General features: G+C 68.8%; 100 protein-coding genes and 3 tRNA genes (1 of these 103 only partly in view). 58 read left to right on the forward strand and 45 right to left on the reverse strand.

The features are described 5' to 3' along the window. Positions 1-109, reverse strand: partial view of an ATP-binding protein gene (locus JEQ17_RS23050; RefSeq protein ID WP_143643376.1) — the 5' portion only. It extends 347 nt beyond the left edge of the window; the window shows 109 of its 456 coding nt (coding positions 1-109); the start codon lies at positions 107-109; its stop codon lies off the left edge, out of view. Between the two features lie 224 nt (positions 110-333). On the opposite strand from JEQ17_RS23050, the gene JEQ17_RS23055 reads away from it, so the two are divergent. The 9 genes from JEQ17_RS23055 to JEQ17_RS23095 all read left to right on the forward strand — a co-directional run bounded on the left by JEQ17_RS23055 (position 334) and on the right by JEQ17_RS23095 (position 10,847). Continuing rightward, positions 334-1,164: a hypothetical protein gene (locus tag JEQ17_RS23055; protein ID WP_200396996.1), complete on the forward strand. Its 831-nt coding sequence runs from the start codon at positions 334-336 to the stop codon at positions 1,162-1,164. Positions 1,165-1,292: 128 nt separating this feature from the next. Next, positions 1,293-2,039, forward strand: coding sequence for a YcnI family copper-binding membrane protein (locus JEQ17_RS23060; protein ID WP_200396997.1), 747 nt, complete (start codon positions 1,293-1,295; stop codon positions 2,037-2,039). 128 nt (positions 2,040-2,167) lie between these two features. Continuing rightward, the gene (locus tag JEQ17_RS23065; RefSeq protein ID WP_200396998.1) at positions 2,168-2,839 is read left to right on the forward strand and encodes an SCO family protein; all 672 of its coding nucleotides are present in this window, start codon (positions 2,168-2,170) and stop codon (positions 2,837-2,839) included. 56 nt (positions 2,840-2,895) lie between these two features. Continuing rightward, on the forward strand, positions 2,896-3,372 hold the full coding sequence (locus JEQ17_RS23070; protein ID WP_200401661.1) for a copper chaperone PCu(A)C: 477 nt from the start codon (positions 2,896-2,898) through the stop codon (positions 3,370-3,372). 14 nt (positions 3,373-3,386) lie between these two features. Beyond that, positions 3,387-5,384, forward strand: a complete 1,998-nt coding sequence (locus JEQ17_RS23075) for a copper resistance CopC/CopD family protein (RefSeq protein ID WP_200396999.1) — start codon at positions 3,387-3,389, stop codon at positions 5,382-5,384. A gap of 8 nt (positions 5,385-5,392) precedes the next feature. After that, the gene (gene efeB, locus JEQ17_RS23080; protein WP_200397000.1) at positions 5,393-6,781 is read left to right on the forward strand and encodes an iron uptake transporter deferrochelatase/peroxidase subunit; all 1,389 of its coding nucleotides are present in this window, start codon (positions 5,393-5,395) and stop codon (positions 6,779-6,781) included. An 88-nt stretch (positions 6,782-6,869) separates the two neighbouring features. Then, entirely contained in the window at positions 6,870-7,802 is a 933-nt protein-coding gene (pheA, locus tag JEQ17_RS23085; RefSeq protein ID WP_200397001.1) for a prephenate dehydratase, read from the forward strand. Positions 7,803-8,697: 895 nt separating this feature from the next. Then, positions 8,698-9,975, forward strand: a complete 1,278-nt coding sequence (gene serS, locus JEQ17_RS23090) for a serine--tRNA ligase (protein WP_200397002.1) — start codon at positions 8,698-8,700, stop codon at positions 9,973-9,975. Beyond that, positions 9,972-10,847, forward strand: coding sequence for an HAD family hydrolase (locus JEQ17_RS23095; protein WP_200397003.1), 876 nt, complete (start codon positions 9,972-9,974; stop codon positions 10,845-10,847). Before serS ends, JEQ17_RS23095 begins: the two co-directional genes overlap by 4 nt. Positions 10,848-11,052: 205 nt before the next feature. On the opposite strand, the gene JEQ17_RS23100 is transcribed toward JEQ17_RS23095, so the two are convergent. The 6 genes from JEQ17_RS23100 to JEQ17_RS23125 form a co-directional block, all read right to left on the reverse strand. Beyond that, positions 11,053-11,139: transfer RNA gene (locus tag JEQ17_RS23100), tRNA-Ser, on the reverse strand. A 382-nt stretch (positions 11,140-11,521) separates the two neighbouring features. After that, on the reverse strand, positions 11,522-11,785 hold the full coding sequence (locus JEQ17_RS23105) for an SGM_3592 family protein (RefSeq protein WP_200397004.1): 264 nt from the start codon (positions 11,783-11,785) through the stop codon (positions 11,522-11,524). A 146-nt stretch (positions 11,786-11,931) separates the two neighbouring features. Next, entirely contained in the window at positions 11,932-12,651 is a 720-nt protein-coding gene (locus JEQ17_RS23110; RefSeq protein ID WP_200397005.1) for an ABC transporter permease, read from the reverse strand. 10 nt (positions 12,652-12,661) lie between these two features. Continuing rightward, on the reverse strand, positions 12,662-13,573 hold the full coding sequence (locus JEQ17_RS23115; protein WP_189841576.1) for an ABC transporter ATP-binding protein: 912 nt from the start codon (positions 13,571-13,573) through the stop codon (positions 12,662-12,664). Further along, complete coding sequence (locus JEQ17_RS23120; RefSeq protein ID WP_055613973.1) at positions 13,570-14,505, reverse strand: ABC transporter permease; 936 nt, start codon at positions 14,503-14,505, stop codon at positions 13,570-13,572. The genes JEQ17_RS23115 and JEQ17_RS23120 overlap by 4 nt, the downstream gene beginning before the upstream one ends. Further along, positions 14,495-15,481, reverse strand: coding sequence for an ABC transporter ATP-binding protein (locus JEQ17_RS23125; RefSeq protein WP_200397006.1), 987 nt, complete (start codon positions 15,479-15,481; stop codon positions 14,495-14,497). The genes JEQ17_RS23120 and JEQ17_RS23125 overlap by 11 nt, the downstream gene beginning before the upstream one ends. A 285-nt stretch (positions 15,482-15,766) precedes the next feature. On the opposite strand from JEQ17_RS23125, the gene JEQ17_RS23130 reads away from it, so the two are divergent. The 7 genes from JEQ17_RS23130 to JEQ17_RS23160 all read left to right on the forward strand — a co-directional run bounded on the left by JEQ17_RS23130 (position 15,767) and on the right by JEQ17_RS23160 (position 23,285). Then, positions 15,767-16,648: a M24 family metallopeptidase gene (locus JEQ17_RS23130; protein WP_234048325.1), complete on the forward strand. Its 882-nt coding sequence runs from the start codon at positions 15,767-15,769 to the stop codon at positions 16,646-16,648. Beyond that, positions 16,645-18,399, forward strand: coding sequence for an SDR family oxidoreductase (locus tag JEQ17_RS23135; protein WP_200397007.1), 1,755 nt, complete (start codon positions 16,645-16,647; stop codon positions 18,397-18,399). The genes JEQ17_RS23130 and JEQ17_RS23135 overlap by 4 nt, the downstream gene beginning before the upstream one ends. Beyond that, positions 18,396-19,319 (forward strand): metal-dependent hydrolase, encoded by a 924-nt coding sequence (locus JEQ17_RS23140; RefSeq protein WP_200397008.1) that lies wholly within the window; start codon positions 18,396-18,398, stop codon positions 19,317-19,319. The genes JEQ17_RS23135 and JEQ17_RS23140 overlap by 4 nt, the downstream gene beginning before the upstream one ends. A gap of 78 nt (positions 19,320-19,397) precedes the next feature. Continuing rightward, a complete protein-coding gene (locus JEQ17_RS23145; protein WP_200397009.1) occupies positions 19,398-20,342 on the forward strand; it encodes a MerR family transcriptional regulator in 945 nt (314 codons plus the stop codon). 122 nt (positions 20,343-20,464) lie between these two features. Next, positions 20,465-21,013 (forward strand): RNA 2'-phosphotransferase, encoded by a 549-nt coding sequence (locus JEQ17_RS23150; RefSeq protein WP_200397010.1) that lies wholly within the window; start codon positions 20,465-20,467, stop codon positions 21,011-21,013. Positions 21,014-21,246: 233 nt separating this feature from the next. After that, the gene (locus tag JEQ17_RS23155; protein WP_200397011.1) at positions 21,247-22,161 is read left to right on the forward strand and encodes an LLM class flavin-dependent oxidoreductase; all 915 of its coding nucleotides are present in this window, start codon (positions 21,247-21,249) and stop codon (positions 22,159-22,161) included. A gap of 236 nt (positions 22,162-22,397) precedes the next feature. Further along, entirely contained in the window at positions 22,398-23,285 is an 888-nt protein-coding gene (locus JEQ17_RS23160) for a Cof-type HAD-IIB family hydrolase (RefSeq protein ID WP_200397012.1), read from the forward strand. Positions 23,286-23,394: 109 nt separating this feature from the next. On the opposite strand, the gene JEQ17_RS23165 is transcribed toward JEQ17_RS23160, so the two are convergent. The 6 genes from JEQ17_RS23165 to hisC form a co-directional block, all read right to left on the reverse strand. Next, entirely contained in the window at positions 23,395-24,441 is a 1,047-nt protein-coding gene (locus JEQ17_RS23165; RefSeq protein ID WP_200397013.1) for a M23 family metallopeptidase, read from the reverse strand. Positions 24,442-24,613: 172 nt separating this feature from the next. Further along, on the reverse strand, positions 24,614-26,275 hold the full coding sequence (locus tag JEQ17_RS23170; protein WP_200397014.1) for a sensor histidine kinase: 1,662 nt from the start codon (positions 26,273-26,275) through the stop codon (positions 24,614-24,616). A 187-nt stretch (positions 26,276-26,462) separates the two neighbouring features. Continuing rightward, on the reverse strand, positions 26,463-29,972 hold the full coding sequence (gene cydD, locus JEQ17_RS23175; protein WP_200397015.1) for a thiol reductant ABC exporter subunit CydD: 3,510 nt from the start codon (positions 29,970-29,972) through the stop codon (positions 26,463-26,465). Between the two features lie 92 nt (positions 29,973-30,064). Continuing rightward, positions 30,065-31,069 (reverse strand): cytochrome d ubiquinol oxidase subunit II, encoded by a 1,005-nt coding sequence (gene cydB, locus JEQ17_RS23180; protein WP_200397016.1) that lies wholly within the window; start codon positions 31,067-31,069, stop codon positions 30,065-30,067. Between the two features lie 20 nt (positions 31,070-31,089). Beyond that, complete coding sequence (locus JEQ17_RS23185) at positions 31,090-32,598, reverse strand: cytochrome ubiquinol oxidase subunit I (protein ID WP_200397017.1); 1,509 nt, start codon at positions 32,596-32,598, stop codon at positions 31,090-31,092. Between the two features lie 271 nt (positions 32,599-32,869). After that, the gene (hisC, locus tag JEQ17_RS23190; protein WP_200397018.1) at positions 32,870-33,952 is read right to left on the reverse strand and encodes a histidinol-phosphate transaminase; all 1,083 of its coding nucleotides are present in this window, start codon (positions 33,950-33,952) and stop codon (positions 32,870-32,872) included. Between the two features lie 432 nt (positions 33,953-34,384). Between hisC and JEQ17_RS23195 the strand changes: the two genes are divergently transcribed. The 3 genes from JEQ17_RS23195 (at position 34,385) to JEQ17_RS23205 (ending at position 37,971) form a co-directional block, all read left to right on the forward strand. Further along, on the forward strand, positions 34,385-35,497 hold the full coding sequence (locus tag JEQ17_RS23195; RefSeq protein WP_200397019.1) for a LacI family DNA-binding transcriptional regulator: 1,113 nt from the start codon (positions 34,385-34,387) through the stop codon (positions 35,495-35,497). 197 nt (positions 35,498-35,694) lie between these two features. Further along, positions 35,695-36,912, forward strand: a complete 1,218-nt coding sequence (locus JEQ17_RS23200) for a metallophosphoesterase (protein WP_407700159.1) — start codon at positions 35,695-35,697, stop codon at positions 36,910-36,912. A gap of 183 nt (positions 36,913-37,095) precedes the next feature. Beyond that, positions 37,096-37,971: a hypothetical protein gene (locus tag JEQ17_RS23205; protein ID WP_200397021.1), complete on the forward strand. Its 876-nt coding sequence runs from the start codon at positions 37,096-37,098 to the stop codon at positions 37,969-37,971. A 229-nt stretch (positions 37,972-38,200) separates the two neighbouring features. Here the strand turns inward: JEQ17_RS23205 and JEQ17_RS23210 are convergent, their stop codons facing one another. Together JEQ17_RS23210 and thiC are read right to left on the reverse strand one after the other, a co-directional pair. After that, positions 38,201-39,304, reverse strand: a complete 1,104-nt coding sequence (locus tag JEQ17_RS23210) for a hypothetical protein (RefSeq protein WP_200397022.1) — start codon at positions 39,302-39,304, stop codon at positions 38,201-38,203. Positions 39,305-39,451: 147 nt separating this feature from the next. After that, positions 39,452-41,299, reverse strand: coding sequence for a phosphomethylpyrimidine synthase ThiC (gene thiC, locus JEQ17_RS23215; protein ID WP_234048327.1), 1,848 nt, complete (start codon positions 41,297-41,299; stop codon positions 39,452-39,454). 220 nt (positions 41,300-41,519) lie between these two features. On the opposite strand from thiC, the gene JEQ17_RS23220 reads away from it, so the two are divergent. Further along, positions 41,520-43,013 (forward strand): YibE/F family protein, encoded by a 1,494-nt coding sequence (locus JEQ17_RS23220; RefSeq protein WP_200397023.1) that lies wholly within the window; start codon positions 41,520-41,522, stop codon positions 43,011-43,013. Between the two features lie 228 nt (positions 43,014-43,241). Here JEQ17_RS23220 and JEQ17_RS23225 read toward each other — a convergent pair whose 3' ends face one another. From JEQ17_RS23225 to JEQ17_RS23240, 4 genes are all read right to left on the reverse strand, one after another. Continuing rightward, entirely contained in the window at positions 43,242-43,682 is a 441-nt protein-coding gene (locus JEQ17_RS23225) for an SsgA family sporulation/cell division regulator (protein ID WP_055610301.1), read from the reverse strand. A gap of 99 nt (positions 43,683-43,781) precedes the next feature. After that, positions 43,782-44,507 (reverse strand): IclR family transcriptional regulator, encoded by a 726-nt coding sequence (locus JEQ17_RS23230; protein ID WP_407700160.1) that lies wholly within the window; start codon positions 44,505-44,507, stop codon positions 43,782-43,784. A 290-nt stretch (positions 44,508-44,797) separates the two neighbouring features. Beyond that, entirely contained in the window at positions 44,798-45,010 is a 213-nt protein-coding gene (locus JEQ17_RS23235) for a DUF5326 family protein (protein ID WP_200397024.1), read from the reverse strand. Between the two features lie 174 nt (positions 45,011-45,184). Beyond that, positions 45,185-45,502 carry a cupin domain-containing protein gene (locus tag JEQ17_RS23240; RefSeq protein ID WP_055610299.1) on the reverse strand — a complete coding sequence of 106 codons (318 nt, stop codon included), beginning with the start codon at positions 45,500-45,502 and terminating at the stop codon, positions 45,185-45,187. A 60-nt stretch (positions 45,503-45,562) separates the two neighbouring features. Between JEQ17_RS23240 and JEQ17_RS23245 the strand changes: the two genes are divergently transcribed. The 5 genes from JEQ17_RS23245 to JEQ17_RS23265 all read left to right on the forward strand — a co-directional run bounded on the left by JEQ17_RS23245 (position 45,563) and on the right by JEQ17_RS23265 (position 49,255). Further along, positions 45,563-45,940, forward strand: a complete 378-nt coding sequence (locus JEQ17_RS23245) for a phage holin family protein (RefSeq protein WP_200397025.1) — start codon at positions 45,563-45,565, stop codon at positions 45,938-45,940. A gap of 7 nt (positions 45,941-45,947) precedes the next feature. After that, positions 45,948-46,451 (forward strand): low molecular weight protein-tyrosine-phosphatase, encoded by a 504-nt coding sequence (locus tag JEQ17_RS23250; protein WP_200397026.1) that lies wholly within the window; start codon positions 45,948-45,950, stop codon positions 46,449-46,451. Beyond that, positions 46,448-47,587 carry a cystathionine gamma-lyase gene (locus tag JEQ17_RS23255; protein WP_200397027.1) on the forward strand — a complete coding sequence of 380 codons (1,140 nt, stop codon included), beginning with the start codon at positions 46,448-46,450 and terminating at the stop codon, positions 47,585-47,587. The genes JEQ17_RS23250 and JEQ17_RS23255 overlap by 4 nt, the downstream gene beginning before the upstream one ends. Positions 47,588-47,800: 213 nt before the next feature. Continuing rightward, positions 47,801-48,706 carry a LysR family transcriptional regulator gene (locus JEQ17_RS23260; RefSeq protein ID WP_200397028.1) on the forward strand — a complete coding sequence of 302 codons (906 nt, stop codon included), beginning with the start codon at positions 47,801-47,803 and terminating at the stop codon, positions 48,704-48,706. Positions 48,707-48,772: 66 nt separating this feature from the next. Continuing rightward, entirely contained in the window at positions 48,773-49,255 is a 483-nt protein-coding gene (locus tag JEQ17_RS23265; RefSeq protein WP_200397029.1) for an NUDIX domain-containing protein, read from the forward strand. A gap of 14 nt (positions 49,256-49,269) precedes the next feature. Here JEQ17_RS23265 and JEQ17_RS23270 read toward each other — a convergent pair whose 3' ends face one another. Together JEQ17_RS23270 and JEQ17_RS23275 are read right to left on the reverse strand one after the other, a co-directional pair. Continuing rightward, entirely contained in the window at positions 49,270-50,991 is a 1,722-nt protein-coding gene (locus JEQ17_RS23270; RefSeq protein WP_234048328.1) for a globin domain-containing protein, read from the reverse strand. 419 nt (positions 50,992-51,410) lie between these two features. After that, positions 51,411-52,043 (reverse strand): HAD family hydrolase, encoded by a 633-nt coding sequence (locus tag JEQ17_RS23275; RefSeq protein ID WP_200397031.1) that lies wholly within the window; start codon positions 52,041-52,043, stop codon positions 51,411-51,413. Between the two features lie 76 nt (positions 52,044-52,119). On the opposite strand from JEQ17_RS23275, the gene JEQ17_RS23280 reads away from it, so the two are divergent. Both JEQ17_RS23280 and JEQ17_RS23285 read left to right on the forward strand, forming a co-directional pair. After that, entirely contained in the window at positions 52,120-52,701 is a 582-nt protein-coding gene (locus JEQ17_RS23280; protein WP_200397032.1) for a DUF2269 domain-containing protein, read from the forward strand. A gap of 5 nt (positions 52,702-52,706) precedes the next feature. Continuing rightward, a complete protein-coding gene (locus tag JEQ17_RS23285; protein ID WP_200397033.1) occupies positions 52,707-53,573 on the forward strand; it encodes a GNAT family N-acetyltransferase in 867 nt (288 codons plus the stop codon). A 158-nt stretch (positions 53,574-53,731) separates the two neighbouring features. On the opposite strand, the gene JEQ17_RS23290 is transcribed toward JEQ17_RS23285, so the two are convergent. Together JEQ17_RS23290 and JEQ17_RS23295 are read right to left on the reverse strand one after the other, a co-directional pair. Then, positions 53,732-54,151 carry a GlcG/HbpS family heme-binding protein gene (locus JEQ17_RS23290; RefSeq protein ID WP_200397034.1) on the reverse strand — a complete coding sequence of 140 codons (420 nt, stop codon included), beginning with the start codon at positions 54,149-54,151 and terminating at the stop codon, positions 53,732-53,734. Between the two features lie 184 nt (positions 54,152-54,335). Next, a complete protein-coding gene (locus tag JEQ17_RS23295) occupies positions 54,336-55,565 on the reverse strand; it encodes an MFS transporter (RefSeq protein WP_200397035.1) in 1,230 nt (409 codons plus the stop codon). 140 nt (positions 55,566-55,705) lie between these two features. Between JEQ17_RS23295 and JEQ17_RS23300 the strand changes: the two genes are divergently transcribed. Both JEQ17_RS23300 and JEQ17_RS23305 read left to right on the forward strand, forming a co-directional pair. Then, entirely contained in the window at positions 55,706-56,170 is a 465-nt protein-coding gene (locus tag JEQ17_RS23300) for a MarR family winged helix-turn-helix transcriptional regulator (RefSeq protein ID WP_200397036.1), read from the forward strand. Positions 56,171-56,237: 67 nt separating this feature from the next. Continuing rightward, positions 56,238-56,690 carry a GNAT family N-acetyltransferase gene (locus tag JEQ17_RS23305; RefSeq protein WP_200397037.1) on the forward strand — a complete coding sequence of 151 codons (453 nt, stop codon included), beginning with the start codon at positions 56,238-56,240 and terminating at the stop codon, positions 56,688-56,690. A 114-nt stretch (positions 56,691-56,804) separates the two neighbouring features. Here the strand turns inward: JEQ17_RS23305 and JEQ17_RS23310 are convergent, their stop codons facing one another. Further along, the gene (locus tag JEQ17_RS23310) at positions 56,805-58,190 is read right to left on the reverse strand and encodes a serine hydrolase domain-containing protein (protein WP_200397038.1); all 1,386 of its coding nucleotides are present in this window, start codon (positions 58,188-58,190) and stop codon (positions 56,805-56,807) included. Positions 58,191-58,285: 95 nt separating this feature from the next. Beyond that, entirely contained in the window at positions 58,286-58,894 is a 609-nt protein-coding gene (locus tag JEQ17_RS23315; RefSeq protein ID WP_200401665.1) for a class I SAM-dependent methyltransferase, read from the reverse strand. Positions 58,895-59,041: 147 nt separating this feature from the next. Here JEQ17_RS23315 and JEQ17_RS23320 point away from each other — a divergent pair, with 147 nt between their 5' ends. Together JEQ17_RS23320 and JEQ17_RS23325 are read left to right on the forward strand one after the other, a co-directional pair. Next, positions 59,042-59,626, forward strand: coding sequence for a helix-turn-helix domain-containing protein (locus JEQ17_RS23320; RefSeq protein ID WP_200397039.1), 585 nt, complete (start codon positions 59,042-59,044; stop codon positions 59,624-59,626). 115 nt (positions 59,627-59,741) lie between these two features. After that, on the forward strand, positions 59,742-60,305 hold the full coding sequence (locus tag JEQ17_RS23325) for a dihydrofolate reductase family protein (RefSeq protein ID WP_200397040.1): 564 nt from the start codon (positions 59,742-59,744) through the stop codon (positions 60,303-60,305). A gap of 123 nt (positions 60,306-60,428) precedes the next feature. Here JEQ17_RS23325 and dnaB read toward each other — a convergent pair whose 3' ends face one another. Then, a complete protein-coding gene (gene dnaB / locus JEQ17_RS23330) occupies positions 60,429-61,904 on the reverse strand; it encodes a replicative DNA helicase (protein WP_200397041.1) in 1,476 nt (491 codons plus the stop codon). A 459-nt stretch (positions 61,905-62,363) separates the two neighbouring features. On the opposite strand from dnaB, the gene JEQ17_RS23335 reads away from it, so the two are divergent. Next, complete coding sequence (locus tag JEQ17_RS23335) at positions 62,364-63,701, forward strand: MATE family efflux transporter (protein WP_200397042.1); 1,338 nt, start codon at positions 62,364-62,366, stop codon at positions 63,699-63,701. 220 nt (positions 63,702-63,921) lie between these two features. Here the strand turns inward: JEQ17_RS23335 and rplI are convergent, their stop codons facing one another. From rplI to rpsF, 4 genes are all read right to left on the reverse strand, one after another. Further along, complete coding sequence (gene rplI, locus JEQ17_RS23340; protein WP_055610620.1) at positions 63,922-64,368, reverse strand: 50S ribosomal protein L9; 447 nt, start codon at positions 64,366-64,368, stop codon at positions 63,922-63,924. A gap of 18 nt (positions 64,369-64,386) precedes the next feature. Further along, on the reverse strand, positions 64,387-64,623 hold the full coding sequence (rpsR, locus tag JEQ17_RS23345; RefSeq protein ID WP_003949403.1) for a 30S ribosomal protein S18: 237 nt from the start codon (positions 64,621-64,623) through the stop codon (positions 64,387-64,389). Positions 64,624-64,680: 57 nt separating this feature from the next. Next, entirely contained in the window at positions 64,681-65,295 is a 615-nt protein-coding gene (locus JEQ17_RS23350) for a single-stranded DNA-binding protein (protein ID WP_200397043.1), read from the reverse strand. A gap of 80 nt (positions 65,296-65,375) precedes the next feature. Continuing rightward, the gene (rpsF, locus tag JEQ17_RS23355; protein WP_055610618.1) at positions 65,376-65,666 is read right to left on the reverse strand and encodes a 30S ribosomal protein S6; all 291 of its coding nucleotides are present in this window, start codon (positions 65,664-65,666) and stop codon (positions 65,376-65,378) included. A gap of 276 nt (positions 65,667-65,942) precedes the next feature. Between rpsF and JEQ17_RS23360 the strand changes: the two genes are divergently transcribed. From JEQ17_RS23360 to JEQ17_RS23370, 3 genes are all read left to right on the forward strand, one after another. Further along, positions 65,943-66,263 (forward strand): hypothetical protein, encoded by a 321-nt coding sequence (locus JEQ17_RS23360; RefSeq protein WP_055610617.1) that lies wholly within the window; start codon positions 65,943-65,945, stop codon positions 66,261-66,263. Positions 66,264-66,475: 212 nt separating this feature from the next. Then, positions 66,476-67,597 carry a lipid II:glycine glycyltransferase FemX gene (locus JEQ17_RS23365; RefSeq protein ID WP_200397044.1) on the forward strand — a complete coding sequence of 374 codons (1,122 nt, stop codon included), beginning with the start codon at positions 66,476-66,478 and terminating at the stop codon, positions 67,595-67,597. Positions 67,598-67,662: 65 nt separating this feature from the next. After that, a complete protein-coding gene (locus JEQ17_RS23370) occupies positions 67,663-68,694 on the forward strand; it encodes an alanine racemase (protein WP_200397045.1) in 1,032 nt (343 codons plus the stop codon). A gap of 101 nt (positions 68,695-68,795) precedes the next feature. Here the strand turns inward: JEQ17_RS23370 and JEQ17_RS23375 are convergent, their stop codons facing one another. Next, positions 68,796-70,310, reverse strand: a complete 1,515-nt coding sequence (locus JEQ17_RS23375) for a glycosyltransferase family 87 protein (protein ID WP_200401666.1) — start codon at positions 70,308-70,310, stop codon at positions 68,796-68,798. 119 nt (positions 70,311-70,429) lie between these two features. After that, a complete protein-coding gene (locus JEQ17_RS23380) occupies positions 70,430-73,135 on the reverse strand; it encodes a transglycosylase domain-containing protein (RefSeq protein WP_200397046.1) in 2,706 nt (901 codons plus the stop codon). 374 nt (positions 73,136-73,509) lie between these two features. Here JEQ17_RS23380 and JEQ17_RS23385 point away from each other — a divergent pair, with 374 nt between their 5' ends. The 4 genes from JEQ17_RS23385 (at position 73,510) to JEQ17_RS23400 (ending at position 77,278) form a co-directional block, all read left to right on the forward strand. After that, positions 73,510-74,193: a PadR family transcriptional regulator gene (locus tag JEQ17_RS23385; RefSeq protein WP_200397047.1), complete on the forward strand. Its 684-nt coding sequence runs from the start codon at positions 73,510-73,512 to the stop codon at positions 74,191-74,193. A gap of 44 nt (positions 74,194-74,237) precedes the next feature. Next, positions 74,238-75,320, forward strand: a complete 1,083-nt coding sequence (locus JEQ17_RS23390) for an inositol-3-phosphate synthase (RefSeq protein ID WP_200397048.1) — start codon at positions 74,238-74,240, stop codon at positions 75,318-75,320. A gap of 78 nt (positions 75,321-75,398) precedes the next feature. Then, the gene (locus JEQ17_RS23395; RefSeq protein WP_200397049.1) at positions 75,399-76,664 is read left to right on the forward strand and encodes an MFS transporter; all 1,266 of its coding nucleotides are present in this window, start codon (positions 75,399-75,401) and stop codon (positions 76,662-76,664) included. 116 nt (positions 76,665-76,780) lie between these two features. Beyond that, positions 76,781-77,278 (forward strand): LppU/SCO3897 family protein, encoded by a 498-nt coding sequence (locus JEQ17_RS23400; RefSeq protein ID WP_200397050.1) that lies wholly within the window; start codon positions 76,781-76,783, stop codon positions 77,276-77,278. 111 nt (positions 77,279-77,389) lie between these two features. On the opposite strand, the gene JEQ17_RS23405 is transcribed toward JEQ17_RS23400, so the two are convergent. Next, a complete protein-coding gene (locus JEQ17_RS23405) occupies positions 77,390-78,856 on the reverse strand; it encodes a CCA tRNA nucleotidyltransferase (protein WP_200397051.1) in 1,467 nt (488 codons plus the stop codon). A gap of 234 nt (positions 78,857-79,090) precedes the next feature. Here JEQ17_RS23405 and JEQ17_RS23410 point away from each other — a divergent pair, with 234 nt between their 5' ends. The 7 genes from JEQ17_RS23410 to trxA all read left to right on the forward strand — a co-directional run bounded on the left by JEQ17_RS23410 (position 79,091) and on the right by trxA (position 88,797). Continuing rightward, positions 79,091-81,454 carry a DUF6049 family protein gene (locus JEQ17_RS23410; RefSeq protein WP_200397052.1) on the forward strand — a complete coding sequence of 788 codons (2,364 nt, stop codon included), beginning with the start codon at positions 79,091-79,093 and terminating at the stop codon, positions 81,452-81,454. A gap of 46 nt (positions 81,455-81,500) precedes the next feature. Further along, a complete protein-coding gene (gene murJ / locus JEQ17_RS23415; RefSeq protein ID WP_200397053.1) occupies positions 81,501-83,729 on the forward strand; it encodes a murein biosynthesis integral membrane protein MurJ in 2,229 nt (742 codons plus the stop codon). A 118-nt stretch (positions 83,730-83,847) separates the two neighbouring features. After that, the gene (locus JEQ17_RS23420) at positions 83,848-85,575 is read left to right on the forward strand and encodes a protein kinase family protein (protein WP_200397054.1); all 1,728 of its coding nucleotides are present in this window, start codon (positions 83,848-83,850) and stop codon (positions 85,573-85,575) included. A gap of 27 nt (positions 85,576-85,602) precedes the next feature. After that, entirely contained in the window at positions 85,603-86,316 is a 714-nt protein-coding gene (gene sigM / locus JEQ17_RS23425) for an RNA polymerase sigma factor SigM (protein WP_200397055.1), read from the forward strand. After that, a complete protein-coding gene (locus JEQ17_RS23430) occupies positions 86,313-87,254 on the forward strand; it encodes an anti-sigma factor family protein (RefSeq protein WP_200397056.1) in 942 nt (313 codons plus the stop codon). Before sigM ends, JEQ17_RS23430 begins: the two co-directional genes overlap by 4 nt. A 195-nt stretch (positions 87,255-87,449) precedes the next feature. Continuing rightward, positions 87,450-88,421: a thioredoxin-disulfide reductase gene (gene trxB / locus JEQ17_RS23435; protein ID WP_200397057.1), complete on the forward strand. Its 972-nt coding sequence runs from the start codon at positions 87,450-87,452 to the stop codon at positions 88,419-88,421. A gap of 43 nt (positions 88,422-88,464) precedes the next feature. Then, complete coding sequence (trxA, locus tag JEQ17_RS23440; protein WP_143641354.1) at positions 88,465-88,797, forward strand: thioredoxin; 333 nt, start codon at positions 88,465-88,467, stop codon at positions 88,795-88,797. Positions 88,798-88,925: 128 nt separating this feature from the next. On the opposite strand, the gene JEQ17_RS23445 is transcribed toward trxA, so the two are convergent. From JEQ17_RS23445 to rpmH, 9 genes are all read right to left on the reverse strand, one after another. After that, positions 88,926-89,543, reverse strand: coding sequence for a GNAT family N-acetyltransferase (locus tag JEQ17_RS23445; RefSeq protein ID WP_189841525.1), 618 nt, complete (start codon positions 89,541-89,543; stop codon positions 88,926-88,928). Positions 89,544-89,869: 326 nt separating this feature from the next. Next, the gene (locus JEQ17_RS23450; RefSeq protein ID WP_200397058.1) at positions 89,870-90,976 is read right to left on the reverse strand and encodes a ParB/RepB/Spo0J family partition protein; all 1,107 of its coding nucleotides are present in this window, start codon (positions 90,974-90,976) and stop codon (positions 89,870-89,872) included. Further along, the gene (locus JEQ17_RS23455) at positions 90,973-92,046 is read right to left on the reverse strand and encodes a ParA family protein (protein WP_079052842.1); all 1,074 of its coding nucleotides are present in this window, start codon (positions 92,044-92,046) and stop codon (positions 90,973-90,975) included. Before JEQ17_RS23455 ends, JEQ17_RS23450 begins: the two co-directional genes overlap by 4 nt. Before the next feature lie 376 nt (positions 92,047-92,422). Continuing rightward, on the reverse strand, positions 92,423-93,139 hold the full coding sequence (gene rsmG / locus JEQ17_RS23460) for a 16S rRNA (guanine(527)-N(7))-methyltransferase RsmG (RefSeq protein WP_200397059.1): 717 nt from the start codon (positions 93,137-93,139) through the stop codon (positions 92,423-92,425). Positions 93,140-93,276: 137 nt separating this feature from the next. After that, on the reverse strand, positions 93,277-93,789 hold the full coding sequence (locus JEQ17_RS23465) for a Jag family protein (RefSeq protein ID WP_055611477.1): 513 nt from the start codon (positions 93,787-93,789) through the stop codon (positions 93,277-93,279). Between the two features lie 15 nt (positions 93,790-93,804). Continuing rightward, entirely contained in the window at positions 93,805-95,094 is a 1,290-nt protein-coding gene (yidC, locus tag JEQ17_RS23470) for a membrane protein insertase YidC (RefSeq protein WP_200397060.1), read from the reverse strand. A gap of 3 nt (positions 95,095-95,097) precedes the next feature. Then, the gene (gene yidD / locus JEQ17_RS23475; protein WP_200397061.1) at positions 95,098-95,463 is read right to left on the reverse strand and encodes a membrane protein insertion efficiency factor YidD; all 366 of its coding nucleotides are present in this window, start codon (positions 95,461-95,463) and stop codon (positions 95,098-95,100) included. Continuing rightward, positions 95,460-95,831: a ribonuclease P protein component gene (gene rnpA / locus JEQ17_RS23480; protein WP_079052841.1), complete on the reverse strand. Its 372-nt coding sequence runs from the start codon at positions 95,829-95,831 to the stop codon at positions 95,460-95,462. Before rnpA ends, yidD begins: the two co-directional genes overlap by 4 nt. An 18-nt stretch (positions 95,832-95,849) precedes the next feature. After that, a complete protein-coding gene (gene rpmH / locus JEQ17_RS23485; protein ID WP_006381191.1) occupies positions 95,850-95,987 on the reverse strand; it encodes a 50S ribosomal protein L34 in 138 nt (45 codons plus the stop codon). 397 nt (positions 95,988-96,384) lie between these two features. On the opposite strand from rpmH, the gene dnaA reads away from it, so the two are divergent. From dnaA to JEQ17_RS23530, 9 genes are all read left to right on the forward strand, one after another. Further along, a complete protein-coding gene (dnaA, locus tag JEQ17_RS23490; protein WP_200397062.1) occupies positions 96,385-98,277 on the forward strand; it encodes a chromosomal replication initiator protein DnaA in 1,893 nt (630 codons plus the stop codon). Positions 98,278-99,330: 1,053 nt separating this feature from the next. Continuing rightward, a complete protein-coding gene (gene dnaN / locus JEQ17_RS23495) occupies positions 99,331-100,461 on the forward strand; it encodes a DNA polymerase III subunit beta (RefSeq protein ID WP_055611472.1) in 1,131 nt (376 codons plus the stop codon). Between the two features lie 128 nt (positions 100,462-100,589). Next, positions 100,590-101,471 (forward strand): phosphogluconate dehydrogenase (NAD(+)-dependent, decarboxylating), encoded by an 882-nt coding sequence (gnd, locus tag JEQ17_RS23500; protein WP_200397063.1) that lies wholly within the window; start codon positions 100,590-100,592, stop codon positions 101,469-101,471. Between the two features lie 104 nt (positions 101,472-101,575). After that, positions 101,576-102,700, forward strand: coding sequence for a DNA replication/repair protein RecF (gene recF / locus JEQ17_RS23505; protein WP_200397064.1), 1,125 nt, complete (start codon positions 101,576-101,578; stop codon positions 102,698-102,700). After that, the gene (locus tag JEQ17_RS23510) at positions 102,697-103,242 is read left to right on the forward strand and encodes a DUF721 domain-containing protein (RefSeq protein ID WP_200397065.1); all 546 of its coding nucleotides are present in this window, start codon (positions 102,697-102,699) and stop codon (positions 103,240-103,242) included. The genes recF and JEQ17_RS23510 overlap by 4 nt, the downstream gene beginning before the upstream one ends. A gap of 310 nt (positions 103,243-103,552) precedes the next feature. Beyond that, positions 103,553-105,613 carry a DNA topoisomerase (ATP-hydrolyzing) subunit B gene (gyrB, locus tag JEQ17_RS23515; protein WP_200397066.1) on the forward strand — a complete coding sequence of 687 codons (2,061 nt, stop codon included), beginning with the start codon at positions 103,553-103,555 and terminating at the stop codon, positions 105,611-105,613. 42 nt (positions 105,614-105,655) lie between these two features. Further along, the gene (gyrA, locus tag JEQ17_RS23520) at positions 105,656-108,256 is read left to right on the forward strand and encodes a DNA gyrase subunit A (RefSeq protein ID WP_200397067.1); all 2,601 of its coding nucleotides are present in this window, start codon (positions 105,656-105,658) and stop codon (positions 108,254-108,256) included. An 18-nt stretch (positions 108,257-108,274) separates the two neighbouring features. Further along, entirely contained in the window at positions 108,275-109,075 is an 801-nt protein-coding gene (locus tag JEQ17_RS23525; protein WP_200397068.1) for a DUF3566 domain-containing protein, read from the forward strand. A 190-nt stretch (positions 109,076-109,265) separates the two neighbouring features. Then, positions 109,266-109,339, forward strand: a tRNA-Ile gene (locus tag JEQ17_RS23530). Between the two features lie 179 nt (positions 109,340-109,518). Here JEQ17_RS23530 and JEQ17_RS23535 read toward each other — a convergent pair. Beyond that, positions 109,519-109,860 (reverse strand): DUF6344 domain-containing protein, encoded by a 342-nt coding sequence (locus JEQ17_RS23535; RefSeq protein WP_200397069.1) that lies wholly within the window; start codon positions 109,858-109,860, stop codon positions 109,519-109,521. 326 nt (positions 109,861-110,186) lie between these two features. On the opposite strand from JEQ17_RS23535, the gene JEQ17_RS50135 reads away from it, so the two are divergent. Both JEQ17_RS50135 and JEQ17_RS23545 read left to right on the forward strand, forming a co-directional pair. Then, entirely contained in the window at positions 110,187-110,315 is a 129-nt protein-coding gene (locus JEQ17_RS50135) for a DLW-39 family protein (protein ID WP_003999697.1), read from the forward strand. Between the two features lie 267 nt (positions 110,316-110,582). Next, on the forward strand, positions 110,583-112,016 hold the full coding sequence (locus JEQ17_RS23545; RefSeq protein ID WP_200397070.1) for a hypothetical protein: 1,434 nt from the start codon (positions 110,583-110,585) through the stop codon (positions 112,014-112,016). Between the two features lie 118 nt (positions 112,017-112,134). On the opposite strand, the gene JEQ17_RS23550 is transcribed toward JEQ17_RS23545, so the two are convergent. After that, a complete protein-coding gene (locus JEQ17_RS23550) occupies positions 112,135-113,916 on the reverse strand; it encodes a protein kinase domain-containing protein (protein WP_200397071.1) in 1,782 nt (593 codons plus the stop codon). Between the two features lie 130 nt (positions 113,917-114,046). Continuing rightward, entirely contained in the window at positions 114,047-114,598 is a 552-nt protein-coding gene (locus JEQ17_RS23555; protein WP_055613072.1) for a helix-turn-helix domain-containing protein, read from the reverse strand. Positions 114,599-114,780: 182 nt separating this feature from the next. On the opposite strand from JEQ17_RS23555, the gene JEQ17_RS23560 reads away from it, so the two are divergent. Next, a tRNA-Ala gene (locus JEQ17_RS23560) sits at positions 114,781-114,853 on the forward strand. Positions 114,854-115,343: the final 490 nt, after the last annotated feature.

Consider the following 115,343-nt stretch of genomic DNA (forward strand, 5'->3'; position numbering starts at 1 on the left):
AGATGTCGGGATCCACCCCTGCCGACTCCATCGTGCCGAGCAGCAGGCGCCGGGCGAGCGGCACGCTCGCCGCTTCACGCCGGAGATGGAGGGACCACCAGATGCTCATGCTCCAGCCTCCTGGCCGCGGCTCGACATACCGATACGTATTGCCGCGCGGGGCCGGGTATAAGCGTGCCGTTGACGTGATGCCGCCCATTCGGGGGATGTGCCGGCGCCATCCGCCGGTGTATGTGCGTACTACCGGTGTCAGAACGTGACCTTCCGGAACGTACGTCACCTTGTGGACCTGCCGTGTGGCACGGGTGAGCCCAGTGCGATGATGAGCCCGCCATGACTGCCCCCCACCAGCGCTCGCGCACCGGAGGTGATCTCCGGGTCCTGAGGGCCGCGGTGTTCACCGCGGTCTGTGTCGTGCTGGCCGCGGCCGGTCATGCGATCGTCTCCTGCGCCACGGTTCCCCTGTGGTCTCTCGGTGCCGGATTCCTCGCCGTCTTCGCCGTCGCGGCACCGCTCGCCGGACGTGAGCGCTCACTGCCGGGCATCGCCGTGCTGCTCGCGGTCGGCCAGACCGCGCTGCACACGCTCTTCGGACTCGGCCAGCACGGCACGGCGGCGACGGCGGCCACCGGTGTGGACGCCTCGCTCGTGGCCCGGGCCGCCCGGCTGGTGTGCGGCGCGTCCGTCGGGACGCTCAGCCCCGCCCAGGCGCAGCGGATCCTCGCCGACGCCCGGCTGGACACGGTCGGGTCGGGCGGAACGGGCGGGTCGGGCACGGCTCACGCGGCCCACGAACAGGCGGGCGCCATGGCGTCGGCCGCCACCGGAACCCCGATGTCGGCGCTGCCGTCGCTGTCCATGTTCCTCGGCCACGTACTCGCGGCCGCCGCCACCGGATGGCTGCTGCGCCGCGGGGACATCGCCCTGCGGCGCCTCCTGCGCCTCTCGGCATACGGAGTGGCCGAAGGGGCGCTCGTCTCCCTGCGCGGCGCCCTGGCGCTCGTACGCGCCCTGCTGGCTGGTCTGCCGGGCACGGCCCCCGAGGCGCCGCGCGTACCGCGGGCCACGGAGTACGTGCCACCGGCCGTACCCGCGACCGCTCTTCAGCACTCGGTCGTCCGGCGCGGTCCGCCGGCCAACGGGATTCTCACCCTCGCCGCCTGACGCGACGCACCACTTCTGGACGTATCACTCCCGGGGTGCCGTCGTGCGGCACGCGCGCGTGCCCGCTCTTTCGCACGCGCAACCCCGTTCTGCCACCGAACCAGTGCTGAAAGTGGAGTGTCCCTGCCATGAAGGCTTCCCGTATCGCCGCGACCGGTGCCGTCGCCGCCTCGGCCGTCCTCGTCCTGTCCGGCCCCGCGTTCGCGCACGTCAGCGTGCAGCCCGAGGGCACGGCCGCCAAGGGCGGCTACGCGACCGTCAACTTCAAGGTGCCGAACGAGCGCGACAAGGCCTCGACCACCAAGCTCGAAGTGAACTTCCCGGCCGACCACCCGCTCGCCTCGGTGATGCCGCAGGCCGTCGACGGCTGGACCGTCAAGGTCACCAAGTCCAAGCTCGACAAGCCGCTCGAACTGCACGGCGAGAAGATCAACGAGGCCGTCACCAAGGTCACCTGGACCGCCGACGGCAAGGGCATCCAGCCCGGCTACTTCCAGAAGTTCCCGCTCTCCATCGGCGCGCTGCCCGAGGACACCGACGAGCTGGTGTTCAAGGCGATCCAGACGTACTCCAACAAGGAGGTCGTGCGCTGGATCGAGACCCCGACGAAGGGCGAGGAGGAGCCCGAGACGCCGGCTCCGGTGCTCGCCCTGTCCGCCGCCACGGACGACCACCACGGATCCGCCTCCGCCGCCTCCGACGACTCTGCGAAGGCCGACGACGCGAAGGCCGCCGCCAACTCCTCGACCACCGAGGCCGCCTCCTCCGACAGCAGCGACACCACGGCCCGTGTGCTGGGCGTCGTGGGCATCGTCGTCGGCGTGGCGGGCGTGGCGTTCGGCGTGCTCGCCGGTCGTCGGCGTACCACCGCTTAAGCCAAGTCCCACCCACCGAAACCTCGGGACGCCCCACCGGGATCCCCGGCCGAATCCGTTTTCCGGCCGGGGGTCCGGCCCGCCGCACGGCGGCGACCGGGTGGGGGTGTCCCCCCGGAGAATGCACTATGCGCAAGAAGACGTACGCCGTGGCCGCACTGTTCGCCGCGGCCGCCCTGACCCTTTCCGCCTGCGGAAGCGGTGACGACGCCGACAACGCGGTCGCCGAGGTGTCCGAGGAGGCGGGCTCCGACAAGGCCGCGACGGTCCTCGACAAGCCGTTCGAGAAGCCGGACCTCGTCCTCACCGACACACACGGCAAGCAGTACGACCTCCGCAAGGAGACCAAGGGCAAGCCGACGCTGATCTACTTCGGCTACACCAACTGCCCCGACGTCTGCCCGCTGACGATGAACAACATCGCCGTCGCCGAGAAGCAGCTGGCCCAGAACAAGCAGCTGTCGCAGGCCGAGAAGGACTCGCTCCGCATCGTGTTCGTCACCACCGACCCGGAGCGCGACACGTCCGCCGCGCTCGGCAAGTGGCTCAAGGGCATCGACCCCGACGTCGTAGGCCTGACCGGCTCCTTCGCCACCATCCAGGGCGGTGCCCGGACGCTCGGCATCTCCATCGAGGCGCCGAAGAAGGACAAGAACGGCAAGGTCGTCTCGATGCACGGCACCCAGGTCATCGCCTTCTCCCCGAAGACCGACGGCGGTTACGTGCTGTACGGCGAGGACGCCACCGTCGACGACTACACCAAGGACCTCCCCAAGCTGATCAAGGGCGAGAGGCCGTGACGCGTCGTACACCGTCCGCCAAGGTGTCGACGGGAGCCTCGGCGGCCGCCCTCGTCATGGCCGCCGCCCTGGCCCTCGCGGGCTGCGGCGACTCGGACCCGGGCTCCTCGGAACCCGAACTGTCCGTCGGCTCGGTCTACATGCCGCAGCCGGTCTCGGACTCCATGGCGGCCGGTTTCCTGGTCGTCGCCAACGCGGGCGGAGCCGACGACAAGCTGTCCTCGGTCACCAGCGACATCGCCGGCGAGGTCACCCTCCACACGACGTCCGGGCAGTCGATGACCGAGGTCAAGAACCTCGACGTCCCCGGTCACGGGAAGCTCGTCCTGGAGAGCGGCGGCAACCACCTCATGTTCGAGAAGCTGAAGCGCAAGCCGAAGGAGGGCGACAAGGTGTCCCTGGAGCTGCACTTCACCAAGTCCGGGCCGATGAAGGTCGAGATGCCGGTGAAGTCCCCCACCTACCGGCCGACGGCGACCACCAAATCGTCCATGCAGTCGTCCACGCAGTCGTCCTCGACGTCTCACCACTGAGGGAGGGACCAACCGTGAGCCAGACCATCGCTCCCCGCGTCCGGACGCTGCTGTTGCTGCTGCTCGCCGTCACCGGCGCGCTCCTCGCCGGGTCCGCGCCCGTCTCCGCGCACGCCGCCCTGACGGCGAGCGACCCCCAGCAGGGATCGGTGGTCAAGGAGGCGCCGGCCCAGGTGTCGCTCACCTTCTCCGAGGGCGTCGCGATGTCCGACGGCTCGGTGCGCGTGCTCGACCCCAAGGGCAAGCGGGTCGACACCGGAAAGACCAGCGAGCAGGGCACGAACACGTACTCCGTGAAGCTGCACTCGGGCCTGCCGGACGGCACGTTCACCGTCACCTACCAGGTGGTGTCGGCGGACAGCCACCCCGTCTCCGGCGCCTTCACCTTCTCCATCGGGGCCCCCTCGACGACCTCCGTCTCCGTCTCCGACCAGGAGGCCGGCGGCGGCGTGGTGGGCTGGCTCTACGGCTTCGCGCGCTATCTCTCGTACGCGGGCTTCATCCTGCTCGTCGGTGGCGCGGCCTTCGTGCTGGCCTGCTGGCAGCGGGGTACCGGGGAGCGGTCGGTGCAGCGGCTCGTGGTCTCAGGGTGGCTCGCGCTGACAGGGGCCACGCTCGCCATGCTGCTGCTGCGCGGCTCGTACACCGGCTCCGGGAAGGTCGGGGACATCTTCGACCTGACCCTGCTCAGTGATGTGCTGCAGACCAAGACGGGCGCGGCGCTGGTCTCGCGCCTGCTGCTGCTCGCCGCGGGCGCCCTGTTCATCGCCGTGCTCTTCGGAGCGTACGAGAAGCGCGAGGACGACGAGGAGAAGGGCGATCTGACCTTCGGGCTCGCCATCGGCGGGTTCGTCGTGGCGGCGGGTCTGGCCGCGACCTGGGCCATGGCCGAGCACGCCTCGACCGGTATCCAGACCGGAATCTCGATGCCCGTCGACGTGCTGCACCTGCTCGCCGTCGCCGTCTGGCTGGGCGGCCTGTCGACGCTGCTCGTGGCGCTCTACCGCGCGCCGTCCATCGAGCCGGCCGTGGTACGCCGCTTCTCCCGCATCGCGTTCGGCAGCGTGGCCGTGCTGGCCGCGACGGGCATCTACCAGTCGTGGCGGCAGCTCGGTTCCTGGTCCGCGTTCACCGGCACGTCGTACGGGCAGCTGCTGCTCGTCAAGATCGGCCTGGTGGTCGTCCTCGTCGGCATCGCGTGGATATCGCGGCGCTGGACGGCGCGGCTGTCGCAGGCGCCGGCCGCGAAGGCCGTGAAGACCTCGGCGGCCACGCCGGTGAAGGCCACCGCGAAGACCTCCGCCAAGGCTTCGGCCAAAGCCTCTGCCAAGACCTCGGCGAAGGCTTCGGCGAAGACCTCCGCGGCGACCTCCGAGGAGGAGGACCGCGAGTCCGAGGACGAGAAGGAGCCGGCCGCCGCGCCTGCGGGGAGCGGAGACGGCAAGCGGGCCACCCAACTGGCCCGGCAGCGGGCCGCGGTGGCCACCGCGCGCGACAAGCGCCTACGGGACGCCGATCCGCTCCGCTCGGGCCTGCGCCGCTCGGTGCTCGCCGAGGCGGGCGTCGCGGTGGTCCTGCTGGCCGTCACGACGGTGCTGACGTCCACCGAGCCCGGGCGCACGGTGGAGGAGGCCGAGGCCGCCACCGCCGCCACCTCGCAGGAGGCCACCGGGGCACTGGCCGTGGACATCCCGTTCGACACCGGCGGCAAGGACGGCAAGGGCCTCGCACGCGTCGAGATCGACCCGGCCCGCGTCGGCGGCAACGACATGCACGTCTACGTACAGCGGCCGAACGGCAAGGCCTTCGACATCCCCGAGGTCAAGGTCTCCTTCACCCTCAAGGCGAAGGACATCGGGCCGCTGCCCGTGGTCCCCGACCGGATCGCCACCGGACACTGGACGGCGAGCGGGGTGCAGATCCCGATGGCGGGCAACTGGGCGATCGCGGTGACGGTACGGACCTCCGACATCGACCAGGTGACCGTGGACAAGAACGCGCAGATCGGCTGAACGAGACCATGGCTGAACAGTCCACTCCGGAGACGTCCTCCCCGGGTGCCCCCGCCGAAGGGGCACCTTCTGAGGAAGGCGTCTCCAAGAAGGCCGCCGCCCGTAAGTCCCCTCCCAAGGGGGCCATTTCCGAAAATGCCCCTCCTAGGGGGGCTGTTTCCCAGGAGGCCTCCTCCAAGGGCGTCATTTCGCGGCGCCGCCTGCTCGGTACCGCCGGTGCCACCGGGCTCGCGCTCGGCGCCGCGGGCGGGGCCGCCGGTTACGCGGCGGCGCCCTCCGCCGACCGAACCGCGCTCCTCAGCTCGCTCGGCGCGGACGAGGTGATGTTTCACGGGAAGCATCAGCCCGGCATCACGACCGCCCTGCAGGCCCGCGGCCACCTGGTCGCCTTCGATCTCTCGGCTGGCGCCGGCCGCAAGGAGGCGGCCGCCCTGCTGCGGCGCTGGTCGACGACGGCCCGGCGGCTGATGGCGGGCGAGGCCTCCGCGAGTGCCGACACGGACGTGGCGCGCGACTCCGGACCCTCGTCCCTCACGGTCACCTTCGGCTTCGGCCACAGCTTCTTCGCCCGTACGGGACTGGAGAAGCAGCGGCCGATCGCCCTCGACCCGCTGCCCGACTTCTCCTCGGACCACCTGGACAAGGCGCGCAGCAACGGCGATCTGTGGGTGCAGATCGGCTCGAACGACGCCCTGGTCGCCTTCCATGCCCTGCGCGCGATCCAGCAGGACGCGGGACAGGCGGCGAAGGTGCGCTGGCAGATGAACGGCTTCAACCGCTCGCCCGGGGCCACCTCCCAGCCCATGACGGCCCGCAACCTGATGGGGCAGATCGACGGCACGCGCAATCCCAAGCCGTCGGAGTCCGACTTCGACCGCCGGATCTTCGTGCCCGACGCGGGCGACCCGTCGTGGATGGCAGGCGGTTCGTATGCCGTCGTACGCCGTATCCGCATGCTCCTCGACGACTGGGAGAAGCTGTCGGTCAAGGCGCAGGAGGACGTGATCGGGCGGCGGAAGGACACCGGGGCACCGCTCTCCGGCGGCACCGAGACGACCGAGATGGACCTGGAGAAGACCGATGCCGACGGCGGGCTCGTCGTCCCCATCAACGCCCATTCCCGTATCACCCGGCCCGACGAGAACGGCGGCGCCGCGATGCTCCGCAGGCCGTTCTCCTTCCACGACGGCATCGACGCGGACGGCGTCCCGGACGCGGGCCTGCTCTTCGTCTGCTGGCAGGCCGACCCGCTGCGCGGCTTCGTACCGGTGCAGCGCAAGCTCGACCGCGGTGACGCGCTGTCCACGTACATCCGGCACGAGTCGAGCGGCCTGTTCGCGGTGCCGGGCGGGGTGGCGGAGGGGGAGTACGTGGGGCAGAAGTTGCTGGAGGGGTGAGATCCGCTCACTGAGGCTGCTGAGACGGCTGAGGTGCCTGGGACCAGAAGCGGGGACCGGGCCGCGCAAGGCCCATTAGGGTGAGGCCATGCCAGCCAGCTACGCGTATCTCGGCCCCGAGGGCACCTTCACCGAAGTCGCTCTGCGGACTCTTCCGGAGTCGGCCACCCGGCAGCTCATCCCGATGGTGTCCGTGCCCGCCGCGCTCGACGCGGTCCGCGCCGGCGACGCCGAGGCCGCGTTCGTACCGATCGAGAACTCCGTCGAGGGCGGCATCACCGCCACGGTCGACGAACTGGCCGTCGGCGAACCGCTGATGATCTACCGCGAGGTCCTTCTCTCGATCACCTTCGCGCTGCTGGTCCGCCCGGGCACGAAGCTCTCAGAGATCAAGACGGTCAGCGCGCATCCGGCCGCGCAGCCGCAGGTCCGCAACTGGATGAAGAACAACCTCCCGGACGTCATCTGGGAGTCGGCTGCCTCCAATGCGGACGGCGCCCGCCTGGTGCAGGAGGGGCGTTACGACGCGGCCTTCGCGGGCGAGTTCGCGGCGGAACGGTACGGCCTCAAGGCCCTGGAGACGGGGATCCACGACGCGGAGAACGCGCAGACCCGGTTCGTCCTGGTGGGCAGGCCCGCCCGGCCCGCGGCGCCCACCGGCGCGGACAAGACCTCCGTGGTCATCTGGCAGCGCGACGACCACCCGGGTGCCCTGCTCGAACTCCTCCAGGAGTTCGCCGTCCGCGGGGTCAACCTGATGCTGCTGCAGTCCCGGCCGACCGGCGAGGGCATCGGCAACTACTGCTTCGCCATCGACGCCGAGGGCCACATCGCGGACCGCCGCGTCGGCGAGGCGCTGATGGGCCTCAAGCGGATCTGTCCGCAGGTGCGGTTCCTCGGCTCGTATCCGCAGGCCGACGTCGACCCCAAGGACGTACACGCGCCACGGGCCGGTACATCGGACAGCGAGTTCGCGGCGGCCTCGGACTGGCTGGCGCGCTGCCAGGACGGCCGGTTCTAGGCGGGGTTTGCCGAGCGGGTTACTGAGCGGGGCTTGCTCTCCTCGGGCTGCTCAGTGCGGCCTGCTCTGCGCGGCTTGCTGAACGGGCTTGGCCGAGCAGGCCTTGCCGGGCGGGCTTTGCCGAGAAGGGTCTGCTCGGCGGGGCTCGCTGAGCGGGCTTTGCCAATCGCGGCTTTCTGGCGGAGTTCGCTGAACGGGGTTCGCTGAGCGCGGCTTGCTGCACGCCGCTGCTGGATGCGGCTCGCGGAGCGAGCGTCTCTCACGGCTGCCGCTGCCGAGCGGACACCCGTTGGCAACCCGGCAGCCACTGGCCGTCCTCCGGGCGGTTTCCCGGGCGGAACCGACGGCTCTGCCCGCCCGTTTCGGCCGGTCCTACCTGCAGATTGTCTCTGTCCACAGAAGTTATCCACAGGCGCGCTTCTCGACCTGGGGACAAGTCGACAACGAAGCGCGACTCAGTCGACAAATCGGCCTACAGCCCACAAGTCCGTCCACAGCCCCATCGGTCACCCTTCGTCCACCCGTTTCTGTTGACCAATCCCATAGAGCGAACCATTTCCACTCGAAAGTGCGTGTAGGGAGGGTTTGGTCCGGGAATTCTTGGCCCTGCGCACAGCTTTGGGAACGATCACTTCCGATGTCCACAGATCTTTCGCACAGCCTGTGGATAACTTTTCCGGGGTGTGGATTTCTGTGGACAACCCAGTTCTCAAGTCCCGTTCTCCACAAGGGAATCGAGTCAACCGACCGAATCCCACCTGCCCCGTTCCAGGGAGCGGTTCTCCTTTCATTGACGCCCATTGAAGCGCCTCACCAATTCCCCCAAAACGTGACAGAAGCGACAGAACGGAATACCGAGTCGTGAGTCGGAACCCCGCACCGGTAGCCTTGTGGGGTGATTGACCTTCGCCTGCTTCGTGAGGACCCCGACCGTGTTCGCGCCTCCCAGCGCGCCCGTGGAGAGGACGTCGCCGTTGTCGACGCCCTCCTCTCCGCCGACGAGCGGCGCAGGTCGTCCGGCGTCCGCTTCGACGAGCTCCGTTCCGAGCAGAAGGCGCTCGGCAAGCTGATCCCCAAGGCCTCGGCCGACGAGAAGGCCGAGCTGCTGAAGAAGGCCGGCCAGCTCGCCTCCGACGTCAAGACGGCCGACGCCGAGCAGCACGAGGCGGACGAGGAGACCAAGCGCCTCCTGCTCCAGCTCGGGAACCTCGTGCACCCCGACGTCCCGGTCGGCGGCGAGGAGGACTTCGTCGTCCTGGAGACGCACGGGACCATCCGCGACTTCGGGGCCGAGGGCTTCGAGCCCAAGGACCACCTGGAGCTCGGCGAGGCGCTGGGCGCCATCGACGTCGAGCGTGGCGCCAAGGTGTCCGGCTCGCGCTTCTACTACCTGACGGGTGTCGGCGCGCTCCTCGAGCTCGCCCTCGTCAACGCTGCGATCGCGCAGGCGACGGAGGCCGGGTTCATCCCGATGCTGACTCCGGCGCTGGTCCGCCCGCGCGCCATGGAGGGCACCGGCTTCCTCGGCCAGGCCGCGGAGAACGTGTACCACCTGGAGAAGGACGACTACTACCTGGTCGGCACCTCCGAGGTCCCGCTCGCGGCGTACCACATGGACGAGATCCTCGACGCCGACAAGCTGCCGCTGCGCTACGCGGGCTTCTCGCCGTGCTTCCGCCGCGAGGCCGGCACGTACGGCAAGGACACGCGAGGCATCTTCCGCGTGCACCAGTTCGACAAGGTCGAGATGTTCTCGTACGTGAACCCCGAGGACGCCGAGAACGAGCACCAGCGGCTCCTGGAGTGGGAAAAGCAGTGGCTGACCGGGCTTGAGCTGCCCTTCCAGGTCATCGACGTGGCGTCGGCCGACCTGGGCGCGTCCGCCTCGCGCAAGTTCGACTGCGAGGCGTGGATCCCGACCCAGGGCAAGTACCGCGAGCTGACGTCGGCCTCGAACTGCGACGGCTTCCAGGCCCGCCGCCTGTCGGTGCGCATGCGCGACGGCAAGAAGGTGCAGCCGCTCGCGACGCTGAACGGCACGCTGTGCGCCGTACCGCGCACGATCGTGGCGATCCTGGAGAACCACCAGCTGGCCGACGGTTCCGTACGGGTTCCCGAGGTGCTGCGTCCGTATCTGGGCGGCCGCGAGGTGCTGGAGCCGATCTCCAAGTGACCGGCACCACTGGGTCGACGGCCCCGACCGGCTCGACCGCGTCGGCCGGGGAGACCGGAGAGACGGCAGAGACCGGGGCATTCCCCTACAAGCTCGTCGCGACCGATCTCGACGGAACGTTGCTGCGCTCCGACGACACGGTCTCGGAGCGCACGCGTGAGGCACTCGCGGCGGCCACCGTGGCGGGCGCCGCGCACCTCGTCGTCACCGGCCGCGCGGTGCCCTGGACGCGCCACATCCTCGACGAACTCGGATACGAGGGACTCGCGGTGTGCGGTCAGGGCGCGCAGCTGTACGACGCCGGGGCGCACCGCCTGCTCACGTCGGTGACCCTCGACCGGCAGGTGGCCGGTCTCGCGCTGGCCAAGATCGAGGCGGAGGTCGGCCCGCTGGCCGTCGCCGCCAGCCGCGACGGCATCGACGGGGATGTCCTGATCGGCCCCGGATACCGGGTGCTGGGCCAGCTGGAGGCCGTCCCGTTCACCGATGTCGCGGAGCTCTGGGCCGCGCCTCTGACCAAGATGTACATCCAGCATCCCGAGCTCACCGACGACGAACTGGCGGCCGCGGCGCGAGCGGCGGCCGGCGGTCTGGTGAGCGTCGTGATGGCGGGCGAGGGAATCGTCGAGATCCTCCCCCTCGGCCTGTCCAAGGCCACCGGCCTTTCCCTGGCGGCCCGCCGCCTGGGCGTGAAGGCCGCCGACACGATCGCCTTCGGCGACATGCCGAACGACATCCCGATGTTCGCGTGGTCGGCCCATGGCGTGGCAATGGCCAACGCCCATGAGGAACTCAAGGCCGTGGCGGACGAGATGACGTTGTCGAACGAGGACGACGGCATCGCTGTGGTGCTGGAGAGGTTGCTGGGCTAGCGCCACCGCCCACCCCGGCGCTGCCGGAGAGGCTGCCGGAGAAATCGACTGCAGCATGCGCTGAACTGCAGCATGCGCTGAGCCCGCCCCAACGAAACGAAGAGGGGCGGGGGCTGCGGGCTGTGGGCTGTGGGCTGTGGGCTGCGGGAAATCTTGCCGCGAAACGGCGTCTCGAACTCCGCCGAATCACAGCGACAGCGTCTCGCGGAGGATGCGTGGATCGAACACGCGCGGGGGGTCAACCCCGACCACGGCTTAGCAAGCCGGTGCCTTACCGCTCGGCCAATCCTCCGGGTGGGCGGCCCGCGCCAATGTGCGCGCTCGAAGCGGCCGCCCCGGGCAGCTCCCCGTGTGGGGCGGACTCGACGGAGGGGTAACTACTCCGGAACCCGCCGGCTGCCCTGCTGGGAGCTCGACGAACTGCTACTGACGGGCATCGTCGCGCTCCTCTCCCGGATCGTGGCGCCGGAGGAACCCGGCGACCTGGACATAACCACTGTGCCCGTACGCCGAGTTGGACGCCACCGAATAAATCACCGACAGAACACGGCGTCCGACGGAAGACGCCAAGCGGAAGGCGCCAGGCGGAGGGCTACCGGCCGGGGGCCTCCCGGCGCGGGCGACCGATGGAAGGCGACCCGGGGCAACCGGGAGACGGGCCGGCGGAAGGCGGGCTACCGGCGACGCCACCTGCGGCGCCGTGCCTTGCTGAAGAACCAGCCCGCGGGCGGCTCGTCGGAGCGCCAGGGCTGCGGGTCGGGTCCGCCGTCGCGCCAGCGGGCGGCGAGCATCCGGGCTCGCGCGGACGGCTCGGCCGTGTCGGCGGACCGTATGAAGTCGTCGTCCAGGACGAGCTCGTCCCAGACGTCCTCGGACGCCCCCTGACCCTGACCGTCGCCCGGGCCCTGTCCTTCGCTCCGCGGTGCCTGCGCTGCCATCCCCGTTCCTCCTCGCTGTGCATCCCCTTGAGCAAGTGTGCCGTTCTGCGTGTAAAGCCGATCTCAAGATCAAAAGTGGCTCCACGCGCGCGTGCCCCGGAAAGCCGGTCACGCGCGCGTGGAGCCGCCCCGACTCCCCGGAGCGGTTACTCCTCGCCGGCCAGCGTCAGCGACCGCAGCTTCTGTCCGGCGAACCAGGTGGCGGCGACGGTCACCACGACCAGCAGCACCGTCCCCGTGGCCAGCCCGACGTCCGACGTGACGAGGTCGCCGCCGGACACCTTCTGGGCGACGGCGAGGGACCACTGCTGGACGCTCAGCGTGCGCGCACCGGACACCAGCGACCCGAAGAGGGCCTCCCACACGAGGGCGTAGACGAGTCCGAAGACGACCGCGTGCCGCGTGATGGTGCCCAGGAGCAGGAACATCGCCGCGTACGCGATGGAGGCGACCAGCGCGGCCACCGTGTAGGCGACGGCGATCTGCTGGCCGTTGCCGTTGAGGATCATTCCCGCGAGAAACGTCGGGATCGCGGAGAACGCCATGGTGACGGCGATGGCGACGATCAGCTTGGTGAAGATGATCGTGGGCCGTTTGACCGGCTTGGCGAGCAGGTAGACGACAGAGCCGTCGTCGATCTCGGGGCCGATCGCGCCGGTGCCCGCGATGACGCCGATGATGGGCACCATCGTGGCGAGCGCGAACCCGCCGAGGACGTCCGAGGCCACCTGGTCGTCGGCGCCCGTGAAGCCGCGCACGGCCACGGAGATGACGATCAGCAGGGCGGGCAGGGCGCCCAGGATGAGGGCCCGGCGGCGGCCGAGCAGGCCGCGGTAGGTGAGCCGGGCGACTGTGGGGTCGTACATCTTGGGCCTCCTACGCCGCGACGAGATACGAGAAGACGGACTCGAGGGACTCGTCGGACGGCGAGACCGTGAGCAGCCGGATGCCGTGGTCACGGGCCACCCGCGGCAGCAGTGCCGTGAAGCGTGGGAAGTCGACCGCCTGGATGCGCAACGCGCCCTCCTGGAGGTCCACTTCGATGCCGGACGTCGACGGGTCGGCGATGAGCGCGGCCGCGAGGGCACGGTCGTCGCTGGAACGCACCAGGTAGCGGTGCGGGCGGTCGGTCATCAGGCGGCGGATCCGGCGGAAGTCGCCGCTCGCCGCGTGCCGTCCGGCGACGATCACCTCGATGTGCGAGGCGAGTTGCTCGACCTCTTCGAGGATGTGGGACGAGAAGAGGACCGTACGGCCCTCGTCGCCCATGCGCCGCAGCAGGTCCATGAGCTGCATGCGCTGGCGCGGGTCCATGCCGTTGAAGGGCTCGTCGAGGAGCAGCAGGGACGGGTTGTGGACCAGCGCCGAGGCCATCTTCACGCGCTGGCGCATGCCCTTGGAGTACGTGGAGATCTTGCGGTCCTGCGCGTACTCCATCTGGACCGTGGCGAGAGCCCTCTGGGCGGCCTTGTCGCCCAGGCCGTGCAACTCGGCGTTGGCGACGACGAATTCGCGGCCCGTCAGGAAGTCGTACATCGCCTCGCGCTCGGGGACGATGCCGATCTGCTTGTAGATCTGTTCGTTGCGCCAGGTCGCCTGGCCGTCGAGCGTGACGCTGCCCGTGGAGGGGGCCAGGAAGCCGCCCATCATGTTGATGAGGGTGGACTTTCCAGCGCCGTTCGGACCGAGCAGGCCGGTGACGCCGGGGCCGATCGTCATGGTGACGTCGTTGACGGCCACCACGTTGCCGAACCAGCGCGACACGTGGTCGATGGTGAGCGTGGTCACAGTCCGACCTTTCGGTAGCGGCGCATCAGCAGGCCGTAGCAGCCGGCGATGAGTCCCAGGGTGACGAGGAGGAAGACGACGCCCTGTCCGGACGAGGGCCCCACCTCACCCGGGTACGAGGACGACGCGCCGAGGAAGGCGGTCTGTACGCCGTCTATGAGCGTGATGGGTGAGAACAGGCCGAGCCACGGGATCGCCGAGGTGCTGTCCTGCGAGTGGGCGATGGCCTGGACAGTGGAGACGGCTCCGTAGGAGATGGTCAGTACGGCGATGACGGCGGCGATGCCGAAGCCGCGCCGGGGCGTGACCGCCGAGATGACCAGGCCGATGCCGGCGAAGAGGAGAGAGAGCAGTGCCACGGAGACGAGCCCTTGTGCGAAACCCTTGGTCTGGTCGGAGAAGTCGAGCTTGGCCAGCAGCGCGCCCACGTACAGCACGAGCAGCGGTGCGGCGGTGAGCATGAACAGCGCCGAGGCCAGTGCCGCGTACTTGGCGCGGACGTAGTCGGCGGTCTCGATGGGGCGCGAGAAGTACAGCGGCACGGTCTTGAAGCGCAGGTCACGTGAGACGGACTGCGGTCCCTGGGAGGCCACGTACAGGCCGATGACGGCCTGCATGATGACCGCGTAGCTCGTGTAGTCGACGGGCAGGTCCTTCGCCTTGGTGGCGACGGCGACCGCGACCATGATCAGCGCGGGGACGCACATGACCACGAAGAGCAGCATCGGCAGCACCTTGGACTTCACCGAGCGGCCGAGGCCGTAGGCGCCGCGCAGGGACTGCGAGTAGAGCGAACGGCGGGCGTACGCGCGGCCCAGGCGCGGGCCGTCGTAGTTGCGGTAGCCGATGTTGTGGATCCGGGTCTGCTCGCCCGGGCGGGCCGGGGCCGTGGCCTGGGCCGAGGTCTGTGCCGGGGGCTGCTCAACCGCCATGGCCGACCGCCTCCTTCCGCTGTTCGTCGCCGCCTTGGAGAGCCTGCTCGTCGCTGTCCTTGAAGACCTCCGAGATGTGGTGCCGGCGCTGCTCCATGCGCACCAGACCGAGGCCCAGGTCGGCGACGACGTCCCGGACGACGTCGTACGTCTCCTCGCCCTCCGCCGTGAGCAGGAGGATGTGGCCCGCGCCGGGCAGTCCGCTGCCGTCGTGGGTGTCTATCCCGCGCGCCTGGAGCACGTCACGCACCGCGCGGGTGCCGTCCGGGTGCTCGTCGGTGTCGGTTACCTCGATCGCGAGGATCGCCGTGCTCTGCGTGAAGTCCGTGGTGGAGCTGGACCGCAGGAGCTTGCCGCCGTCCACGACCACGACGTGGTCGCAGGTGCGCTCCAGCTCGCCGAGGAGGTGCGAGGTGACCAGGACGGAGATGCCGAAGTCGGTGTGGATACGGCGGATCAGTCCGAGCATCTCGTCACGGCCGACCGGGTCCAGGCCGTTCGTCGGCTCGTCCAGGAAGACCAGCTGGGGGTCGTGGACCAGCGCCTGGGCGAGCTTCACGCGCTGCTTCATGCCCGTGGAGTAGCCACCGATGGGTCGGTATCGCTCCTCATAGAGGCCGACGTGGCGCAGCGTGTCCGCGGTGCGCTCGCGGGCCGCCGTCGGGGGCAGGCCGGACATGCGCGCCATGTGGACGACGAACTCGGTGGCCGAGACGTCGGGCGGCAGACAGTCGTGCTCCGGCATGTACCCGACGCGCTCACGGATGTCGCCGCCCTTGGTGGCGACATCGAGTCCGAGCACTTCGGCACGGCCCTCGGTGGCGGGGGACAGACCCAGCAGGATCTTGATCAGTGTGGACTTGCCGGCTCCGTTGGCTCCGACGAGTCCGGTCACACCGGGCCCGACGTCCACGGAGAGCCGGTCAAGAGCGGTCACCCTCGGGAACCGCTTGCTCAGGCTTTCGGTCGCGATCACAGTCACAATTCGAAGGTAGTGGCGCAGACCACAGTGGTCGTCAACCCTGGGAGCTGTATCGGCGTCCCTCTCGGGTATTACGGGCCCGTAGGGGTCCCCCTGAGGTCGAACAACCAGCGGCCCACGACCGGCATCACGCGGGGCCCGTCCCGACCCGGTTGTCCACATCGGCCCGGTTGTCCACAGCTCGCGTGCACACCTATTGACGCAGCCTCCAACAATTGTCACATTCATCAGTGTCAAGTTGCGGGCGTGTACGGCAGTCGGCGTGGGACGGACGGTGGCATGACCTCGGCAGTGGCAGCGGCAGCGGCTTCACCAGGGACTTCTTCGGGGAGGCGCGGCGGACTCACCGCGGAACTGCGGGGGTTCAGAGAGGTACAGCGGCTCGCGTACGAGTGCGCGGAGGCGGTCGCGGCGCAGCTGAAGCCCGGCGTGACCGAGCGCGAGGCGGCTCGGATGCAGCGCGAGTGGCTGCGCGAGCGCGGTGTGCGGGACTGGTTCCATCTGCCCTTCGCCTGGTTCGGGGACCGTACGGCGTTCGTGGACTTCCGGATCCCGCTGCAGTTCTTCCCCACCAACCGGCGCCTGGAGGCGGGGATGCCGTTCATCCTCGACATGGCACCGGTGTACAAGGGCTTCACCGCGGACATCGGGTACTCCGGCTCGCTGGGGCCCAACCCGCTGCAGGACAGGCTCCTCGCCGACCTGGAGACCCACCGCGAGCTGATCCTGCGCGAGGTGCGCGAGCGGCGCCCACTGCGCGAGATCTACCAGGACGTCGACCGGCTCATGGTCCGCCAGGGCTACGCGAACCGGCACCGGGCGTATCCCTTCGGGGTGATCGCGCACAAGGTCGACCGGGTCAGAGAACGGCGCTGGTCACCGAACCTGTTCGGGTTCGGCACGCAGTCGCTCAAGGGCCTGGCGAGCGACGCGATCCATGGCCACCGTGACGGCTGGTCCCCGCTGTGGTCGCCGTACAGGTTCTCCGACCACCCGCCCCGGCCCGGCCTGTGGGCGGTCGAGCCGCACCTCGGATTCCGGGGTACGGGCGCGAAGTTCGAGGAGATCCTGGTGGTCACGGACTCCGCGGACCCCGAGCAGAGCGCCTTCTGGCTGGACGACGATCTGCCGCACGTGCGGCGCTGGGCGGAGGACAAGTGACGCTTGAGGGTTCGCGCGAGCGCTGGGTGCGTACGGGCGGGGTCGAGCTGTGTGTCGCCGAGTTGGGCGACCCGGCGCAGCCGACGGTGATGCTCGTGCACGGCTATCCGGACTCCAAGGAGGTGTGGTCCGAGGTCGCCGCGCGCCTGGCCGGCCACTTCCATGTCGTGCTCTACGACGTGCGTGGCCACGGCCGGTCGTCGGCGCCGCGGCCACTGCGCGGCGGGTTCACGCTGGAGAAGCTGACGGACGACTTCCTGGCGGTCGCGGACGCGGTCAGCCCGGACCGTCCCGTCCACCTGGTCGGCCACGACTGGGGCTCGGTCCAGGCCTGGGAGTTCACCACGGTCAAGCGCACCGAGGGGCGGATCGCCTCCTTCACGTCGATGTCGGGGCCGTCCCTCGACCACTTCGGACACTGGATCAAGAAGCGCGTGTCCCGCCCGACACCCCGCAGGATCGGCCAACTGCTCGGCCAAGGCGCCAAGTCCTGGTACGTGTATCTGCTGCACACCCCCGCGCTGCCCGAACTCGCCTGGCGCGGCCCCCTCGGCAAGCAGTGGCCGAAGATCCTTCGGCGGCTGGAGAAGGTCCCCGGAGGCGACTATCCGACCCCGTCCCTGCCCACAGACGCCGCGCACGGCGCCTGGCTGTACCGGGACAACGTACGGGCCCGGCTGCGCAGGCCGCGCCCCGACGCGTACGCACACGCGCCCGTGCAGCTCGTCACGCCGCTCGGGGACGTGTTCCTGTCGGAGAAGCTCTACGACGAGCTGGAGCTGTGGGCCCCGCAGTTGACGCGCCGCACGCTCCCGGCCAAGCACTGGGTCCCACGCACCCGCCCTGACCAACTGGCCGCCTGGATCACTGAGTTCGTGACCGCCACCGAGGGCGGGAGGACCGCATCGGCGGCGACCGGTCCGTACGCCGACCGCTTCGGCGGGCAGTTGGTGCTGGTCACCGGTGCGGGCAGCGGTATCGGGCGGGCCACCGCCTTCGCGTTCGCCGAGGCCGGCGCGCGCGTGGTGGCCGTCGACCGGGACGCGGAGAGCGCGGCCCGCACCGCGGAGCTGTCCCGGCTCATCGGTGCCCCTCAAGCGTGGGCCGAGACGGTCGACGTCTCCGACGAGCAGGCGATGGAGAAGCTCGCCGAGAAGGTCGCAGCTGAGTACGGGGTGGTCGACGTCCTCGTGAACAACGCCGGAATCGGACTGTCCGGCTCGTTCCTCGACACCACCGCGGAGGACTGGCGCAACGTCCTCGACGTCAACCTGTGGGGCGTGATCCACGGCTGCCGGCTCTTCGGCAAGCAGATGGCCGAGCGTGGACAGGGCGGCCACATCGTCAACACCGCGTCGGCGGCCGCGTATCTGCCCTCCCGGACGCTGCCCGCCTACAGCACCTCGAAGGCGGCGGTACTGATGCTCAGCGAGTGCCTGCGCGCCGAGTTGGCCGGGCAGGGCATCGGGGTCTCGGCGATCTGCCCGGGCTTCATCAACACGAACATCACGTCGACCGCGCGTTTCACGGGGGTCGACGCCGACGAGGAGAAGCGGCGCCAGAAGAAGTCCGCGCGGCTGTACGGGCTGCGCAACTACCCGCCGGAGAAGGTGGCCGAGGCCGTGCTGCGCGCGGTCGTCCGCAACCAGGCCGTGGTCCCCGTGACCGCGGAGGCGCGCGGCGGCCGCCTCATGTCCCGCTTCACACCCAGGGCGCTGCGCGCGATCGCACGGATGGAGCCACCCCTGTGACCGATGGAGGCACCACCGTGAGCGACCACTACCCGATCACACCGCGGCGGGTGTCCTTCGACTGGGAGGAGACCCCCCTCCACTGGATACCGGACGAGCCGACCGCGACGCACGTCATCAACGTGCTGCACCTGCTGCTGCCGGCAGGGGAGCGGTGGTTCGTGAAGGTCTTCAAGGAGGGCCTCCCGCTGGTCCACGACCCCGAACTCCTCAAGGACGTCAAGGGGTTCATGGGCCAGGAGGCGACACACAGCGTGCAGCACTCGTACGTGCTGGACCACCTCGCCGCACAGGACCTCGACACGGCCGCGTACACGAAGCACGTCGACTACCTCTTCCAGAAGATCCTCGGCGAGACCCCGCCGCTCGGCGCACCGATATCCGCTCCGGAGTGGCTGCGCTTCCGGCTCTCGGTGATCGCGGCGATCGAGCAGTTCACTGCGGTCCTGGGCGACTGGGTGCTGGCCGCCGAGGGGCTCGACCGTGCCGGGGCCGACGAGGTCATGCTCGACCTGCTGCGCTGGCACGGCGCGGAGGAGGTGGAGCACCGCGCGGTCGCCTTCGACATGTACCAGCACTGCGGCGGCGAGGGCCTTCCCCGGTACGCGCGCAGGGTCGCCGGCATGGCGGTCACTGCCCCCGTGATGCTGTACATGTGGGCGTGGGGCGCGGCCTACCTCATACGTCACGACCCGCGGCTGGCCGGGCGGCTGCGCTACTCGCTCGGCGCGCACAACCGGGCGGTGCGCAAGGGGCTGCTGCCCACGTGGAAGGAGCTCGGCTCCGCCGTGCCGCGCTATCTGCGGCGCTCGTACCATCCCTCGCAGGAGGGCTCGATGCGCAGGGCGGTCGAGTATCTGGCGCAGTCACCCGCTGCCCGGACGGCGGCGGGGGCGATCGGCAGAGCCGCGATCGGGTAACGGCATCGGGTAGCGGTACAGGTGGCTGCATCAGGTAGCGGTATCGGGTGGCGACGAGGACTCGGGAAGGCAGGGACCGTGGACGACGAGCCGGCCGGCGTCGCGTACCGGATCGAGGACCTGGCGCACCACAGCGGTGCCACGGTCCGGACGATCCGCGCCTACCAGGACCGCGGGCTTCTCCCCCGGCCCGAGAGGCGCGGCCGCGCCAACGTGTACTCGGACGCCCATCTGGCCCGGCTGCGCCAGATCGCCGACCTCCTGGACCGCGGCTACACACTGGCCTCGATCAAGGAACTCCTGGAGGCCTGGGACGCGGGCCGGGGCCTCGGCGGTGTGCTCGGTCTGGTCGCGGAGGTCGACGGGCCGTGGACTGACGAGGAGGCGGTCCGTATCTCGCGGGCCGAGCTCGACGAGCGGTTCGGCGGCCACCCGGACGACACGGCGGTTGCCGACGCCGTCGAGCTCGGGGTGCTCGAACGCGTTCCGGGCAGCGAGGACACATTTCTTGTGCCGAGCCCCCAAGAGCTGGCCGTGGCCGCCGAGTTGTACGAGGCGGGCGTCCCACTGTCCGCGATCTCGGGCCATCTGCGGGAGTTGAGGGGGCAGGTGGAGCACATCGCCTCGCGCTTCCTGGAGTTCACCAGCGAGCACGTCTTCGCCCGCTATCTCGGCGAGCACCCTCCGACGGACGCGGATGCCGCCGAAGCCGCCGCACTCGTACGACGTCTGCGGCCGCTCGCACGCCAGACGGTGGACGCCGAACTCGCCCGGGCCATGCGGCTGTTCGCCAACCGGCATCTGCGTCGGCATCTCGGTGCCGAGCAGCCCCCGGTGCCTGCGGACGAGACGCGATCCGTGGTCGTCCCCGTGGAGACAATGACCGCTGTGGAGCGGCTCGTCGGCGCGGAGAACGCGGCGGAGTTCATCGCCGTGGCCGCCGAACGGGAGGTCAGGGCCCGTGCCTTGGACGCCCTCGCCGCAAATCATGGCGACTCTAAGAAAGTTGACGAACCATCGTAAAGTGTCGGCGAGTTGTCCACAGATTCTCCAACTGGCCCTGTGGATAACGCACTTGGCTGTGGATCAAACCTCCGAGTCAAAATCAAATGCGTGACGAGCATCTCGCCAGGCACTCTGGCGGGATGGACGAAAGACGCACCGTGAAAGTGTCGAAGTATCTCTCGAAGCACCTGCGGCATCAGCCCGAGCGGATCGGGCTCACGCTCGACGAGGCCGGCTGGGTCGAGATCGAAACGCTCATGGCCGCGGCGGCGGCACACGGCTTCCGGTTCACCCGGGACGAGCTCGACCACGTGGTCGCGAACAACGACAAGCGGCGATTCGCGATCGAGGGCTCGCGGATCCGTGCCAGCCAGGGCCACTCAGTCGAGGTCGACCTGGGCCTGGCGGCGGCGACCCCGCCCGCGTACCTCTACCACGGGACCGTCGCCCACAGCCTGGACGCGATCCGCGCCGAGGGGCTGCTGCCGATGAACCGGCACGACGTGCACCTCTCGCCCGACCGCGAGACCGCGACCCGTGTCGGTGCCCGCCGCGGCCGTCCCGTCGTGCTCTCCGTGGACGCGGCCGCCATGCACCGCGACGGCCACGAGTTCCGGGTGAGCGCCAACGGGGTCTGGCTCACGGCCGCCGTGCCCCCGCGCTATCTGCGGTTTCCGGCCCCGCACTGAGCGGACGCGGGTCGTCCGGCGGGCTGGCCCGGACCCATCGCAGCGGACTGGCCCGAGTCCATCCCCCCGTGGGCTTGCCCAGATCCATCAGCGCGGGCTTGCCCGGACCCATCGGCGCGGGCTTGCCTGAGCCAAGTCCATCCTCTGCGAGCCTGCCCGGCCCCGGACAGGGACCCCGCACCGCCCACCGGCCGTTTGAGGTGTGCCTGGCGGCTGCGCTTAGGCTCTGAGGCATGAGTCTGCGCCTGAGCACCGTGATCCTGCCGTACCTCCGCTGGCACGAGGGAGGGCGTTCCGCATGGCAGCGCGCCGAGCAGCTCGGGTTCCACACCGCGTTCACGTACGACCATCTGTCGTGGCGGACGTTCCGCGAGGGGCCCTGGTACGGGGCGGTGCCGACGCTCACCGCCGCCGCGGGAGCCACCGACCGGCTGCGCCTCGGCACGCTGGTCACCTCCCCGAACTTCCGGCATCCGGTGACCCTCGCCAAGGAACTGATCGCGCTGGACGACATCTCCGGTGGCCGGATCACACTGGGCATCGGCGCGGGCGGCAACGGCTTCGACGCCACAACGCTGCTGAAGAGCGGCGAGGAGCCCTGGACGCCGCGCGAGCGAGCCGACCGCTTCGGCGAGTTCGTGCCGCTGCTCGACCGGCTGCTCACCGAGGACTCCGTCTCGTACGACGGCACGTTCTATTCGGCGCGCGAGGCCTACAACATCCCCGGGTGCGTCCAGCGGCCCCGGCTGCCCTTCGCGGTCGCCGCCACCGGGCCGCGCGGGCTGAAGCTCGCCGCCGGGTACGGGGAGGCGTGGGTGACGACGGGCGATCCGAAACTGTTCGAGACGGGCACGCCCGAGCAGTCGGTTCAGGCCATTCGCGGACAGGTCGAGAAGCTGGCCACCGCGTGCGAGGCGGTCGGCCGCGACGTGAACGAACTCGACAAGGTCCTGCTCACCGGTTTCACCCCGGACCGCGCGCGTCCGCTGGAGTCCCTCGACGCGTTCGTCGACTTCGCGGGCCGGCACATGGAGCTGGGCTTCACCGACATCGTGATCCACTGGCCCGTCCCGGACTATCCGGACTTCGCCGCGGACGAGAAGGTCTTCGAGCACATCGCGATGGAGGCGGTCGGACAACTCGGCTGAGGCCCTGCCCGGCACCCCGCTCCGACACGTCGCTCCGGCGCCTCGCCTCGGCGCCTCCCTCCGACACCTCATTCCCGAGGCACGCTCCCGAGGCTGATCGGGGGGTGGCGGCCGCTTCGACGGTCCTTCACCCGGTTCCCTCCAGGATGGCCGCACTGCACCCCGTGGATGAAAAAGGTGCAGGTGAGGGCAGGTGTCACTCAGATGTGCGGACCGCCGCACGCCCGTGCGCGCATATGCGGGAGAATGAGGAAGTGACCTCAGCGACCCGACGGCCCGGGAACCCGGCCTCCACTCTCCCGCCCCGGCTGATCGCCACGGATCTCGACGGCACCCTGCTGCGCGATGACAAGTCCGTCTCGCCGCGCACGATCGCCGCCCTGGCCGCCGCCGAGGAGGCGGGCATCGAGGTCTTCTTCGTGACAGGACGGCCCGCCCGCTGGATGGACGTCGTCAGCGACCATGTCCACGGTCATGGCCTCGCCATCTGCGGGAACGGCGCCGCCGTGGTCGACCTGCACGGCGGCCCCGGCGCCCACCGCTTCGTCAAGGTCCGGGAACTGGCGCGGGAGAACGCGCTCGACGCGGTACGGCTGCTCCGTGACGCCGCGCCGGGCACGGTGTTCGCCATCGAGCAGACGTACGGCTTCTACCAGGAGCCGGCGTATCCGAAGCTGCACATGGAGACCCCCGACACCCTCGCGCCCGCCGAGAAACTCCTGGCGCCGGACGCGCCCGGTGCCGATGAGCCCGTGCTCAAGATCCTCGCCTTCCACCACGAGATCGCCCCGGACGACTTCCTCATGACGGCCCGCCTGGCCATCGGCGACCGGGCCAACGTCACCCGCTCCAGCCCGAGCGCTCTCCTGGAGATCAGCGGCCCCGGAGTCTCGAAGGCCAGCACGCTCGCGCTGTGCTGTGCCGAGCGCGGTATCTCGCACGAGGAGGTCGTCGCCTTCGGCGACATGCCCAACGACGTGGAGATGCTCACCTGGGCGGGCACGTCGTACGCGATGGGCAACGCCCACCCCGACGTGATCGCGGCAGCCTCCGGTCGTACGGTCGCCAACAACGAGGACGGGGTGGCCGTCGTGATCGAGCGGATACTCGCGGACCGCCGGTAGCGGAGCGGACACTCGCCGCACGCCAGTAGTCGAGCCGACACTCGCCGAGCGCCGGTAAGGGACGGCATCCTGGCGCCTGCCCCTTACCCACCCTCTCCTGGACCTCGATCTACAGCCGAACCCCACGCCTGGCCAGCCACTCCCGTGGATCGACTCCCGATCCCAGCTGGGGCGTCAGGCGTACCTCGAAGTGCAGATGCGGCCCGGTCGAGTTGCCCGTCGTGCCCGACTGGCCCACCCACTGCCCCGCGGCCACCCGCTCGCCCTGTTCCACGGTGACAGCGGCCAGGTGGGCGTACTGGGTGTAGTAGCCCCCCGCGTGTTTCACCACGACCTCGATCCCGAACGCGCCGCCGCACGACACCTTCACCACCCGCCCCGCGCCCACCGACCGCACCGGCGTCCCGATGTCCACCGCGAAGTCCTGCCCGGTGTGCCGGCTCGCCCAGCGATCACCGCCGTTGCCGAAGCCCGAGGAGAGTTCGTACGTCTCCACGGGCGCGACCCACGGCTGGACGAAACCCGTTCGCGGCTGGTCGAGCCGGACGGCGCCACGGCACGCGCCGGCCGCGACCGCGGCGTCCGCCTGCCCCTGGAGCGTCCACTGGGCCTCTTCCAGCTTCTTCTCGATCCCCCGCTTGATCTTGGCGAGTTCGCCGTTGCGCCGCTCCAGCACCTGCCAGGCCGACGCCGCCTTCTCCTCGTCGGCGGCGAGCCGTGCCTCGGCCCTGCGACTCTTGGTGACAGCGTTGTTGACCGCCAGATCCGCCTGCCAGACGGCACGCTGACCCCGCATCAGCTCCTCGGGGCTCTCCGCGAGCAGCATCTGCGCGGTGTGCGGGAGTCCGCCGCCGCTGCGGTACTGGGCGCGCGCGATCCGGCCGAGATCCCCGTGCAGCGCGGCGATGTCCTCCCGCTCACGCGTGAGGAGCCGCTCCAGACGCTGCGCCCGGCCCCGCTGCACCTCGGCCTCCCGGCGCCCCGCCTCGTACTGCTGCGTCGCCAGCGAAGCCTCCTCGTACAGCCGCACCACCTCGGCGCTCAGGCCGCCCCGGGTGTCGGTGTCTCCCGTGGCCGACGTGGGCCGGGCGATCAGGACGGCCAGCGCGCACAGCAGCACGGGGAGGAACAGGGGATGGCGACGTCGTGAGCGCATGACATCGATCGTGTCGCGCTCAAGCGGCTCCGGTCCTGTTCAAGTCGTACACCTGGGGGACCGGTTGTCACGGATGGACCATTCCACTGAGCCGAACAGGGGCCTGGTCGAGGGGACTTCGGCGGGTCGCATTGCGCTGCTGACCGGACCGGCCGACCGCACCCGGGTTCCTTCAGTACGGCGCCTCCCACACCACCGACGCGCCACCGCCGTTCTCCCCACTGCCCGGCCCGTACCAACTGTCCCCGCCCAACGACTCCGCCCGTCGCGCCAGGTTCTTGAGCCCGCTGCGCCGCCCGCCCTCGGGGATGCCGACACCGTCGTCCGTGACGGTCAGCCGTACGCCGAGCCGTCCGTCCGGCAGTCGTACGGTCGCGTCCACGGTGACGTCGATACGGGACGCCCCCGCGTGCCGGAAGGCGTTGGACAGGGCCTCGCGGAGGGCCGCGATGAGGTTCTTGGCCGTGAGTTCGCCGACCGCCATGTCGACGGGCCCGACGAAGTGGTGCGACGGCCTGAAGCCGAGCGGCACGGCGGCCATGTTGATCTCGCGCAGCACGCGTGTCCGCAGCCCTGTAGGCACGTCGGCCGGTTCCTGCTGGAGCGCGAAGATGGCGGTGCGGATCTCCTGGATGGTGACGTCGAGTTCGTCGACCGCCTTGCCCACACCCTGTCGCACCTCGGGCACGGCGGACCTCCGCTGTGCGCTCTCCAGCATCATCCCGGTGGTGAACAGTCGCTGGATGACGAGATCGTGCAGGTCACGGGCGATCCGGTCGCGGTCCTCGTAGACCGCGAGCCGCTCCCGGTCGCGCTGCATCTCCGCCATCATCAGAGCCAGAGCGGCCTGCGAGGCGAACCGCGTCGCCAGGTTGCTCTCGGTCTCCGAGAACGGCCGCGAGCCCTCCGAGCGAGCCATGACGAGGGTTCCCATGACGCGGCCGCCGCTCTGGAGGGGCAGCAGCATCGTCGGCCCGTAGCCGCCGGAGAGGTCGCCGAGCATGCGCGGGTCGGTTGCCGCGTGCTCGACGAACACGGCTTCTCCCGCAAGGAGTTCGCCCACGACCTCGTTCTCGGCCGGCACGACCAGCCCCAGCGCCTTCGACGGCCGTTCGGACGCCACGGCGACGATCTCCAGACCGCCCCCGGCCGCGGGCAACAGTACGAGTCCGGCGGCCGAGTCGGAGAGCCGGCGAGCCTGTTCCGCGACCACTTGGAGGGCCTCGTCGGCGTCCCCGCCGGACAGGAGCGCGGTCGTGACGGCCACGGATCCGTCGATCCAGCGCTCGCGCTGCTTGGCGGCCTCGTACAGACGCGCGTTCCCGATGGCGATGCCCGCCTCCCCGGCCAGCACACGCACCATGTCGAGGTCGTGGTCGTCGAACGACCCTCCGCCGCGCTTCTCGGCCAGGTAGAGGTTGCCGAAGATCTCCCCCTGCACACGGATGGGGACCCCCAGGAAGCCGCGCATCCGTGGATGGTGCTCCGGGAACCCGCACGACCGGGGATCTTCCGTCGGCTCCGCGAGCCGCACGGGTTCGGGCTCGCGGAGGAGTTCCCCCAGCAGCCCCTCGTGCCCGTTCGGCAGCCGCCCGATCAGCCGGGCCGTCTCCCCGTCGACTCCCTGATACACGAACTCGGCCAGCCCGTTTCCGTCCTCCGCCGCCACGCCGATCGCCGCGTAGCGCGCGTCCGCCAGCTCCGCCGCGGTCCCACAGATCCGCTCCAGCGTGGACCGCAGCTCAAGCCCGCTCCCCACCGACCGCATCGCTTCCAGCAACCGCGGCACATCATCAGAATCCGCGACACCACCAAAGCTCGACACGTCAGGCATACACAGAGCCTAATTAGTCCCTTTTGTGATTGAAAGTCGAGCCCTTCGAGCTGAGGACCACGACCATCTGCTTGGAAGGGCGATCGGACTCACGCACAACGGGCACAACCGCCCGCTTTCAGGGGCGCGGGGAACTGCGCGACCAGCCACCACACCCCCGCAGCCGACCTACCACCGCAACCAAGCCTCACCGCACACCAACCAACCGCTCCGTCCGACTCTCCCGCTCGAACATCCCCCGCAACGCCCCCTCCCCACGCACCAACTCCCCGTACGCCCCCCGCTGCACCACACACCCGTCATCCAGCACGATCACCTCGTCGACCGCCTCAAGCCCCGCCAGCCGATGCGTGATCAACAACGTCGTACGCCCCTCGGTCGCGGCCAGCAGGTCGGCGGTGAGCGCATCCGCGGTCGCCAGGTCGAGATGCTCCGCGGGCTCGTCGAGAACGAGCACGGGAAAGTCCGCGAGCAACGCCCGCGCCAGAGCGAGCCGCTGCCGCTGCCCCCCGGACAACCGCGCCCCGTGCTCACCGATCAACGTGTCCAGCCCGTCGGGCAGCCCGTCGACCCAGTCGAGCAACCGCACCCGCCCCAGCACGTCCCGCAGCGCGGAATCCGTGGCGTCCTTCCGAGCGAGCAGCAGGTTCTCCCGTACGGAACTGTCGAAGAGATGGGCATCCTGTGCGCACAGCCCGACCAGCCGCCGTACGTCGTCACCGTCCATGCCGTACGCGTCGACGCCGCCCAGCGTGTACGTCCCCGCACCGGCGTCCAGGAACCGCAGCAACACCTGGGCGAGGGTCGTCTTGCCCGCCCCGGACGTCCCCACCACAGCAGTGCGCCGTCCGCGTTCAAGCGTCAGGTCGACCCCGGCGAGCGCGTCCCGCTCCTGTCCGGCGTGACGGGCGGCCAGGCCCTTCACGACGACGGGGAACGGCGTCCCGGGCGCCTCCAGCGGCCGCTCCGGTTCGCGTACGGGCTCGGGCGCGTCCAGCACCTCGTACACGCGCTCCGCGCTCTGGCGCACCCGTTGGCGGTACTGGACCGCGAGGGGCAGCCCCAGGACGGCCTCGAAGGCGGCGAGCGGGGTGAGGACGACGACGGCCATCGCCACGCCGCTGAGCCGCCCGTCGAGGACCGCCTGGGCGCCGACGAGGGCGGTGGCCGCGACGGTGAGTCCGGAGACCAACGCGATGAGCCCGTCGCCGAGCGCGGTGGCGGTGGCGGCGCGTGAGGCGATACGGGTCAGTTCGCCGTCCGCCCGCCGTACCTCGGCGGTACGCGCGGGCAGTGCACCAGCGACCGTCAACTCGGCCGTCCCCGTGAGGAGATCGGCCACCCGGGTCGCCAGTACTCCGCGTGCCGGGGCCAGCCAGCGCTCGGAACGGCGTGCGACGGGCCCGGTCACCAGTGGGACGCCCACCCCGGCGGCGAGCAGCCCGAGCGCGAGGGCGGCCCCGGCCTCCGGCAGCAGCCAGGCCGTGAACCCGACGGAGCCGGCGGACACGACGGCCGCGGCCGCGGCGGGCAGCAGCCAGCGGAGCCAGTAGTCCTGCAACGCGTCGACGTCGGCGACGAGTCGCGAGAGCAGATCACCGCGGCGGGCGGTACGCAGCCCGGCGGGCGCGAGCCGTTCGAGGCGCCGGTACACGGCGACCCGGGTGTCGGCGAGCATCCGCAGCACCGCGTCGTGCGACACGAGCCGCTCGGCGTACCGGAAGACGGCCCGCCCGATTCCGAACGCCCGCGTGGCCGTCACGGCGACCATCAGATAGAGCACGGGCGGCTGCTGCGAGGCCCTGGAGATCAGCCAGCCGGAGGTGGCCATGAGGCCGACAGCACTGCCGAGCGCGAGACTGCCGAGCAGGAGGGCAAGCACCAGCCGCCCGCGCCGAGGCCCGGCCATGGCACGCACCCGCGCGAGCACACCCTCCCGCCCCTTCGGGAGCAGGGTCGACGCTTCCTCGCCGCCCGCGGGCACCGCGGCCACCAGATCGGCCCGAAGCTCCTTGCCACCGCCGGAGCCCACGGAACCGTCCACCGCGACGGGCGCCTCCGGCTCCAGCCGCACCACCCGGTCCGCCACGTCCAGCAGCGCGGGCCGGTGGACGACGAGCAGCACGGTCCGCCCCACCGCAAGGCGCCTGACCGCTTCCACGACCTCGGCCTCGGTCGCTCCGTCCAGCGAGGCCGTCGGCTCGTCGAGCAGCAGCACCGGCCGGTCCGCGAGGAACGCCCGCGCCAGAGCCAGCCGTTGACGCTGCCCGGCGGACAGCCCGGCACCTTCCTCACCCAGCAGCGTCCGTACGCCCTCGGGCAGCGCGTCCACGAATTCAAGAGCCCCGGCATCCGCCAGCGCCCGCCGCACCGCGGAGTCGTCGGCGTCCGGCCGCGCCAGCCGTACGTTCTCGGCGACGGACCCGGCATACAGATGAGGGCGCTGCGGTACCCAGGCGACCTGTGAGCGCCACTCCTCCAGGGAGGTCCCGGTGAGATCGGCTCCCCCGACACGCACGCGACCCGAGGTGGGGGCCACGAATCCCAACAGCACGTTCAGGAGCGTCGACTTGCCCACGCCACTGGGCCCGACGAGGGCAACCGTCTCTCCGGGGTCGACCGCGAAGGACACGTCCGACACCGCGTCCGAGGACCGCCCGGGGTACCGGACCGTCACCCCTTCGAAGCGCACCCCTCCGGAGGGCGGCACCGCGCCGGTCCCGGACGTCGGCTCCGGGGTCTCCAGGACCGAGAAGATCTCCTCTGCGGCCGACAGCCCCTCCGCCGCCGCGTGATACTGCGCCCCCACCTGTCGCAGTGGCAGATAGGCCTCGGGCGCGAGAATGAGGACGACCAGACCGTCGTACAACGCCATCTCGCCGTGGACGAGCCGCATTCCGATGGTCACCGCGACCAGGGCGACCGAGATCGTGGCAAGCAGCTCCAGCGCGAAGGACGAGATGAAGGCGATCCGCAGGGTCCGCATCGTCGCCTGGCGGTACTCCCCGGTGATCCGGCGGATCGAGTCGGCCTGCGCCTTGGCCCGACCGAACACCTTGAGTGTGGGCAGTCCCGCGACCACATCCAGGAAGTGACCCGAGAGCCGGGACAGCAACCGCCACTGACGGTCCATCTGCGACTGGGTGACCCAGCCGATGAGCATCATGAATACCGGGATGAGAGGCAGGGTGCCGACGATGATCGCCGCCGACACCCAGTCCTCGGTGACGATCCGCGCGAGCACCGCCACCGGCACGACCACCGCGAGCCCCAACTGCGGGAGATAGCGCGAGAAGTAGTCGTCCAGCGCGTCGACCCCACGGGTGGCGAGCGCGACCAGCGAACCGGTCCGCTGCCCACTGAGCCAGCCAGGGCCAAGCTCACCCGCACGCTCCAGCAACCGCCTCCGCAACTCCGACTTGACCGCCGCGCTCGCCCGGTGCGCGGCGAGTTCGGTGAGCCAGGAGACAAGCGCTCGGCCACTGGCGACGGCCACCAACAGCAATAGCGGGGTACGGAGTTCGGCAACCGGCAGTTCATGCTGGAAGGCACCGACCACCACTTCGGCGATCAGCATCGCCTGGGCGATGACCAGCCCCGCCCCCACAACTCCCAGACCGACAACCGCGATCAGGAACAGCCGGGTGGCGCGGGCGTATCGCAGCAGTCGCGGGTCGATCGGTTTCACGTGAAACACACCCTTGGGTCAAGCAGGTGTGTTTCACGTGAAACACACCCTCTTCTCATTGGGCCTGTTTCACGTGAAACAGGCCCATGGATTCATCGGTGCTAGTGCGCGGCGTCGGCGATGTGCTGCGTACCGATCCGCTTGCGGAACACCCAATACGTCCAGCCCTGGTAGAGCATCACCACCGGCGTCGCGATGACCGCACACCAGGTCATGATCTTCAGCGTGTACGGGCTCGACGAGGCGTTGGTGACCGTCAGGCTCCACTCGTCATTCAGCGAGGACGGCATGACGTTCGGGAAGAGCGACAGGAAGAGCATCGCAACGGCGGCGACGATGGTGAGGCCCGACAGCGCGAACGCCCAGCCTTCACGCCCCATCTGGTTCGCCCCGATCGCCGCGACCAGGGCGACGACCGCCACGATCAGAGCGACCAGGCTCTTGCCGTCGCCGTTGTCGGCCTGGGTCCAGAGCAGGAAAGCCAGCGCGAGCACCGCTGTCACCAGACCGAGCCCGAGCGCCAGCTTCCTGGCCCGCTCCCGGATGTCACCCAGGGTCTTGAGCGCCGCGAACACCGCCCCGTGGAAGGTGAACAGCGTCAGCGTCACCAGGCCGCCCAGGATGGCGTACGGGTTGAGCAGGTCCCAGAGGTTGCCCACGTACTCGAAGTCCCGGTCGATCTTCACGCCCCGGACGATGTTGCCGAAGGCCACGCCCCACAGGAACGCCGGGAGCAGCGAGGTCCAGAAGATCGCGTTCTCCCAGTTGCGCTGCCACTGCTCCTCGGGCCGCTTCGCCCGGTACTCGAAGGCGACGCCGCGCACGATCAGGCAGACCAGGATGAGCAGCAACGGCAGGTAGAAGCCCGAGAAGAGCGTGGCGTACCACTCGGGGAAGGCGGCGAAGGTCGCGCCGCCCGCCGAGAGCAGCCACACCTCGTTGCCGTCCCAGACCGGCCCGATGGTGTTGATCAGCACCCGCTTCTCGGTCCGGTTGCGGGCGAGCAGCTTGGTGAGGACGCCGATCCCGAAGTCGAAGCCCTCCAGGAAGAAGTAGCCGGTCCACAGGACGGCGATGAGGACGAACCAGACGTCGTGAAGTTCCATGACTCAGCAGCTCCCTGGGCCTAGTACGAGAAGGCCATCGGCTTGTCGGCGTCCCGGGGGTCGCCGCCGATCTTCGTGGGCGGATTGAGGTCGGCCTCCGTGAGCTCGGGCGGACCGGCCTTGACGTACTTCACGAGCAGCTTGACCTCGATGACGGCGAGGATCGCGTAGAGCGTGGTGAAGACGATCATCGAGGTGAGGATCTCGCCCTGCGAGACGCCGGGGGAGACCGCGTCGCGGGTCTGGAGCACGCCGTAGACGACCCACGGCTGACGGCCCATCTCGGTGAAGATCCAGCCCCACGAGTTGGCGATCAGCGGGAATCCCAGGGTCAGGATCGCGATGCGCCAGTACCACTTGGTGAGCGTCGGGCCGAGAGCCTTGTTCTTGAAGAGCACCACGTGCGGCACTTCGTCGTCGCCGACCCGCAGATGCTGCCCCAGCATGAACTTCTTCCTGGTCAGCCAGAGTCCGGCAAGACCGATGGCGAAGGACGTCATGCCGAAGCCGATCATCCAGCGGAATCCCCAGTAGGCGACGGGGATGTTGGGCCGGTAGTCGCCGGGCCCGAACCGCTCCTGCTCGGACTTGTTGACGTCGTTGATACCGGGGACGTACGAGGTGAAGTCGTCCTTGGCCAGGAAGGACAGCAGTCCCGGGATCTCTATGGCGACCTTGTTGTGGCCGGCGTCGACGTCCCCGTAGGCGAAAATGGAGAAGGGAGCGGGGGCCTCGCCGTCCCACAGCGCCTCGGCCGCGGCCATCTTCATCGGCTGCTGCTCGTACATGATCTTGCCGAGCGTGTCACCGCTGAGCGCGGTGAGCATGCCGCCGGCGACCACGGTGACGAGACCCAGGCGCAGCGAGGTCTTCATCACGGGGATGTGCTTCTTGCGGACCAGGTGGAAGGCGGCGATGCCGACCATGAAGGCGCCGCCCGTGAGGAAGGCCGCGGAGAGGGTGTGGAAGGCCTGGGCGAGCGCCGTGTTCTGGGTCAGGACCAGCCAGAAGTCGGTGAGTTCGGCACGGCCCTTCTGCTCGTTGATCCGGTAGCCGACGGGGTGCTGCATCCACGAGTTGGCCGCGAGGATGAAGTACGCCGACAGGATCGTGCCGATCGAGACCATCCAGATGCAGGCGAGGTGGATCTTCTTGGGCAGCTTGTCCCAGCCGAAGATCCACAGGCCGATGAAGGTGGACTCGAAGAAGAAGGCGATCAGCGCCTCGAAGGCGAGGGGGGCGCCGAAGACGTCACCGACGAAGCGCGAGTAGTCGGACCAGTTCATGCCGAACTGGAACTCCTGCACGATGCCCGTGACGACGCCCATCGCGATGTTGATCAGGAAGAGCTTGCCCCAGAACTTGGTGGCCTTGAGGTACTTCTCGTTCTCCGTCCGGACCCAGGCGGTCTGCAGGCCGGCGGTGAGCGCGGCGAGCGAGATCGTGAGCGGGACGAAGAGGAAGTGGTAGACGGTGGTGATGCCGAACTGCCATCGCGCCAGCGTCTCCGGCGCCAAAGCCAATTCCACGTCGTCATCTCCTTACATCGCCGAGGTATCGGCGTCAGTTTGTCCCGCTTGTCGTAGACATCACGGGATCAACTGGGACACGCTTGTGAACGCGTTCACATTCACAAGCAATTATGACGCATGGCAGTTCGAGGGTTGACACGCGGGGGGTGCCGGATCGGTCACACCGGCGTTCGGCCCGACAAAACCGGCACGGTGGACAGGCTCGACCGCCGGTCGGCACACACCCACCGACCGGCACCAGTACCAGTTCCGGCACCCCGCCAACCGACTAGAGCTCCTTGCGGAACGCCTCGGTCGTCTTGAGGAAGATGTCGTTCGCCTCGGTCTCGCCCACCGTGACCCGGACCCCCTCGGCGGCGAACGGCCGCACGACGACCCCTGCCTGCTCGCAGGCCGACGCGAAGTCGAGCGTGCGCTCACCGAGCCGCAGCCACACGAAGTTGGCCTGGGTCTCGGGCACCGTCCAGCCCTGCCCGCGCAGCGTCTCGACCACCCGGGCGCGCTCGGACACCAGCGAACCCACCCGGCCGAGCAGCTCGTCCTCGGCCCGCAGCGAGGCGACCGCCGCGTCCTGCGCGAGCTGGCTCACGCCGAAGGGCACCGCCGTCTTGCGCAGCGCCGCCGCCACCGGCTCATGGGCGATCGCGAAGCCGACCCGCAGCCCGGCCAGCCCGTACGCCTTGGAGAAGGTCCGCAGCACACACACGTTCGGCCGCTCGCGGTAGAGCTCGACGCCGTCCGGCACCTCGGAATCGCGGATGAACTCCCGGTACGCCTCGTCGAGGACCACGAGGACATCGCTCGGCACCCGGTCGAGGAACCGTTCCAGCTCGGCCCGGCGCACCACGGTGCCCGTGGGGTTGTTGGGGTTGCAGACGAAAATCAGCCGCGTCCGCTCGGTGATCGCGTCCGCCATCGCGTCGAGGTCGTGCACGTCCCCGGGCGTCAGCGGCACCTTCACCGATGTCGCCCCGCTGATCTGGGTGATGATCGGGTACGCCTCGAAGGACCGCCAGGCGTAGATCACCTCGTCGCCCGGCCCCGAGGTCGCCTGCAGCAGCTGCTGGGCGACACCGACCGAACCGGTGCCCGTGGCCAGATGCGTGAGCGGCACGCCGAAGCGGTCCGCCAGCTCGTTCATCAGCCCCGTGCACGCCATGTCGGGGTAGCGGTTGAAGGCGCCGGCCGCCGAGACCACACTCTCCATCACGCCCGGCAGCGGCGGGTAGGGATTCTCGTTGGAGGACAGCTTGTACGCCACCGGGCCGTCCGCGGCCGCGGCGGGCTTCCCCGGCTTGTAGGTGGGGATACCCTCCAGCTCGGCACGCAGCTTCGGGCTCGTCTCGCTCACCGCACTCCTCCTCGTGACCGTCTCCGGCTCATGACCACCACCGGCTACCAATGCTCCTCACCTTAAGAGGATTCGGCCCCGCTGCGTATGGCCCGGGGCCGACCGCATCTACGGCGCCCGGCAGCCGCGTACGCACTCCCGGGCATCACCGCCCGAAGGCGTACGAAAGAGGGGGCGCGCTGCCCACCGGAGCACGCGCCGGTGGCTCGCGCCGTGGCGCGCATCCCTCGTGAAGGTGAGTTGAGACCTCTTCGAAACATGGCCCATTTGGCAGGCCCATGCGCGCCGACAAGTGACGTCCTGCCATTGAATCGGTCAACTCCCTTCTCTTCCAAGGGACTTGTCTGTTGATGACCATGCAGAAACGTGCCTGTCAACGCGTGCATATGCGTCCGCACTACCCCACCTCATGAGCCCTACTATCGGCTCGCCATGACAGCAGCAGGGAAGCACCAGGTGAGCCGGTCGGATACCTCCCGCCGAGGAAGCCGGCCGGGCCGGGCGGGCATCAGAGACGTGGCCGCGGCCGCGGGAGTGTCCATCACGACCGTGTCCGACGCGCTCAACGGCAAGGGGCGGCTCCCGGACGCCACCCGACGCCATGTCCGCGAGGTCGCCGACCGGCTGGGCTATCGCCCCTCCGCCGCGGCCCGAACGCTCCGTACCGGAAAGTCCGGCCTCATCGGCCTGACTGTGACGACCTACGGGGATGAACCTTTCACCTTCACGGAGTTCGCGTACTTCGCGGAGATGGCCAGAGCCGCCACCTCGGCCGCGCTCGCCCGGGGCTACGCCCTGGTCATCCTCCCCGCGACCTCGCGCCACGACGTGTGGTCGAACGTGGCCCTGGACGGGACGGTCGTCATCGACCCCTCCGACCAGGACCCGGTCGTCAGCGAACTGGTCCGCCAGGGCTTACCGGTGGTCTCCGACGGCCGCCCGGCCGGCACGCTGCCGGTGACCGCCTGGGTGGACAACGACCACGAGGCCGCGGTCCTGGGCATCCTCGACCACCTGGCCGACGCCGGCGCCCGCCGGATCGGCCTCCTCACGGGGACGACCACGGACACGTACACACATCTGTCCACGACCGCGTACCTGCGCTGGTGCGAGCGTGTGGGCCAGGATCCGGTGTACGAGGCCTATCCCGCGCACGATCCGTGCGCGGGGGCCGTCGCCGCCGACCGGCTCCTCGCCCGGCCCGACCGGCCGGACGCCGTCTACGGGCTGTTCGACCCGAACGGCACCGACCTCCTCGCGGCGGCCCGCCGCTACGGACTGCGCGTACCGGAGGACCTGCTGCTCGTGTGCTGCAGCGAGTCCACCGTGTACGCCAACACCGAGCCGCCCGTCACGACACTCTCGCTCAAACCGCGTCGCATCGGCACGGCCGTGGTCCAGCTCCTCATCGACGCGATCGAGGGGGTCGAATCGGACCAACCGGTCGAGCAGGTGATACCGACCGAGCTGATCGTGCGGACGTCGTCGCAGCGACGGCCGCCCCGGACGACCGTCAGCCCGCCCCGATCACCTGAGGAGGGATGACCTCCGGATGACCTACGGGTAAATCCGGCGCGGAAAGCCCCTCCCAATTCGGGAGAAAACCACGGTGAACTGGGGTTCTGCTCCGATTCACCACCCCTGGGTCATCACATGGCGCGATCCGCATTCCTATGATGGGCGGACGACACCGCGGGCCGCTGCGACCAGGCAGTCCGACGCGGTGCAGATGCGGCGCGATGGTGGTGGAGGGGTCGATGACTCAGGGGGCCGGTCAGGGACCCGAGATGCGTACGCCGACGGTGCGCGACTTCCGCGTGCCGGCGTACGTCCACGAGGCCGGTCCGTACACGCAGTCCCCCGGCCCGTACCCGCAGTCCGGCGAGGTGTACGACCAGGCCGCCGAGCCGTACGACCAGGCCCGGGACCAGTCCGCCGGTCCCTACGCCGAGGGCTCGCGGCAGTACGGCCGACCGGGCCCCTACGCGCAGCAGACGCCTCCCGGCGAGGGCGCGGGACCGGCCGGCGAGCCGGAGGGCTACACACCGACGCAGCGCGATCTGCCCGTCATCAACCGCGGTGACACCGTTCAGGTACCGGTCGAGCCCGAGGCCGGACCGGTCGTCCAGCCCGCCGAAGGGCCGGGACCGCTCTACGTCGTCGGTGACGTCCACGGCTATCTCGACGAGCTCGTCGCCGCGCTGCGCGAGAAGGGCCTCATCGACATCGACGGCAGCTGGGCGGCGGGGACCTCGCGGCTGTGGTTCCTCGGTGACTTCACCGACCGCGGGCCCGACGGCATCGGCGTCATCGACCTCGTGATGCGGCTCTCCGCGGAGGCCGCCGCGGCCGGGGGCTACTGCAAGGCCCTGATGGGCAACCACGAGCTGCTGCTGCTCGGCGCCAAGCGGTTCGGGGACACCCCCGTCAACTCCGGGGCGGGAACGGCCACCTTCCAGGCCGCCTGGCTGCTGAACGGCGGCCAGAAGACCGACATGGAGCGCCTCCAGGACCACCATCTGCAGTGGATGGCCCGCCTGGACGCCATGGAGATGGCCGACGGGCACCTTCTGGTGCACTCCGACACCACCGCCTATCTCGACTACGGCGACTCCATCGAAGCGGTCAACGACACCGTCCGCGAGACGCTCACCCGCAATGACGCGGACGAGTGCTGGGACGTCTTCCGCAAGTTCACCAAGCGCTTCGCGTTCCGCGACGACGGCGGTGCGCAGGCGGTGCGCTCCTTGCTGGACATGTACGGCGGATCACGCATCGTCCATGGTCACAGCCCCATTCCCTATCTCCTGGGAGAGGTCGGCTCGGAGGAAGGGGAGGATTCCCCGAACCCCGTCGTCGAGAAGCCGCATGTGTACGCCGACGGGCTCGCCATCGCGATGGACGGCGGCGTGACCATGGCCGGAAAGCTGCTGGTCCAGCAACTTCCCCTGGATAGCTGAGCGTTCATCGGGCAGGCGTACCCCGACGGAGGACAAGCGCAACACAGGGGCAAATTCTGGAAACCCCCTGTCACCGTGTGCCGTCACCGCTCTACCATCGGCTTATCCGTAGCAGGCTCCCCTCCGTTTCTGCCCGACGGCTCGTCAGCATGCCGAGCCCCAAGCCCTACGGAGCATCGGGGGATGCACATGAACAGCGTTCCGCAGCACCTGCTGAGCGAGGACCGCCAAGAGTACGAGCGGATCCTCGATGAGGCGCTGCGCTCCGCACCACACCGTCCGGAACTCGCCGCTGTCGGTCAGCGGCTCAACCCCGAACAACTGCGCACGATGGCGCTCAACGCCACCGCTCTCATCACGGCGGCCGCGGCGACCGAGTACCAGCACTATGTGAAGGTCCGCGAGGAACTGCGCCAGCCGGCGCCGTCCGCCCCTCCCGTCCGCGAAGGATCCAGCAGCAGCACCACGGATCCGGCCACGGGCGCGGTCGGGATCGCCACGACCATGGGGGAGGTCGCCGAGACCGCCGGGGCGGGTGCCGCGGCGGTCGTCGCCGTGCTCGCTCCTGTCCTCGCCGGCACCGCCGCGGCGATCTTCCTGCTCGTCGGCTACATCCTGAAGATGCTCGACCCCCAGCCGGGCATCGCCCAGACGCTCCTCACCACCGGGTGGGTCTTCGGAGCCATCACGGCCGTCACGATCCTGGTGGCCGCGGTCGGTCTCCTGCTCGCCGCCCTGCGCAACGGCGCCAGTTCACTCCAGGCCGACGCGCACGGCGAACGCAGCGAAGAGGTGAACCGGGCCAGGGAGGCCTGGCACGACGCCCTGCTGGAGCGCGGCATCATGCCGTTCCTCAGGGAGGCCCTCGCCGACCCGGGCACGGCCGCCCTCGGCCGTACGAAGCCGTCGGCGCCGATCAGCCGGATGCCTCAACTCGGCTACAACCGGCCAGGCTTCAGCAGCCCGGACGGGGGTCCGACAGCGGGGCCCCGCCCCAGCTTCTCCAGCCCGGACTTCAGCAGCCCCGACTTCGGGGGGCCGGAGCACCAGCCGGAGTAGTCCCGCCCTCGCCCGGGCCCGGCCCTGAGCGGGGCCGGCAACCGGGCGCGGCCAGGCGGAGCGGGGACCGACCCGACCGGCCGCAGCGTCGCGGGCACTACGCCCGCGACGGCCGGGTTCCGGCGGGTGCGGCGCCTCTCTGTGCGGTGCCGTCATGCCGCGCCTCCGTGCCATGCCCCAGTGGCGCGCCTTCATGCCGTTCCTCCGTGCCTCCCCCTGCATTCCGCTTCTACATGCGTCGCAGGATCTGCGCGGTCGCTCGCTCGACCGGTGTGCGGTTGTAGACATGCACCAGGGCGAGGTGGAAGAGCGCCGGTGCGAGCGGGGCCCACCGGTGGACGCGGTCGGCCCGCAGCATGTACTTGACCACGGTCGCGGGGCGGAAGGGCACGTAGTCGATGGTCTGGTGCTCCCATCGGTCCGCGACTCCCCTGCTCATCCGCGTCTGCAGGCCCTCGCTGGTCAGGTCCTTGAGCCTTGCGTAGAAGTGGGCACTCCAGTGGCGCTTGTCGGTGTCGAGGACGAAGGCCAGCAGCTCCAGTGAGTACTCGTGAAGCTCCAGGGACAGTTCCTCGCGCATGCCCCGCCGGGCCACCGCGTGCAGGTCGGGGGCGCTCCTTCCGGACGAGTCGATGTGCCGTGACATGCCCTCGTTGACGGAGGAGTTCCAGACACCGGGCGCCATACGGACCCGGTCGCTTCTCTGGCTCACGACCACCATGTCGTCGGCGGTCACCACCGCGATGTTCACGGCGAAGCTGCACTGCAGGAACGCGGGTGCCGCCAGCGGATCGTCCGGGTCCAGATAGCGGGACCGCGGGCTTGTTCCGTCGGGCAGACGCCGGTCGAGCTGTTGAGCCGCCAGAAAGGTGAAGTAGTCCGTCGGACGCAGCCGCAGGTGCACCTCGGGGTGCTCGTCGAGAGGGGTTCGGGACACGTCGAGCGATTCGACCGCGTAGCGAGGGCCGTTCCACAACGGTGTCCGACCCTCTGTCCGCCCGCGCGCGTCCTCTTCCTCGAGCTCCGCCCGCCAGCCGGCCATGTCCGAAGGCAGCTCGATCTCCTCGTCGAGTACCTGGATATAGACGGATTCAGCGGATATCGACGACTCGCCGTCCCCTTCGACGATCAGGGCCGAGGTGTGAAGTGGCCCCAGGGAGAAGGTTCTCCACGCCGGACTGGACTCCTCCCGCTTCCTCAGGGTGCGTACGGCACGGGTCGAGCGGGTCCGCAGCCTGTACCAGCCGTTCTGCAGGGGCTGCTGGAACAGCACTGCGAACAGCATCCCCAGCACGGCGCCGACAACTCCGTTGGCCACATCTATCCCGCCCATGTCAGGCAGGGTAGGGAAGTTGATCACGCCCATGCGCGATCTTGTCTCTACCGTTACGGCCCTTGGGCAAGGCGTCGCGTTCTCCCGCGAGGCCCCGGCCTGGATGGCCGGGACCTCGGGGAGAAAGGGTCGGACAGTGCGCCGGCGTCAGTCGGCCATGGGCAGGTACACCCTGTTCCCGCTCGCCGCGAACTCCTTCGACTTCTGGAGCATCCCCTCAGCGACCTCCTCGGCCGTCGCCCCCGCAGCCGCCGTGCCACCGAACTGCTCGGTGATGCTGTGGCTGATCTTCATCGAGCAGAACTTCGGCCCGCACATGGAGCAGAAGTGCGCTGTCTTGGCGGGCTCGGCCGGGAGGGTCTCGTCGTGGAACTCCCGGGCCGTGTCGGGGTCGAGGGCCAGGTTGAACTGGTCCTCCCAGCGGAACTCGAAGCGGGCGTCCGACAACGCGTCGTCCCACTCCTGTGCGCCCGGGTGTCCCTTGGCGAGGTCCGCCGCATGGGCCGCGATCTTGTAGGTGATGACGCCCGTCTTGACGTCGTCACGGTTGGGCAGGCCCAAGTGCTCCTTGGGCGTGACGTAGCAGAGCATGGCCGTGCCCCACCAGGCGATCATCGCGGCACCGATGCCGGAGGTGATGTGGTCGTACGCAGGCGCGACGTCCGTCGTCAGCGGGCCGAGCGTATAGAACGGAGCTTCATCACAGATCTCCTGCTGAAGGTCGATGTTCTCCTTGATCTTGTGCATCGGGACATGCCCCGGGCCTTCGATCATGGTCTGTACGTTGAAACGCTTCGCGACCCTGTTGAGTTCCCCGAGCGTCCGCAACTCCGCGAACTGAGCAGGGTCGTTGGCGTCCGCGATCGAACCGGGCCGGAGCCCGTCGCCCAGCGAGTACGTGACGTCGTAGGCCGCGAGGATCTCGCACAGCTCCTCGAAGTTCTCGTACAGGAACGACTCCTTGTGGTGCGCCAGGCACCAGGCCGCCATGATCGAGCCGCCGCGCGAGACGATGCCGGTCTTGCGGTTCGCGGTCAGCGGGACGAACGGCAGCCGCACACCCGCGTGGACGGTCATGTAGTCCACGCCCTGCTCGGCCTGCTCGACGACCGTGTCCTTGTAGATCTCCCAGGTCAGTTCCTCGGCCCGCCCGTCGACCTTCTCCAGCGCCTGGTAGAGCGGGACCGTGCCGATGGGGACGGGGGAGTTGCGCAGCACCCACTCCCGCGTGGTGTGGATGTTGCGGCCGGTGGACAGGTCCATGACCGTGTCGGCGCCCCAGCGGGTCGCCCAGGTCATCTTCTCGACCTCCTCCTCGATGGAGGAGGTGACCGCGGAGTTGCCGATGTTGGCGTTGACCTTCACCAGGAACCGCTTGCCGATGATCATCGGCTCGATCTCGGGGTGGTTGACGTTGGCCGGCAGCACGGCCCGGCCCGCCGCGATCTCCTCGCGGACGACCTCGGGAGAAACGTTCTCCCGGATGGCCACGTACTCCATCTCCGGTGTGACCTCACCCCGCCTGGCGTACGCGAGTTGCGTCACCGCTTGTCCGTCACGGCTTCGCCGGGGCTGGCGCGGGCGCCCCGGGAAGACCGCGTCGAGGTTGCGCAGTCCGCCGCGCGGTGAGGTGTGCTTGATCCCGTCGTCCTCGGGGCGGACGGGACGGCCCGCGTACTCCTCGGTGTCACCGCGGGCGATGATCCAGTTGGCCCGGAGTGCCCCGAGGCCCCTGCGTACGTCGGTGTCGACGGCCGGATCGGTGTACGGGCCGGATGTGTCGTACAGAGTGACCGACTGCCCGTTGGTGAGGTGCACCTGACGGACCGGCACCCGCAGGTCGGGGCGCGAACCCTCGACATACCCCTTGTGCCAGCCGATGGACTTCCCAGCCTCGCCGTTCTCGGTCGAAGCAGTCACTCCACCGCTCTCGGCCGAGGCGAACGCCCCGTCCGTCAGGCTGGCGGCAGGCGTGCGTACGTCCTTGTTGGTCATGAGACCTACTCCCTACGCCGGCATTACCCGGTAACAGGTTCGGCGGTCGACGCAGCGATTTCCGTCCGGCAATGTTCCACGTGAAACATCGCGTCTACGGAGGTCAGCGCCCTCTCAGCCCGGTGCTCCGAGCTCCCGCGTGTGCAAAGGTAGCTCCACGCTAGCGTCAGATGTGGCGCGGTGAACAGTGGGCCCGGGCTGTTCTTGCGATGATCGGTCGGTGACCACGACGCAGCAGCCCCCACTCCCGCCGTCCGAACCGCCCCACGGACACGGCCATGACGGCCATGGCCACGGCGGCGGACCTGGGAACGGACCCCACGGCCCCGGAGGGGGCGGCGGCGGAGACCGGCCCGGCGGTGGCGACGGTGGCGGACCGGGTGGCGGCGGGCACGGGCACTCGCACAGTCACGGACCCGCAGCGCCTGTCTCGATGCATCTGCGCAAGGTCATCGCGGCCGTGCTGATCCCCTTCGCGGCGGCGGTCGTCGTCGGCCTCGTGGTGCTCTGGCCCGGCGGCGCCCCGGGGCACGAGCGCACCGGTGTCGGCTTCGACCGGCAGACCCAGCAGGCCACGGTGACCAAGGTCGACAAGGTCGACTGCAAGTCGGTGAACGCCTCGGGGGAGACGCCGACCGGCGACACGTCGACCGCCGAGGGCTCTTCGGCTCAGCAACAGGCGACCGGCAGCTGCAAGAAGGCGACAGTCCGGGTCGACACCGGCAAGGACAAGGGCCGTACGTTCACCGAGATCGTCCAGCCGGACTCCTCGCGGCAGCTGGAGCAGGGCCAGAAGGTGATCGTCGCGTATGCGCCGGACGCCCCCAAGGAGCTCCAGTACTCGGTCACCGACGTGAACCGCAAGCTCCCGATGACACTCCTCGCCGGGATCTTCGCCGTCGCCGTGGTCGTGGTGGGCCGGATGCGCGGTGTCATGGCTCTGGTCGCACTGGCGGCCAGCTTCCTCATCCTGACGTTCTTCATCCTCCCCGCGATCCTGCAGGGCTCGAACCCCCTGGTCGTGGCGGTGGTCGGGGCGAGCGCCATCATGCTGATCGCGCTCTACCTGTGCCATGGACTGTCGGCCCGTACGTCGGTGGCGGTACTCGGCACCCTGCTCTCCCTGCTGCTGATCGGGCTGCTCGGCTCGCTCTTCATCGACTGGGCCGCGCTGACCGGCAACACGGACGACAACACCGGTCTGATCCATGGGCTGTACCCATCCATCGACATGAGCGGCCTGCTGCTCGCGGGCATCATCATCGGCTCTCTGGGCGTGCTCGACGACGTGACGGTGACGCAGACGTCGGCGGTCTGGGAGCTGCACGAGGCCAATCCGACGATGGGCTGGCGCGGGCTGTACCGCGCGGGCATCCGCATCGGCCGCGACCACATCGCGTCGGTCGTCAACACGCTCGTCCTCGCCTATGCGGGCGCCGCGCTGCCGCTGCTGCTGCTCTTCTCCATCGCGCAGAGCAGTGTGGGGACGGTGGCCAACAGCGAGTTGGTCGCCGAGGAGATCGTGCGCACGCTCGTCGGCTCGATCGGACTGGTCGCCTCCGTGCCGGTGACCACGGTTCTCGCCGCCCTGGTCGTCTCGGCGGACCGCCCGGGCCCAGCCGCCCCCGCACCACAGGAACAGCCGCAGCCGCAGCCCCAGTCGGGCGCCAGGGCGCCTCTGCGTGGCGGAAGCGGTCGCCGCCGCAAGCACTGAAGCCGGCCCCTGCCGGACCCGGTTGCCAAGAGTTGAGCGCCGAGAGCTGGAAGCTGAGGGCTGAGAAGAAGCGTTACGGCAGCCCGCGCAGCCGCGAGGCAACAGGCGGCATGACGTACGGCCGACGCCAGGTGGGATGAGCGCGCGTCACACCTGTACGGGACGACACACCTGTACGGGACGACGTACGGCCAGGCAGCGTCCCGCCTGCCCCGCCCCGTATCCGCGTCACCCCGCGCTCTGTTCCTCCGCCAGGATGCGGTTCAGCGCCTCGTCGAGGTGCGTGTCGAAGTCCGCGAGGGAACGCTCCTGGCCCAGCGGCACCAGCCTGTCCGTACGGTCGAGGAACGCCAGCAGCGGCGCCGTCCCACAGCGGAACAACGCGTGGTCGCCGCCCACCTGAAGCCGGATCAGCACATCCCCGAACCCCTCGGTGTCGGCGGGAGCGATGTGCACATCACCGTCCCCGCACGCCCGGCCCACCCCGTCGATCAGCAGCTCCCGGCCGAAGGCCCAGGTCACCGGCGCGTCACCGGGCAGGTGGAAGGTCAGCCGCACGGCATAGGGATCACAGGTCTCGTAGCGCAGCTCCACCGGGATGCGAAAGGAGAGCTCCTCCGAGACGACGAAGCTCATCATGACCTCTGCCTGTACTACCGACTCGCGCATCGCCTACCCCGTCGTTCGCCTTCGACTGGCCGGGAATCATCCACCTGACACTGCTGGCATCTTGCTGAACGTACACACCAGATCACAAGGAGTGAGTTTTCAGATGCTGATAGAGAGCGAGAGTGTCCCCAGCAGCCTGCCGATCTCGCTCTGCAATCGGCGTGCCGCGGGCAGCAGTCGGTCGGCCTGGTGGGCCGGCAGCGAAATGGCGATTGTGGCCGCAGTACTGCCCACGGTGATCGGAATCGCGGCGCAGACCGTCCCCAGCGCGTACTCCTGACGCTCGATCACGGGCTGCATTCGTCGTGCGGATTCGAGGCGTCGCAACAGAATTCGATCGTCACGCACCGTATATGGCGTGATGGACCGAACGGGGTAACGATCGACGTGGTCCCGACGAGCCTCCTCGTCGAGCTGGGAGAGCAGACACTGGCCGATCGCGTGCGCGTGGCCCGTCTCGCGGAAGTCGGCCCACTCCTCGACGGCGGGATTGGCCGGAGCGTCGGCGACGCACTGGACCTCGATCTCACCGTCGCGGTAGAGCGCGTAGTACACGGGGGCGCCGATCGAATCACGGCACTGAGCGAGTGCGTCGGCAACCATGCTGCGACGTTTCTGCTGGGCTCCGCTGTTGCTCAACCGCTCGACCGCTTCGCCGAGGAAGAACAGGCCCTTCTCCCGGCGCAGATAGCCCTCGTGGGCCAGCGTGCGCAGCAGGTGGTAGGCCGTGGGCAGGGCGAGCCCGGCCTCACGGGCGAGCTGCTTCGCGGGCGCCCCGTGTTCATGGCGGGCGACGGACTCCAGGAGGCGCATCGCACGCTGCACGGATCCGATGAGGGTCGTGGGATGCGGCTCGGAGGAAGGGACGTGCCGTCCTGCGGGTGCGGTGTCAACCGTGGCCAAGGGTTACTCCCGAAGCGCGAGGGGGGCCGCCCGTGCGGGGGTAACACGGGAGGGATCAGAGCGCCGCTCGCGGGAATCAACCCCGCGTCGAATTCCGGACTTTAACCGTCTGCCACCGCTCGCAGACGGCCTGTGCCGAAACTTCCCTCGCCCGAGGGAACTGCCCGTTCCCGTTACCGCCGGCCGGTTGCCGACCGGCGGGTCCCCCTTGCCTACCAGTCGCTCCTCGACGAGGAGCTCGACATGAACTTCCGTACGACGTAGACCAGTCCGCCGACCAGCGCCACGAAGACCAGCAGCTTGAAGAGCAGGCCGATCACGAAACCGACGACGCTCGCTATCAGGCCGCCGAACACGACCAGGGCGATGACCGGCACCGCGACCCACTTAATCCACCACGGCATACCCGCGAAGATCTCTCGCATCGCCCTTGTTCCTTGTCTCTCTGCCCGTTTCCGAGTGCTGTCCGAGCCCGCTCCCGAAGGGTGACGGGTCTTGAATGTCCTGCCCTCGATGCTAGGCGCGGCAGGGGTGCCGACGGGGGCCTCGCACCCCTTGTCCTCCCCTGAACGTTCCCCTAGGGAACCCTGAGGCGGAGGTCAGCTCTCCGGCGGAGAGAAGACCACCACAACCCGCAGATCCTCGCTGATGTGGTGGAACTTGTGGGCCACCCCCGCGGGCACGTAGACGACGCTGCCGCGTGCCACCTGGGTCGTCTCCATGCCGACCGTGATCGCTGCGCGGCCGCTGACCACGAAGTACACCTCGTCCTGACGGTGGGGCTGCTGAGGGTCCTGGGTGCCTGCGTCCAGCGCGTACAGGCCGACCGACATGTTCTTCTCACGCAGGAACTGCAGGTACGCGCCGTCGTTGGCGGCGCGCTCCGCCTCCAGTTCGTCCAGCCGGAATGCCTTCATCGCCCTTGTCCGCCCTTGCCCCGCTGCTCGTGGTCGATCTCGTCTGTCACGATCAGACACATGAAGAATTTCGTAGTCAAGACGATCGCCAACGCCGGCGCACTGGCCGTCGCCGTGTGGCTGCTGGACAAGATCACCCTGTCCGGTGACAGCACGGGCAAGGAGATCGGCACGCTGCTGCTCGTCGCACTGGTTTTCGGCCTGGTCAACTTCCTGGTCAAGCCGATCGTGCAGGTGCTGACGTTCCCGCTGTTCATACTCACGCTCGGCCTGATCACGCTGGTGATCAACGCCCTGATGCTGCTGCTCACCTCGTGGCTGGCGGACAAACTCGACCTGAGCTTCCACGTCGAGGGCTTCTGGACCGCTGTCCTGGGTGGCCTGATCATCTCCATCGTCTCCTGGGCGCTGAACGTCGTCCTCCCCGACAAGGACTGAGCGACTGATGCCCTTTCGCGTGTGCTTCGTCTGCACCGGCAACATCTGCCGCTCCCCGATGGCCGAATCCGTCTTCCGCGCGCGGGTGGCGGAGGCCGGCCTCGACGGCCTGGTCAAGGTGGACAGCGCCGGCACCGGCGGCTGGCACGAGGGCGACGGCGCCGACCCGCGCACCGTCTCCGTCCTGGAGGCAGGCGGTTACGAAGGCGGCCATGCGGCCCGCCAGTTCCACGCCGACTGGTTCGCCGAGCTCGACCTGGTCATAGCCCTCGACGCCGGCCACCTGCGGGCCCTGCGCCGTCTCGCCTCCACTGAGGCGGACGCCGAGAAGGTGCGCCTGCTGCGCTCGTACGACCCTGCCGTCGCGTCGGCCTCGGGAGCCGACCTCGACGTGCCGGACCCCTACTACGGGGGCCTGGACGGCTTCGAGGAGTGTCTTGAGATGGTGGAGGCGGCGAGCCCCGGCCTGCTCGCCGCCGTACGGGAGCAAGTGGAGGGACAGGCGGCATGACCGATTCCGTTACGGGAGCCGGTGACGGCACACGCGCGGTGCGCGCGGGGCTGCCCGAGCCCGTCAAGCACGAGCCGACCCTCCCGGGGCCGGTCTTCGCCGCCCACTTCCATCTGCCGGGCGACCCCACGGGCCCGTACACCTACGGCCGCGACGAGAACCCGACCTGGACCCACCTTGAGCGCGCCATCGGCGAGCTGGAGGCGCCCGGGCACGATGACGTCGAAACGCTCGTCTTCGCCTCCGGCATGGCCGCCATCTCGTCCGTCCTCTTCTCCCAGCTGAGCGCCGGCGACACGGTCGTACTGCCCGACGACGGCTACCAGGTGCTGCCGCTGGTACGCACGCAGCTGGAGGCGTACGGAATCGAGGTACGCACCGCCCCGACCGGCGGCGACGCCCAGCTCGACGTCCTCGACGGCGCGAAGCTGCTGTGGATCGAGACGCCGTCGAACCCGGGGCTCGACGTGTGCGACGTACGACGGCTCGTCGAGGCGGCGCACACGCGCGGCTGTCTCGTCGCCGTCGACAACACCCTGGCGACCCCGCTCGGGCAGCGCCCGCTGGAACTGGGCGCCGACTTCTCCGTGGCCAGCGGCACCAAGCAGCTCACCGGGCACGGCGACATCCTCCTGGGGTACGTCACCGGTGGCGACGCCGCCGCGATGGCCTCCGTACGGCGCTGGCGCAAGATCGTCGGGGCGATTCCGGGGCCCATGGAGGCATGGCTCGCGCACCGCTCTCTCGCGACGCTCCAACTGCGCGTGGACCGGCAGAACGCCAACGCGCTGGTGATCGCCGAGGCCCTGCGCGACCGGCACGAGGAGCTCGGGGTCCGTTATCCGGGGCTGCCCGGCGACCCGTCGCACAAGATCGCCTCGCAGCAGATGCGGCGCTTCGGGTGTGTGGTGTCGTTCACGCTGCCCACGCGCGCGCGTGCCGACCGTTTTCTCGACGCGCTGCGACTGGTGGACGACGCGACCAGCTTCGGCGGCGTGCGGTCGACGGCCGAGCGGCGCGGCCGCTGGGGCGGTGACGCGGTGCCCGAGGGCTTCATCCGCTTCTCGGCCGGTGCCGAGGATCCTCAGGACCTCGTGGCCGATGTGCTGCGCGCACTCGACGAGTCCTCTCGGTGAGCACTTTCTGATTCACCGGTCAGTAGTGGGCACGTACGGCGGACGGTCCGAGCCTCCCCCCTCGTGGCTCGGACCGTCCCGGTTCTGCGCGCGAAGAACCGCGCGAACAAGGCTAGTTGACTCTGTGTCAGTGTCCAATCACAGTAGCGACAGAGACCTATCGACATATTTATAGTTGGGGGCTTCCGGGGAGCTGGAGAGAGAAGGGACGCCATGGATCTGGCCTTGCTGCGGACCTTCTTGACCGTGCACCGGGCCGGCTCCTTCACCCGTGCGGCCGCCCTGCTGGGCCTCTCGCAGCCTGCCGTCACCTCCCAGATCCGAACCCTCGAACGACAGCTGGGACGCCCTCTCTTCCTGCGTCAGGCGCGTGGAGTGACTCCTACGACCATGGGCGACGAACTCGCCCACAAGGCGGCACCCCATCTCGACGCCCTGGTGGAGATCACCGAGACCGGCCTCGACGAGGACTCCTCCGTACGCACGCTCCATCTCGCAGGCCCTCCGGAGTTCACCGCCGAACGCGCCCTGCCCGCACTCACCGAGCTGACCGGGGACGACGGCCAGGGCTTCGCGCTGCGTGCCTCCTTCGGAAACGCGGAGGAGACGCTGGAGGGGCTTGCCGCCGGGCATCACGATCTGGCCATCAGTACGGCCCGCCCACGCGGCGCCCTGCTCACCGCGACTCCGCTCTGCGACGAGGAGCACGTCCTGGTCGCCGCCCCACGCTGGGCCGACCGCCTCGGCTCCGGCTCGTTGCGTCACCAGGGCGAGCCCTCCCTGGAGAACTTCCCCGTGGTGGAGGTGCACGAGTCACTGCCGTTCGTCGCCCGCTACTGGGCCTCCGTCTTCGACTCCCGCCCGGCCGCCTCGGGCACCGTCATCGTCCCCGACCTGCGTGCTGTCCTCGCCTGTGCGACCACCGGCGCCGGGCTCGCAGTACTGCCGCGCTATCTGTGCGCGGCGGCTCTGGAGCGGGGAGACGTGGTCGCGCTGACCGAACCCGCCGTGCCTCCGCTTCGCACGTACTTCCTGGTCGTGCGCACCGGCACACTGGCCATGCCCCATATTGCGCGGGCGCACGAGTGGCTCACGCACGCCGCCATGGAATGGTCATGACGAAGATGCATCACCTCGTCAAGGGGGCGATGTTTCACGTGGAACCAACTGGGCCACATTTCTCCCATGACCGTCCGACCCGTGGTCAAGCGCACCGCCCGGGCCGTCCTACTGGACGGCAATGACCTGGTCCTCATCAAGCGGACCAAGCCCGGCGTCGATCCCTACTGGCTGACGCCCGGCGGCGGAGTCGAGCCGGAGGACACGACCGTCGTCGACGCACTCCATCGCGAGGTGCACGAGGAACTCGGCGCCAAGGTCACCGATGTGGTGCCCTGCTTCGTCGACACCGTCGAGCACATCGGCGAAAACGCCAGTACGACCGGCGTGAAGGTCCAGCACTTCTTCGTCTGCCGCCTGGAATCCATGGACCCGTCACTGCGCCATGGCCCCGAGATCGACGAGCCCTGCGGAGAGTACGAGATCGTGCGGATCCCCTTCACCCGCGTGGGCATCGCTTCCGTCCATCTCGTACCGCTGTCGCTGCGGCACTATCTCGACGGGAACATCGAGGGCGTACTGGCGATGCACGCACCCGATCTGGGCTGACAGCCGACTCGAAGTCAGTCTCCGGTCACGACGAGTTCTTCCACCGCGTCGTGGCGGATCCGTTCCGACGGGATGCCGATGTCCCTGAGCGCGTCGACGCCGCTGCGGATCATGCCGGGCGGGCCCGACAGATAGGCGTCGTACTCGTTCCACGGCCCGTACTCGCGTACGGCGTCGGGGAGGTTCAGATGCCCGTGCTGATCGACTATCGGGCGCACCGCGAGCCAGGGGTGGCTCTGCTGGAGCCGGAGCATCGTGTCGATGTCGTACAGGTCGTGATCGGTGCGTGCTCCGTAGAACACCTCGACCGGGCGCCGCTCGCCGTGCTCGGCGACATCCTCGACCAGGGCTTTTATCGGCGCTATGCCGGTGCCGCCGCCCAGGCAGAGCAGGCCGCTGTCGGTGGTGTGGTCGACCGTCATCGAGCCGGCCGGGGGGCCGAGCCGCACGACGTCGCCCGGGCGGGCGCGGTGCACCAGCGCGTTGGAGACCCAGCCCGCCGGAATCGCCTTCACATGGAACGACAGAAGTCCGTCGGAGCGGGGCGCCGAGGCGAACGAGTAGTGCCGCCAGATCCGCGGCCACCAAGGGGTCTCCAGGCTCGCGTACTGCCCGGCGAGGAATGGGTACGGCTGGTCGGGGCGGACCGTGATGACGGCGACGTCCGGGGTCCTGAGGTCGTGCGAGATCACCTCGCCGTGCCACCAGGCCGGGGCCCGCAGCTCGTCCGCGGCCGCGGCGTCGATCATGACCTGGGAGATCGTCGTGTACGCCCGCACCCAGGCAGCCTCGGTCTCCCCGTCCCAGACCGACGCGGCGAACCGGCTGAGCGAGCCGATCAGGCACTCGCCGACGGCCGGGTAGTGCTCGGGGCGGGTGCCGTACTTGCGGTGGCCACGACCGAGGTTCTTGAGATACGCGACCAGGACCTCGGTGTTGTCGATGTGCTCGGCCGCGGTCAGCAGTGCCCGCAGGAGCCGGTCCCGCTGAGTGTCCATCGCGGCGGGGAAGAGCTGGCGCAGCTCCGGGTGCCGCACGAAGAGCAGGGCGTAGAAGTACGAGGTGACCTTGTCGGCTACGGGGCCCACCTCGGCCATGGTCCGGCGGATGAGGACGGCGTCGGGGGAGGCGGCCTGCGCGGGGGCAGGAACGGCCACGGCGGCGGCAGGGACAGGGGCGGAGCGCTGGTCGGGAACGCGGGGCGCTTGGTCGGGCCCGGGTGGGGCGGGAGGACCAGTGTGGGCCCGGGGGGCGGTGTGGGCCTGGGAGGCGGGTGTCGCCTCGTACGTCGTGGTCGGCGTCGCGGTCGGCCCGACGGGAGCGGGTCCGGCATGGGCGGCCCCGGCGTGGGTGGCGGCGGCGTGGCGGGCGTCGGCACGGGGAGCCTCGGTATGAGGAGCGTCGGCAGGCACGGACCCGGCGCCGATGGGGTCGCTGTAGACGTGGCCGCCCTCAGGGGAGCCCGCGTGGCGGCCGAGCGTCTCCGTGGCTCCGGTGTCGGCTCGTTCGGTGTCGGGGACGGTCTCGCCGGTCTGGGGTATTCGTTGCCGCGTCGTGGCGTCGGTGCCCGTCGCGGGCCTGCCGACGGGGCGCAACGCGGCCAAGCGGCGGCCCTCGGGCGCGTCCTGCTCGCCGCCCGCGGGCGGCTCCGGCGGCTTGTGCGGCGTGAACCAGCCGCCCCCGCCACTACCCCCTGAAGTGCCGTTGTCGGCCGACGTGGTGGTCGGAGCGTCCATGCTGTGCCTCGCCTCGAACATCTTTCGGTCGGTCTGCGCACTTCCTCGATCGGAAGATGCCTGCTTTCCCCCGCAGACTGCTTGCTTTCCCCGTTCCGCCCCGTCGCCCCATGGCGGCCACATTGAACCTCGGAATCCCGCACCCTACGGACAAGTAAGCTGAGAGTGTGACATTGGCCGCACTACAGCCATCGCAGCATCTCACCCTGCGCCAACACCCCGGCCACGTAACCGGAAATGCGGGTCTTCGATCTCTCTGTCCCGTTAGGCTGCATTGCCCTTTGTTCGCCCCCGGCAGGATGTACGGACATCACACCGGACACGAACCGGAGTCGACCATACCGGCCGCCGTCCGGCACACAAGTCCCCTCTTCCCCACGTCGGGAATTGAAGGGGGACCGGAGCGTCGATTCCTTCAATTACCGGGCAGGGCGCACCAATTCATAGGCATCCCGCAGATCCCGCCCCACATAGGAGTGGGTGGCAAGACCTTCCAGATGCAGATCCGCATTGACGGCGACGGATACCGGCACCACCCCGAACAGGTCCCTGTCCGACATCGAGTCGCCGTACGCGACGCAGTCGGCTCTCTCCACCCCGAACTCCGCGCAGAGCCGGTCCGCGATCCGTACCTTGGCCGCCGCGTTCAGGACCCCGACAGGATCCACCGGCTCGGTGAACGGCACAGCGGGGAAGCGTGATCCGTACGCCGCGTGCGCGCCCCAGCTCGTCAGCCGCTCGACGAAGAAGGAGGGTGAGAGCGAGACGACGGCGCAGTAGTCGCCGCTCCCCCTGATCTCCGCCCAGACGTCCTGGATGCCCTCCAACCACGGCGCGCTTGCGAAAGCGGTCGCCACATGTGCCTCGGTGAGATCTCTCCAGAGGGCGTGTACCTGCGTCGCGTACTCCGGCGGGCCTATGAGCCCCGCTGCGATCGCCTCGTCGAGCGCCACGGTCTCGGCTTCCAGGCCCAGCTGCCGGGAGATCTCCACGGGCGCCGAGGTGCCGTGCAGCAAGGTCCCGTCCAGATCGAAGAGATGAAGTCTCGCCATGTACGCCGAGGCTAGTACGTGGGGTTACTCCCGTCGGCAGACGTACTCTTCGCTCCCGCCCGGCACGGTGTTTCACGTGAAACTAAGCCGCCCCGCACGCCGGGCCACCCTCGTCGTCCATGTAGCCGCCTCCGCGGGCTGGCTCGGGCTCACGCTCGGGCTGCTCGCTCTGGGGATCACCGCGACCACCACAGGGTCCGCGGTGACCGTGGAGGCCTCCGTCCGCGCCATGAAGCTGTTCGCCGACTGGCTCCTGCTCCCCCTCGCGTTCCTCACGCTCGTGAGCGGTCTGGTGCTGTCCCTGGGCACGCCCTGGGGGCTGGCGAGGCACCGCTGGGTCTACATCAAGTTCTGGCTGACCCTGGCCACGATTACCGCCACGGTCTTCGCACTGCGCCCTGGCGTCGGTTCCGCCGTCACGGCTGTAGCCGCAGGTGGCCCGCTGCCTGACGCCGGTGACGTGCTGTTCGGGCCGATCGTCTCGCTGTCGGCCTATCTCTTCATGACGGTGATCTCGGTCCTCAAGCCCTGGGGACTGACCCGACGCGGACGGAGGCTGCGTGAGCTGAAGTCCATCGGGCAGAAGTCGCGCGGGCGAAAGATCAGTTCGGCTGCCCGGAAATCGGTGGACGCCGAGCGGGCATCTCAGACAGCCTGACCTGCGTGTCGACTCCTTCCCCCGCCTTCCAGCCCATCCGCCGTCTGACGCCACGCGATCTCTCCGCCTGCGCCGATCTCTCCGAGAACCGCGGCTGGCCCCGCGAGGAACACAAGTGGGGCCTCCTGCTCACGGCCGGCACGGGTTACGGCATCGACGACCCCGACGGGGGCCTCGTCACCGCCTGCGTCGTGACCTCGTACGGACCCCAGGACCGCCCCGCCCTGGCCGCGATCGGCATGGTGCTGGTCGCCGAGCGGCACGCCCGCCAGGGCGTCGGACGCAGGCTGATGCGGCACGTCGTCTCCGAGCTGGGCACCACACCGGTGACGCTGCACGCGACGCCGTACGGGCGCCCTCTCTACGAGGAGCTGGGGTTCAAGACCACCGGACGGGTCGAGATGGTCCGTGGTCACTTCGTCCCGGGCGGCCCGGAGTCCGAGGTCGCCACACGTGCGGCCACTGCCGAGGACCTCACCGCGATTCTCCGGCTCGACGAAGAGGTCTTCGGTACCGACCGCACGCACATGATCACGCGCCTGCCCGCCTTCGCCGACGAGCTGCGTGTCGCCGAGGAGAACGGCCGGATCATCGGATACGCGGCCGCCTGGCCCAACCTCGACAACCATGTCGTGGGTCCGCTGATCGCCCGGGACACGGAGACGGCCAAGGCCCTCATCGCTTCGCTGGCCGCCCGCGTCGACGGGCCTCTGCGCACCGATATCGACGTACGGCACGAGGAGTTGCTGGCGTGGGTGAAGGAACGCGGACTCGCTTCCCTGAGTTTCAACGCCGTCATGACGTACGGCATCGCGGAGTTGCCGGGCGACTGGACGCGACGGTTCGCTCCGCTCACGGTGGCGGCGGGCTGAGGGGCCGAGGGTGAGCTCGGCCGACGTCTGAGAGCTCGGCATCTGAATGCTTCACGGTTGCGGCTCGGCGGTCGAGAGCCGACGGCCAACCGAAACGCCTGCCCCGTCCGGGGCAGGCGTTTCGGTGTTTCCCGGCGCTACGGCGCTTTCGGGCGCTCCTAGGCGAGGGTCTTCAGCGCGGCGGTGGCGAAGGCGTGGTCCTGCTCCGGCGCGCCGCCGCCGACTCCGATCGCGCCGATCAGACGGCCGTCGCGGTGGACCGGGACACCGCCCGCGATGAAGAGCAGCGGACGGTCGAGGGCGGTGGGCAGCGTGTGGAAGAGGCCACCCGGCTGCACGGCGTCGACGAGGTCGGCGGTGGGAGCGTCCAGCTGCAGTGCCGTGTAGGCCTTGCGGGTGCTGGTCTCACCGGAGATCAGTACGGCTCGGTCGTCGCGCCGGAAAGCGAGGAGGTGGCCGCCCGCGTCGAGGACGGTGACGCTGACCGTGACGTCGGCGGCTTCCGCGGCACGGCGGGCGGCCGTGACGAGAGCCTCGGCGTCCTGGATGGTCAGCGGGGTGACGGTGGTGGTGCTCATGAGCTTGCTTCTCCTTGATGGGTGGTGCTGTGTGGGGGTGGCGGTTTCGCCGGGTGGTGGCGTGTGGGGGTAGCGGTCTGCCGAGGTGCGGGGAAGGCTTCCTCGGGGCTTCGGTCGGCCGCCGGGACAGCTCCGGCCGGGCGGCCGACCGCGCGAGAGCGGATGCGACCGCCCAGGCAGCGGGTCAGTGGTGAACAGCGGCCTTCTGCTGCGTGGACTCCGCCGCCACTGCCCCGGTGACGACCAGGCCGTCGCCGGTGTCGGCGGCGTCGGTCCGGCGCTCCAGAGCGGCCGAGAGGACGGCGAGGACGAGTGCTGCGGCGGCGAGGACGGCGCCGACCCAGTTGGGGGCGGTGTAGCCGAGGCCGGCCGCGATCACGAGGCCGCCGAGCCAGGCGGAGAGGGCGTTGCCGAGGTTGAAGGCGCCGATGTTCACTGCGGAGGCGAGCGTCGGGGCGCCGTGCGCCTGGTCCAGCACCCGCTTCTGGAGCGGCGGCACGGTGGCGAACCCGAGGGCACCGATCAGCGTGATGGTCACGGCCGCCGCGATCTTGTTGTGCGCGGTGAGCGTGAAGAGGGCGAGCACGACCGCGAGGGCGCCCAGGGAGACGTACAGCATCGGCATCAGGGCGCGGTCGGCGAACTTGCCGCCGACGAGGTTGCCACCGACCATGCCGAGGCCGAAGAGGACGAGCAGCCAGGTGACGGAGCCGTCGGCGAAGCCGCCCACGTTCGTCATCATCGGCGCGATGTAGGTGATCGCCGCGAAGACTCCGCCGAAGCCGAGGACGGTCATCGCCATCGCGAGCAGCACCTGGACGTTCTTGAACGCGGCCAGTTCGTGGCGCAGGCGCACGCCTTCCTGCTTGGGCATGTCGGGGACGAGCTTGGCGATGCCCGCCAGGCCGAGGACGCCCAGGGCGGCGACGATCGTGAACGTCACGCGCCAGCCGGCGGACTGACCGATGAGGGTGCCCAGCGGTACGCCGACGACGTTGGCGACAGTGAGGCCCGTGAACATCATCGAGATGGCGCCGGCCTTCTTGTCGGGCGCGACGAGGTCTGCGGCGACGACGGCACCGATGCCGAAGAAGGCACCGTGCGCGAGCGAGGCGACCACGCGGCCGATCAGCATCACGGAGAAGTCGGGAGCGACGGCGGAGAGCAGGTTGCCGACGATGAAGAGCCCCATCAGGAGCATCAGCATCCGCTTGCGGGACACCTTGGTACCGAGGACGGTCATGAGCGGCGCACCGAACATGACGCCGAGCGCGTAGCCGGTCACGAGGAAGCCCGCGGTGGGGATGGAGACACCGAAGTCACCGGCGACCTCGGGCAGCAAGCCCATGATCACGAACTCGGTGGTTCCGATTCCGAAGGCCCCGATCGCGAGGGCAAGAAGCGCGAGAGGCATGGGGGAGAACCTTCCCAGACGATTGCAGGAGCGCTTTACGTGCGTTGACAATACTTGCAGACGCTGACTAATTGCAAGCGCGGACTATTGCGGCAGTGCTCTATCCTGGTGTCAGCCGCTCCGGTACGGAGGAGAACGCCATGACAGCGACGGACCCCGCGCTCACCGCCCTCGCCCAGGGCTGGTGCGCCCTCTCTCTCCTGCACGGGAGGATCGAGGCGCACATCGAACGGGCCCTGCAGACCAAGCACGACCTGAGCGTGCGCGAGTACTCGCTCCTGGACGTCCTCAGCCGTCAGCACGACGGCGACGGCGGTCATCTCCAGATGAAGCAGGTCGCCGACGCGGTCGTCCTGAGCCAGAGCGCGACCACACGGCTGGTGACCCGCCTGGAGGACCGCAGGCTGCTCTCGCGCTACCTGTGCCCGACCGATCGCCGCGGCATCTACACGAACGTCAGCGAGGCGGGCCTCAAGCTCCTCGCCGAAGCCCGGCCCACCAATGACTCCGCCCTGCGCGAGGCACTCGACGCGGCGGCCATGAATCCCGAGCTGGCTCCACTGGTCCGCGTCGTCGAATCGGCGAGCGTGCCGACGCCCGCGTAGCGAGCGCGGCTGGGCTGCGCACGCTGGGACGCGTCAGCCTCGGGGCAGGTCTGCGTAGGGTGCTGCCATGGGAGATCTTGAGATACGACCGGCTGTCCCGGACGACGTTCCTGCCATCGTCGCGATGCTCGCCGACGATCCTCTGGGAGCGCAGCGCGAGTCACCGGACGACCTGAGCCCCTATTTGGCCGCCCTGGAGCGCCTGAGCGACGATCCCAACCAGCACCTGGTCGTCGCCGTGCGCGAGGGCCGCGTCGTCGGCACGCTCCAACTCACGATCGTTCCGGGCCTCTCCCGCAAGGGTGCGACCCGCTCGATCATCGAAGGCGTACGCGTCCATGCCGACGAACGCGGCAGCGGCCTGGGCACCCGCTTCATCGAGTGGGCGATCGACCGCTCCCGAAGCGAGGGCTGCCAGTTGGTGCAACTGACCTCCGACGTCAGCCGCACCGACGCCCACCGGTTCTACGAACGGCTCGGCTTCACGGCATCCCACGTCGGGTTCAAGCTGCAGCTCTGAGGCGGGCGGATCCTGGCCGCCGAGTCGGTGAACAGATCCATGTGCGGCAAGGAGCGCCGTGTTTCACGTGAAACATCACGCCCCTCCCCGTGCACCTCACCCCTCGCGGGGCACCTAACGGATCCCGCGCCACCCCTCAGCATCCACGCCACCCGGCACGGAAGCCCCCTCCTCGTACGGCTGCCGCGTGAACACGAACGACCCGAGGTCCAGGTGGCCGACCGACCCGTCGGGGCGCTGTACGGCCCTCAGGGCCTCGCCCGCGTAGTAGCCGTCGAGTCCCGTCCAGGTCCCGTCTCCGTTGGCCCGGAAGCGCGAACGCCGGCCGTTGCCGGTCAGCGGCCCCAGCGAAACACCCCCGTCGGCCGTAAGGCGCAGCGCGAAGGCGTGCGTTCCCCAGTACCACGGCCCTGCCAACTCCAGTTCGGAACGGTCGGCCTCGGGCAGCGGCCGCCACGGCTCGGGGATCCGGGGCTCGGCCTCGGCGACGATACGTACGAGATCGGCGGCGACCGTGAACACCGGCGGACCGGAGGTGCAGTTGGCGAGCACGACGGCGGCCAGGTCGTCCTCGACGCTGATCATGAGACCGGCAACAAAGCCGGGGAGGGAGCCGGAGTGCCCCACCAGCATCCGGCCGTCCCGGTACTGGACCTGCATACCGAGGCCGTACGCGCTGCCGGCCGCCACCTCTTCGGCTTCGGCCGGCGCGGCGGGCGTACGCATCTCCCGTACGGACTCGGCGCTCAGAACCCGGTCGTCGCCCTTGGCCAGGAAGACCGCGAAGCGCGCCAAGTCGCCCGTGGTCGACCAGAGTTGACCGGCCGGTGCCATCCGGCCCAGGTCCTCGACGGGCTCGGGCAGCATCACGTCCGCCCAGGGATGCACGGCCCAGCCGCCGGCGTGCGGTGCTTGGGGCTCCGCACCCGTGCGGTTCAACCCCAGCGGTTCGAGCACCTCGTTCCGTAGGGCCTCCTCCCACGGAACGCCCCTCAGTTCCTCCACCAGCGCGCCCAGCAACGTATAGCCGGGATTCGAGTAGTGGAACCGTCGTCCGACGGGATGCCGGTGCGGCTGTTCGCCCAGTACGTCGGCGAGCTCGGGACGCAGCGAGCCGGGGGTGCGCTCCCACCAGGGGGAGGGCGATTCGGCAGCCAATCCGCTTGTGTGCGCGAGGAGTTCGGCGATCGTCGCCTCCCCCGCGCCGGTGCCCGGAAGATGCTTCTCCAGCAGATCCCCCAGGTCCAGGGCGCCTTCGTCGCGCAGCCGCAGCACCAGGACGGCGGTGAACGTCTTGGTGATCGAACCGATCCTGTACTGCACGTTCTCGTCCGGCCCGTGCCCGTCCACCGACGTGCGGGAACCGTGCCACACCGTCTCTCCATCCCGGACGACCGCCGCCACCAGCGACGGCGCCCGCCCTTCGGTCTGAGCGGTGGCGATTCGGTGCAGGAGGGCCCGGCGCGTGGCGGGAAGCAGTTCTTCCACAGGTGTCGTCATGGCCCAAGTCCATCTGTCCTGGCGTCCCGCGTCGAGCGCATTTGAGCCCGCCGCGGGACATCGTGAGCCCGGCGCGGGATCTCACGGCGCCCGGATCACCGCAAGCGTTGCGCGCGCAGGACGGTGTCGTGGGTGTGGTGCGTGCCGGCGGGTGCGGGAGCGGTTCGTGGGCGGGTTTCGTTGATCAGGACGGTCCAGTCGCGGTCGAGGAGTCCGGCGATGTCGCCGGGCTGGTAGTAGTCGCCGGGGTCGAAGCCCTGCTCCGGGCGTGGGGAGAGGTCGGCGAGATCGTGGCTGGCGAAGAGCAGGGTGCCGCCGGGTGCGACGGCGTTCAGCAGGCCGCGCAGCGCGGTGTGGTCCGGCTGGAGTGCGAGCGGGAAGTATTGGACGGACACCAGGTCGAACGCGTCGGCCGGGGGTGGCGTGATGTTCAGGTCGGCCCGTGTCCAGGCCACACGGCCCTCGACGTCCGCTGCAGCGGCAGCGGTGGCGGCGCGCTGAAGGGCGGTGGCCGAGATGTCGACCGCGGTGACCTGCCAGCCGTGTAGGGCCAGCCAGAGGGCGTCGCCGCCTTCACCGCACCCGACATCGAGCGCCTGCCCCGGCGGCAGGTCGGTGACCTCTGTGACGAGCACTCCGTTGGGGTCACCGCTGAACACCTGATCGCGGCTGCGATACATCTCGTCCCAGAACTGTGCGTCCATCGTCCGTTCGTCCATCGTCTGTGCCTCGCCCAGCGGGTCGGATGCCATGGCGCCGGTCGCCGATGGCCTGCCGTCAACCTGCTCCCGCCCATGACGAACCGACAAAGTTCTTTGCGAGAACTGCAAAAGCGTGAGCACAGTGAACGCATGAGCGACGAGTTCGACACCGTGCTGGCCGCGGTCGGGCCGCGGCTGCGCGAGTTGCGGCGCCGCAGTGGGGCCACCCTGACCGCCCTGTCGGAGACCACCGGTATTCCGGTCAGCACCCTGTCCCGGCTGGAGTCCGGGCATCGCAAGCCCGGCTTGGAACTGCTGTTGCCCCTGGCCAAGGCCTATCAGATGCCGCTCGACGAACTCGTCGGCGCCGCGGACCGCCTCGACCCCCGGGTTTACCCGCAGCCGTTCACCCGCAACGGCATGACCGTCATCCCGCTGACCCGCAAACCCGGCGGTCTGCAGGCGTTCAAACAGATCCTCCCCGCGGGCCCGACCGACCGCGAACCCGATCCCCGCTCGCACGAGGGGTACCACTGGCTGTACGTCCTCAACGGACGACTGCGCCTCGTACTCGCCGACCAGGACCTCGTCCTCACCACGGGCGAGGTCGCCGAATTCGACACCCACCTCCCGCACTGGTTCGGCAACGCCGACGAGCGGCCGGTGGAGTTCCTGAGCATCCTCGGCCCTCAGGGCGAGCGCTTCCACATCAGGGCCCGTTACCGACGCGACTGACCGCTGCGCCCTCATCGCTGTCCGGACGGACGACGATGCAGCGTCTCGCCGCCGATGAGTTTTCCGCGCCGCGCCGGTCTGTACGCGTGAGACCGACTCACGGAAGGCTGGCGCCATGCGGAAACTGATCTACGGCATGAACCTGTCCCTGGACGGCTACATCGCCGCGCCCGGCGACGACATCGGCTGGAGCATGCCGAGCGACGAGCTGTTCCAGTTCTGGTCCGACCAGTTGCAGGCGACCGACGTGACGCTGTACGGGCGCAAGCTGTGGCAGACGATGAGCTCCTACTGGCCGACCGGCGACCAGCAGCCGGGCGCCACCCCGGCGCACATCGAGTTCGCGCGCCGCTGGCAGGGCATGTCGAAGGTGGTGTTCTCCTCGACGATCGACAAGGTCGACTGGAACACCCGCCTGGTCACCGACGACGCGGTCGCCGAGATCACCCGGCTCAAGGCCGAGGACGGCGGCCCGATGGACATCGGCGGCGCGACGCTCGCCGGGGCGGCCATGCGGGCCGGGCTGATCGACGAGTACGTGCTGGCCACCGCACCGGTCCTGGTGGGCGGCGGCACGCCGTTCTTCACCGCGCTGGACAACTGGGTGAACCTGAACCTGGTGGAGACACGGACGTTGCCCGGCGGCGTGATCCTGAACAGGTACGAGACGAGGCGCTGAGCGCCCGTCCGGGAGTCGCGGGCCACATGAGAACTGCAAGTCTCATGGCAGTGGCATTTCTGCCATCCATCTGCCGACTGCCGTGAGACTCTGCCAAGGCTTTTGAGACCCTACGGACGACGATCAGGTCTGTGCCATGTCCACGAAGCGGGAGTAGTGGCCCTGGAAGGCGACCGTGATCGTGGCCGTCGGGCCGTTACGGTGCTTGCCCACGATGATGTCCGCCTCGCCGGCGCGCGGCGACTCCTTCTCGTACGCGTCCTCGCGGTGCAGCAGGATCACCATGTCCGCGTCCTGCTCGATCGACCCGGATTCACGCAGGTCGGAGACCATGGGCTTCTTGTCCGTGCGCTGCTCGGGGCCACGGTTCAGCTGCGACAGCGCGATCACCGGCAGCTCAAGCTCCTTAGCGAGCAGCTTGAGGTTTCGCGACATGTCGGAGACCTCCTGCTGTCGGCTCTCCGACCGCTTGCCACCCGACTGCATCAGCTGCAGATAGTCGATGACCACGAGCTTCAGATCGGCACGCTGTTTGAGGCGACGGCACTTGGCGCGGATCTCCATCATCGACAGGTTCGGAGAGTCGTCGATGTAGAGCGGAGCGGCCGAGACGTCCGGCATCCGGCGCGCGAGCCGGGTCCAGTCCTCGTCGGTCATCGTCCCGGAACGCATGTGGTGCAGGGCCACGCGCGCCTCGGCGGACAGCAGACGCATCGCGATCTCGTTGCGGCCCATTTCGAGCGAGAAGATCACGCTCGGCATGTTGTGCTTGATCGAGCAGGCCCGTGCGAAGTCCAGCGCCAGCGTCGACTTACCCATGGCGGGACGGGCGGCGATGATGATCATCTGGCCCGGGTGCAGACCGTTGGTGAGCTGGTCGAGGTCGGTGAAGCCCGTCGGCACACCGGTCATCTCCCCCGACCGCGAACCGATCGCCTCGATCTCGTCGAGCGCGCCCTCCATGATGTCGCCGAGGGGCAGATAGTCCTCGGTGGTGCGCTGCTCGGTGACCGCGTAGATCTCGGCTTGGGCGCTGTTGACGATCTCGTCCACGTCGCCGTCGGCCGCGTACCCCATCTGCGTGATGCGTGTGCCGGCCTCGACCAGGCGGCGCAGCACCGCCCGCTCGTGGACGATCTCCGCGTAGTACTCGGCGTTCGCCGCCGTCGGAACCGTCTGGACCAGGGTGTGCAGATACGAGGCGCCGCCGACCTTGGTGATCTCGCCGCGCTTGGTGAGCTCGGCGGCGACGGTGATCGGGTCGGCCGGCTCGCCCTTCGCGTAGAGGTCGAGGATCGAGCCGTAGATGGTCTCGTGCGCCGGCCGGTAGAAGTCGTGGCCCTTGAGCACCTCGACGACGTCGGCGATCGCGTCCTTCGAGAGCAGCATGCCGCCGAGAACGGACTGCTCGGCGTCCAGGTCCTGCGGCGGCACTCGCTCGAACGCCGAACCGCCGCCGTCCCAGGCTCCGTTGTCCTGACCGCGGTCGTGCTGATCGTCTCTGCCCCGGCCACCGTCGCGGCGCTGGCGGGAGGCGGGCAGACGATCACTGGGACCGCTGTCGGCCCACGGATCGTCCAAGGGCTCGGAAATACTCACCGGGCCACCTCCTCCCGTCCGCCGAGCGGACCTCGCCGTGCCCCTCATTCCTACGGCACGACACTGACAAATGAGATGCCCAACTCCGGTTCTGACGCGTCGGTTTTGTGAGGTTTCCGAGGACGGAGAAGCGAGCGGGTGCCGCACCACGGTAGGCCCGCGGGCACCGTCAGCCAATCTGGTTATCCACAGGCCATGTGGACGACGGCCCCTATGCTGTGGAGAACCCTGCAAAACCTGTGCACGACCCGGTGGACAGGCCTGTGAACAAGCACTCAGCATCATTTCCGCACCGGGTCTGACCTGCGTATATCCCGTCCACCGGCTGTGCAGAAGAAAAACTTTCCCGGTCGGATCAAGATCGATGCGAATGGCGCGCGACAGCGTATCTCGCGAGATCGAAGGTAAGGGTCATTTGATACTTGCATCTCTTACCTGTGGAAGATTAGATTGATGCGCATGACACAGGCTCCTGCGGCGCCCAAGGCCGCCCGGCGTCGGCACGACCGAGAGATCGTCGCGCTGGCCGTTCCGGCCTTCGGCGCACTCATAGCCGAGCCTCTCTTCCTCATGGTCGACACCGCGATCGTCGGCCATCTCGGCACCGCGCAACTCGCCGGTCTCGGTATCGCCTCGGCTCTCCTCGTCACAGCCGTGAGCGTCTTCGTCTTCCTCGCGTACGCCACCACGGCCGCCGTCGCCCGACGGGTCGGGGCGGGCGACCTCCAGGCCGCGATCCGCCAGGGCATGGACGGCATCTGGCTGGCCCTGCTGCTCGGCGCCGCCGTCATCGCCGTCGTACTGCCCACCGCGCCCGCCCTGGTGGAACTCTTCGGCGCTTCTGACACCGCCGCTCCCTACGCCACCACCTATCTGCGCATCTCGGCCCTTGGCATCCCCGCGATGCTCGTCGTCCTCGCGGCAACCGGTGTACTCCGTGGCCTGCAGGACACAAAGACACCCCTCTACGTCGCCGTCGGGGGCTTCGTCGCCAACGGTGCCCTCAACGCGGGCCTCGTCTACGGCGCGGACCTCGGTATCGCCGGCTCGGCTTGGGGAACCGTCATGGCCCAGTACGGCATGGCCGCTGTGTACCTCCTCGTGGTGGTCCGCGGAGCCCGGAAGCACGGGGCGTCCCTACGGCCGGACGCCGCCGGGATACGTGCCTGCGCCCAGGCCGGCGCACCGCTGCTGGTCCGCACTCTCTCGTTGCGCGCGATCCTGTTGATCGCCACCGCCGTCGCCGCCCGACTCGGAGACGCCGATGTCGCCGCGCACCAGATCATCCTGTCGCTGTGGAGCCTGCTCGCCTTCGCCCTCGACGCCATCGCCATCGCGGGTCAGGCCATCATCGGCCGCTATCTCGGCGCCGGAGACGCGCAGGGAGCCCGCGAGGCCTGCCGCCGCATGGTGGAGTGGGGCATCGGCGTCGGCGTCGTGCTCGGCGGGCTGGTGATCGTCAGCCGCCCCCTGTTCCTGCCACTCTTCACCAGCGACTCAGTCGTCCATGACACGGCACTGCCCGCCCTGCTCATGGTGGCGCTCTCCCAGCCGATCTGCGGGATCGTCTTCGTACTGGACGGCGTGCTGATGGGCGCGGGGGACGGCCCGTATCTCGCATGGGCCATGATCCTCACCCTGGCGGTCTTCGCTCCGGTGGCACTGCTCGTGCCCGTATTCGGCGGTGGGCTGACCGCGGTCTGGGGAGCGATGACCCTCATGATGACCGTGCGAATGCTGACCCTGTGGCTGCGCACACGCTCGGGTCGCTGGATCGTCACGGGCGCCACACGCTGAGCAAACCCGCTCCGGCGTCGCGGAGGTACGTGAGGTCGCTCGGTTTCACGTGAAACAACGAGCATCCCGAACCGTTCCTCGACGACGGATTCGCTTTGTTTCACGTGAAACACCCGCCGCCGGTGACTCTCGTCGGAGGCGCTCCCTTCCTGGAGCCCAGGAAAACAGTGAGGGCCGCACCCTTGGGGTGCGGCCCTCACGTGTACTGCTAGTGCACCGCTTACGCGGCGACGACCTCGATGTTGACCTTGGCGGCAACCTCGGGGTGCAGACGCACGGACGTCTCGTGAGCGCCCAGCGTCTTGATCGGCGAGCCCAGCTCGATGCGGCGCTTGTCGACGTCGGGGCCACCGGAAGCCTTGATCGCCGAGGCGACGTCAGCCGGGGTGACGGAACCGAAGAGACGACCGGCGTCGCCGGAGCGAACGGCCAGACGGACCTTCACACCTTCGAGGCGGGCCTTGATCTCGTTGGCCTGCTCGATGGTCTGGATCTCGTGGATCTTGCGAGCACGACGGATCTGCTCGACGTCCTTCTCGCCACCCTTGGTCCAACGGATCGCGAAGTTCCGCGGGATCAGGTAGTTGCGAGCGTAGCCGTCCTTGACGTCGACGACGTCGCCCGCGGCGCCGAGGCCGGAGACCTCGTGGGTGAGGATGATCTTCATGTTTCGGTCACCCTTCCCTTATCGCGCGGTGGAGGTGTAGGGCAGCAGCGCCATCTCACGGCTGTTCTTCACAGCCGTGGCGACGTCACGCTGGTGCTGCGTGCAGTTGCCGGTCACGCGGCGGGCACGGATCTTGCCGCGGTCGGAAATGAACTTCCGCAGCATGTTCGTGTCCTTGTAGTCCACGTACGTGACCTTGTCCTTGCAGAATGCGCAGACCTTCTTCTTAGGCTTGCGCACAGGCGGCTTCGCCATGTGTGTTTCTCCTGTGTGATCAAGAAGTGTGGGTACGGCCCACCCTCAGCCCGTGGGCTAGAAGGGGGGCTCGTCCGAGTAGCCGCCGCCGGAGCCGCCGGCAGCGCCGCCGGAGCTTCCGCCCCAGCCGCCACCGCCGCCGCCCTGCTGGCCGCCGCCTGCAGGAGCACTGGTCGCCCAGGGGTCGTCGGCGGGAGCGCCGCCGCCCTGCGGCTGACCGCCGCCGGAGCCTCCGCCCCAGCCGCCGCCCTGCTGACCGCCGCCGCCACCGCTGCCGCCGCCGCTGTAACCGCCCTGGCCGCCTCGACCGGTGGTCTTGGTGACCTTGGCCGTGGCGTTCTTCAGGCTGGCGCCGACTTCCTCGACGTCCAGCTCGTAGACCGTGCGCTTGACGCCCTCACGGTCCTCGTAGGACCGCTGCTTCAGCCGGCCCTGCACGATGACGCGCATGCCTCGCTGGAGCGACTCGGCGACGTTCTCCGCCGCCTGACGCCAGACCGAGCAGGTCAGGAACAGGCTTTCGCCGTCCTTCCACTCGTTGGTCTGACGGTCGAAGGTGCGGGGAGTGGACGCGACACGGAACTTCGCGACCGCCGCACCGGACGGGGTGAAGCGCAGCTCGGGGTCGTCGACAAGATTGCCGACGACCGTGATGACGGTCTCGCCTGCCATGGGGGAACCTCTCGGCGGGTTTGCTGCTGGCTGCTTTTGGTGCTGCTACTCGTTGTCCGAGATCAGCTGAGCTGGAGAGCTCAGTGGGTCTCGGGACGGAGGACCTTGGTCCGGAGGACCGACTCGTTCAGGTTCATCTGGCGGTCGAGCTCCTTGACGACCGCAGGCTCGGCCTGCAGGTCGATGACCGAGTAGATGCCCTCGGGCTTCTTCTTGATCTCGTACGAGAGACGACGACGGCCCCAGGTGTCGACCTTCTCGACCTTTCCGTTGCCCTCACGGACGACGGAGAGGAAGTTCTCGATCAGGGGGGCGACAGCGCGCTCCTCGAGATCGGGGTCGAGGATGACCATCATTTCGTAGTGACGCATGTGGAACCCACCTCCTTTGGACTCAACGGCCACGGTCGTTCCGTGGCAGGAGGGTTGTGATGCGTAAGCAACGGTATCGGCCACCACTGACAATCGGGCCCACCGATCAGCGAACCGAGCGGGGGATCGTGTCATGGCCCGGGCAGACACCGGTGCAGACGGTACAGACTACCTGCACACCGGCTTGCGGTTGAAATCCGGGGCCCGAGACCGTCAATCTGTACACATCGGGTGTGTATGGCGCTACGATGCGCCGCCTTCCGCAGGAGGTGCCACATGGCACAGGCATTGCGACCCAACTCCAAGACCGTCGGTTCTCTCTTCGCCACCGACCACAAGCCCCATCCGCTCCAGGACACCCTGCTCGCCGTGACCCTCGTCCTCGGAGTGACGGCCTTCGTCACCGCGATGTTCCACAGCCTCCATCTGCTCAGCTCGTGGACGGGACTGGTGGGCATCCTGACCGGGGCGGCCGGACAGTTCGTCTCCGTGACGACCCGGGAGCGCTTCGGGCTGATCCTGGGTCTCGGTGCCTCCGGCGTCGGATTCTTCCTCGGCATGGCTCACGGCGGCCTCTTCGGCGGCGTCATCGGCTGACCGGCGCCCCGGCTCCCGGGAGCCGCCGGCCCGCGGTCTCCCCAACCCCCGGCCCCACGGCCGGACAACACCTCCGGGTGCCCCGGCCACGTATTGGTCGGGGCACAGGTTCCATACGGCCAGACGAGGCGCTCGCAGGGCGCAGTAGGCTTCGGCGCGAGAGCCGGAGCCCTTGTACCCATGGGGACACACCAGCCCGAGGAGCGCCCCGAATGAGCCTGACCCTGAGGACCATCAGCCGTGAGCAGCATCTGGCGTACATCCAGAATCTGCCCGCGGCTAGCCACATGCAGGTCCCGGCCTGGGCAGACGTCAAGGCCGAGTGGCGCTCCGAGAGCCTCGGATGGTTCGACAACAGGTCCAGCGAGATGGTCGGCGCGGGTCTCGTGCTGTACCGCCAGCTGCCCAAGATCAAGCGCTACCTCGCCTATCTGCCCGAGGGCCCGGTCATCAACTGGTTTGCGCCGAATCTGACCGACTGGCTGGATCCGATGCTCGCGCACCTCAAGCAGCAGGGTGCCTTCTCCGTGAAGATGGGCCCGCCGGTGATCATCCGCCGCTGGGAGGCCGCTTCGATCAAGAAGGGCATCCAGGACCCGGACGTGAAGCGCCTGCGCGACATCGAGGCGGACTTCATCGAGCCGCGCGCCTTCGAGGTCGCCGACAAGCTGCGGCGCATGGGCTGGCAGCAGGGCGAGGACGGCGGGGCGGGCTTCGGCGACGTACAGCCCCGCTACGTCTACCAGGTGCCGTTGGCCAACCGGTCGCTGGAAGACGTCCACAAGGGCTTCAACCAGCTCTGGCGGCGCAACATCAAGAAGGCCGAGAAGGCCGGCGTCGAGGTCGTCCAGGGCGGTTATCAGGACCTGGAGGAGTGGCAGCGCCTCTACGAGATCACGGCCCTGCGCGACCACTTCCGGCCTCGACCGCTCTCGTACTTCCAGCGCATGTGGACGGCTCTCAACACCGAGGACCCCAACCGCATGCGGCTGTACTTCGCCCGGCACGAGGGTGTGAACCTGTCCGCCGCGACGATGCTGGTCGTCGGCGGGCACGTCTGGTACTCCTACGGAGCCTCCGACAACATCGGGCGTGAGGTCCGGCCCTCGAACGCGATGCAGTGGCGGATGCTGCGCGACGCTTACGCGCTCGGCGCCACCGTCTACGACCTGCGCGGTATCTCCGACTCGCTGGACGAGACCGATCACCTCTTCGGCCTCATCCAGTTCAAGGTGGGCACCGGTGGGCAGGCCGCCGAATACCTCGGTGAGTGGGACTTCCCGCTCAACAAACTGCTCCACAAGGCGCTCGACATCTACATGTCGCGCCGCTGACGTACCAGAATTCGCCTTCATACCTCTGATACACCGCTGCCACGAGAAAGGTTCCAGGTCCGGCCATGGCGCTCACGCTCTACGTCGACACCGCACGCTGGCGGGCGCACCACAAGCACGTGTCCGAGCAGTTCCCGGGGCTCGTCCCGGTCTGCAAGGGCAACGGCTACGGCTTCGGCCATGAGCGGCTCGCGGACGAGGCCACCCGTATGGGCTCCGACGTCCTCGCCGTGGGCACGACGTACGAGGCCGCACGGATCAAGGACTGGTTCGGCGGCGATCTGCTCGTGCTGACGCCGTTCAGACGGGGCGAGGAGCCCGTACCGCTGCCCGACCGGGTCATCCGCTCCGTGTCGTCCGTCGACGGCGTCTACGGCCTCGTGGGCGCCCGTGTCGTCATCGAGGTCATGTCCTCCATGAAGCGGCACGGTGTGAGCGAGCAGGACCTGCCCCAGCTCCACGCCGCCATAGAGAACGTGCGCCTTGAGGGCTTCGCGATCCATCTGCCCCTGGACCGCACCGACGGCTCGGACGCCGTCGAGGAGGTCATCGGCTGGATGGACCGGCTGCGTGCGGCCCGGCTGCCGCTGCACACCATGTTCGTCAGCCACCTCAAGGCCGAGGAGCTCGCCCGGCTGCAGCAGCAGTTCCCGCAGACCCGTTTCCGCGCCCGCATCGGCACGCGGCTCTGGCTGGGAGACCACGAGGCCACCGAGTACCGCGGAGCCGTCCTGGACGTCACCCCCGTCTCCAAGGGCGACCGTTTCGGCTACCGCCAGCAGAAGGTCGCTTCGGACGGCTGGCTGGTGGTCGTCGCGGGCGGTACGTCGCACGGAGTGGGCCTGGAGGCCCCGAAGGCCCTGCACGGCGTCATGCCGCGCGCCAAGGGCGTCGCCAGGGCCGGCCTCGCCACGGTCAACCGGAACCTCTCACCGTTCGTCTGGGGCGCCAAGCAGCGTTGGTTCGCGGAGCCCCCGCACATGCAGGTCTCGATCCTCTTCGTGCCCTCGGACGCCCCGGAGCCGAAGGTCGGCGAGGAGCTGGTGGCCCATCTGCGGCACACCACCACTCAGTTCGACCGCATCGTGGAGCGCTGACAGCGGGGGACCAAGCCTCGCGCGCAGACGACGCACAGACGAAAGGCCGTACACGGAGTCCGTGTACGGCCTTTTACGTGGCTCGCCCATGCCCTGTTCGCTCAGGGCGAACGCGGCTTCGTCGGTTCGTCGTCGGTGCCCCACTCCACGTACGGCCCGTCGAAGTGTGCCGCGTGCCGCGGCGGGTGGGCCGCGGCTCCCAGGACGAAGACGTCCTGCGCGCCGTCGAGCACGCCACCGGACGGGTCGTCGTCACCGGACCGGCGCACCACGTCCCGCTCCGGCATGAAGATGTCGCGCACGATCACCGCGCACAGATACAGCGTCCCCAACAGGTGTACGGCGATGGCCAGTTGGTACCCCTCCTGCGGCAGTCCCTTGTGGGCGTCTCCGCTGGTCGTGTACGCGAGGTACATCCAGATGCCGAGGAAGTACGCCACCTCGCACGCCTGCCAGATCAGGAAGTCCCGCCACTTCGGACGGGCCAGCACGGCGAGGGGCACCAGCCACAGCACGTACTGCGGTGAGTAGACCTTGTTGGTGAGGATGAAGGCCGCGACGATCAGGAACGCCAGCTGGGCGAAGCGCGGCCGGCGCGGAGCGGTCAGCGCAAGGGCCGCTACGCCCACGCAGGAGATCAGCATCAGCACCGTGGCGAACGTGTTGACCGTGTCGGTGTCGAACGGGGTCTCCATGCGCTGGGACAGGATCAGCCAGAAGGAGCCGAAGTCGACGCCGCGTTCCTGGCTGAACGTATAGAACTTCGACCAGCCCTCGGGCGCGAGCAGCATGACCGGAAGGTTCACGACCAGCCAGGAGCCGGCGGCACCGAGCAGTGCCGTACCGAACTCCCGCCACCTGCCCGCGCGCCAGCACAGTACGAGCAGCGGCCCGAGCAGCAGCGCGGGATAGAGCTTGGCGGCCGTGGCGAGCCCCAGCAGGACTCCGAAGGCAAGGGGGCGGCTCCGTGCCCACATCAGCATCGCGGCGGCCGTCAGAGCGACGGCCAGCAGGTCCCAGTTGATAGTGGCGGTCAGCGCGAAAGCAGGCGCCAGGGCGACCAGCAGGCCGTCCCAGGGGCGCCGCCGGTGAGTGCGGGTCACGCAGACGGCGATGACGGCCGCGCACGCCATCAGCATCCCGGCGTTGACCATCCAGTAGACCTGCTCCTGATCCTGGATGCTGCCGCTGCCCGGCGTCAGCCATGAGGCGACCTCCATGAACACTCCGGTCAGCACCGGGTATTCGAGGTACTCCATGTCGCCTTCGAGCTTGTCGAAGTACGGCACCAGCCCGTCGGCGAATCCCCGCCCCTGGTAGAGGTGCGGGATGTCCGAGTAGCAGGCATGCGTGTACTGAGAGCTGGCCCCGAAGAACCAGGCGCCGTCGTAGCAGGGCAGCTTCTGCACCATGCCTAGGGCGAACATGCCGATCGCGACGAGCGCGATGACCCGCACGGGAGTCCACCAGGACGTCCCGAGCAGCGCACGCCGCCCGAGAGGACCACCGAACAGTTCACTGCCGGTCGCGGCGACCGGGTCCTCCTTGGTCGGCCGCACCAGATCTGGCTCGTGCACGCTCGCGCGCGTCGTTTCTGCACTGGGCATGCCGCACATCCTGCCGTACGCGCCTAGGAATACGCCGAGGGCCGTCGCACCGAGTCGGTGCGACGGCCCTCGTTTCACGTGAAACACCTCACTGCGGATGTTTCACGTGAAACACCCCGTGGAGGCAGCTATCCGGTTGATCCTCCGAAGAGGCCGCCATTGCCATTACCTCTGGTATTGCCTGGATCCTCGGATTCCGTGGGTGAGGACGTCACGCCGCCGTCTGTGCCGCCGGTCTCGGTTCCGCCCGTTTCTGTCCCGCCGGTGTCCTCGCACTCAAAGTTGCCGAAGGGGCCACAGGTCTCGCTCGCGGAGGGCGAGGGACTGGTCTCAGTCTCGCTGGGCTCCGTACTGGGCTCGGTCTGCTCCTCTTCGGTCTCTGTGGGCGTGGGGGTCACGCTCGGGCTCGGAAGGTCGTTGACCACCTCACCGATGGGCTCGGCCTCCGGGAACTTCTCGGGCGTCGTGCCCTTGAGCGCCTGCTCCATGTAGTCGTGCCATACCTCGGCCGGGAACGACGCACCGTGGATGGTCTTCTGGCCACCCGTGCCGTACATCTCCAGGAACGGACGACTCTTCTTGGTCTCGTCGTCGTCCATGCGGTACATGCTGATGGCAGTCGACAACTGCGGCGTGTATCCGACGAACCAGGCGGACTTGTTGCCGTCCGTCGTACCGGTCTTACCGGCCACCTCACGCCCGTCGAGCTGGGCCGAGGTACCGGTTCCGTCCTCAACGACGGTCTTCAGGACGTCGGTGACGTTGTCGGCGACCTGCTCGGTGAAGGCTTCCTTGGCCTCGGACTTGTGCTTCCACACGCTGCTGCCCTCGTACTCGACCTGCCTGACCGAGAACGGGTCGTTCTGCTTCCCGCTGGTCGCGAACGTCGCGTACGAGCCGGCCATCCGGATCGCGCTGGGGTCGGAGATGCCGATGGAGAAGGACGGGAAAGTGGTACCCGTCAGGCTGTTCGGCCTGAGGCCGGCGTTTTCCGCCGCCTTCTTCACCTTGTCCAGACCGACGTCCATGCCGAGCTGCACGAAAGCGGAGTTCGCCGAGACCCTCATGGCTTCACGCAGGTCGACCTGGTAGTTCGGCGGAGTGCCGTACGACGCGTCGTCGTCGTTGGTCTGGAGCCACTCCTTGCCCTTGTCGTTCTTCCAGATACTGCCGTCGTAGGTCTTGATCTTGAGTTTGTTCTTGCCGCTGTAGAAGCTGTCCGGCGAGACCTTGGTGCGTTCGTCCTGCGCCTGGGACTCACCGAGTTCGGGGTCGCGCTTACCGTCCTGCATGGCGGCCGCCAGGACGAACGGCTTGAACGTCGATCCGACCGCGGCACCGGTCTCGTCGGCGTTGTTGGTGAAGTGCTTGGTCGCCGACTCACCGCCGTAGATGGCGACGATGGCACCGTCCTTCGGGTCCACGGAAGCCCCGCCGAACTGGACGTGCGTATCCGTCTTCGGGCGCAGCTTCGTATTGAGGTTCTCCTTGCGGACCTTCTTCACGGCCTTTTCGAGGTCGTTGACCTTCTTCTTGTCGAAGGTCGTGTGGATCTCGTAGCCGCCCTGCCGGAGCTGTTCCTCGGTGATGTCGGTGTTGTTGATGACGTAGCCCTTGGCGAGATCGACGAGATAGCCGATCTGGCCGCCCAGCTCAGAGCTGGACCGCGGGTTCTGGAGCTTGGGCAGGTCCTTGAACTCGGCTCGCTCCGAGGCCGACAGGTGCCCGTCCTTGACCATCTCGTCGAGGATCCAGTTCGTGCGATACGTGGCCCTCTCGGTGTTGGCCTCGCGCGTGGCGGCCGGGTCGATCGCCGTCTGTCCCGCGGGGTCGTAGTACGTGGCACCCTTCAGCACCGCCGCGAGGAAGGCGCACTCGTTCGCCTTGAGGTCAGTCGCGTCCTTGCCGAAGTACGAACGCGCCGCCGCCTGCAGACCGTAGGAGGAGCGGCCGTAGTAGGCGGTGTTCAGGTACCCCGCCATGACCTCCTCCTTGGGCACCTTGCGGCCCACCTTGATGGAGACCAGGAGCTCCTTGAACTTCCGGGACACCGTCTGCGACTGGTCGTTCAGCATCGCGTTCTTCACATACTGCTGGGTGATGGTCGAGCCGCCCTGCGTCTCGCCGCCCTTGGCCATGTTGAAGAGCGCACGGCCGATACCCACGGGGTCGATGCCCTTGTCGGTCTCGAACTTCTTGTTCTCGGCCGACATCACGGCGTACCGCATCGCCTTGGGGATCTGCTCGTACTTGATGTTCTGGCGGTTGGTCTCACCGCCCGTGGACACCATCGGCTTGTTGTTGGCCCAGTAGTAGACGTTGTTCTGCGCCTTCGCGGCCGCCGCGACGTCCGGCACGCCCACCATGGCGTACGCGACGCCCGCCACGGCCATCAGACTGCCGCAGAAGCCGATGAACGTACCCGTCACAAGCTTCCACGAGGGCACCCAACGTGCCCATCCGTACTTGCCCGCGCGCGGATAGTCGATGATCCGCTTCTTGTAGGGGTCGGGACCGCGCCCTCTGCCCCGCCCAGGGCCGTTCGGCCCGCCGGGACCACCACGCCGGCCGCCACCACTGTGGCCGCCGTGCCCCGCCCCGTCGGCGGCTCTGCGCCTGCCACCGCTGGTGCTGCTTCTCTGTGCCGCCCGTCGGGCCTCGGCACGGCTGCCGAACGGGCGATCCTCACCTCCCGAGTCATACGAGTCGGAAGGAGACCCGGTGGCGCTTCGCGGCGCCGCACGGCGGCCGGAGGACGACCCGGTCTGGCCGCGTCGGGCCGCGGCACGTCCGCCGCCCTGCGGCTGCGGCGGTTTGCGACGGTGCTCGCTCATCGAACGATTACTCCTCGGGCAGGCGCACCTGAGCGCGCCTGGAAACGGCGGCTGGTTTCCGGTCCCCCCGAAGTACGGATGCGGTCGTTCTTACATTCATCCGTACTGCACCGAGGACGAGGACGTCCCCATGCGTCACTCGGTTCCCGGTGGTTTGCATGGCGCACAGACTACGCACCGTCAAAACCTGCCTAGTACCGAAGTTCATCTCAAATCAGGCAACTTGCTTCCTACGAATCGGTGATGTGACCCCGTTCACGATGCCCCCTCTTGTCGCATGCAGCGGACCGATCTATCGTTCTGATGTATCGAGTCGATACATCAGCTCGGCATAAAGACCGTCACGGCAAGACCGCGGCAGAGAGGAGGCGACGATGAGCCGGCGTTCCGGGATCCTCGAGTTCGCCGTCCTCGGCCTGCTCCGCGAGTCCCCGATGCACGGCTATGAGCTGCGCAAACGCCTCAATACGTCACTGGGTGTGTTCCGTGCGTTCAGCTACGGGACGCTCTACCCCTGCCTCAAGACGCTGGTCGCCAACGGCTGGTTGATCGAGGAGCCGGGGAACACCCCCGAGGACGCGCTCGCGGCGCCACTCTCAGGGCGTCGCGCCAAGATCGTCTATCGGTTGACGGCCGAAGGTAAGGAGCATTTCGAGGACCTGCTCTCGCAGACGGGTCCCGACGCGTACGAGGACGAGCACTTCGCCGCTCGCTTCGCCTTCTTCGGCCAGACGTCACGGGACGTACGGATGCGGGTCCTCGAAGGCCGCCGCAGCCGTCTCGAGGAGCGCCTGGAGAAGATGCGTGCCTCTCTGGCGCGCACCCGGGAGCGACTCGACGACTACACCCTTGAGCTCCAGCGCCACGGAATGGAGTCCGTGGAGCGCGAAGTGCGCTGGCTGAACGAGCTCATCGAGAGCGAGCGGGCCGGACGGGACCAGCAGCGTCCCGAACCGGACGGCTCCGCTCAGCATGACAGCACATCTGGGGAGTCGGGCGGCCTGCCCCGGCCCGGGGACACTCCCGGGCCGGATCCGTCCGATGACACTGCCACGTGAAGTCCCCTCAGGGCTTCACCGAGTACACACAGGGAGCAACCGGAATGGGTTCGGTTCGCGTAGCCATCGTCGGCGTGGGCAACTGCGCCGCCTCGCTGGTTCAGGGCGTCGAGTACTACAAGGATGCCGATCCGGCGTCCAAGGTGCCCGGCCTGATGCACGTCCAGTTCGGCGACTACCACGTGGGTGACGTCGAGTTCGTCGCCGCCTTCGACGTCGACGCGAAGAAGGTCGGCCTCGACCTCTCGGACGCCATCGGTGCCAGCGAGAACAACACCATCAAGATCTGCGACGTCCCGAACAAGGGCGTCACGGTCCAGCGCGGTCACACCTACGACGGTCTCGGCAAGTACTACCGCGAGACCATCGAGGAGTCCGCCGAGGCCCCGGTCGACATCGTCCAGATCCTCAAGGACAAGCAGGTCGACGTCCTCGTCTGCTACCTGCCCGTCGGTTCCGAGGACGCGGCGAAGTTCTACGCCCAGGCCGCCATCGACGCCAAGGTCGCCTTCGTCAACGCCCTCCCGGTCTTCATCGCCGGCACCAAGGAGTGGGCGGACAAGTTCACCGAGGCCGGCGTCCCGATCGTCGGCGACGACATCAAGTCGCAGGTCGGCGCCACCATCACGCACCGTGTGATGGCGAAGCTGTTCGAGGACCGCGGTGTCCGTCTTGAGCGCACCATGCAGCTCAACGTCGGCGGCAACATGGACTTCAAGAACATGCTGGAGCGCGACCGCCTCGAGTCCAAGAAGATCTCGAAGACGCAGGCCGTCACCTCGCAGATCCCCGACCGCGACATGGGCGCGAAGAACGTCCACATCGGTCCCTCGGACTACGTGGCCTGGCTCGACGACCGCAAGTGGGCGTACGTCCGCCTCGAAGGCCGTGCCTTCGGTGACGTCCCGCTGAACCTGGAGTACAAGCTCGAGGTCTGGGACTCCCCGAACTCCGCGGGTGTCATCATCGACGCCCTGCGTGCCGCGAAGATCGCCAAGGACCGTGGCATCGGCGGCCCGATCCTCTCCGCGTCGAGCTACTTCATGAAGTCGCCGCCGGTCCAGTACTTCGACGACGAGGCCTACGACAACGTCGAGAAGTTCATCAAGGGCGAGGTCGAGCGCTAAAACGCTTGATGTGCCGCTCTGTTGAGGGTCCCCGGGTCGCAAGCCCGGGGACCCTCCTCGTATGTGAGGCTGTGCCCCATGGCTGTCGTGCGTGACCTGCGCGTCCTCCTGCGCTTCGGGAACTTCCGGCGTCTGCTCGCCGTCCGGCTGTTGTCGCAGGGTGCCGACGGCGTCTATCAGGTCGCGCTCGCCACATATGTCGTCTTCTCACCGGAGAAGCAGACCTCGGCGGCGGCGATCGCCTCGGCAATGGCCGTCCTGCTGCTCCCGTACTCCCTCGTAGGCCCCTTCGCCGGCGTCCTGCTGGACCGCTGGAGTCGCCGCCAGGTCTTCCTGTACGGGAACCTGCTACGGGCGGCGCTGGCCGCTCTGACGGCCGTCCTCATGCTGAGCGGCGTGCCGGACTGGCTCTTCTACGCGTCCGCCCTGTGCGTGACCGCGGTCAACCGGTTCGTCCTGGCGGGCTTGTCCGCCGCACTGCCCCGCGTCGTCGACTCCGAGCGCCTGGTGATGGCCAACTCCCTGTCACCCACGGCCGGAACGCTCGCCGCGACCGTGGGCGGCGGTCTCGCTTTCGTCGTCCGTCTGGTCGCCTCGGACTCCGACGCGGCGGTCGTCCTCGTCGGAGCGGCCCTCTATGTGTGCTCCGCGCTCGCCTCGCTGCGCCTGGCGCCGGACCTTCTGGGCCCCGACCGGGAGTTGGTGCATCCACGGTTGAAGGCAGCACTGGTCGGTACGGCACACGGCCTGACGTCAGGCGTACGCCATCTGGCCGAGCCCGGACGAAGGGAGGCCGCCCGGGCCCTGGCCGCGATGACGCTGATGCGGTTCTGCTACGGCGCCCTGACGGTCATGGTGCTGATGCTCTGCCGGTACGCCTGGTCGTCGGGCTCGGACGACGACGGGCTCGCCCTCCTGGGCCTGGCCGTGGGTATCTCCGGAGCGGGCTTCTTCGCCGCGGCGGTGCTGACCCCGGCGGCGGTCGGCCGACTGGGTCCCAGCGGCTGGATCATCGCCTGTGCCGGATCCGCCGCGGTCCTGGAGCCGGCGCTCGGGCTGCCGTTCGCCGAAGTGCCCATACTGGTCGCGGCCTTCGTCCTCGGTCTGACCACCCAGGGCGCGAAGATCGCCACGGACACCGTGGTCCAGTCATCCGTCGACGACGGTTTCCGTGGCCGGATCTTCGCCGTCTACGACGTTCTGTTCAACGTGGCCTTCGTCGGCGCCGCCGCGGTGGCCGCGCTGATGCTGCCTCCTGACGGCCGCTCAGTCGCGCTGGTGGTCACGGTGGCCGTTATCTACGGGGCAGTTGCTGCGGCTATGGCCCGCTTTGCTCGGCAGTAAGTGTCACATCAATGACACAGAGCCACTGTGGGCTACAGAGTTGTCAGTGGCGGCCGGTAGCTTACGTGCGTCTTATTTCGCGCCACGCGCTCCTACGTCCGAGGGGGACCCTCAAAGTGACCACTCCGCCGCCCCAAGGCCAGAACCCGTTCGCACAGGGGCAGCCGCCCCAGGGCCAGAACCCCTACGGGCAGCCCCCGAGTGGGAACCCGTACGGCCAGACGCAGCCCGGAGACCCCCAGCAGTCCCCGTACTTCAACCAGGGTGCGCCGGTTCCGCCGCCGGCTCCGGCGCGTAGCGGCTTCAAGAAGTACCTGCGGTTCATCATTCCCGTGGCCGTGCTGTCCATAGCCGCCGGCACCTACTTCTTCGGTGGCGACGACGCCACGAAGCTCAAGGCCGGCGACTGCCTGCGCAACACGGGCTCCGACTCCAACGCCACGGTCGAGAAGCTCGACTGCGGCGACTCGAAGGCCACCCACAAGGTTCTGGCCAAGAAGGACGGCTCCAGCCTGGCGCAGCTCGCCTGCCAGTCCGTCCAGGGCACCACTGCTGCTCTCTCCTGGAAGGAAGGGTCCGACTCCTTCGTTCTCTGCCTGGCAGACAACAAGTAGGAGCGGTGCGGACACGAGGGGCGTTGTTTCACGTGAAACAACGCCCCTCGGCAGGTCCGGCTCCAGGAGCGTGAGTCATGTTTCACGTGAAACATGACTCGCCGCGCCTCCTCAGTTCTGTTCGGCCCACCACTCCTTGAGCGCCGACACCGCTGCGTCGTACTCCATCGGTCCGTTCTCCAGACGCAGTTCCAGCAGGTACTTGTAGGCCTGCCCGATGGCCGGACCGGGCGCGATACCCAGGATCTCCATGATCTGGTTCCCGTCGAGGTCGGGCCGGATCGCGTCCAGCTCCTCCTGCTCCTGAAGCTGGGCGATGCGCTCCTCCAGGCCGTCGTACGCGCGTGAGAGGGCGGCGGCCTTGCGCTTGTTACGCGTCGTGCAGTCCGAGCGGGTCAGCTTGTGGAGACGGCCGAGGAGCGGGCCCGCGTCACGCACGTACCGGCGGACCGCGGAGTCCGTCCACTCCCCGGTGCCGTAGCCGTGGAAACGCAGGTGCAGCTCGACCAGACGCGAGACGTCCTTCACGAGCTCGTTGGAGTACTTGAGCTCGGTCATCCGCTTCTTGGTCATCTTGGCGCCCACCACCTCGTGATGGTGGAAGGAGACCCGCCCGTCCGTCTCGAAGCGACGCGTCCGCGGCTTGCCGATGTCATGCAGCAGTGCGGCCAGGCGCAGCGTGAGGTCGGGACCGTTCTCCTCCAGCGCCATCGCCTGCTCCAGGACGATCAGCGTGTGGTCGTAGACATCCTTGTGCCGATGGTGCTCATCCCGCTCCAGGCGCAGGGCGGGCAGCTCGGGCAGCACCCGGTCGGCGAGCCCGGTGTCGACGAGCAGTGTCAGTCCCTTCCGCGGGTGAGCGGACAGGACCAGCTTGTTCAGCTCGTCACGCACGCGCTCGGAGGAGACGATCTCGATGCGCTCGGCCATGGCCTTCATCGCCGCGACGACGTCCGGCGCCACCTCGAAGTCGAGCTGCGCGGCGAACCGAGCGGCCCGCATCATCCGCAGCGGGTCATCGGAGAAGGAGGCCTCGGGTGTGCTCGGAGTCCGCAGAACGCGCGCGGCAAGATCGTCGAGCCCACCGTGCGGATCGATGAACTCCTTCTCGGGGAGCGCCACGGCCATCGCGTTCACCGTGAAGTCACGGCGCACCAGATCTTCCTCAATAGAGTCGCCGTACGAGACCTCGGGCTTGCGCGAGGTCCGGTCGTACGCCTCCGAGCGGTACGTCGTCACCTCGATCTGGAAGCTCTGGTCGACGTCTCCGACGCGGGCGTCCTTCTGACCACCGACCGTGCCGAAGGCGATCCCGACCTCCCATACGGCGTCCGCCCAGGGCCGCATGATCTTCAGTACGTCCTCGGGCCGGGCGTCGGTCGTGAAGTCCAGGTCGTTGCCGAGCCGGCCGAGGAGGGCATCCCGGACCGAGCCGCCGACCAGGGCGAGGGAGAACCCGGCCTCCTGGAAACGGCGGGCGAGCTCATCGGCGACGGGGGACACCCGCAGCAGTTCGCTCACCGCGCGGCTCTGCACCTGATTCAGGGCACTGGGATTGTCTTCGTTGGCGTTCGGCACAACAGAAAAGGGTACGTGGCCCGGACCCCCGCGGGCGCCTCCATTAAACGTGCACTGGAACCTTCCCACGTCCCTGCGGGATCCTCGTCACTGATAGGCGGACATAGTGGGACAGTGCGGCCTCGTCTCCGATCTTGTGGACCGGACCGCGGCACTTACCCTCAGCGCGCATCGTTACCATGCGTGGACGCACATTCCGACGACCACTGACGACGACGAGGGACGGGCGAGCGCGTGGCCGAGGCGGCAGACTTCCAGGGGATGACTCCCTCACCTGCCCGCCGCTGGCTGCGGCGCACCGGGGCGCTGCTGGCCGCGGCTCCCCTGCTGGCCGGCCTCTGCCAGCTGCCTGTGGCGCCGTCCGCGTACGCTGCCGAGCGCAGCGCCGCAGCGGAGGTCTCCGGCTCCCGTACGGTCGATGTCTCCCTGGACACGCTGAGTCCTCGCGTGCCCTCCGACGGTGACACGCTCACCGTCTCCGGCAGGATCGTCAACAAGGGCAAGCAGACGATCACTGACGCGCACGTCGGTCTGCGGGTGGGCCCGACGATGAACGGCCGCTCGGCGATCGACACCGCCGCACAGAGCAACCCGTACGCGGGTACGGACGTCGGCGGCAAGTACGTCGCGAAGTTCTCCAAGCTGGCGCCGGGCGTCCCGCAGACCTTCAGCATCTCCGTTCCCGTCGACAAGCTGCCCCTCAGCTCCGACGGCGTCTACCAGCTCGGTGTCACGCTGACCGGCAGGACCGCCGCCGCGGCGTACGACCAGATCCTCGGGATCGAGCGGACGTTCCTGCCGTGGCAGCCCGACGCGGCGGACACGAAGACCCGGACCACGTACCTCTGGCCGCTCATCTCCACCTCCCACATGACGGCCGAGACGGGTTCGAACGAGCAGCAGACCCCCGTCTTCAAGGACGACGACCTGGCCGCGGAGCTCGCCCCCGGCGGACGCCTGCAGCAGCTCCTCGCGCTCGGCAAGAACCTCGACGTCACGTGGGTCGTCGACCCGGATCTGCTGGCGTCCGTCGACGCGATGACCCGCAGCTACCGCGTCCAGGTGAACGGCTCCAGCACGACGACCACGGCGGGCACGCACCAGGCGGTGGCCAAGCAGTGGCTCTCCGAGCTGGAGAAGACGGTCGAGAACGAGGAAGTCGTCGCTCTTCCCTTCGCCGACCCGGATCTGGCGTCGCTGGCCCACAACGGAAAGACCGCCACCGGGTCGCTCAGCCGTCTCAAGGACGCCACCACGGTGGCAGCGACGACGGTGGAGTCGATCCTCCATGTGACGCCCAGCACGGACTACGCCTGGCCCGCGAACGGCGCGATCGACCCCTCGATCGTGAAGGTCGCCACCTCGGCCGGGGCCGACACGGTGATCTCCCGCAGCGACAGCCTGAAGGAGGCCGGAAGCCTGCCGTACACGCCGTCCGCGGCGCGTCCGATCGGCGGCGGCACCACCGCGGTGGTCGCTGACGCCCGTCTGTCGACGGCGTTCCAGGGCGACATGACGGTCGCGGGCAACGCCACGCTCGCCGTGCAGAAGTTCCTCGCCCAGAGCCTGATGTTCTCGCTCCAGGTCCCGGACAAGCAGCGCAGCGTCGTGGTCGCCCCGCAGCGCATGCCGACCTCCAGCCAGGCCCAGGCGATGGCACAGGCACTGACGGCGCTCCAGGACGGAACCTGGTCGCAGTCGGCGGACCTGTCCGCGGCCACCAAGGCCAAGCCTGACTCGGGCGCCACCACGCGCGTCCCGTCGGTGGGGTCGTACCCGAAGTCGCTGCGCAACCAGGAACTGCCGCAGGACGCCTTCGTGCAGATCGAGCGCACGCAGGACAACCTCGACAGCTTCCAGGTGATCCTCGCTGACAAGTCCCGCGTGGCCACCCCCTTCGGGCGGGCCATGGACCGGTCGGTGTCCACGTCCTGGCGCGGCCGCAGCACCGATGCGACGCTCTACCGCGACGGTGTGGAGGCGTATCTCACCCGGCTCACCGAGAGTGTCGGACTGATCGAGAAGTCCGAGGCGAAGCTGTCAGGCCGCAGCGCCACGATCCCCGTGACGGTGCAGAACAATCTCGTCCAGGGTGTCGATCACCTGACTCTGCGCCTGACCTCGACCCAGCCGAGCCGCCTCAGCATCGGTGACGGCGCCTACGACGAACAGCCGGTCTCGGTCTCGGGCGGACACAGCCAGTCGGTGAAGTTCACCACCAACGCCCACGCCAACGGCCGGGCGGGAGTCGTCGCCCAGCTGTTCACGGAGGACGGCCGGCCGTACGGTCCCGAGGTCGCCTTCGATGTGAAGGTCACCGAGATCACCGCCACGGTGATGCTGGTCATCGCCGGTGGTGTCCTGCTGCTCGTGCTCGCCGGGTTCCGGATGTACACCCAGCGCAAGCGCGCGGCCGCCCGCCAGGCCACGCAGGAGGAATCCGAGAACGCCCCAGCGGACGGCGAGGACCAGGCCGCTCCCGAAGCATCCGAGGCCGAGTCGAGGGCACACGAGCCGGAGCACCCGAGTGACCCTTCACCGGACACCGCAGCGGAAATCACTGACCCGTCCGGCACTGGTGAGAGAGTGGACCGTTGAGCGATGTCGCGGCCGGTGGGCCCGGGGACGATGAGGTGGGGTAACCATGAACGCGCCGTACGACGGTGACCGCGGTCAGGGCGCGGGCGGCTCCGGCTACCCCGACGACCCGCCGCAGGGCCCGCCGGAGCCCGGCGAGGTGCCTCAGCAACCCGCACCCGACGTGTACCTCCAGGATGCCTACGCCCAGGATCCCTACCGGGCGCAGGATCTCGCCGCCCAGGACCCTGTCACCGAGGCCCTCTACGACCGCGCCGCGCATCCCCCGCCGCCGCCCGGCACCTACCAGCCGCAGCCCCCGCTCTACGCTCAGCCGCCCCAGTCCCCGTACGCCCCGGACCCGCGCGTGTGGGCCCAGACTCCGGCCCCGGAGCCGGAGGGCCCCACCCAGTACCTGCCGTACGGCGACGACCCCCGTACGACCCAGTTCGTGGGCGTCGACGACCTGGTGACCCAGGCCGGCGAGCAGCGCCATGAGCCGGACGCCTTCGCTCATCTCTTCCGGGACCAGCAGCAGGGCGGCGCGTACCCGCCCGCGGGGGGTCCGCCCAGCGTGCCCTCTCCGACGCCGGAACCCGCTCCGGCTGCCGAGCAGCCTTCGACGCCCCCGCCCGCACCTGCGCCGGCGGCCGCGAAGAAGTCCGGTGGCCGTGCGTCCGGCCTGCTGAAGTCCAGTGCGGTCATGGCGGCGGGCACCATGGTGTCCCGCCTCACCGGCTTCATCCGCTCCGCGCTGATCGTCGCGGCGCTGGGCGTCGGCCTCCTAGGCGACACCTTCCAGGTCGCCTACCAGCTGCCGACGATGATCTACATCCTGACCGTCGGCGGCGGCCTCAACTCCGTCTTCGTACCGCAGCTGGTGCGCGCCATGAAGGACGACGAGGACGGTGGTGAGGCATTCGCCAACCGGCTGCTGACCCTCGTCGTGGTGGTTCTCGGCGCGCTCACCGCGCTCGCGGTCCTCGCCGCTCCGCTTCTGGTCCGCGTGCTGTCGACGCCGGTCGCCAGGGACGCGGCTGCCAACGACGTCGCTGTCACCTTCGCCCGCTACTTCCTGCCCACGATCTTCTTCATGGGCATCCACGTGGTGATGGGCCAGATCCTCAACGCGCGCGGCAGGTTCGGCGCGATGATGTGGACCCCGGTCCTCAACAACGTCGTCATCATCGTGACGCTCGGACTGTTCATCTGGGTGTACGGCACCGCCGAGAACTCCGGCATGAAGGCCACGACGATTCCGCCGGAGGGCGAGCGGCTGCTCGGCATCGGCGTCCTGCTCGGCCTCGTAGTCCAGGCCCTGGCGATGATCCCGTACCTCCGGGAGACCGGATTCCGGCTGCGGCTGCGCTTCGACTGGAAGGGCCACGGGCTCGGCAAGGCGGCGATGCTCGCCAAGTGGACCGTGCTCTTCGTCCTCGCCAACCAGGCCGGCGCGATCGTTGTGACCCAGCTGTCCACCGCGGCAGGCAAGGACTCCCCGGTCGACGGCACCGGCTTCGCGGCCTACGCCAACGCCCAGCTCATCTGGGGCCTCCCGCAGGCCATCATCACGGTCTCCCTGATGGCCGCCCTGCTGCCTCGCCTCTCGCGTTCGGCCCATGAGGGCGACAGCGGCGCGGTCCGCGACGACATCTCGCAGGGGCTGCGTACGACCGCCGTGGCGATCGTGCCGATCTCCTTCGGCTTCGTCGCGCTCGGCATCCCGATGTGCACGCTGATGTTCGGCTCCTCCGGGACCAGCGAAGCGACGAACATGGGCTACATGCTGATGGCCTTCGGCCTGGGCCTGATCCCGTACTCCGTGCAGTACGTCGTGCTGCGCGCCTTCTACGCGTACGAGGACACCCGGACCCCCTTCTACAACACGGTCATCGTGGCCGCCGTCAACGCCGGGGCGTCGGCGCTCTGTTTCTTCCTGCTTCCCCCGCGCTGGGCGGTGGCGGGCATGGCCGCGTCGTACGGTCTTGCCTACGCGATCGGCGTCGGGGTCGCGTGGAGCCGGCTGCGCAAGCGGCTGGGCGGCGACCTGGACGGTGGCCGGGTCCTGCGCACATACGCACGGCTCGGTATCGCATCGGTACCGGCCGCACTGCTCAGTGGTGCGGCCTGCTACGGAATCGGCCACACACTGGGACAGGGCGTCGGCGGCTCGTTCGCCTCCCTGCTCGGCGGTGGTGTCGTACTGCTCGGTGTCTTCTACGTCGCGGCGCGGCGGATGCGCATCGAGGAGCTGAACGGAATGGTCGGCATGGTCCGCGGGCGCCTTGGGCGCTGAGACGGGGGTAGGCGCACAACCATCGTGCGCGACCGCGTGTCGTGCATAGGGGCGGACTGTGGGCACAATTGGCTTTGGCGTCGGACAGCGCGCAATGGATGGGGAGGCAGGAACGACGGTGGCGGAACGGAGCACGGCTGCCGTCGACGTGGCAGACAACAGCGGCAACGAGCCGCTGACCGCGAAGGCGGACCAGTCCACGGCCGACGGGGTGGCCCAGAACCGGGAGCGGGACACGGACAGCTCGGAGAGCGAAGAGGAACAGGGGAGCGGGGGGAACGAGAGCCCTGGCAGGACCTCGCCGCCCGAGCTGCACAGCGGTCACAAACTCGCCAGACGCTACCGCCTGGAAGAGTGCGTCACCCGTCTGGACGGTTTCAGCAGTTGGCGTGCGGTGGACGAAAAACTCCGCCGCGCAGTCGGTGTGCACTTGCTGCCCGCCGACCATCCACGAGCGCGTTCCGTCCTTGCGGCGGCCCGTTCCTCAGCCCTGTTGGGCGATCCTCGGTTCGTCCAGGTCCTGGACGCGGTCGAGGAGAACGACCTCGTCTATGTGGTGCACGAGTGGCTGCCGGATGCCACGGAGCTGACGGCGCTCCTGGCCGCCGGCCCCCTGGAGGTCCACGAGGCGTACCAGATGGTCAGCCAGGTCTCCCAGGCGATGGCCGCCGCACACCGTGAGGGGCTGGCGCATCTGAAGCTGACCCCTGGCGCCGTGCTGCGCACCTCGTCCGGGCAGTGGCGCATCCGCGGCCTCGCCGTGAACGCGGCGCTGCGCGGGATCAGCTCGGACACCCCGCAGCGCACCGACACTGAGGCGATCGGCGCGCTGCTGTACGCCACGCTCACCCAGCGCTGGCCGTACGAGGACGACGCCTACGGCCTCTCCGGACTGCCCAAGGGCGTGGGCCTCATCGCCCCCGACCAGGTACGCGCAGGTGTACACCGGGGTCTTTCGGAGCTGGCGATGCGCGCGCTCGTCAACGACGGCGCGACCGCTTCCCGCCAGGAGCCTCCGTGCACCACGCCGGAGGAGCTGGTGAAGGCGGTCGGCGAGATGCCTCGCATCCGGCCGCCGGAGCCCGCGTTCACAGCGCCGCCGGACTACCAGCGCACGACGTACCAGCAGGGCAACTACGGCCGCCCCTCGTCCCACCCGGGGGCCACCCAGCCGGTACCGACTCCCCTGCCTCCGCTGCAGACCCGTACCGGCAAGGCCCTCAAGTGGGCGGTGTCCGCCCTTCTGATCGCCGCGCTCGGTCTCGGCAGCTGGCAGCTCGCGGACGCGCTCATGGACCGCGGGAAGTCCGACGACACCGGCAACACCCGGACGACGGACGAGAACGACAAGAGCGGCGAGAACGCGAAGCCGGTCAAGCCGATCACCATCCAGGGCGCAGAGGAGTACGTCGCGAAGGGGTCTGCCCAGGCGGCGGGCGACGTGGCCAAGACCTACGACGGCGACAGCTCGACGTACTGGCGGAGCAAGAGCTTCCTGGACGGTCCGGAGATGAACCCGGCCTTCAAGCCCGGCGTCGGCATCGTCTACGACCTCGGCTCGAAGCAGGAGATCTCAGCCGCTTCGATAGGTCTGAGGTTCGGCGGCAACCACACGACGGTCTCGCTGTACGCGACGGATTCCATGAGCTCCTCGACGTCGCTGAGCTCCATGCAGAAGATCGGGACCCTGACCACGAGCGGGACCACCGCGAAGGTGAAGGCCGACAAGAAAGTGAAGACCCAGTACGTGCTGGTGTGGTTCACTGCGCTGCCGTACGCACCTGGTGACCAGTTCAGCGACGCCGGGTACAAACAGGCCGTCACCGATGTGAAGTTCACCGGCTGAGCATCCACCGGAGGGGGAGGGGGTTCGATGGCGGACGGCGCCGGATTCAGCGAAGTGAGCGATCAGGACCTCCTCGCCCGTCATGTGGAGGGCGATCCCGACGCTTTCGGCGAGATCGTGCGGCGTCACCGTGATCGGCTCTGGGCGGTGGCGCTGCGGACGCTGGGCGACCGCGAGGAGGCCGCTGACGCCGTCCAGGACGCCCTCGTCTCCGCCTACCGGGCCGCCCACACCTTCCGTGGCCAGTCGGCCGTCACAACGTGGCTGCACCGGATCACGGTGAACGCCTGCCTGGACCGCGCGCGCAAGGCGGCTTCCAGGAAGACATCTCCCGTGGACGACACGGAACGGCTCGAACAGCTCCTGGAGCCGCACGAGTCTGCCTCCGCTCCGGCCGAGCGCAACGATCTGCACCGTGAACTGCTGGAGGCGCTGGGCACCCTGCCGCCCGACCAGCGGGCAGCCCTCGTCCTGGTGGACATGCAGGGCTACCCCGTGGCAGAGGCGGCCAGCCTGCTCGATGTGCCGACCGGCACGGTCAAGAGCCGCTGCGCACGTGGCAGAGCCAGACTTCTCCCACTGCTCAAACACCTGCGTACGGACAGCGGGAGCGACAGAGCGAGCAAGAAGTCGGGTGAGGGACGGAACCGCACGCCGGGGGCATCCGTCCCACCCGCAGCGGGAGAACACGATGGACCAAGCGATTCAGCTGCTGTGAAGGGCGGAGGTGGGCGAGCGTGACATCCACGACCGACACGGCCGGGCACCCGGACGTCGAGGAGATCTCCGACCTCACCGAAGGTCTGCTCCCTCCCACCCGTACGGCGGACGTGCGACGGCATCTGGACGTCTGCACGCTCTGCGCCGACGTGTACGACTCGCTGGAGGAGATCCGCAGCCTGCTCGGCACTCTGCCGGGTCCGCCCCGCATGCCGGACGATGTCGTGGGACGCATCGACGCCGCTCTCGCCGCCGAGGCCCTGCTGAATGCCACGGTTCCTGAAGACGACGCCGCAGGCGCCTTCTCGTCCGTCGGCGCTTCGCGCCCCCTGCTCGATGAGGGCGACGACGACGGCAGGCATGTTTCACGTGAAACATCGACTGCGGCAGACCGTCCCGAGGGACGCCCCCGCGCCGCCACCGGCCCGGGCCGCGGGAACCGACCGCGTCGTACACGCCGTAGGACCGCCGTCCTGAGCGCCATGTTCACGGCCGCCGCGCTGGGACTCGGCGGTCTGCTGTTCCAGTCGCTGGGCAACAACGCTTCGGACAATGACTCCCCCTCGGCGTCTCCCCAGCAGAGCGACGCCGCGAATACCTTCGCCGAGGGCGAGCTCAAGGGCCAGGTAGCGGATCTTCTGAACAAGACCGAAAAGAAGAAGGACGGCGGCCCTCGCACCTCCAACCCGAACGGCACCCAGTCCACTGAAGGGCCGCACATCTTCAACACGCCCTCGGTCTCGGTTCCCGGGTGCATCACACAGGGAATCGGTCGGGACGCAGAACCGCTCGCCTTCAAGGAAGGCTCCTACGAGGGCAAGGAGGCGTATCTCGTGGTTTTGCCCGACGCCTCCGACACCACACGCGTCACGGCCTACATCGTGGACTCCGCCTGCGTGGACAAGCCGTCGATCTCCGCCGGCAAGGTTCTGCTGGAGCACTCCTACGCGCGGAGCTGAGCGAGCCCGGCTCCGCCGCGGACCGTCCTGAGCACCTCTGCGCCATCCTTGACGTCCCCCCGCGGTGACGTCGTCTTCGTGTGCCCGGACACAGTGGGAATGCGCGCCCCTTAGGATCCGTTGGGTGGGGTGAGAGTTCTGAGAGAGGCTCCCACCAGTCGTACGAAGCAGTCTCCAGAGACGAGGAATCAAGCCGTGAGCGACGTCCGAAACGTGATCATCATCGGCTCCGGGCCCGCCGGCTACACGGCGGCGCTCTACACTGCGCGCGCGTCGCTTAAGCCGCTGGTGTTCGAGGGCGCCGTCACCGCAGGCGGTGCGCTGATGAACACCACTGAGGTGGAGAACTTCCCCGGCTTCCAGGACGGCATCATGGGCCCCGAGCTCATGGACAACATGCGTGCGCAGTCCGAGCGCTTCGGTGCCGAGCTGGTGCCGGACGACATCGTCGCGGCCGACCTCAGCGGTGAGATCAAGACCGTCACGGACACGGCGGGCACCGTGCACCGGGCGAAGGCGATCATCGTCGCCACGGGCTCTCAGCACCGCAAGCTGGGTCTGCCGAAGGAGGATGCCCTCTCCGGACGCGGCGTCTCCTGGTGCGCGACCTGTGATGGCTTCTTCTTCAAGGACCAGGACATCGCCGTGATCGGCGGCGGCGACACCGCCATGGAGGAAGCGACCTTCCTCTCCCGGTTCGCCAAGTCCGTGACGATCGTCCACCGCCGTGACACCCTGCGCGCCTCCAAGGCGATGCAGGAGCGTGCCTTCGCCGACCCGAAGATCAAGTTCGTCTGGGACAGCGAGGTCGCCGAGATCCAGGGCGACCAGAAGCTCTCCGGTCTGAAGCTGCGGAACCTCAAGACCGGCGAGACGTCCGAGCTGCCCGTCACCGGCCTGTTCATCGCGATCGGCCACGACCCGCGCACCGAGCTCTTCAAGGGCCAGCTCGACCTGGACGGCGAGGGCTACCTCAAGGTCGAGGCACCCTCGACCCGGACCAACCTGACGGGTGTCTTCGGCGCCGGCGACGTCGTCGACCACACCTACCGCCAGGCGATCACCGCGGCCGGCACCGGCTGCGCCGCCGCCCTCGACGCCGAGCGCTTCCTCTCGGCCCTCGCGGACGGCGAGGCCGCCGCGGAGCCCGAGAAGACCGCTGTCTGACCCCCATCCCGCCCCACCGCACCAACCAGTTAAGGAGCCCGCCGTGGCCGGCACTCTCAAGCACGTGACCGACGATTCCTTCGAGCAGGACGTTCTCAAGAGCGACAAGCCCGTCCTGGTGGACTTCTGGGCCGCCTGGTGCGGTCCGTGCCGCCAGATCGCTCCGTCCCTCGAGGCGATCGCCGCCGAGTACGGCGACAAGATCGAGGTCGTCAAGCTCAACATCGACGAGAACCCGGGTACGGCCGCCAAGTACGGCGTCATGTCCATCCCGACCCTGAACGTCTACCAGGGTGGCGAGGTCGCCAAGACCATCGTCGGTGCCAAGCCGAAGGCCGCGATCGTGCGGGACCTCGAGGACTTCATCGCCGAGTAGTTCGGCAAGCTGCCCGCTGCAGGCGGCGATGTTTCACGTGAAACACGGATGGGCCAACCCGGACGGGTTGGCCCATCCGCATGTGTGGCGGATGGCGCAGACGCCTCACCGACGGACACGAGAGCGTCCTACAGCGGACGCAGCACTGGCTCCTTCTGTACCGCCCCCAGCAACCGGTCGAGCGCCAACTCCACGTCTTCCTTCCAGGAGAGCGTCGTACGCAGCTCCAGGCGCAGTCGTGGGTACGTCGGGTGCGGCCGGACCGTCTTGAATCCCACGGCCAGGAGATGATCGGCGGGCAGGACGCAGGCCGGCTCCTTCCAGCGGGCGTCCCCGAAGGCCTCGATCGCCTTGAAGCCCCGCCGGAGCAGATCCTTGGCGACCGTCTGCACCATCACGCGTCCAAGTCCCTGCCCCTGAAAGCCCGGCGTGATGAAGGCCGTCATCAGCTGGACCGCGTCAGGGGAGACCGGACTCGTGGGGAAGGCCGTCGCCCGCGGCACATAGGCGGGCGGCGCGTAGAGCACGAAGCCCGCCGGTACGTCATCCACGTACACGACCCGGCCGCAGGATCCCCATTCGAGCAGAACGGCGGAGATCCACGCCTCTTTCTCCAGCTCGGGTGTTCCTGCCTTTACCGCGGCCTGACCGCTGACTGGGTCCAATTCCCAGAAGACACACGCGCGACAGCGCTTGGGAAGGTCCTGAAGGTTGTCCAGCGTGAGCGGTGCGAGCCGGCGCCCCATGAAGGCAGTTCCTCACTTTCCTCGCCCGCAGCATCGCGAGCGGCTGTCAGAGCGCTCCGTTCCCTGAGCAGGCTGCCGACGAACCCGCCGACCGCTCCGAGCCCCAGGCCCGCGCTCACCAGTCCGGTCCGGCTCACCGTTCGCATGGCCCCTCGCCTCCCCACAAAAGGTGCTGCCAGGTGAATGCGCCATACCCGAACGCATCGTATCCACGATGCGATTCCATCGATACCGCCTGAAAGCAAAGAGCGGGCCGTGTCCGGTGTATACCGGACACGGCCCGCTCTCCTGGTCGGCCGGTCGAAATCGACCAACCGACCGGGGCCTCAGGCTTCCGTCTCCTCGGAGTCGTCGTCCAGGAGGCTCTTCTGCAGAACCGGTCCCTCACCTGGGGCGAGCGAGCCGAGGATGCGCTCAAGGTCGTCCATCGAGGCGAACTCGACGGTGATCTTGCCCTTCTTCTGGCCGAGGTCGACCTTCACCCGAGTCTCGAAGCGGTCCGAGAGACGGGTCGCAAGGTCGCTCAGCGCCGGGGAGAGCCGTGTGCCGGCCCGCGGCCCCTTGGAGCGTGCGGCCGACTGCGGCCGCGAGCCCATGAGCGTGACGATCTCCTCGACCGCTCGCACCGAGAGCCCCTCGGCCACGATCCGGTGAGCCAGGCGGTCCTGCTCCTCCGAGTCATCCACGGAGAGCAGGGCGCGCGCGTGTCCGGCGGAGAGCACCCCGGCGGCCACGCGGCGCTGAACCGACGGCGACAGCTTCAGCAGACGCAGGGTGTTGGAGACCTGAGGGCGCGAACGGCCGATCCGGTCAGCCAGCTGGTCGTGCGTGCAGTTGAAGTCCTTGAGCAGCTGGTCGTAGGCGGCAGCCTCTTCCAGCGGGTTCAGCTGAGCACGGTGCAGGTTCTCCAGGAGCGCGTCCAGGAGAAGCTTCTCGTCATCCGTGGCCCGCACGATCGCCGGGATCGCGTCGAGCCCCGCCTCGCGGCAAGCCCGCCAGCGCCGCTCGCCCATGATGAGCTCGTAGCGCGCCGGACCCATCTGCCGTACGACGACCGGCTGGAGAAGGCCGACCTCCTTGATGGAGGTGACGAGTTCAGCCAGAGCGTCCTCGTCGAAGACCTCACGGGGCTGGCGCGGGTTCGCGGTGATGGAGTCGAGAGGCAGCTCGGCGAAGTACGCGCCGACGGGTGCCGACGGAGGAGCCTCGCCGAAGACACTCGTCGACGGCTCCTCTGTTTCATGTGAAACATGAGCCGATGGCAGTGCGGCCACCTTGGCCGCCGCAACCCCGCGCTCTGCGGTGAGCACGGGCACAGATCCCGGCGATGTGGACCCGCCGCCCACCGCGGGTGGTGCCGCCTTCTCTCCTGTCGGTGCAGCCGGGATCAGTGCGCCGAGACCACGGCCCAACCCCCTCCGTCGCTCGCTCACTGGATCCCCTCCACCATGCTCTGTTCGTTGTGTGCGCCCATGTGGGCATGCTGCGCGTCGTACGCCACTCCGACTCCGCGCAGCGCGATCTCTCGTGCCGCCTCAAGGTAGGAGAGGGCACCGCTCGACCCCGGGTCGTAGGTCAGCACCGTCTGACCGTAACTGGGGGCCTCGGAGATACGGACCGAGCGCGGAATGCTCGTCCGCAGCACCTCGTCGCCGAAGTGGCTGCGCACCTCGTCGGCGACCTGGGACGCGAGGCGGGTCCGGCCGTCGTACATGGTGAGCAGGATCGTCGATACATGCAGGTTGGGGTTGAGGTGCCCCCGCACCAGATCGACGTTGCGCAGCAACTGGCCCAAGCCCTCCAGCGCGTAGTACTCGCACTGAATCGGGATGAGAACCTCGGCACCGGCTACGAGAGCGTTGACCGTCAGGAGGCCCAGCGAGGGCGGGCAGTCGATGAGGATGTAGTCCAGCGGCTGCTCGTACGCCTGGATCGCCCGCTCAAGCCGGCTCTCTCGTGCCACCAGGGACACCAGCTCGATCTCCGCACCGGCGAGATCGATCGTGGCAGGTGCGCAGAAGAGACCCTCGACATCAGGTACTGGCTGAACAACCTCGGAGAGTGGCTTGCTGTCGATCAGCACGTCGTAGATCGAAGGAACTTCGGCGTGATGGTCAATGCCCAGCGCGGTGGAGGCATTGCCCTGAGGATCGAGGTCGACCACCAGGACACGCCCACCATGCAGAGCAAGCGAAGCGGCAAGGTTGACCGTGGTCGTGGTCTTGCCCACCCCGCCCTTCTGGTTGGCGACCACCATCACGCGGGTTTGGTCAGGCCGTGGAAGGCCCTCGCCGGCGCGGCCAAGAGCCTCCACCGCCAGTTGGGCAGCACGACCGATGGGAGTGTCGTCCATCGGGGGCGGTGTTTCACGTGAAACATCCTCCCCCATCGACTCGGTACGGGGACCGGGGACCGGATCGGTCATCGGTCCCGCGATGTTGGCGTCGGACCGCAAGGATTCACTCTCCTCGACTTCAGGCTCGCAATGAACAGAGCCTCCCATGTCTTCGGGGTCGTGAACCAGCGAGGCCCGTGGTTCTGTGGAGAAATCCACCTCTGTGGACAACTCCGTGCCCTCTCCGGGGGACTCGTGGCCGCCGGGAGAGGGTCTTTTTCTGAAGGATCCCAGGGATCCAAGGGGGTTTCGGTCGCGGGGTTCGGCCGCGGCGCGGCCGCGACTGATGATGCCGTGCAGCAGTGAGCGACGTTTCACGTGAAACACGATGCACAGCGCGCGCGACCGCGACCGCGCGACACTCCGGCATGCGTAGGTTTGGCAGCTTGTGTGGAGTACGTCTCGTCGTCAGGACGGATCAGTCAACGAGCCTCCGACCCGACAACACGCATCCCGAATGAGTCGCGCTCTCCTCAGGAATCGGTCAGCGACGCCTTCGGGTCCGCCCCGTCCGTGCCGCCTTCGCCCGCTTGGCCGCGAAGCGCACGCCGCCGGGGCTCTCCCCGACCTCGACTCGTACCACCGTGGCGAGAGGATCCACCACACCTTCACCGACGTGAAGCACGGAGATGTCCACCGCGCCCAGCTTGCTCAGGGCGGCCCCGGCGTTCTTGACCTCTTCCTCCGCGGTGTCGCCCTTGAGGAGGAGCATCTCGCCGTACGGGCGCAGCAGCGGCACTCCCCAGGCCGCGAGACGGTCCAGGGGCGCCACGGCCCGCGCCGTCACCACGTGGACCGGAGGCAGCTTGCCAAGGACCTCCTCGGCGCGCCCACGGACGACGGTGACGTGGTCGAGGCCCAACAGCTCGACGACCTCGGTGAGGAAGTTCGTCCGGCGCAGCAAGGGCTCAAGGAGCGTGATCTTCAGGTCCGGGCGGACGAGGGCGAGCGGGATACCGGGCAGCCCGGCACCGGACCCGACATCGCACACCGTCACGCTCTCGGGAACGACCTCCGAGAGGACCGCACAGTTCAACAGGTGCCGTTCCCAGAGTCGAGGCACTTCACGGGGGCCGATCAGCCCCCGCTGCACTCCAGCGTCCGCCAGCAGCTCCGCGTAACGAACCGCGTCTGCGAAGCGATCGCCGAATACCGCCCGGGCCTGCTCGGGCGCAGGGGGAAGCTCCACTGCCTCCGTCACGGGGAACCGTCCTTCCGTACCGCTTGAGCGCAGTGCGCGCTGACTACCAGGACTATCAGGGACCATCGGAGATTTCAGGCTGACAAAGTTCGGCCCCGCCTGCGAACACAGACGGGGCCGGAGAACGACGTGCTGGATCAGGCGGGGAGCACGACAACGAAGCGCTGCGGCTCCTCGCCCTCGGACTCACTGCGCAGGCCCGCGGCCTTGACCGCGTCGTGCACGACCTTGCGCTCGAAGGGGGTCATCGCCTTCATCTTCACGGGCTCACCGGAACTCCTGACCTCGGCCGCGGCCTTCGCGCCCAGCTCGGAGAGTTCCTCGCGCTTCTTGGCGCGGTAACCCGCGATGTCCAGCATCAGCCGGCTGCGGTCCCCGGTCTCCCGGTGCACGGCCAGCCGCGTGAGCTCCTGGAGGGCTTCCAGGACCTCGCCGTCGCGGCCGACCAGCTTCTGCAGGTCACGGCCGCTGGAGTCGCTGATGATCGAGACCGCCGCGCGATCGGCCTCGACATCCATGTCGATGTCGCCGTCGAGATCGGCGATGTCCAGCAGACCCTCGAGGTAGTCGGCCGCGATCTCGCCCTCCTGCTCCAGGCGGGTCAGGGTGTCGCCACCCTCAGGGGCAGCGGAGGTGGTGCCTTCCGTCACGGGATGGACTCCTTCTTACTTCTTGGACGGGGACTTGGGCCGCTGCGGGCCCTTGCGCTGTCCGGACTGGGCCTTGCTGCGGGTGCCGCCGGACGCGGACTTGCCGCCCGCCGGCTTGGGGCCGGGCTTGGCTTCCTCGGGTTCGTCGGACTTGCTGAGCGAGGTCTTCGGCGCGGAGTCGTCCGCCGCCTTGTGGCCGCCCTGGGCGGTGGACGACTGGCGCTGGGACTTGCTCTGCCGCTTGGGCTGCTGGCGCTTGGGAGCGGCGCCGCCCGTCGCCGGGGTGCCGTCCTCGGTCTCGACGACCGTCGAGGCCTCGCTCTTCACCACCGTGCCGTCGGCCTGGGCCGCCAGGCCCGCCTTGGTCAGGCCGTTGATGAACTTGCGCTCGACATCGTTGCGGTCGCGGCCCTTGGCCACGATGGCCTTGACGATGGCCTTCTCACCGCGGCCGCGCGTCTTGCCGTTGTGCGTGACGCGCTTGTGCAGCCGCTCCAGGTAGGAGGCTTGAGCCTTGGAACCCGGCGTCGGGTTGTTGTGGATGACGTACATCTGCTGGCCCATGGTCCACACGTTGGTGGTCAGCCAGTAGACGAGGACACCGACGGGGAAGTTGATACCGAAGACGGCGAACATGATCGGGAAGACGTACATCAGCATCTTCTGCTGCTGCATGAACGGCGTCTTCACCGTCGTGTCGACGTTCTTCGTCATCAGCTGGCGCTGCGTGTAGAACTGCGAGAACGACATCAGGACGATCATGATCGCCGTGACGACGCGCACGTCGGTGATCGAGGAGCCCAGTGCCTGGACCTTGGCATCGCTGTCCGTGAACTTCGCGGCCAGCGGGGCGCCGAAGATGTGCGCCTTCTGCGCGCTCTCCAGCAGCCGGTCGTTGATCACGCCGATGGTGTCGTTCGACGCGATGCTGTTGAGCACGTGGTACAGGGCGAAGAAGAACGGGGACTGCGCCAGGATGGGAAGGCACGAGGAGAGCGGGTTGGTGCCCGTCTCCTTGTACAGCTTCATCATCTCTTCGGACTGACGCTGCTTGTCGTTCTTGTAGCGCTCCTGGATCTTCTTCATCTCGGGCTGGAGCGTCTGCATCGCCCGAGTCGCCTTGATCTGCTTCACGAAGAGCGGGATCAGGCAGATTCGGATCAGGATCACCAGGGACACGATGGACAAGCCCCAGGCCCAGCCCGTGTCGGGGCCGAAGATGGCGCCGTACACCGAGTGGAACTGGACGATGACCCAGGAAACGGGTGTCGTGATGAAGCTGAAAATACTGGCAATCGTGTCCACTAATCAGGCTCCTTGAGCATGGGACGGGGTCTCGGCGGCCGGGCTCGGGGGACGGTCGGACATACCGTGCCCCTCGATGGCCGGTTCGGCGGCGGAGGTCCCGCCCTTGCGTGCACGCCAGGCGTTACGCAGCATTTCGTGCCACCGCGGACGCTTGCGCGGCGGGACATGGTCCACACCGCCCAGCGACCACGGATTGCACCGCAGGATGCGCCAGGCGGTGAGTGCCGTTCCCTTGATCGCACCGTGACGGTCGATGGCTTGGTACCCGTAGTGGGAACACGACGGGTAGTACTTGCACACCGGCCCGAGCAACGGGCTGATGGTCCACTGGTACAGCTTGATGAGAGCCAGCAGCGGGTACTTCATCGCGCGCCCCCTCCCAGTAGCCGCTCCAGGGCGGCGTCCAGGTCTCGGGCCAGCTGTGCATGGTCGGCGTCACCCGCACCGGGCAGCGCTCGTACGACTACCAGGCTACCGGGGGTCAGCAGAGCCACTCGGTCACGCATCAGATGGCGAAGCCGGCGCTTCACCTTGTTGCGTACGACAGCTCCGCCCACTGCTTTGCTGACAACGAAACCCGCACGCGTCGGGGGAGCGCTCTCCCCAGGCGCGTGCGGGTCGGTTGCACCGCTACGTAGATGAACGACGAGAAGCGGGCGTCCGGCCCGGCGTCCTCGGCGTACCGCGGTCGCGAAGTCCTCGCGCCGCCTCAGCCGATGCTCGGTAGGCAGCACGTCATGACCTGTTGGTGATCAGGCGGACAGGCTGGCGCGACCCTTGCCACGACGGTTCGCGAGAATCGCGCGGCCGGCGCGGGTGCGCATCCGCAGGCGGAAGCCGTGGGTCTTGGCGCGACGACGGTTGTTCGGCTGGAAGGTGCGCTTGCTCACTCGGGGGCTCCAGAAGAAATCGGTAGTTTCGGGGTGCCGTCTTGGCTGTCACCGTGCGCCCACGAGTAGCTCGCTTACGCCCGAGTGCACCGCTTCCCGATCACTCTTCGCGATCTGTGCCCATCGGAGGCAGGCGGCAGCAGCCATCGACAACTCGACCTGGTTACGGTACGCGCGGCTACGCCATCCGGTCAAACCAGCGCTGCCCGGGAGACACTATCCACAGCCTGGGGACAACAACTTGAACCGCATGGGTCGCCCTGACTACCGTGGCTGGACTCCGGTTCGTTCCCTTCTCCCTGCTCCATCTGATTCGTGCCGCCCGCCCCACCCGCAGTTCCAACCCAATCCGTCCCAGGAATCACACGTTCGTGGGACCCGTGAGAGAGCGTGCCCTGTGGCTGACGTACCTGCCGATCTTGCCGCAGTGTGGCCACGAGTATTGGAGCAACTTCTCGGTGAGGGGCGTGGGCAGGGTGTCGAGACGAAGGACGAGCACTGGATCAAGCGCTGCCAGCCGCTGGCGCTCGTAGCGGACACCGCGCTGCTCGCGGTGCCCAACGAGTTCGCGAAGGGTGTCCTGGAAGGGCGCCTCGCGCCGATCGTCAGCGAGACCCTGAGCCGCGAGTGCGGCCGCCCGATCCGTATCGCGATCACCGTCGACGACTCCGTCGGCGAGACCCCCGCCCCGCCGGCGCCGCCCGCCCAGTCGCAGCAGCGCTACGAGGAGCCCGAGCGGCCCCCCGCGCAGGACCGTGACGGATACCGGGGATACGGCCGCCATCGTGCGAACGACCACATGGACGACCACCCGCAGGGCCGCCCCGACCAGCAGTCGCCCCGCGGGGACCAGCTCCCGACCGCCCGTCCCGCGTACCCCGACTATCAGCGTCCCGATCCCGGCGCCTGGCCGCGGCCCTCGCAGGACGACTACGGCTGGCAGCAGCAGCGGCTCGGTTTCCCCGACCGGGATCCGTACGCGTCGCCCTCCCAGGACTACCGGCAGCAGCCTCCGGACCGCTCTCCCTACGAACAGCAGCGGTCCGACTACGAGCAGCAGCGGCCCGGGTACGACCAGCCTCGCTCCGACTACGACCAGCGCCCGGACCGCCGCGACCGCCGGCCGGAGCCGCCGTCGCAGTCCGGGACCGGGCATGTCCACCGCGGCGGCCCCGTCGGCTCCAATCTGCCCGCCTCCAGTGGCGCCCCGGGCCCACTGGCCGCGCAGCCGGCGCCCGCGGCCGGTCCCGGAGAGCCCACCGCGCGCCTCAACCCGAAGTACCTCTTCGACACGTTCGTCATCGGCGCCTCGAACCGTTTCGCGCACGCCGCCGCGGTCGCCGTCGCCGAGGCACCGGCGAAGGCGTACAACCCCCTCTTCATCTACGGGGAGTCGGGGCTCGGCAAGACGCACCTGCTGCACGCGATCGGGCACTACGCGCGCAGCCTCTATCCGGGCACGCGCGTGCGGTACGTGAGCTCCGAGGAGTTCACCAACGAGTTCATCAACTCGATCCGCGACGGCAAGGGCGACAGTTTCCGCAAGCGGTACCGCGAGATGGACATCCTGCTCGTCGACGACATCCAGTTCCTGGCGGACAAGGAGTCGACGCAGGAGGAGTTCTTCCACACCTTCAACACGCTCCACAACGCGAACAAGCAGATCGTGCTCTCCAGCGACCGGCCGCCCAAGCAGCTGGTAACCCTGGAGGACCGGCTGCGGAACCGTTTCGAGTGGGGCCTGATCACCGACGTCCAGCCGCCCGAGCTGGAGACGCGTATCGCGATCCTCCGTAAGAAGGCGGTGCAGGAGCAGCTCAACGCCCCGCCCGAGGTGCTGGAGTTCATCGCGTCCCGCATCTCGCGGAACATCCGTGAGCTGGAGGGCGCGCTGATCCGGGTGACGGCGTTCGCGTCGCTCAACCGTCAGCCCGTGGACCTCGGCCTGACGGAGATCGTCCTCAAGGACCTGATCCCGGGCGGCGAGGACTCGGCCCCGGAGATCACGGCGACGGCCATCATGGCGGCGACCGCCGACTACTTCGGTCTCACGGTGGACGACCTGTGCGGCTCCTCCCGCAGCCGTGTGCTGGTGACGGCACGCCAGATCGCCATGTATCTGTGCCGGGAGCTCACCGACCTCTCGCTGCCGAAGATCGGCGCGCAGTTCGGCGGCCGCGACCACACGACCGTCATGCACGCCGACCGGAAGATCCGCGCGCTGATGGCCGAGCGCCGCTCCATCTACAACCAGGTCACCGAGCTCACGAACCGCATCAAGAACGGCTGACGGCAGCGGCTGTACGTCGCTGAAGGCGCCCCGGGACACGCTCCCGAGGGCGCCTTTCGTCGTTCCGGCACCCGATCGACGGGTTGCCCGATACCCGCTCGATGGCGTTCCCGAGCGTGCCGGGCATCGTCCTGCACGCCTCCGAAGGCGTCTTCCGCCGCTCCCACACGCCTTCTGAGGACCCTCGCGCCGCCCTCTTTCCGCCCTCAACCGCCCTCGGACGCCCTTCCCGGCGGCGCCCGGAGTCGCTCCGCCGACACCCGAAGACCATCCGTTGTTCGAATACGTGCCCTGGTTACGGCCGCCCTCCACAGATTCGGGGACTTTCTCGCGTCCACATCCTGGGGACTGGGAAGTTGTCCAGATCGTGTCCACAGGGTGTGCTGCTGAAAGAGCATCAGACCAGGTCAGCCGGTTGTGGATTCGTGGACGAACGATCTCCACAGACTGTGGACGACGAGATGATCCACAGGGTGTGCAGAAAGTTGTCCACCGGCGGCCCACAGGCTGGGGGCGGTTGTCCCCAGCGATCCCGGGCTTCTCCACACCGCTGTCCACTGTTCGGCAACGCGACGCGCCTCCTCACCGTGTCGAGTGAAAGGCGTCACACGAAGGTGCCGGGTTGGGCTGTGGGGAACGTGGGTAAACCTGGGGACGGCGCTGGGGAGAAGTGGCCCCCGCCTGTGCATCGGGTGTGCAGAACTTTTCCCCGTCCACAGAAGACGCCTGTTTTCCACCGCCTCCACCCACAGGGCCAGTGGACAAAAAACCGCCTCTGAGCTGCGAATACGGGGTTATCCACGGTATCCACAGCCCCTACTACTACTCCCAACTAGAGAGAGTCTGGGAATCGATTCGAAGTGGGGGCTGTGCACAACTCTCGCTCGGAGCCTCGGCTGCCGCTCGGAACGACTTGACCCCGAGGGGCACCGACTGTCAGTGCGGTGCGTCAGACTGTTCCCCGGTGTCCTTCCCATGACCGGGCCGAGCGACACCGAGTCAGACGACGAGGCAGCAGGGCGAGAGCGCCGGCAACAGACGGAGGCGGCAACGGTGAAGATCCGGGTGGAACGCGACGTACTCGCGGAGGCAGTGGCCTGGGCGGCACGCAGCCTCCCGGCCCGTCCGCCGGCGCCTGTGCTCGCCGGCCTTCTGCTGAAGGCGGAGGAAGGCGCGCTGAGCCTCTCCAGCTTCGACTACGAGGTCTCGGCACGGGTCTCCGTGGACGCCGAGATCGACGAGGAAGGCACGGTGCTCGTCTCCGGCCGCCTGCTCGCCGACATCTGCCGCGCTCTCCCCAACCGGCCGGTGGAGATTTCCACAGACGGTGTACGGGCGACCGTGGTCTGCGGCTCCTCGCGCTTCACCCTGCACACACTGCCTGTGGAGGAGTACCCGGCCCTGCCGCAGATGCCGTCGGCGACCGGCACCGTCCCCGGTGAGGTCTTCGCCTCCGCCGCGGCCCAGGTGGCCATCGCCGCGGGTCGTGACGACACGCTGCCCGTCCTCACCGGTGTGCGCATCGAGATCGAGGGCGACACCGTCACGCTGGCGTCCACCGACCGCTACCGCTTCGCCGTCCGAGAGTTCCTGTGGAAGCCGGAGAACCCCGAGGCGTCCGCGGTGGCCCTGGTGCCCGCCAAGACGCTCCTGGACACCGCCAAGGCCCTCACAAGCGGCGACAGCGTCATCCTCGCGCTGTCCGGCTCCGGTGCCGGCGAGGGGCTGATCGGTTTCGAGGGCGCGGGACGGCGGACGACCACGCGTCTGCTGGAGGGCGACCTCCCGAAGTACCGCTCGCTGTTCCCGACGGAGTTCAACTCCATCGCCGTGATCGAGACCGCCCCCTTCGTGGAGGCCGTCAAGCGTGTGGCCCTGGTCGCCGAGCGGAACACCCCGGTGCGGCTCTCCTTCGAGCAGGGCGTGCTGATCCTGGAGGCAGGCTCCAGCGACGACGCACAGGCTGTGGAAAGGGTCGACGCCCAGCTGGAGGGCGACGACGTCTCGATCGCCTTCAACCCCACGTTCCTGCTCGACGGCCTGAGCGCCATCGACTCGCCGGTGGCGCAGCTCTCCTTCACGACGTCCACCAAGCCGGCGCTCCTGAGCGGCAAGCCCGCCTTGGACGCGGAGGCGGACGAGGCGTACAAGTACCTGATCATGCCGGTGCGGCTCAGCGGCTGACGAAGGCCGCAGGTGGGGGCGTTCGTCTGAGCGGCTATGCCCACAGGTGTGCAGGAGCGTCCGGGTTTAGGCTCGGACGCAGGTACGAAAGTGCCCTCCTGCCACATCGCTAGTGAAGGAACAACCTGATGGAGCTCGGTCTCGTCGGCCTCGGCAAGATGGGCGGCAACATGCGCGAGCGCATTCGCCGCGCAGGCCACACCGTCATCGGATACGACCGCAATCCGGGCGTCGCCGATGTCCACAGCCTCGAAGAGCTTGTGGGCAAGCTCAAGGGTCCGCGTGTGGTGTGGGTGATGGTCCCGGCCGGTGCGGCGACCCAGTCGACGATCGACGAGCTCGCCGAGCTCCTGGAACCCGGCGACGTCGTCGTGGACGGCGGCAACTCGCGCTGGACGGACGACGAGAAGCACGCCGGGGAGCTGGCGGCCAAGGGCATCGGCTTCGTCGACTGCGGCGTCTCGGGCGGCGTCTGGGGCCTGCAGAACGGCTACGCGCTGATGTACGGCGGCGACGCAGAGAACATCGCCAAGGTCCAGCCCGTCTTCGACGCCCTCAAGCCCGAGGGGGAAGCCGGCGTCGGCGCCGTCCACGCGGGCAAGGTGGGCGCGGGCCACTTCTCGAAGATGGTCCACAACGGCATCGAGTACGCGATGATGCAGGCTTACGCCGAGGGCTGGGAGCTCCTGGAGAAGGTCGACTCGGTCACCGACGTGCGTGAGGTCTTCCGCTCCTGGCAGGAGGGCACCGTCATCCGCTCCTGGCTGCTCGACCTCGCGGTCAACGCGCTGGACGAGGACGAGCACCTGGAGAAGCTGCGTGGTTACGCACAGGACTCCGGCGAGGGCCGGTGGACCGTGGAAGCCGCCATTGACCACGCGGTGCCGCTGCCCGCGATCACCGCGTCGCTGTTCGCGCGGTTCTCGTCCCGGCAGGACGACTCCCCGCAGATGAAGATGGTCGCGGCGCTGCGGAACCAGTTCGGCGGCCACGCGGTCGAGAAGAAGTGAACCCGCCGAAGTGAGGTCGAAGTGAATCGGTCGGGTAGCCGGAAGAAGTAGTCCACAGGTCCGCACCGCGGATCCACAGCCCTGGGGGAGGTCGGCGAACGACCATGCACGTCACGCATCTGTCGCTGGCCGACTTCCGCTCGTACGCCCGGGTCGAGGTCCCTCTCGACCCGGGCGTCACCGCGTTCGTGGGCCCCAACGGACAGGGCAAGACCAACCTCGTCGAGGCGGTCGGCTATCTCGCCACCCTCGGCAGCCATCGCGTCTCGTCCGACGCACCCCTCGTGCGGATGGGCGCCGACCGCGCGATCGTCCGGGCCAACGTCCGGCAGGGCGAGCGTCAGCAACTCGTCGAGCTGGAGCTGAACCCCGGCAAGGCCAACCGCGCCCGCATCAACAGGTCCTCGCAGGTCAGACCGCGTGACGTGCTGGGCATCGTACGGACCGTGCTGTTCGCGCCCGAGGATCTCGCGCTGGTCAAGGGCGATCCGGGCGAGCGCCGGCGCTTCCTCGACGAGCTGATCACCGCGCGCTCCCCGCGCATGGCGGGCGTGCGCTCGGACTACGACCGCGTCCTCAGGCAGCGCAACACGCTCCTGAAGTCGGCCGCGCTCGCCCGACGCCACGGCGGCCGCACGATGGACCTGTCCACGCTCGACGTCTGGGACCAGCACCTCGCGCGCGTGGGCGCAGAACTGCTCGCCCAGCGCCTCGACCTGGTCGCCGCGATCCAGCCGCTGGCGGACAAGGCGTACGAGCAGCTGGCGCCCGGCGGCGGTCCCGTGGCCCTGGAGTACAAGCCCTCCTCGCCCGAGATCACCGGCCACGCGCGCGAGGAGCTGTACGAGCAGCTGATGGCCGCGATGGTGGAGACACGCAAGTCGGAGATCGAGCGGGGCGTCACCCTGGTCGGACCGCATCGCGACGAACTACTGCTCAAACTTGGCGAGCTGCCCGCGAAGGGCTACGCGTCACACGGCGAGTCCTGGTCGTACGCGCTGTCGCTGCGCCTGGCCTCGTACGACCTGTTGCGGGCCGAGGGCAACGAGCCGGTGCTGGTCCTCGACGACGTGTTCGCCGAACTGGACACCCGTCGCCGCGAACGCCTCGCCGAGCTGGTCGCCCCCGGCGAGCAGGTGCTGGTGACGGCCGCGGTCGACGACGACGTACCTGGCGTACTGACGGGGACACGGTTCACCGTGTCCGGGGGCACGGTGGAGCGCGTATGAGCGAGAACACACCGGAGCCGAAGCCCGAGCCGGCGAAGGGACCCGAACCCTCCGGCGTCGACCTCGCGCGCGTGGCCCTGCGCGCAGCGAAGGAGCAGGCACGCGCGCGTGGGGACGCGGCGCGGCAGAAGAAGCAGGCACGGCGCGGCGGTCTGCGCTCCGGCGCGCACGCCGACGGGCGCGACCCGATGGCGCTCGGCTCCGCCATCAACCGGCTCATCACCGAGCGCGGCTGGGAGGCCCCGGCCGCCGTCGGCGGTGTCATGGGCCGCTGGCCGCAGATCGTCGGCGACGACCTGGCCAACCACTGCGTACCGGAGAAGTACGACGAGGACGAGCGCGTACTGATCGTGCGGTGCGACTCGACGGCCTGGGCGACCAACCTGCGACTGCTCGCTCCGCAGCTGGTCGCACGCCTGAACGAGGACCTCGGGCACGGCACGGTGAGGCTGATCAAGGTGCTCGGCCCCGGGGGTCCCGTCCAGCGTTTCGGCCCCTTGCGCGCGCCTGGCAGCACGGGCCCCGGTGACACCTACGGGTGAGCCAGACCGGACGGTATGCCGTTCGTAGCGGGGGGTTGACACCTCGAAGCGCTGAGTGGCGCTCTGCGCCTCTTTGAGCCCGGGTCCACATATGGGGAGTCGGTGGAGACCGGTTCAGGGCGGCACATGCGGACTCAGGTACCGGCAAACCCCCATCACTGTCGGCGCTACCGGTAGACTGGAGGCTAATCCCGCCCCACTTGTGGGACGCACCGAGCAACGCTGACTAAGGCTTACCAACGCAACACGCCGCAGCCGCTCCGGCCACCCGCCGGGAGCTTGGCTTGTGCTGTGCCAGAAAGGGCGCTTCGTGGCCGATTCCGGCAACCCCAACGAGAACATCCCGTCCACCGACGCCGGCGCGAACGGCGGGGCCACATCCTCGAACGGCGAGGTCACGGCCTCGTACGACGCCAGCGCCATCACCGTCCTCGAGGGTCTGGACGCGGTCCGCAAGCGACCCGGCATGTACATCGGCTCGACCGGTGAGCGTGGTCTTCATCACCTTGTGTACGAGGTGGTCGACAACTCCGTCGACGAGGCGCTGGCCGGGCACGCCGACACGATCGAGGTCACGATCCTCCCCGACGGCGGCGTCCGCGTCGTCGACAACGGCCGCGGCATCCCGGTGGGCATCGTCGCCTCCGAGGGAAAGCCCGCCGTCGAGGTCGTGCTGACCGTGCTGCACGCGGGCGGCAAGTTCGGCGGCGGCGGCTACGCGGTCTCCGGCGGTCTGCACGGCGTGGGCGTCTCCGTCGTGAACGCGCTGTCCACCAAGGTGGCCGTCGAGATCAGGACCGACGGACACCGCTGGACGCAGGACTACAAGCTGGGCGTGCCGACGGCTCCGCTGGCCCAGCACGAGGCCATCGACGAGACCGGCACGTCGGTCACCTTCTGGGCCGACGGGGACATCTTCGAGACCACGGACTACTCCTTCGAGACGCTCTCGCGGCGCTTCCAGGAGATGGCGTTCCTCAACAAGGGTTTGACGATCAAACTCACTGATGAGCGCGACTCGGCGAAGGCCACGGTGGGCGCCGACGAGGCGGGTGCGGACGAGCCCGAAGAGGTCAAGACCGTCACGTACCACTACGAAGGCGGCATCGTCGACTTCGTGACGTACCTCAACTCCCGCAAGGGCGAGGTCGTCCACCCCACCGTGATCGACATCGAGGCCGAGGACAAGGAGCGCATGCTCTCCCTCGAGGTCGCGATGCAGTGGAACGGCGGTTACAGCGAGGGCGTGTACTCCTTCGCCAACACCATCCACACCCATGAGGGCGGTACGCACGAGGAGGGCTTCCGCGCGGCGCTCACCGGTCTCATCAACCGGTACGCGCGCGACAAGAAGCTGCTGCGCGAGAAGGACGACAACCTCACGGGTGACGACATCCGCGAGGGTCTGACGGCGATCATCTCGATCAAGCTCGGCGAGCCGCAGTTCGAGGGCCAGACCAAGACCAAGCTGGGCAACACCGAGGCGAAGACCTTCGTCCAGAAGGTCGTCCACGAGCACATCAGCGACTGGCTGGACCGCAATCCGAACGAGGCCGCGGACATCATCCGCAAGTCCATCCAGGCGGCCACCGCGCGCGTGGCGGCCCGCAAGGCCCGTGACCTCACCCGTCGCAAGGGGCTCCTGGAGACGGCGTCGCTGCCGGGCAAGCTGAGCGACTGCCAGTCGAACGACCCCACCAAGTGCGAGATCTTCATCGTCGAGGGTGACTCCGCCGGCGGCTCGGCCAAGTCCGGCCGCAACCCGGAGTACCAGGCGATCCTCCCGATCCGGGGAAAGATCCTCAACGTCGAGAAGGCGCGGATCGACAAGATCCTGCAGAACCAGGAGATCCAGGCACTGATCTCCGCCTTCGGAACCGGAGTCCACGAGGACTTCGACATCGCGAAGCTCCGCTATCACAAGATCATCCTGATGGCGGACGCCGACGTCGACGGACAGCACATCAACACCCTGCTGCTGACCTTCCTGTTCCGCTTCATGCGGCCGCTGGTCGAGGCCGGGCACGTGTTCCTGTCGCGTCCGCCGCTCTACAAGATCAAGTGGGGCCGGGACGACTTCGAGTACGCGTACTCGGACCGTGAGCGCGACGCCCTGATCGAGCTCGGCCGCCAGGCGGGCAAGCGCATCAGGGAGGACTCGATCCAGCGCTTCAAGGGTCTCGGTGAGATGAACGCCGAGGAGCTGCGCATCACCACGATGGACCAGGAGCACCGCGTTCTCGGTCAGGTCACGCTCGACGACGCCGCCCAGGCCGACGACCTGTTCTCGGTCCTGATGGGCGAGGACGTCGAGGCACGCCGCGCGTTCATCCAGCGCAATGCCAAGGACGTCCGCTTCCTCGACATCTGAGTCGGTCTCAGCTGACCGCGCCAGAAAGGATCTTCACCAGCAATGACCGACGAGACACCGCTTTCCCCCACCGGTCCGATCGTCCCTGAAGAGGGCGAGATCGCGCTGCGCGTCGAGCCCGTCGGGCTCGAGACCGAGATGCAGCGCTCGTATCTCGACTACGCGATGTCCGTCATCGTGTCGCGCGCGCTGCCGGACGTACGGGACGGTCTCAAGCCCGTCCACCGCCGCGTCCTGTACGCGATGTACGACGGCGGCTACCGGCCCGAGAAGGGCTTCTACAAGTGCGCCCGCGTCGTCGGCGACGTCATGGGCACCTACCACCCGCACGGCGACTCCTCGATCTACGACGCGCTGGTCCGTCTCGCGCAGCCGTGGTCGATGCGGATGCCGCTGGTGGACTCCAACGGCAACTTCGGCTCTCCCGGCAACGACCCGGCCGCCGCCATGCGGTACACCGAGTGCAAGCTGAAGCCGCTGTCCATGGAGATGGTCCGCGACATCGACGAGGAGACCGTCGACTTCACGGACAACTACGACGGCCGCAACCAGGAGCCGACGGTTCTGCCGGCGCGCTTCCCGAACCTGCTGATCAACGGCTCGGCGGGCATCGCGGTCGGCATGGCGACCAACATCCCGCCGCACAACCTGCGCGAGGTCGCCTCCGGTGCCCAGTGGTACCTGGAGAACCCGGAGGCCTCGCACGAGGAGCTCCTGGACGCCCTGATCGAGCGCATCAAGGGCCCCGATTTCCCGAGCGGCGCCCTTGTGGTGGGTCGTAAGGGCATCGAGGAGGCGTACCGCACGGGCCGTGGCTCCATCACGATGCGCGCGGTCGTCGACGTCGAGGAGATCCAGAACCGCCAGTGCCTGGTGGTCACCGAACTCCCCTACCAGGTCAACCCCGACAACCTCGCGCAGAAGATCGCCGACCTGGTGAAGGACGGCAAGGTCGGCGGCATCGCGGACGTCCGCGACGAGACCTCGTCCCGTACGGGCCAGCGCCTCGTCATCGTCCTGAAGCGGGACGCGGTCGCCAAGGTCGTGCTGAACAACCTCTACAAGCACACCGACCTGCAGACGAACTTCGGCGCGAACATGCTGGCGCTGGTCGACGGCGTGCCGCGCACGCTGTCGCTCGACGCGTTCATCCGCCACTGGGTGGCGCACCAGGTCGAGGTCATCGTCCGGCGTACGCGCTTCAGGCTGCGCAAGGCCGAGGAGCGCGCGCACATCCTGCGTGGCCTCCTGAAGGCCCTGGACGCCATCGACGAGGTCATCGCCCTGATCCGGCGCAGTGACACCGTGGAGATCGCGCGAGAGGGCCTCATGGGCCTCCTGGAGATCGACGAGATCCAGGCCAACGCGATCCTCGAGATGCAGCTGCGCCGGCTGGCCGCTCTGGAGCGCCAGAAGATCGTCTCGGAGCACGACGAGCTCCAGGCGAAGATCCGCGAGTACAACGCGATCCTGGCCTCGCCCGTGCGTCAGCGCGGCATCATCAGCGAGGAACTGGCCGCGATCGTCGAGAAGTTCGGCGACGACCGCCGGTCCAAGCTGGTCCCCTTCGACGGCGACATGTCCATGGAGGACCTGATCGCCGAAGAGGACATCGTCGTCACCATCTCGCGCGGCGGCTATGTGAAGCGCACCAAGACGGACGACTACCGCTCCCAGAAGCGCGGCGGCAAGGGCGTACGCGGCACGAAGCTCAAGGAAGACGACATCGTCGACCACTTCTTCGTGTCGACGACGCACCACTGGCTCCTTTTCTTCACCAACAAGGGCCGCGTCTACCGCGCGAAGGCGTACGAACTCCCGGACGCCGGACGTGACGCGCGTGGACAGCACGTCGCCAACCTGCTGGCGTTCCAGCCGGACGAGGCGATCGCCGAGATCCTCGCGATCCGCGACTACGAGGCGGCGCCCTATCTGGTGCTGGCCACGAAGGGCGGACTTGTGAAGAAGACGCCCTTGAAGGATTACGATTCACCGCGTTCGGGCGGCGTCATCGCGATCAACCTCCGTGAAACGGAGGACGGTTCCGACGACGAACTGATCGGTGCCGAGCTCGTTTCGGCAGAGGATGATCTGCTTCTGATCAGCAGGAAGGCCCAATCGATCAGGTTCACGGCGACGGATGACGCATTGCGTCCCATGGGCCGTGCGACCTCGGGCGTAAAGGGCATGAGCTTCCGTGAGGGAGACCAGCTGCTCTCGATGAATGTTGTTCGACCCGGTACGTTCGTGTTCACTGCCACAGACGGCGGGTACGCGAAGCGGACCGCTGTTGACGAGTACCGCGTCCAGGGTCGCGGTGGCCTGGGTATCAAGGCCGCCAAGATCGTCGAGGACCGCGGTTCGCTCGTCGGCGCGCTGGTGGTCGAGGGGACCGACGAGATCCTCGCCATCACGCTGTCGGGCGGTGTGATTCGTACGCGAGTCAACGAGGTCAGGGAGACGGGCCGTGACACCATGGGCGTCCAACTGATCAACCTGGGCAAGCGCGATGCCGTCGTCGGTATCGCTCGAAACGCCGAGGCCGGTCGCGAGGCCGAGGAAGTCGACGGGGTGGTCGACGACTCGGACGAGGTCGAGACGGTCGCCGGCACGGACGAGGGCGATCAGTCCTCGGACGAGTAGCGCGAGGAGTGAGTCATCGTGAGCGGAGCCACGGGCGCCGGTTCTACCGGTACGGAAAAGGACGGCGGCCGTGGCCCCGCCACGGAGGCGACTGACTCCCATGACTCTCATGGATCCCAGGGGGGAACTGTGACGGACACCAGAGGCCCGCAGACGCCGCAGTACGCGGCGGGCGCGGCCCCAGGCTCGCCGGTGCCTCCGGGCCCGGCGCCTTCCCCGGGGCCGGGACCAGCCCCGGGCCCGGCGGCTCCGGCGGGCCACGCGCCTTCCGTGGGCCACGCGCCGCCCGCCGGCGCGGCGGCACCGCCGCCTCCGGGATCGCCGCTGCCGGGGGAACGGCAGCCGCAGCAGACCGCTCAGCCGTATCACCCGCCGCAGGCGTACCCGGCACAGCAGACGGCCACCGGCGCTGTCCGCAGGCCGCGCACCGGGGCCCGTACGACTCCGCGCACGCGCAAGGCGCGTCTGCGGGTCGCCAAGGCCGACCCGTGGTCGGTGATGAAGGTCAGCTTCCTGCTCTCCATCGCGCTCGGCATCTGCACGATCGTCGCGGCCGCGGTCCTGTGGATGGTCATGGACGCGATGGGCGTCTTCTCCACGGTGGGCGGCACGATCTCCGAGGCCACCGGCTCGAACGAGTCCAACGGCTTCGACCTGCAGTCCTTCCTGTCGCTGCCGCGGGTGCTCATCTTCACGTCGATCATCGCGGTCATCGACGTCGTCCTCGCCACCGCGCTCGCCACCCTCGGAGCGTTCATCTACAACCTCTCCGCGGGCTTCGTCGGCGGTATCGAGCTGACGCTCGCCGAGGATGAGTAAAACGTTGTCGTAACCGCTTCCTGCTTGGAGCGCATCCCTTGTCGGGGATGCGCTCTCATGCTGTCCAGGGACGCGTTGTCACGCTGTCCGGGCAGGCTGGAGCGGGGCTCGGATACCGATTTTGGGACTGACCCCGTCGTGCGCTAATCTTCAGAGGTCAGCGCGCGGGACATACACCGCAGAGCGCGGCGGGGCTATAGCTCAGTTGGTTAGAGCGCATCCCTGATAAGGATGAGGCCACAGGTTCAAATCCTGTTAGCCCCACACTGCGAAGACCCCCAACCAGTCCTGGTTGGGGGTCTTGTCGTGTGCCCGGTGTGTACGCAAGTTCGCCCCGGACGTGAGGTGTGTGAAAGGTAATCGAGCGACGTAGAACGAGGTCTACGTAGAGGCTGATTTACGTGAAGAGGGTCTACGTAGGGGCCTGTTCGTCGGCGCTCGGCCTACGTCCGGTCGGTGCAAGGGGCGGCGGAGTCCGCCGCGGGCTCCTCCTCGTCGGAGGCCTCGTCCGTGTCCGCAGGCGCGCGGTGGCGGCAGCTCGGCGAGGAGCCGTGGGCCTCGGCGCGGATGCGTTGCTTCATGGTGGGGGGCAGGGAGCGGGAGTATGCCCACGCCCAGGCGGCCGTCGTCGGGAGCGTCACGGTCGCGGTGCTGTTGCGCGGGCTCTCCGGCTGCTGTACCGGTGTGGCCGCGCTCGCCGTCGTGACGAGTCCGAGCGTCGTGCACAGTGCGATGAAGGCGGTGACGACCGCGTTCCACAGCTTCATGACCCTGATCTTGGCCATGGCCCCTCACTTTCAGGTTGGGCGATTTGCGTACTTTCCTCATGATGTGTATGGCGGTCGGGAAGTGGTGGACCTGCGCCCGTGGCGCGTCGATCTTCGGATGAACACCACCCGGATGGACCCAAGAAGCAAGAAAAGCGAGGAAAGGCAGCAAAAGTCACAGTGTGTGGTGACTGTTCACGTTCCGAAGGGAGGGCCGTCGTCCGGTTCTACTGGTGTGTGCCGTGCGGGAGTTGGCGGCCGACGCAGGTCACCGATCGGTATCGGCCGGTGTGTATAGTCGGGCGGCAGAAGTCCCCTACGCCAAGGAAAGACGAGGTCGCGCGGTGAAGAAGCTTCTCCTGGTCGCACTGGCCGCCATCGGCGGGCTCCTCGTGTACCGCCAGATCCAGGCGGATCGCGCCGAGCAGGATCTGTGGACGGAGGCGACTGACTCCGTGCCCACGGGTTCGTGAGTATCGACGACAGTCTCAGTACAGACCCCGGCCGCCTCGCGGTCGGGGTTTTGTGTTGCCGGAGCGGGCCGGAGCAGGTCCGGGGCAAGAGCGTCGTGGACGTCACAGGAAGCGCTTGCGTGGCCGAACAGGGGGTGGCGCGGCGGCCGGAGGGGCAGGATGGTCGAGGCTTCACGGACGTCCGGGACTGCGTCGGGACAGCGCCGACACCGGTCCGCGGACGCCCGGTGACTGACGATCCGGTGCTACGGCGAGGGGTGGCGCGTGATGGGGCGGCGCACGGCACGGTGGCGCGGCCGTACGGTCCTGGCCGGAGCGGCGGCGCTGTTCTCGGCCGTGGCCCCGGCGGGACAGGCGACGGCGGCCGGCACTCCCCCTCCGTACCGCTTCGCCGCCGGCGCCGAGCAGGTCGAGGGCGCGACGGCACCCACTGATGCCGTACGGCTGACACCCGGCACGACCTATCGGAGCTCCGTCGGCGACAAGGGGAAGCTCTACTACGGGCTGCGGCTCGACGCCGTCTCCACGGCCTATGTGTCGGTCACCGCCGTCCCCAAGGCGGGGACGAAGGCCGTGTACTCGGACGGCATCAAGGTGTCCCTGCAGGACCCCAATGGCAACAAGTGCTTCTCCGGAGACGCCGGTGCCGCCAGGTTCGGGCCCACCGAGAGCCCACGGCCGATCACCGCCTGGGCCTCGCGCAGGACCGGCCCCGGCACGTACACCTGCAAGAGCGCGGGAGCGTACTCCGTGCTCGTCGAGCGCATCAGCGGTGCCGGGTCCTCGCCGGACGACTGGGAGCTGGAGCTTCGGTACGTGTCGGAGCCCGCGCTGAAGAAGGCCGCTTCGACGGCTGCCCCCGAGGCGTGGGACTCCGCCTCGCCTCAAGCGGTCGACGGCGTCGCCAGGACTCGTAGGGGTGGTACGAGCTTCAACGAGGCGCGTTCCCTGGAACAGGGCGTCTGGAAGGACGGGATCCAGGCCGGGCAGACGCTCTTCTACCGCGTTCCCGTCGACTGGGGGCAACAGATCTACGCCACGGCCGAACTGGGCTCCGCGAGCGGCGACGGGTTCCTGGGCAACGCCCTCGGTCTGTCGCTCTACAACCCGGTGCGCGCGTTGGTGGACGACGCCGGCACCGGGTACGACGGCAGGGCGAAGTCGGCCACGCTGGAGCCGCTGCCCCCGGTCGCCTACGAGAACCGGTACGACGTCGACGACCAGGTGAGCGGCATGCGGTTCGCGGGCTGGTACTACCTGGCTGTGCACCTCGGTGCGGAGATGGCCGACAAGTTCGGCGACGGGCCGTTCGACCTGACCCTGCGTGTGCGGGTGAGCGGTACGGCCGGGGCACCGGCGGTGTACGACGGGACCGCCGCGCCGCCCGACGTGTTTGACGTGACCGCGGGGGACAAGGCCGCGGCGTCGAACGGCGCTGCGGCGACCGGCGGCGACGGGGGACCGGACGGGAACACCGCGATGAAGGCGGTGGCCGTAGGCGGGATCGGCGCGGGGACCGTGCTCGTGCTGGGACTCGTCATGTGGACCGTGGTCGCACGGAGGCGGGTGGCGGTGGCCGGAGCGGGGGCGGCCGGAGCGGGGTCGCTCGGCGGTGGTCCCGGAGAGGGGTCAGCGCCTGTGCCGTTCGTTGGGGGGCCGGACGCGCGGTCGCGGGAGTACGGGCCGCCGCGAGCCTGGTAGGTAGCCGGCCTGGCAGGTAGCCGGCCTGGCAGGTAGTCGACGTAGTCCGTGGGTGGTTCGCGGCCCGGCTGTCACGGTGGTTCGTGGTGCGGCCGCCACGGGTGTTTCCCGGTCCGGCTCAGATCTGCGTCAGCGCCCAGAACCCGACCGCGAAGCAGGCCAGCGCGATCAGGAGCACCGGAACCGCCACCATCGCGGGCGGCCCCGGCCGTCGTTGCGCCCGCCTGGCGCGATGCCGCGCAACGGGCTGCGGCTGAGGTGGAACCCGAACGTCTTGAGCGGTGTATGAAGCAGTAGAGGCGAATTCGTGCGGCTGGGGCGGCGACACGGGGGTCGTGGCCGAGGGGTGAGCGGCCGAGAGGTGCGGTGCCTGGGGGGAGAGCACGTGAGTGGGGTCGTACGGCAGCGACGGGGAGTAGGCGGGGTTCGGGCGCGCGAGCGACGTGGGGGGAGTGGGGGGCTGCTCGGGCTGTGGTTGCGCCTGTGCCTGTGGGTGGGGGTGTGGCTGAGAGCGGGGCTGGGCCTCGGGCTGGGGTTGGTGCCGCTGTACGGGAGAGGTGCTGGTCCGGAGCGGAGGCGGGGGCGGCATGGGGAAGCCTCCGGTGTCCGACACCGCGGGGGACTGAGGGGGGACGGGCGAGGTCGAGGGCGGTGGTGGTACGTCGCCGGGGGTGGGACTGGACGGTACGGCGCTGCTGCGGGGGTGGGGAGGAACAGCGCCGGGGGGAGGCATCGGCGGGACGGCACCCGTGCGTGTCTGGGGCCAGGCCGTATCTGTGTGGGCGTCTGGAGACACTCCACCGGGGAAGGCTTCGGGAGGCGTGCTCGGCTGCGGGGATACGGCTCCCGCGGGGGCCTCGGACGGAGTGGTGCCCGCGGATTGCGCCGCACGGCCCTCCGTGGCTGTCCGAGCGCCCGGAGACGCGACACCGGACTGCTGCGACGGCGTCGCGGTGCCCGGGCCCTGCCGCTGAGGCGCGGTGTCGAGAGCCTGGGCGCCCCCGGACGCGGCCGTGGTCGTCAGAGGGCCCTGAGGGCCGAACTCGGCCGGAAGCGGGCCGAGTTGGTCGAAGATCTCGATCAGCTCGTCGTCGGGGCCGGGCTCAGGGAGGAGCTCCCTGGCCGCGGCGAGCGCCTTCCGTGCCCCCGTGGAGGTGCGGAACCGCGCCTGTGGGTCCGGTTGGAGCAGAGAGGCCACGATCTGCCACAGCGGCTCGGGAATCCCCTTCGGGGCACCCGGTGTGCCGTGGGCCGTGAAGTGGTCGACCAGCGCCTTGGCATCGGGCTTGGCGCCCTCCAGGAGATAGAGGGCGACCAGGCCCACCGCGAAGAGGTCGGCGGGGAAGTCGGGCTCCGCGCCGAGCAGCTGCTCTGGCGCGAAGTAACCGGGCGTCCCCACCACGTAGTTGGTCTCCGTCAGGCGGGGCTCGCCCAGCCGCATCGAGATGCCGAAGTCGGACAGCCGCAGTCGCGGACGGCCCGTTCCGGTCGCTTCAAGGAGAATGTTGGCGGGCTTGATGTCCCGGTGCACGACCCCCTCCGCGTGCACCGCGGCGAGCCCTGCCAGCAGCTGGTCGAGCAGGGTGCAGACGAACGCCGGCGGCAGGGGACCGTAGTCCCCGATCAGGTGGACCAGCGAACCGCCGCCGACGAGGTCCATGGTGAACAGGACCTTGTCGTCGTCGGCGGCCCAGCTGGCGGGCGCGAGCACATTGGGGTGGTCGATCCGCAGTGCCTGCTCCCGCACGAAGCGCAGCAGCGAGTGCGCGTCGCTCTGCTGGAGCACCTTGGCGGCCACATACCGGCGCCGCCGGTGGTCCCAGGCGCGCCAGACGGCACCGACTCCCCCGCGTCCGATCGGGTCGACCAGTTCGTACCGGCCGGCGAAGACCTCACCCATGGTCGTGCGTCGCTCCCCCTTCGGCGGTCGGTACGGCGGCCCTTCCGAGGTGCCCGGCTGCCTGGCCTCCGGTGACCGGCAGGCCCAACAGGACTGCGGCTACCGGGTGTTCGGCGGCCGGGCGGTGTGCTCAGCTCTGGTGGGACTGGTAATGGGCGACCGCGTCCGAGGTGCGGCCGGCTCCGTACACCCGGAGGAACTCTGCCAGCTCCGGGTGGGTCGGGGCGAGAGTGTCGGCCGCCTCGATGATGTCCCCCGCGGCAGCGACCGAACGCAGCAGTGACTGGATCTCGCGCACCACACGCTTGACCGTGGGCGCACCCCCCGAACTGGTCGTCGACTGCGTGGTGTTGCTGAGCACCGAGCCCCCTTGCGACTTCTTGATCTCGTCCATGCGCTCGGTGGCCTCGGCAGCGCTCACACTGCCGTCCGCCACCTGCCCCGCGAGGTCCTGCAGCAGTTGTACGCGCTGGACCACCGCAGGGTTCCCGATCTTGGCGCGCTGGCCGCTCATCAGCTGCGAGAGCATGGGCGCCGACAGGCCGAGCACTCCGGCGAGGCGTGCCTGATTGAGCCCCAGATCATCTATGAGCCTACGGAAGAGCGCCCCCAACGGCTCCCCGTACCAGTTCCGCTGCAGCTCCCGGGCTCTTGCGGTTGCTTCCTGCTGTGCGGCGTCCATTCGCGTCTCCCCATCGCTTCCCCAAGTACCGTGGTTCGCTGTAGCGAACCACGTCGAGCATCTTACGGAGAGTGGTCGTTCGCGGGGACCCCCAATCTTTTTGCGGGATACCCGGGGTGACCCGGTACTCTGGTCTGCGGCGCTGCTCAGAAGGGGATCCTTCTGGCAGATGCCTCCCTTCCGGGGCCTTAGCTCAGTTGGTAGAGCGCTGTCTTTGCATGGCAGATGTCAGGGGTTCGACTCCCCTAGGCTCCACACGAAGAACCCCCTCCGATCTGCTTATTAGCAGGTCAGAGGGGGTTTTCTTGCGTCGTGGGGCGTGCGGGCGGGGAGGCGGGGATCTGTGTCCCGGGGGACTCCTGGGGTGTCCGGGCCGTCTCGCGGTGGCGGCATGAGCACCGCCTGCCCTCGCCCGTCGAGCCATTCGGCTTCCGGTCCTTGAGGGGCGGTTCCACGCCGGTGCGGGGTCATCAACCGGTGTGAGGCGGCCGGGAATTGCCCGTCTGTCCTGTGGTGACGTGGCCTCGTCAAGCTCGCTGCCCCTGCTCCCCTTGTGCGCCGGAGCGCCACAGGGGGTGTGCGCGGTGACGTGCGTCACAAGAGGAGAGTTGCGATGTTTGCAATCGTTTGCGCAAAGAGGGGCCCGGTTCCGGGGTGCGGTGGTCGCCGTGCAGGTGGCCGAGGTGGCGTGGGGGTGGCGCGTAGAAGTCGTGAAGGCTTGCGTGAGCTGCTGTGAACGAAGGTA

The sequence above is a fragment of the Streptomyces liliifuscus genome (assembly GCF_016598615.1).
GTDB classification, from domain to species: domain Bacteria; phylum Actinomycetota; class Actinomycetes; order Streptomycetales; family Streptomycetaceae; genus Streptomyces; species Streptomyces liliifuscus.

Bases quoted from the DNA above. Each gene is read 5' to 3' on its own strand.
- JEQ17_RS23055 (WP_200396996.1), top strand. From the start codon at position 334: ATGACTGCCCCCCACCAGCGCTCGCGCACCGGAGGTGATCTCCGGGTC.
- JEQ17_RS23060 (WP_200396997.1), top strand. From the start codon at position 1,293: ATGAAGGCTTCCCGTATCGCCGCGACCGGTGCCGTCGCCGCCTCGGCC.
- JEQ17_RS23065 (WP_200396998.1), top strand. From the start codon at position 2,168: ATGCGCAAGAAGACGTACGCCGTGGCCGCACTGTTCGCCGCGGCCGCC.
- JEQ17_RS23070 (WP_200401661.1), top strand. From the start codon at position 2,896: ATGGCCGCCGCCCTGGCCCTCGCGGGCTGCGGCGACTCGGACCCGGGC.
- efeB (WP_200397000.1), top strand. From the start codon at position 5,393: ATGGCTGAACAGTCCACTCCGGAGACGTCCTCCCCGGGTGCCCCCGCC.
- pheA (WP_200397001.1), top strand. From the start codon at position 6,870: ATGCCAGCCAGCTACGCGTATCTCGGCCCCGAGGGCACCTTCACCGAA.
- JEQ17_RS23105 (WP_200397004.1), bottom strand. From the start codon at position 11,785: ATGGCAGCGCAGGCACCGCGGAGCGAAGGACAGGGCCCGGGCGACGGT.
- JEQ17_RS23110 (WP_200397005.1), bottom strand. From the start codon at position 12,651: ATGTACGACCCCACAGTCGCCCGGCTCACCTACCGCGGCCTGCTCGGC.
- JEQ17_RS23120 (WP_055613973.1), bottom strand. From the start codon at position 14,505: ATGGCGGTTGAGCAGCCCCCGGCACAGACCTCGGCCCAGGCCACGGCC.
- JEQ17_RS23130 (WP_234048325.1), top strand. From the start codon at position 15,767: ATGACCTCGGCAGTGGCAGCGGCAGCGGCTTCACCAGGGACTTCTTCG.
- JEQ17_RS23150 (WP_200397010.1), top strand. From the start codon at position 20,465: ATGGACGAAAGACGCACCGTGAAAGTGTCGAAGTATCTCTCGAAGCAC.
- JEQ17_RS23155 (WP_200397011.1), top strand. From the start codon at position 21,247: ATGAGTCTGCGCCTGAGCACCGTGATCCTGCCGTACCTCCGCTGGCAC.
- JEQ17_RS23160 (WP_200397012.1), top strand. From the start codon at position 22,398: ATGCGGGAGAATGAGGAAGTGACCTCAGCGACCCGACGGCCCGGGAAC.
- JEQ17_RS23165 (WP_200397013.1), bottom strand. From the start codon at position 24,441: ATGCGCTCACGACGTCGCCATCCCCTGTTCCTCCCCGTGCTGCTGTGC.
- JEQ17_RS23170 (WP_200397014.1), bottom strand. From the start codon at position 26,275: ATGCCTGACGTGTCGAGCTTTGGTGGTGTCGCGGATTCTGATGATGTG.
- cydB (WP_200397016.1), bottom strand. From the start codon at position 31,069: ATGGAACTTCACGACGTCTGGTTCGTCCTCATCGCCGTCCTGTGGACC.
- JEQ17_RS23195 (WP_200397019.1), top strand. From the start codon at position 34,385: ATGACAGCAGCAGGGAAGCACCAGGTGAGCCGGTCGGATACCTCCCGC.
- JEQ17_RS23205 (WP_200397021.1), top strand. From the start codon at position 37,096: ATGCACATGAACAGCGTTCCGCAGCACCTGCTGAGCGAGGACCGCCAA.
- JEQ17_RS23210 (WP_200397022.1), bottom strand. From the start codon at position 39,304: ATGGGCGGGATAGATGTGGCCAACGGAGTTGTCGGCGCCGTGCTGGGG.
- thiC (WP_234048327.1), bottom strand. From the start codon at position 41,299: ATGACCAACAAGGACGTACGCACGCCTGCCGCCAGCCTGACGGACGGG.
- JEQ17_RS23225 (WP_055610301.1), bottom strand. From the start codon at position 43,682: ATGCGCGAGTCGGTAGTACAGGCAGAGGTCATGATGAGCTTCGTCGTC.
- JEQ17_RS23235 (WP_200397024.1), bottom strand. From the start codon at position 45,010: ATGCGAGAGATCTTCGCGGGTATGCCGTGGTGGATTAAGTGGGTCGCG.
- JEQ17_RS23240 (WP_055610299.1), bottom strand. From the start codon at position 45,502: ATGAAGGCATTCCGGCTGGACGAACTGGAGGCGGAGCGCGCCGCCAAC.
- JEQ17_RS23245 (WP_200397025.1), top strand. From the start codon at position 45,563: ATGAAGAATTTCGTAGTCAAGACGATCGCCAACGCCGGCGCACTGGCC.
- JEQ17_RS23250 (WP_200397026.1), top strand. From the start codon at position 45,948: ATGCCCTTTCGCGTGTGCTTCGTCTGCACCGGCAACATCTGCCGCTCC.
- JEQ17_RS23255 (WP_200397027.1), top strand. From the start codon at position 46,448: ATGACCGATTCCGTTACGGGAGCCGGTGACGGCACACGCGCGGTGCGC.
- JEQ17_RS23260 (WP_200397028.1), top strand. From the start codon at position 47,801: ATGGATCTGGCCTTGCTGCGGACCTTCTTGACCGTGCACCGGGCCGGC.
- JEQ17_RS23265 (WP_200397029.1), top strand. From the start codon at position 48,773: ATGACCGTCCGACCCGTGGTCAAGCGCACCGCCCGGGCCGTCCTACTG.
- JEQ17_RS23270 (WP_234048328.1), bottom strand. From the start codon at position 50,991: ATGGACGCTCCGACCACCACGTCGGCCGACAACGGCACTTCAGGGGGT.
- JEQ17_RS23275 (WP_200397031.1), bottom strand. From the start codon at position 52,043: ATGGCGAGACTTCATCTCTTCGATCTGGACGGGACCTTGCTGCACGGC.
- JEQ17_RS23290 (WP_200397034.1), bottom strand. From the start codon at position 54,151: ATGAGCACCACCACCGTCACCCCGCTGACCATCCAGGACGCCGAGGCT.
- JEQ17_RS23295 (WP_200397035.1), bottom strand. From the start codon at position 55,565: ATGCCTCTCGCGCTTCTTGCCCTCGCGATCGGGGCCTTCGGAATCGGA.
- JEQ17_RS23300 (WP_200397036.1), top strand. From the start codon at position 55,706: ATGACAGCGACGGACCCCGCGCTCACCGCCCTCGCCCAGGGCTGGTGC.
- JEQ17_RS23305 (WP_200397037.1), top strand. From the start codon at position 56,238: ATGGGAGATCTTGAGATACGACCGGCTGTCCCGGACGACGTTCCTGCC.
- JEQ17_RS23310 (WP_200397038.1), bottom strand. From the start codon at position 58,190: ATGACGACACCTGTGGAAGAACTGCTTCCCGCCACGCGCCGGGCCCTC.
- JEQ17_RS23315 (WP_200401665.1), bottom strand. From the start codon at position 58,894: ATGGACGCACAGTTCTGGGACGAGATGTATCGCAGCCGCGATCAGGTG.
- JEQ17_RS23320 (WP_200397039.1), top strand. From the start codon at position 59,042: ATGAGCGACGAGTTCGACACCGTGCTGGCCGCGGTCGGGCCGCGGCTG.
- JEQ17_RS23325 (WP_200397040.1), top strand. From the start codon at position 59,742: ATGCGGAAACTGATCTACGGCATGAACCTGTCCCTGGACGGCTACATC.
- JEQ17_RS23335 (WP_200397042.1), top strand. From the start codon at position 62,364: ATGACACAGGCTCCTGCGGCGCCCAAGGCCGCCCGGCGTCGGCACGAC.
- rplI (WP_055610620.1), bottom strand. From the start codon at position 64,368: ATGAAGATCATCCTCACCCACGAGGTCTCCGGCCTCGGCGCCGCGGGC.
- rpsR (WP_003949403.1), bottom strand. From the start codon at position 64,623: ATGGCGAAGCCGCCTGTGCGCAAGCCTAAGAAGAAGGTCTGCGCATTC.
- JEQ17_RS23350 (WP_200397043.1), bottom strand. From the start codon at position 65,295: ATGGCAGGCGAGACCGTCATCACGGTCGTCGGCAATCTTGTCGACGAC.
- rpsF (WP_055610618.1), bottom strand. From the start codon at position 65,666: ATGCGTCACTACGAAATGATGGTCATCCTCGACCCCGATCTCGAGGAG.
- JEQ17_RS23360 (WP_055610617.1), top strand. From the start codon at position 65,943: ATGGCACAGGCATTGCGACCCAACTCCAAGACCGTCGGTTCTCTCTTC.
- JEQ17_RS23365 (WP_200397044.1), top strand. From the start codon at position 66,476: ATGAGCCTGACCCTGAGGACCATCAGCCGTGAGCAGCATCTGGCGTAC.
- JEQ17_RS23370 (WP_200397045.1), top strand. From the start codon at position 67,663: ATGGCGCTCACGCTCTACGTCGACACCGCACGCTGGCGGGCGCACCAC.
- JEQ17_RS23375 (WP_200401666.1), bottom strand. From the start codon at position 70,310: ATGTGCGGCATGCCCAGTGCAGAAACGACGCGCGCGAGCGTGCACGAG.
- JEQ17_RS23380 (WP_200397046.1), bottom strand. From the start codon at position 73,135: ATGAGCGAGCACCGTCGCAAACCGCCGCAGCCGCAGGGCGGCGGACGT.
- JEQ17_RS23385 (WP_200397047.1), top strand. From the start codon at position 73,510: ATGAGCCGGCGTTCCGGGATCCTCGAGTTCGCCGTCCTCGGCCTGCTC.
- JEQ17_RS23390 (WP_200397048.1), top strand. From the start codon at position 74,238: ATGGGTTCGGTTCGCGTAGCCATCGTCGGCGTGGGCAACTGCGCCGCC.
- JEQ17_RS23395 (WP_200397049.1), top strand. From the start codon at position 75,399: ATGGCTGTCGTGCGTGACCTGCGCGTCCTCCTGCGCTTCGGGAACTTC.
- murJ (WP_200397053.1), top strand. From the start codon at position 81,501: ATGAACGCGCCGTACGACGGTGACCGCGGTCAGGGCGCGGGCGGCTCC.
- sigM (WP_200397055.1), top strand. From the start codon at position 85,603: ATGGCGGACGGCGCCGGATTCAGCGAAGTGAGCGATCAGGACCTCCTC.
- JEQ17_RS23445 (WP_189841525.1), bottom strand. From the start codon at position 89,543: ATGGGGCGCCGGCTCGCACCGCTCACGCTGGACAACCTTCAGGACCTT.
- JEQ17_RS23455 (WP_079052842.1), bottom strand. From the start codon at position 92,046: ATGGGAGGCTCTGTTCATTGCGAGCCTGAAGTCGAGGAGAGTGAATCC.
- yidD (WP_200397061.1), bottom strand. From the start codon at position 95,463: ATGAAGTACCCGCTGCTGGCTCTCATCAAGCTGTACCAGTGGACCATC.
- gnd (WP_200397063.1), top strand. From the start codon at position 100,590: ATGGAGCTCGGTCTCGTCGGCCTCGGCAAGATGGGCGGCAACATGCGC.
- recF (WP_200397064.1), top strand. From the start codon at position 101,576: ATGCACGTCACGCATCTGTCGCTGGCCGACTTCCGCTCGTACGCCCGG.
- JEQ17_RS23510 (WP_200397065.1), top strand. From the start codon at position 102,697: ATGAGCGAGAACACACCGGAGCCGAAGCCCGAGCCGGCGAAGGGACCC.
- gyrA (WP_200397067.1), top strand. From the start codon at position 105,656: ATGACCGACGAGACACCGCTTTCCCCCACCGGTCCGATCGTCCCTGAA.
- JEQ17_RS23535 (WP_200397069.1), bottom strand. From the start codon at position 109,860: ATGGCCAAGATCAGGGTCATGAAGCTGTGGAACGCGGTCGTCACCGCC.
- JEQ17_RS23545 (WP_200397070.1), top strand. From the start codon at position 110,583: ATGGGGCGGCGCACGGCACGGTGGCGCGGCCGTACGGTCCTGGCCGGA.
- JEQ17_RS23550 (WP_200397071.1), bottom strand. From the start codon at position 113,916: ATGGGTGAGGTCTTCGCCGGCCGGTACGAACTGGTCGACCCGATCGGA.
- JEQ17_RS23555 (WP_055613072.1), bottom strand. From the start codon at position 114,598: ATGGACGCCGCACAGCAGGAAGCAACCGCAAGAGCCCGGGAGCTGCAG.